At 70.4% G+C, this 115,343-nt stretch carries 96 protein-coding genes and 4 tRNA genes (3 of these 100 only partly in view); 64 read left to right on the plus strand and 36 right to left on the minus strand.

The genetic code is table 11. The features are described 5' to 3' along the window. Together ASD56_RS05345 and ASD56_RS05350 are read right to left on the minus strand one after the other, a co-directional pair. Positions 1-2,632 carry the 5' portion of a DUF7507 domain-containing protein gene (locus ASD56_RS05345; RefSeq protein ID WP_055962112.1) on the minus strand. The gene continues 785 nt to the left of window position 1, outside the view, so only the first 2,632 of its 3,417 coding nucleotides appear in the window; the start codon lies at positions 2,630-2,632; its stop codon lies beyond the left edge, outside the window. 239 nt (positions 2,633-2,871) lie between these two features. Further along, complete coding sequence (locus tag ASD56_RS05350; RefSeq protein ID WP_055962115.1) at positions 2,872-3,963, minus strand: Rv2578c family radical SAM protein; 1,092 nt, start codon at positions 3,961-3,963, stop codon at positions 2,872-2,874. Between the two features lie 120 nt (positions 3,964-4,083). On the opposite strand from ASD56_RS05350, the gene ASD56_RS05355 reads away from it, so the two are divergent. From ASD56_RS05355 to ASD56_RS05365, 3 genes are all read left to right on the plus strand, one after another. After that, a complete protein-coding gene (locus ASD56_RS05355) occupies positions 4,084-5,172 on the plus strand; it encodes a M15 family metallopeptidase (protein WP_157535769.1) in 1,089 nt (362 codons plus the stop codon). 175 nt (positions 5,173-5,347) lie between these two features. Then, on the plus strand, positions 5,348-6,511 hold the full coding sequence (locus ASD56_RS05360; protein ID WP_055962121.1) for an acyl-CoA dehydrogenase family protein: 1,164 nt from the start codon (positions 5,348-5,350) through the stop codon (positions 6,509-6,511). A 116-nt stretch (positions 6,512-6,627) separates the two neighbouring features. Further along, positions 6,628-7,026 (plus strand): hypothetical protein, encoded by a 399-nt coding sequence (locus tag ASD56_RS05365; protein ID WP_055962124.1) that lies wholly within the window; start codon positions 6,628-6,630, stop codon positions 7,024-7,026. A 15-nt stretch (positions 7,027-7,041) separates the two neighbouring features. Here ASD56_RS05365 and ASD56_RS05370 read toward each other — a convergent pair whose 3' ends face one another. The 7 genes from ASD56_RS05370 to ASD56_RS05400 all read right to left on the minus strand — a co-directional run bounded on the left by ASD56_RS05370 (position 7,042) and on the right by ASD56_RS05400 (position 14,081). Continuing rightward, the gene (locus tag ASD56_RS05370; protein WP_055962126.1) at positions 7,042-8,322 is read right to left on the minus strand and encodes an HNH endonuclease signature motif containing protein; all 1,281 of its coding nucleotides are present in this window, start codon (positions 8,320-8,322) and stop codon (positions 7,042-7,044) included. Between the two features lie 53 nt (positions 8,323-8,375). Further along, complete coding sequence (locus tag ASD56_RS05375) at positions 8,376-9,173, minus strand: SDR family oxidoreductase (RefSeq protein ID WP_055962129.1); 798 nt, start codon at positions 9,171-9,173, stop codon at positions 8,376-8,378. A gap of 110 nt (positions 9,174-9,283) precedes the next feature. Next, positions 9,284-9,856 carry an ECF transporter S component gene (locus ASD56_RS05380; RefSeq protein WP_055962132.1) on the minus strand — a complete coding sequence of 191 codons (573 nt, stop codon included), beginning with the start codon at positions 9,854-9,856 and terminating at the stop codon, positions 9,284-9,286. After that, positions 9,853-10,728 (minus strand): siderophore-interacting protein, encoded by an 876-nt coding sequence (locus ASD56_RS05385; RefSeq protein ID WP_055962135.1) that lies wholly within the window; start codon positions 10,726-10,728, stop codon positions 9,853-9,855. The genes ASD56_RS05380 and ASD56_RS05385 overlap by 4 nt, the downstream gene beginning before the upstream one ends. A gap of 49 nt (positions 10,729-10,777) precedes the next feature. Further along, entirely contained in the window at positions 10,778-11,641 is an 864-nt protein-coding gene (locus ASD56_RS05390; protein WP_082541357.1) for an energy-coupling factor transporter transmembrane component T, read from the minus strand. 11 nt (positions 11,642-11,652) lie between these two features. After that, the gene (locus ASD56_RS05395) at positions 11,653-13,455 is read right to left on the minus strand and encodes an ABC transporter ATP-binding protein (protein WP_055962138.1); all 1,803 of its coding nucleotides are present in this window, start codon (positions 13,453-13,455) and stop codon (positions 11,653-11,655) included. A gap of 74 nt (positions 13,456-13,529) precedes the next feature. Continuing rightward, positions 13,530-14,081: an ECF transporter S component gene (locus tag ASD56_RS05400; RefSeq protein ID WP_055962140.1), complete on the minus strand. Its 552-nt coding sequence runs from the start codon at positions 14,079-14,081 to the stop codon at positions 13,530-13,532. Positions 14,082-14,222: 141 nt separating this feature from the next. Here ASD56_RS05400 and ASD56_RS05405 point away from each other — a divergent pair, with 141 nt between their 5' ends. Continuing rightward, positions 14,223-17,234, plus strand: a complete 3,012-nt coding sequence (locus ASD56_RS05405) for a S8 family serine peptidase (RefSeq protein ID WP_082541265.1) — start codon at positions 14,223-14,225, stop codon at positions 17,232-17,234. Between the two features lie 66 nt (positions 17,235-17,300). Here ASD56_RS05405 and ASD56_RS05410 read toward each other — a convergent pair whose 3' ends face one another. Both ASD56_RS05410 and ASD56_RS05415 read right to left on the minus strand, forming a co-directional pair. Then, on the minus strand, positions 17,301-18,293 hold the full coding sequence (locus tag ASD56_RS05410; protein WP_055962149.1) for a pirin family protein: 993 nt from the start codon (positions 18,291-18,293) through the stop codon (positions 17,301-17,303). A gap of 13 nt (positions 18,294-18,306) precedes the next feature. Continuing rightward, positions 18,307-18,627, minus strand: a complete 321-nt coding sequence (locus ASD56_RS05415; RefSeq protein WP_055962151.1) for a GNAT family N-acetyltransferase — start codon at positions 18,625-18,627, stop codon at positions 18,307-18,309. 189 nt (positions 18,628-18,816) lie between these two features. On the opposite strand from ASD56_RS05415, the gene ASD56_RS05420 reads away from it, so the two are divergent. The 3 genes from ASD56_RS05420 to recQ all read left to right on the plus strand — a co-directional run bounded on the left by ASD56_RS05420 (position 18,817) and on the right by recQ (position 24,295). Beyond that, positions 18,817-19,677 carry an SGNH/GDSL hydrolase family protein gene (locus tag ASD56_RS05420; protein WP_055962153.1) on the plus strand — a complete coding sequence of 287 codons (861 nt, stop codon included), beginning with the start codon at positions 18,817-18,819 and terminating at the stop codon, positions 19,675-19,677. Positions 19,678-19,738: 61 nt separating this feature from the next. After that, positions 19,739-22,279: a DEAD/DEAH box helicase gene (locus tag ASD56_RS05425; protein WP_055962155.1), complete on the plus strand. Its 2,541-nt coding sequence runs from the start codon at positions 19,739-19,741 to the stop codon at positions 22,277-22,279. Between the two features lie 36 nt (positions 22,280-22,315). After that, a complete protein-coding gene (recQ, locus tag ASD56_RS05430; protein WP_055962159.1) occupies positions 22,316-24,295 on the plus strand; it encodes a DNA helicase RecQ in 1,980 nt (659 codons plus the stop codon). Between the two features lie 84 nt (positions 24,296-24,379). Here the strand turns inward: recQ and ASD56_RS15975 are convergent, their stop codons facing one another. After that, positions 24,380-25,645: a GNAT family N-acetyltransferase gene (locus ASD56_RS15975; RefSeq protein WP_082541266.1), complete on the minus strand. Its 1,266-nt coding sequence runs from the start codon at positions 25,643-25,645 to the stop codon at positions 24,380-24,382. Between the two features lie 64 nt (positions 25,646-25,709). Further along, positions 25,710-26,204: a GNAT family N-acetyltransferase gene (locus ASD56_RS16265; protein WP_162249505.1), complete on the minus strand. Its 495-nt coding sequence runs from the start codon at positions 26,202-26,204 to the stop codon at positions 25,710-25,712. A gap of 166 nt (positions 26,205-26,370) precedes the next feature. Between ASD56_RS16265 and ASD56_RS05445 the strand changes: the two genes are divergently transcribed. The 13 genes from ASD56_RS05445 to ASD56_RS05505 all read left to right on the plus strand — a co-directional run bounded on the left by ASD56_RS05445 (position 26,371) and on the right by ASD56_RS05505 (position 49,137). Continuing rightward, positions 26,371-28,476 (plus strand): acyl-CoA dehydrogenase family protein, encoded by a 2,106-nt coding sequence (locus tag ASD56_RS05445; RefSeq protein WP_055962165.1) that lies wholly within the window; start codon positions 26,371-26,373, stop codon positions 28,474-28,476. A gap of 231 nt (positions 28,477-28,707) precedes the next feature. Continuing rightward, positions 28,708-29,358, plus strand: coding sequence for a TetR/AcrR family transcriptional regulator (locus tag ASD56_RS05450; protein ID WP_055962168.1), 651 nt, complete (start codon positions 28,708-28,710; stop codon positions 29,356-29,358). Between the two features lie 45 nt (positions 29,359-29,403). Continuing rightward, positions 29,404-29,973 (plus strand): DNA-3-methyladenine glycosylase I, encoded by a 570-nt coding sequence (locus ASD56_RS05455; RefSeq protein ID WP_055963724.1) that lies wholly within the window; start codon positions 29,404-29,406, stop codon positions 29,971-29,973. A 79-nt stretch (positions 29,974-30,052) separates the two neighbouring features. Next, complete coding sequence (locus tag ASD56_RS05460) at positions 30,053-32,407, plus strand: ATP-binding cassette domain-containing protein (protein WP_055962171.1); 2,355 nt, start codon at positions 30,053-30,055, stop codon at positions 32,405-32,407. Between the two features lie 166 nt (positions 32,408-32,573). Next, positions 32,574-38,648: an Ig-like domain-containing protein gene (locus ASD56_RS05465; protein ID WP_055962174.1), complete on the plus strand. Its 6,075-nt coding sequence runs from the start codon at positions 32,574-32,576 to the stop codon at positions 38,646-38,648. Positions 38,649-38,701: 53 nt separating this feature from the next. Then, positions 38,702-39,673, plus strand: a complete 972-nt coding sequence (locus ASD56_RS05470; protein WP_055962177.1) for an AAA family ATPase — start codon at positions 38,702-38,704, stop codon at positions 39,671-39,673. Further along, entirely contained in the window at positions 39,673-40,920 is a 1,248-nt protein-coding gene (locus ASD56_RS05475; protein ID WP_055962180.1) for a DUF58 domain-containing protein, read from the plus strand. Before ASD56_RS05470 ends, ASD56_RS05475 begins: the two co-directional genes overlap by 1 nt. Then, a complete protein-coding gene (locus ASD56_RS05480; RefSeq protein ID WP_082541269.1) occupies positions 40,917-43,313 on the plus strand; it encodes a transglutaminase family protein in 2,397 nt (798 codons plus the stop codon). Before ASD56_RS05475 ends, ASD56_RS05480 begins: the two co-directional genes overlap by 4 nt. After that, entirely contained in the window at positions 43,310-44,545 is a 1,236-nt protein-coding gene (locus tag ASD56_RS05485; protein ID WP_055962183.1) for an RDD family protein, read from the plus strand. The genes ASD56_RS05480 and ASD56_RS05485 overlap by 4 nt, the downstream gene beginning before the upstream one ends. Continuing rightward, complete coding sequence (locus tag ASD56_RS05490; protein ID WP_055962186.1) at positions 44,542-45,375, plus strand: PP2C family protein-serine/threonine phosphatase; 834 nt, start codon at positions 44,542-44,544, stop codon at positions 45,373-45,375. Before ASD56_RS05485 ends, ASD56_RS05490 begins: the two co-directional genes overlap by 4 nt. Continuing rightward, positions 45,375-46,781 (plus strand): FHA domain-containing protein, encoded by a 1,407-nt coding sequence (locus ASD56_RS05495; protein WP_055962189.1) that lies wholly within the window; start codon positions 45,375-45,377, stop codon positions 46,779-46,781. The genes ASD56_RS05490 and ASD56_RS05495 overlap by 1 nt, the downstream gene beginning before the upstream one ends. After that, positions 46,778-48,415 (plus strand): serine/threonine-protein kinase, encoded by a 1,638-nt coding sequence (locus ASD56_RS05500; protein ID WP_055962192.1) that lies wholly within the window; start codon positions 46,778-46,780, stop codon positions 48,413-48,415. The genes ASD56_RS05495 and ASD56_RS05500 overlap by 4 nt, the downstream gene beginning before the upstream one ends. Next, positions 48,403-49,137, plus strand: coding sequence for a hypothetical protein (locus ASD56_RS05505; protein ID WP_055962195.1), 735 nt, complete (start codon positions 48,403-48,405; stop codon positions 49,135-49,137). Before ASD56_RS05500 ends, ASD56_RS05505 begins: the two co-directional genes overlap by 13 nt. Before the next feature lie 12 nt (positions 49,138-49,149). Here the strand turns inward: ASD56_RS05505 and ASD56_RS05510 are convergent, their stop codons facing one another. Genes ASD56_RS05510 through ASD56_RS05520 form a run of 3 tightly spaced genes read right to left on the minus strand, consistent with a single transcriptional unit; the run spans position 49,150 to position 52,415 of the window. After that, the gene (locus ASD56_RS05510) at positions 49,150-49,626 is read right to left on the minus strand and encodes a recombinase family protein (protein ID WP_055962197.1); all 477 of its coding nucleotides are present in this window, start codon (positions 49,624-49,626) and stop codon (positions 49,150-49,152) included. 51 nt (positions 49,627-49,677) lie between these two features. Continuing rightward, positions 49,678-51,396, minus strand: a complete 1,719-nt coding sequence (locus tag ASD56_RS05515) for a cation:proton antiporter (RefSeq protein WP_055962199.1) — start codon at positions 51,394-51,396, stop codon at positions 49,678-49,680. Between the two features lie 5 nt (positions 51,397-51,401). Continuing rightward, positions 51,402-52,415 carry a malate dehydrogenase gene (locus ASD56_RS05520; RefSeq protein WP_055962201.1) on the minus strand — a complete coding sequence of 338 codons (1,014 nt, stop codon included), beginning with the start codon at positions 52,413-52,415 and terminating at the stop codon, positions 51,402-51,404. 64 nt (positions 52,416-52,479) lie between these two features. Between ASD56_RS05520 and ypfJ the strand changes: the two genes are divergently transcribed. The 3 genes from ypfJ to ASD56_RS05535 all read left to right on the plus strand — a co-directional run bounded on the left by ypfJ (position 52,480) and on the right by ASD56_RS05535 (position 56,166). Further along, positions 52,480-53,352, plus strand: coding sequence for a KPN_02809 family neutral zinc metallopeptidase (ypfJ, locus tag ASD56_RS05525; RefSeq protein WP_055962205.1), 873 nt, complete (start codon positions 52,480-52,482; stop codon positions 53,350-53,352). Further along, entirely contained in the window at positions 53,349-54,398 is a 1,050-nt protein-coding gene (pip, locus tag ASD56_RS05530) for a prolyl aminopeptidase (protein ID WP_082541270.1), read from the plus strand. Before ypfJ ends, pip begins: the two co-directional genes overlap by 4 nt. A gap of 181 nt (positions 54,399-54,579) precedes the next feature. Then, positions 54,580-56,166 (plus strand): DEAD/DEAH box helicase, encoded by a 1,587-nt coding sequence (locus ASD56_RS05535; protein WP_055962208.1) that lies wholly within the window; start codon positions 54,580-54,582, stop codon positions 56,164-56,166. A 424-nt stretch (positions 56,167-56,590) separates the two neighbouring features. On the opposite strand, the gene ASD56_RS05540 is transcribed toward ASD56_RS05535, so the two are convergent. Genes ASD56_RS05540 through ASD56_RS05570 form a run of 7 tightly spaced genes read right to left on the minus strand, consistent with a single transcriptional unit; the run spans position 56,591 to position 64,917 of the window. Beyond that, the gene (locus tag ASD56_RS05540; protein WP_055962211.1) at positions 56,591-58,231 is read right to left on the minus strand and encodes a GMC family oxidoreductase; all 1,641 of its coding nucleotides are present in this window, start codon (positions 58,229-58,231) and stop codon (positions 56,591-56,593) included. After that, positions 58,228-60,024: an aldehyde dehydrogenase family protein gene (locus ASD56_RS05545; protein WP_055962214.1), complete on the minus strand. Its 1,797-nt coding sequence runs from the start codon at positions 60,022-60,024 to the stop codon at positions 58,228-58,230. Before ASD56_RS05545 ends, ASD56_RS05540 begins: the two co-directional genes overlap by 4 nt. Before the next feature lie 55 nt (positions 60,025-60,079). Then, positions 60,080-61,522 carry an MFS transporter gene (locus tag ASD56_RS05550; RefSeq protein ID WP_082541271.1) on the minus strand — a complete coding sequence of 481 codons (1,443 nt, stop codon included), beginning with the start codon at positions 61,520-61,522 and terminating at the stop codon, positions 60,080-60,082. A gap of 24 nt (positions 61,523-61,546) precedes the next feature. Further along, entirely contained in the window at positions 61,547-62,803 is a 1,257-nt protein-coding gene (locus ASD56_RS05555) for a kynureninase (protein ID WP_055962217.1), read from the minus strand. Beyond that, entirely contained in the window at positions 62,790-63,770 is a 981-nt protein-coding gene (locus tag ASD56_RS05560) for a hypothetical protein (protein ID WP_055962220.1), read from the minus strand. The genes ASD56_RS05555 and ASD56_RS05560 overlap by 14 nt, the downstream gene beginning before the upstream one ends. Continuing rightward, entirely contained in the window at positions 63,767-64,624 is an 858-nt protein-coding gene (gene kynA, locus ASD56_RS05565) for a tryptophan 2,3-dioxygenase (RefSeq protein ID WP_055962223.1), read from the minus strand. The genes ASD56_RS05560 and kynA overlap by 4 nt, the downstream gene beginning before the upstream one ends. Positions 64,625-64,656: 32 nt before the next feature. Beyond that, the gene (locus tag ASD56_RS05570; RefSeq protein WP_055962226.1) at positions 64,657-64,917 is read right to left on the minus strand and encodes a glutaredoxin family protein; all 261 of its coding nucleotides are present in this window, start codon (positions 64,915-64,917) and stop codon (positions 64,657-64,659) included. A 73-nt stretch (positions 64,918-64,990) separates the two neighbouring features. Here ASD56_RS05570 and ASD56_RS05575 point away from each other — a divergent pair, with 73 nt between their 5' ends. Further along, entirely contained in the window at positions 64,991-66,154 is a 1,164-nt protein-coding gene (locus tag ASD56_RS05575; RefSeq protein ID WP_055962229.1) for a glycosyltransferase, read from the plus strand. Between the two features lie 74 nt (positions 66,155-66,228). Here the strand turns inward: ASD56_RS05575 and ASD56_RS05580 are convergent, their stop codons facing one another. Continuing rightward, positions 66,229-68,013 carry an LVIVD repeat-containing protein gene (locus tag ASD56_RS05580; RefSeq protein ID WP_055962232.1) on the minus strand — a complete coding sequence of 595 codons (1,785 nt, stop codon included), beginning with the start codon at positions 68,011-68,013 and terminating at the stop codon, positions 66,229-66,231. Between the two features lie 259 nt (positions 68,014-68,272). On the opposite strand from ASD56_RS05580, the gene ASD56_RS05585 reads away from it, so the two are divergent. From ASD56_RS05585 to ASD56_RS05595, 3 genes are read left to right on the plus strand one after another with little or no spacing between them, the layout of a single operon-like run. Then, on the plus strand, positions 68,273-68,932 hold the full coding sequence (locus tag ASD56_RS05585) for a DUF305 domain-containing protein (RefSeq protein WP_055962235.1): 660 nt from the start codon (positions 68,273-68,275) through the stop codon (positions 68,930-68,932). A 29-nt stretch (positions 68,933-68,961) separates the two neighbouring features. Next, entirely contained in the window at positions 68,962-69,321 is a 360-nt protein-coding gene (locus tag ASD56_RS05590) for a hypothetical protein (RefSeq protein ID WP_055962238.1), read from the plus strand. Positions 69,322-69,346: 25 nt separating this feature from the next. Continuing rightward, on the plus strand, positions 69,347-69,862 hold the full coding sequence (locus ASD56_RS05595) for a glycine cleavage system protein R (RefSeq protein WP_055962241.1): 516 nt from the start codon (positions 69,347-69,349) through the stop codon (positions 69,860-69,862). A gap of 314 nt (positions 69,863-70,176) precedes the next feature. Here ASD56_RS05595 and ASD56_RS05600 read toward each other — a convergent pair. From ASD56_RS05600 to ASD56_RS05610, 3 genes are all read right to left on the minus strand, one after another. After that, positions 70,177-70,249, minus strand: a tRNA-Phe gene (locus ASD56_RS05600). 83 nt (positions 70,250-70,332) lie between these two features. Beyond that, positions 70,333-70,406, minus strand: a tRNA-Asp gene (locus tag ASD56_RS05605). A gap of 27 nt (positions 70,407-70,433) precedes the next feature. Continuing rightward, positions 70,434-70,506: transfer RNA gene (locus ASD56_RS05610), tRNA-Glu, on the minus strand. Positions 70,507-70,726: 220 nt separating this feature from the next. Here ASD56_RS05610 and ASD56_RS05615 point away from each other — a divergent pair. Next, a complete protein-coding gene (locus ASD56_RS05615) occupies positions 70,727-72,091 on the plus strand; it encodes a peptidoglycan DD-metalloendopeptidase family protein (RefSeq protein ID WP_055962244.1) in 1,365 nt (454 codons plus the stop codon). Positions 72,092-72,148: 57 nt separating this feature from the next. Here ASD56_RS05615 and ppa read toward each other — a convergent pair whose 3' ends face one another. After that, positions 72,149-72,682: an inorganic diphosphatase gene (gene ppa, locus ASD56_RS05620; protein ID WP_055962247.1), complete on the minus strand. Its 534-nt coding sequence runs from the start codon at positions 72,680-72,682 to the stop codon at positions 72,149-72,151. A 100-nt stretch (positions 72,683-72,782) separates the two neighbouring features. Here ppa and tilS point away from each other — a divergent pair, with 100 nt between their 5' ends. From tilS to lysS, 17 genes are all read left to right on the plus strand, one after another. Continuing rightward, positions 72,783-73,778, plus strand: a complete 996-nt coding sequence (tilS, locus tag ASD56_RS05625) for a tRNA lysidine(34) synthetase TilS (RefSeq protein ID WP_055962250.1) — start codon at positions 72,783-72,785, stop codon at positions 73,776-73,778. A 72-nt stretch (positions 73,779-73,850) separates the two neighbouring features. After that, positions 73,851-74,120 carry a hypothetical protein gene (locus ASD56_RS05630; RefSeq protein ID WP_055962253.1) on the plus strand — a complete coding sequence of 90 codons (270 nt, stop codon included), beginning with the start codon at positions 73,851-73,853 and terminating at the stop codon, positions 74,118-74,120. Next, a complete protein-coding gene (locus ASD56_RS05635; protein ID WP_055962256.1) occupies positions 74,117-76,015 on the plus strand; it encodes a hypothetical protein in 1,899 nt (632 codons plus the stop codon). Before ASD56_RS05630 ends, ASD56_RS05635 begins: the two co-directional genes overlap by 4 nt. A gap of 66 nt (positions 76,016-76,081) precedes the next feature. Beyond that, positions 76,082-76,519 carry a hypothetical protein gene (locus ASD56_RS05640; RefSeq protein ID WP_157535773.1) on the plus strand — a complete coding sequence of 146 codons (438 nt, stop codon included), beginning with the start codon at positions 76,082-76,084 and terminating at the stop codon, positions 76,517-76,519. A 19-nt stretch (positions 76,520-76,538) separates the two neighbouring features. Further along, a complete protein-coding gene (gene hpt, locus ASD56_RS05645) occupies positions 76,539-77,090 on the plus strand; it encodes a hypoxanthine phosphoribosyltransferase (protein WP_055962262.1) in 552 nt (183 codons plus the stop codon). 139 nt (positions 77,091-77,229) lie between these two features. Beyond that, positions 77,230-79,236 carry an ATP-dependent zinc metalloprotease FtsH gene (gene ftsH, locus ASD56_RS05650; RefSeq protein WP_055962265.1) on the plus strand — a complete coding sequence of 669 codons (2,007 nt, stop codon included), beginning with the start codon at positions 77,230-77,232 and terminating at the stop codon, positions 79,234-79,236. An 8-nt stretch (positions 79,237-79,244) separates the two neighbouring features. Beyond that, a complete protein-coding gene (gene folE / locus ASD56_RS05655; RefSeq protein ID WP_055962268.1) occupies positions 79,245-79,832 on the plus strand; it encodes a GTP cyclohydrolase I in 588 nt (195 codons plus the stop codon). Continuing rightward, a complete protein-coding gene (folP, locus tag ASD56_RS05660; protein ID WP_055962271.1) occupies positions 79,829-80,665 on the plus strand; it encodes a dihydropteroate synthase in 837 nt (278 codons plus the stop codon). The genes folE and folP overlap by 4 nt, the downstream gene beginning before the upstream one ends. After that, the gene (gene folB, locus ASD56_RS05665; RefSeq protein WP_055962273.1) at positions 80,641-81,012 is read left to right on the plus strand and encodes a dihydroneopterin aldolase; all 372 of its coding nucleotides are present in this window, start codon (positions 80,641-80,643) and stop codon (positions 81,010-81,012) included. Before folP ends, folB begins: the two co-directional genes overlap by 25 nt. Next, entirely contained in the window at positions 81,009-81,539 is a 531-nt protein-coding gene (gene folK / locus ASD56_RS05670) for a 2-amino-4-hydroxy-6-hydroxymethyldihydropteridine diphosphokinase (protein WP_055962274.1), read from the plus strand. The genes folB and folK overlap by 4 nt, the downstream gene beginning before the upstream one ends. Further along, positions 81,536-82,033 (plus strand): DUF3180 domain-containing protein, encoded by a 498-nt coding sequence (locus ASD56_RS05675; protein ID WP_055962276.1) that lies wholly within the window; start codon positions 81,536-81,538, stop codon positions 82,031-82,033. The genes folK and ASD56_RS05675 overlap by 4 nt, the downstream gene beginning before the upstream one ends. Beyond that, positions 81,975-82,559, plus strand: a complete 585-nt coding sequence (locus tag ASD56_RS05680) for a PH domain-containing protein (RefSeq protein WP_055962279.1) — start codon at positions 81,975-81,977, stop codon at positions 82,557-82,559. Before ASD56_RS05675 ends, ASD56_RS05680 begins: the two co-directional genes overlap by 59 nt. Beyond that, positions 82,556-84,283: a PH domain-containing protein gene (locus ASD56_RS05685; protein ID WP_082541275.1), complete on the plus strand. Its 1,728-nt coding sequence runs from the start codon at positions 82,556-82,558 to the stop codon at positions 84,281-84,283. Before ASD56_RS05680 ends, ASD56_RS05685 begins: the two co-directional genes overlap by 4 nt. After that, entirely contained in the window at positions 84,280-84,993 is a 714-nt protein-coding gene (locus tag ASD56_RS05690) for a DUF2520 domain-containing protein (protein WP_055962282.1), read from the plus strand. Before ASD56_RS05685 ends, ASD56_RS05690 begins: the two co-directional genes overlap by 4 nt. Beyond that, positions 84,990-85,838, plus strand: coding sequence for a pantoate--beta-alanine ligase (panC, locus tag ASD56_RS05695; protein WP_055962285.1), 849 nt, complete (start codon positions 84,990-84,992; stop codon positions 85,836-85,838). Before ASD56_RS05690 ends, panC begins: the two co-directional genes overlap by 4 nt. Positions 85,839-85,852: 14 nt before the next feature. After that, positions 85,853-86,632: an MBL fold metallo-hydrolase gene (locus ASD56_RS05700; RefSeq protein WP_055962288.1), complete on the plus strand. Its 780-nt coding sequence runs from the start codon at positions 85,853-85,855 to the stop codon at positions 86,630-86,632. 66 nt (positions 86,633-86,698) lie between these two features. Continuing rightward, a complete protein-coding gene (gene lysS, locus ASD56_RS05705) occupies positions 86,699-88,228 on the plus strand; it encodes a lysine--tRNA ligase (protein WP_055962291.1) in 1,530 nt (509 codons plus the stop codon). 25 nt (positions 88,229-88,253) lie between these two features. Here lysS and ASD56_RS05710 read toward each other — a convergent pair whose 3' ends face one another. Next, complete coding sequence (locus ASD56_RS05710) at positions 88,254-89,432, minus strand: DUF4192 domain-containing protein (protein WP_055962294.1); 1,179 nt, start codon at positions 89,430-89,432, stop codon at positions 88,254-88,256. A 115-nt stretch (positions 89,433-89,547) separates the two neighbouring features. Between ASD56_RS05710 and ASD56_RS05715 the strand changes: the two genes are divergently transcribed. The 3 genes from ASD56_RS05715 to ASD56_RS05730 all read left to right on the plus strand — a co-directional run bounded on the left by ASD56_RS05715 (position 89,548) and on the right by ASD56_RS05730 (position 92,243). Beyond that, a complete protein-coding gene (locus ASD56_RS05715) occupies positions 89,548-89,754 on the plus strand; it encodes a hypothetical protein (RefSeq protein ID WP_055962297.1) in 207 nt (68 codons plus the stop codon). 190 nt (positions 89,755-89,944) lie between these two features. Continuing rightward, complete coding sequence (cls, locus tag ASD56_RS05725; RefSeq protein ID WP_157535774.1) at positions 89,945-91,405, plus strand: cardiolipin synthase; 1,461 nt, start codon at positions 89,945-89,947, stop codon at positions 91,403-91,405. 130 nt (positions 91,406-91,535) lie between these two features. Continuing rightward, complete coding sequence (locus tag ASD56_RS05730) at positions 91,536-92,243, plus strand: hypothetical protein (RefSeq protein WP_055962303.1); 708 nt, start codon at positions 91,536-91,538, stop codon at positions 92,241-92,243. 68 nt (positions 92,244-92,311) lie between these two features. Here ASD56_RS05730 and ASD56_RS05735 read toward each other — a convergent pair whose 3' ends face one another. Further along, a complete protein-coding gene (locus tag ASD56_RS05735; protein WP_055962308.1) occupies positions 92,312-92,542 on the minus strand; it encodes a helix-turn-helix domain-containing protein in 231 nt (76 codons plus the stop codon). Beyond that, the gene (locus ASD56_RS05740; RefSeq protein WP_055962310.1) at positions 92,539-93,159 is read right to left on the minus strand and encodes a hypothetical protein; all 621 of its coding nucleotides are present in this window, start codon (positions 93,157-93,159) and stop codon (positions 92,539-92,541) included. The genes ASD56_RS05735 and ASD56_RS05740 overlap by 4 nt, the downstream gene beginning before the upstream one ends. Before the next feature lie 186 nt (positions 93,160-93,345). On the opposite strand from ASD56_RS05740, the gene ASD56_RS05745 reads away from it, so the two are divergent. Both ASD56_RS05745 and ASD56_RS05750 read left to right on the plus strand, forming a co-directional pair. Further along, entirely contained in the window at positions 93,346-95,871 is a 2,526-nt protein-coding gene (locus ASD56_RS05745) for an ATP-dependent Clp protease ATP-binding subunit (RefSeq protein WP_055962315.1), read from the plus strand. Between the two features lie 175 nt (positions 95,872-96,046). Continuing rightward, positions 96,047-96,550 carry an amino-acid N-acetyltransferase gene (locus tag ASD56_RS05750; RefSeq protein WP_055962317.1) on the plus strand — a complete coding sequence of 168 codons (504 nt, stop codon included), beginning with the start codon at positions 96,047-96,049 and terminating at the stop codon, positions 96,548-96,550. 40 nt (positions 96,551-96,590) lie between these two features. On the opposite strand, the gene ASD56_RS05755 is transcribed toward ASD56_RS05750, so the two are convergent. After that, on the minus strand, positions 96,591-96,932 hold the full coding sequence (locus ASD56_RS05755) for a TFIIB-type zinc ribbon-containing protein (RefSeq protein WP_055962320.1): 342 nt from the start codon (positions 96,930-96,932) through the stop codon (positions 96,591-96,593). A gap of 116 nt (positions 96,933-97,048) precedes the next feature. Between ASD56_RS05755 and ASD56_RS05760 the strand changes: the two genes are divergently transcribed. Continuing rightward, positions 97,049-97,762: a hypothetical protein gene (locus ASD56_RS05760; RefSeq protein WP_055962323.1), complete on the plus strand. Its 714-nt coding sequence runs from the start codon at positions 97,049-97,051 to the stop codon at positions 97,760-97,762. Between the two features lie 530 nt (positions 97,763-98,292). Here the strand turns inward: ASD56_RS05760 and ASD56_RS05765 are convergent. Beyond that, on the minus strand, positions 98,293-99,864 hold the full coding sequence (locus ASD56_RS05765) for an amino acid permease (protein WP_055962326.1): 1,572 nt from the start codon (positions 99,862-99,864) through the stop codon (positions 98,293-98,295). Between the two features lie 154 nt (positions 99,865-100,018). On the opposite strand from ASD56_RS05765, the gene ASD56_RS05770 reads away from it, so the two are divergent. From ASD56_RS05770 to ASD56_RS05795, 6 genes are all read left to right on the plus strand, one after another. Then, entirely contained in the window at positions 100,019-101,374 is a 1,356-nt protein-coding gene (locus ASD56_RS05770; protein WP_055962329.1) for a glutamine synthetase family protein, read from the plus strand. Further along, entirely contained in the window at positions 101,361-102,119 is a 759-nt protein-coding gene (locus ASD56_RS05775) for a gamma-glutamyl-gamma-aminobutyrate hydrolase family protein (protein ID WP_055962332.1), read from the plus strand. Before ASD56_RS05770 ends, ASD56_RS05775 begins: the two co-directional genes overlap by 14 nt. Next, a complete protein-coding gene (locus ASD56_RS05780) occupies positions 102,116-103,477 on the plus strand; it encodes an aldehyde dehydrogenase family protein (RefSeq protein ID WP_055962334.1) in 1,362 nt (453 codons plus the stop codon). The genes ASD56_RS05775 and ASD56_RS05780 overlap by 4 nt, the downstream gene beginning before the upstream one ends. A 121-nt stretch (positions 103,478-103,598) precedes the next feature. Continuing rightward, on the plus strand, positions 103,599-104,372 hold the full coding sequence (locus tag ASD56_RS05785; RefSeq protein ID WP_055962336.1) for a 3-oxoacyl-ACP reductase: 774 nt from the start codon (positions 103,599-103,601) through the stop codon (positions 104,370-104,372). 115 nt (positions 104,373-104,487) lie between these two features. Then, positions 104,488-105,204, plus strand: a complete 717-nt coding sequence (locus ASD56_RS05790) for a FadR/GntR family transcriptional regulator (protein ID WP_055962340.1) — start codon at positions 104,488-104,490, stop codon at positions 105,202-105,204. A gap of 241 nt (positions 105,205-105,445) precedes the next feature. Beyond that, positions 105,446-105,850, plus strand: coding sequence for a hypothetical protein (locus tag ASD56_RS05795; protein ID WP_055962343.1), 405 nt, complete (start codon positions 105,446-105,448; stop codon positions 105,848-105,850). Between the two features lie 170 nt (positions 105,851-106,020). Here the strand turns inward: ASD56_RS05795 and radA are convergent, their stop codons facing one another. Next, entirely contained in the window at positions 106,021-107,391 is a 1,371-nt protein-coding gene (gene radA, locus ASD56_RS05800; RefSeq protein ID WP_055962346.1) for a DNA repair protein RadA, read from the minus strand. Between the two features lie 58 nt (positions 107,392-107,449). On the opposite strand from radA, the gene ASD56_RS05805 reads away from it, so the two are divergent. After that, positions 107,450-107,899, plus strand: coding sequence for an SRPBCC domain-containing protein (locus ASD56_RS05805; protein WP_055962350.1), 450 nt, complete (start codon positions 107,450-107,452; stop codon positions 107,897-107,899). Between the two features lie 22 nt (positions 107,900-107,921). Here ASD56_RS05805 and ASD56_RS05810 read toward each other — a convergent pair whose 3' ends face one another. Next, positions 107,922-108,875 (minus strand): L-lactate dehydrogenase, encoded by a 954-nt coding sequence (locus ASD56_RS05810; protein ID WP_055962353.1) that lies wholly within the window; start codon positions 108,873-108,875, stop codon positions 107,922-107,924. A 121-nt stretch (positions 108,876-108,996) separates the two neighbouring features. Between ASD56_RS05810 and ASD56_RS05815 the strand changes: the two genes are divergently transcribed. Continuing rightward, entirely contained in the window at positions 108,997-109,830 is an 834-nt protein-coding gene (locus ASD56_RS05815; protein ID WP_055962357.1) for a class II glutamine amidotransferase, read from the plus strand. A gap of 53 nt (positions 109,831-109,883) precedes the next feature. Beyond that, a tRNA-Ser gene (locus tag ASD56_RS05820) sits at positions 109,884-109,974 on the plus strand. 308 nt (positions 109,975-110,282) lie between these two features. On the opposite strand, the gene ASD56_RS05825 is transcribed toward ASD56_RS05820, so the two are convergent. Next, the gene (locus ASD56_RS05825) at positions 110,283-110,939 is read right to left on the minus strand and encodes an NAD(P)-binding oxidoreductase (RefSeq protein ID WP_055962359.1); all 657 of its coding nucleotides are present in this window, start codon (positions 110,937-110,939) and stop codon (positions 110,283-110,285) included. Between the two features lie 116 nt (positions 110,940-111,055). Here ASD56_RS05825 and ASD56_RS05830 point away from each other — a divergent pair, with 116 nt between their 5' ends. Then, positions 111,056-112,072: a LacI family DNA-binding transcriptional regulator gene (locus tag ASD56_RS05830; protein ID WP_055962363.1), complete on the plus strand. Its 1,017-nt coding sequence runs from the start codon at positions 111,056-111,058 to the stop codon at positions 112,070-112,072. A 139-nt stretch (positions 112,073-112,211) separates the two neighbouring features. Beyond that, positions 112,212-114,446: an alpha-galactosidase gene (locus tag ASD56_RS05835; protein WP_055963733.1), complete on the plus strand. Its 2,235-nt coding sequence runs from the start codon at positions 112,212-112,214 to the stop codon at positions 114,444-114,446. Beyond that, a protein-coding gene (locus tag ASD56_RS05840) for a carbohydrate ABC transporter permease (RefSeq protein WP_055962366.1) crosses the window boundary here: on the plus strand, positions 114,443-115,343 show its 5' portion. Its footprint extends 2 nt past the window's final position; the window shows 901 of its 903 coding nt (coding positions 1-901); its start codon is at positions 114,443-114,445; only part of the stop codon is in view: it crosses the right edge, with 1 base visible at position 115,343. Before ASD56_RS05835 ends, ASD56_RS05840 begins: the two co-directional genes overlap by 4 nt. Continuing rightward, positions 115,342-115,343 carry a 2-nt sliver of a carbohydrate ABC transporter permease gene (locus ASD56_RS05845; RefSeq protein ID WP_082541276.1) on the plus strand. Its footprint extends 961 nt past the window's final position, so a 2-nt sliver of its 963-nt coding sequence is all that appears in the window; its start codon straddles the right edge of the window (only 2 of its three bases are visible, at positions 115,342-115,343); its stop codon lies beyond the right edge, outside the window. Before ASD56_RS05840 ends, ASD56_RS05845 begins: the two co-directional genes overlap by 4 nt.

The raw sequence follows: 115,343 nt of genomic DNA on the forward strand, positions 1-115,343 counted from the left end.
GGCCGGCCGACGTCAGCACGGCAGGCGCTGACGACTTATCGAGCATGAGCGCCGGGCTGGCTGCGAAGGAGAGCTGCGCGACCGACGGGGGTGATGTGAGCCGCGGCGCGGATGGCGGTGTGCCTGCCGCGGTGGCGGAGTTCGTGACGGAACCACGGTCGATGTCTGCCTGCGTCAGTACATACGAGGCGGCGCACGTGACGGAGCTCCCTGGCGTCAGCGCGTCGACCTCATCCGGGGGGCAGACGATGACGGGTGGCGTGCCGGATCCCGTGAACTCGTCCTCGGTGACGACGATCTCGGAGAGGGTGACGTTGCCGGTGTTGGTGACGACGAAGGTGTAGGTCGCGGTCTGACCTGCGAGGGTGAGCGGCTCCGTCGGCGCGGACTTGACGAGGGAGATGCCGGGCGCCGCGGGAATCGTCACCGCGGCATCGTCGCTCGCGGTCACGACGCTGCCACCGGGAGCCGAAGCGGACACCTCGGCCGCATTGGTGACGGTCGCGGCATCCACGTCCTGCTGGGTCAGTGTGTAGGGCGCCGTGCAGGTCACGGCCTCACCCGGCCCGAGCGGCTCGATCTCCGCTGGGCAGCTGATCGTCGGAAACGGACCGGCGCCGTCGAAGGTCGTTTCCGCGAGCTCGACGGCGGTCAGGGTGACGTTCCCGGTGTTCGTGACGACGAAGGAGTAGGTGACGACGGTTCCGGCGGCCCGGGAAAGTCCGGCGCTCGCGGTCTTTTCGAGGGTGATGGCCGGGGCGGGATCGGCGGGCACCGGGGCGTCAGCGGGCTCCGAGACGACTCCGACGCCGTCATGCACGCCGACCGCCTGCGCCACGTTCATGATGCCGCCGGCGTCGATATCGTCCTGCACGACGGTGTAGGTCGCGCTGCAGGTCAGCTGGGCGCCCGGGGCGAGTTCCGCGGTCGGTGGGCACGAGATGAGCGGAGGTGCGCCGGCGCCCGTGAAGCTGAGCTCTTCGACGGCGGGGTTCGCGATGTCGACGTTGCCGGTGTTGGTCACCACGAACGTGTAGGTGAGCAGACGGTCCAGCGTGAACTCCCCTGCTGTGTTCGGGTTGACGGACTTCGCCAGTGAGAGCGACGGCGCGACGACGATCGGAGTGTCGGTCGATGCCGTCCCGGTACCTCCGGGCACGGCCGGGGTGGTGAGCGTCGCGGTGTTGGACAGCCGCGCATCGCCGTCGAGGGTGAGCGTGACGGAGTAGCTGATGACGACGGCCTCGCCCACGCCGAGGGGGCCGGACCAGGCGAGATCGTCGCCCGCGACCGTCGGTGCGTTAGGTCTCGTCGCGCTGACATCCGCGTTGTAGACGGCGTCATCGAGAATGCCGGAGAGGTCGTCGGTCAACGACGCCGGTTCGGCCACCGTCATGGGGCTGCCGCCGACGTTGCGCGCGGTGATCGAGTACATCACCACATCGCCCTCCTTGGACTGCGATGTCGCGGTCGTGGACTTGACGATCTCGAGTCGCGGCGGCGCGGCGAACGTGACGGTCGCGCACGCCGCCGGCGGGTTGAGGCCGACGAGCGGGGCGAGGTTGACCGCGCAGTTCTGGTACGTCTGCGGGGCATCGAGCGTGGGTGTGGATGCGGCCTGCACATCCACGGCGAAGGTGCAGAAGGCCACACCGGCTGCGATGTCACCCGCCACTCGGATCGTCGACCCGCCGCCCACCGCGGTCACGGTACCGCCAGTGCACGTCGACGCGGCATTCGGAACGGTGGCCACCACGAGGCCGGCGGGGAGGTTGTCGGTGGCGGACCAGCCCAGCTTGGACGCGAGCTCGCTGGTGTTCGTCACCGTGAAGGTCAGCCTGGAGATGCCGCGCACGTTCGGCGTGGAGAACGACTTGTCGAGTTGCGGAGTGACATCGAGCAGGCGGATGTCGTCGAACGCACCGTCATTGCCCGCGCCGGTACCGGTGAGATTGCGCATGACGACACCGATGCTGCTGGCAGTGGTGATGAACGACGCGGATGCCGGGAAGGAGCCTCCCCGGTAGGGCTGGGTGGAGCCGCCGGTGAGTCCGCCGGTGGAGAGCACTCTTCCGCGGGGATCGCTGCACGGATCGATGACGCCACCGAGCGCCGTCTCGACGGCTGGGCTGCCGGTCTTGAGGTAGAACTGCAGCCGCGGATGGTTGGAGAAGCAGTTGGTCGCCGCCGCGTTCACCGAGAAGGTCAGGTAGCGCGACGGAGTGGGGAGCTGGACGGGCGTGACCGTTTCGAACTCAACCTCGTTGTTCGCCGTCGAGTTATAGGTGTAGGCGGCGTTGACGCTGTTGAGCGAGGGGTTCGGCGACGCATTCACCGTGCCGAGCGCGTAGGCGAGCTTGCGAAGCGACAGGTATCCCTGGGCTTCGTTGCCGCATGATCCGGCGGCTTGCGTGTTTGTGGTGGAGAGGATGAAGCCGTTGCAGTTCGCGGCGCTGGTCCAGTACGGCGCCGCGGTATAGGTGCCGCCCGCGTTCGACACGTAGTTCTGCAGAAGCACCGGATTGCCCGTGTCGGGCGCGTTCTCGAACGTCTCGTTGTACACGACGACGGGAGGAGCAGGCACCTGCGGCACCGCCTGTGCGGGCTCAGGGGCACCGACGAGAGGCAGCATGACGACGGATCCGGCGAGGGCGAGGGACCACGCTGCGACGGAAGCCCATCCGCGGCGTCGTCGCGTCGCGGGATCATTTCGACGAAGCCCGTCCACACCCATCGCGATGCCCCCCTCGGCGAGCCGGGGTATCGGTAGTCCAGCCACTCACCCGGTGCTCCGAATTGTGGCACAGCGGCAAAACGGGCGTCTACGCGCCGAGGTCCACCGGCTCGCGCGGGTGCCGCAACTCTGTCGACTCAGAAGAGCCGTGGCTCAGCGGCGGCGACCGCTGCCTTCGCCCGGCCGCGCGAGGTCATGACCACCGAGGCCGCGCGCGCGTCGGCCCGCGCGGCCAGGCCGGCGACCGGGGTGCCGCGCGGGTGGTCGTCCTCGGCGTGGCCGCCGAGACCGTGCACCTGCAGCAGCGGCCGCACGCGCTTGGCGAGCCAGGCGCGGTACGCCTTCGGTGCCGTCGTCGACGCACCCGGGTACAGCCCCAGGTACGAGGAGACGAGTTCCGGGTGCTCTTGACGGAGCCACTGCATGAACCACTGCTTCGCGCCCGGCCGCAGGTGCAGCGCACCGTAGACGACCCGTGTCGCACCGGCCGCCTTGATGCGGGTGAGCGCGTCGTCGATCGCGGCGATGGAGTCGGTGAGGTGGGGGAGGATCGGCATGAGGAACACCGTGACGCGGAAGCCGGCCTCGGTCGCCGCCCGCACCGTTTCGAGACGCGCCTCGGCCGTCGGCGTACCCGGCTCGATGAGATGCTGGAGCGCGTCGTCGAACACCGCGATCGACATGGCCAGCGACACCCGGACGGACTGAGCGGCTTCGCGCAGCAGCGGCAGATCCCTGCGCAGCAGGGTGCCTTTGGTGAGGATCGAGAACGGCGTGCCGGACTCGGTGAGCGCACCGACGATGCCGGGCATGAGCTTGTAGCGACCTTCGGCGCGCTGATACGGATCGGTGTTGGTGCCTAGCATGACGGGCTGGTGGGTCCACGAGCCTCGCCGCAGCTCTCTCTCGAGCACCTCGGCCACGTTGATCTTCACGATGACCTGCGAGTCGAAGTCGCGCCCCGAATCGAGCTCGAGGTATTCGTGCGTGCCGCGTGCAAAGCAGTAGACGCAGGCGTGGCTGCATCCGCGGTACGGGTTCACGGTCCAGTCGAAGGGCATCGCCGAGGATCCGGGCACATGATTGAGCGCGGTCTTGGCCAGCACCTCGTGGAACGTGACCCCGGCGAACTCGGGAGTCGTCACCGAGCGGACGAGCCCGTTGAGATGCTCGAGGCCGGGCAGGGCCGCGGCATCCGCCACACCCAGCTCCTGCCCTTGCCATCTCATGACTCCAGGGGAACATATCTTCGATACTTAAGTCAAGTGCCTTGCCGGTGTATAGAACAGGCTGCGCGCGAGGATTCCCGCTGTCCGCGCGGCTCGAGCGCGGAGGGGCAGAATGGACGGGTGACGGCACCCGGACCGCCCGAAACCCCGGTGTCTCGTCGCGCGGCACGGCTGCAGCGCGAAGAGGCTCTTCGGCGTGCGCCGGGCACGCGTCGTTCCGTTGCCGGGGCAGACGTTCCACCGCCGGCCGAAGGGCTCGTCACCACTCCGCCCGCCCGCCATGTGCGGTCGCCGCGGCGCGCACGCATCGCCCTCACGGCCGCGATCGCGGGCGCGCTGCTGATCGCCTCGACCGCCGCCGTGACGTCCATGGTCTCCGGCGGGGCCGGCGCGAGCGACGAAAGCGCCGCGGCCGCCTCGCTCTCCCTCGCACCGCCGACCGTCGCCACGCTCCCCGTGCCGAAGGTCGAACAGGCACCGGCGTCGACCGACATCTGCGCGCTGCCCGAGCTGACGGCAGCGCTCGAGGCCCACGATGACGCCGGCGTGGTCGCCGCCGCCGGTGGCGGCGAGGCGTTCCGCAGCGCCGTCGCCAGCGGCACCGCCCCGTGCATCGACCTCGCCGACCCGTCCCGCGTGTGGGCCGTCGTGAACAAGGCGCGCGCGTACGCGCCGATCGACTATCGCCCGCTCGGACTCGTCCACCCCGAGGGCGTGCGAACGGCGGAGGGCGGTTCGCTTCGCACGGATGCCGCCGCCGCTCTCACCGTGATGGTCGCGGCCGCGCGCACGGAGGCGGCCGGCGAGGTCGCGCTCGAGAGCGGCTTCCGCTCGTTCGAGGCGCAGCAGCGCACGTACGCCCGCCATGTCGCCGAGCGGGGTGCCGCCGCCGATCTGGTGAGTGCCCGCCCGGGGCACAGCGAGCATCAGTCCGGCCTCGCCGCGGATGTCGTCGGCTGCGCAGGCAGCTGCGGGACGTTCGACGACTTCGCGGCCAGCTCGCAGGGCCAGTGGGTCGCCGCCAATTCGTGGGAGTACGGGTGGATCGTGCGCTACGTCCCGGACGGCAGCGATGTCACGGGCTATTCGCCCGAGGCCTGGCACCTCCGCTACGTCGGGCCCGAGCTGGCGCGGGCGTATCACGAGGGCAGCTGGACGTCGCTCGAGGAGTTCTTCGGTCTTCCGGCGGCGCCGGACTACGCCGGCTGAGCCCGGTGGAGGCATCCCACAAACGGCGAGACGCAGTTCCACGTTCCTTAGGATCCGATCTCACATCGCACCCCCGTCACGCCCGTGCCGTGAATATCATCGTCGGAGGACTGCCCGGTGCGGTCGCAGGCGATCAGCCGCCCGCGCAGGGCTCGAAGACGAGAGGAAGGCGCACATGGAGCGCAACATCTACGACGAGGATCACGAGGCGTTCCGCGACGTCGTCAAGGAGTTCATCAAGCGCTATGCGTCCGATGAGAAGCGCCGCCAGTGGGATGCCGCCGGCGAGATCGACCGGGCGACGATGCTCGCGGCCGGCGAGGCCGGCGTCATCGGCCTGTCGGTGCCGGAGGAGTTCGGCGGCGCCGGAATGCTGCAGGACTACCGCTTCCGCTCGATCGTGCTCGAAGAGACCATCGGCGCAGGGCTCGGCTCGCTCGCGGGTGCGCTCGGGATCCAGGACGACCTCGCGATCCCCTACGTCGTGCACATGGGCACCCAGGAGCAGAAGGAGAAGTGGCTGCCGGGGATGGCCACCGGCGAGATCCTCGGCGCTCTCGCGATGACCGAGCCCGGTGCGGGCAGCGACCTGCGCGGCATCAAGACGACCGCGAAGAAGGTCGACGGCGGCTACATCGTCAACGGCGCCAAGACGTTCATCTCGTCGGGCAAGACCGCCGACATGGTCGTGACCTTCGTCAAGACCGGTGAGGGCAACCGCCCGGACGCCTTCAGCCTGCTGATCCTCGAGGACGGCATGGAGGGCTTCGACCACGGCAAGAAGCTCGAGAAGATGGGCTTCCACGGCTGGGACACCGCCGAGATGTCGTTCGTCGACGTCTTCGTGCCGGAGGCGAACCTCATCGGCGGCAAGGAGGGGCTCGGCTTCATCCAGCTCATGATGAACCTGCCCCTCGAGCGCCTCTCCATCGGGGTTGCGGCTGCCGCGGCCGGTGAGGCGGCATTCGCCTGGACGCGCGACTATGTGATCAGCCGCGAGGCCTTCGGCGAGCGCATCGCCGACTTCCAGAACACCCGCTTCAAGCTCGCCGACATGGCCACGACGGTCGACGTGATGTGGACCTATGTCGACCGCGCCATGATGCTCTACAAGGACGAGAAGCTCACGGCCGAAGAGGCCGCGAAGGTCAAGTTCTGGACGACCGACCGCGAGGCCGAGCTGCTCGACGTCGGCGTTCAGCTGCACGGCGGCTACGGCTACATCACCGAGTACCCGATCGCCCGCGCCTACCTCGACGCCCGCGTGCACCGCATCTACGGCGGCACGAACGAGATCATGCGCGACCTCGTCTCGCGTCAGATCGTCGGCAAGCGCTAGCGCGCACTGGCCGGCTGACTGAATCGGATGCCGCGGCCCGGCCCCTTCGGGGGTTCGGGTCGCGGCATCCGGCGTTGATGGTGACAGGTGTCGGCGGCCGGTGCGACGATGTGGCGATGACCAGGTTCACGATCGATGCGCCGACTCTGCTGCGGCTGATCCGGGACGACGCCGAGCCCGCCTCGGGGCACAGCCTCGTCGGGCCGGCGGCGCTGAGGTCGGACGTCCTGACGCTGCTGTACGCGGAGGTCCGGGCCGGCACGCTCGACGAACCGACGGCCCGGGAGCAGCTCGAGAAGCTGGCGTCGGTGAAGATCCGGCTGCTCGGTGACCGGGTCTCGCGAGCGGTGGCTTTCACGCTGGCACGGCAGCTCGACCTGGACGAGATCGGTCCGGCGGAGTACCTGGCGGTGGCTTCGCTGCAGTCCGATGCGCTGATCACGGACGACCCGGCGCTGCAATCGGCGGCGGACGGCATCGTTTCCCTCGCGCGGTACGAAGACCTGGTGAGCTGAACCGGCGGGGTCGCCCTAGAACGGCGGCGGATCCCCGGGCACGAACCGAAGTGTCGGCGCAGGCGAATCGACGTACCTGCGGTGGGTCGGACTCGTCCACTCGAGCACGCCTCCGCCGACCTGCTTCACCGTCCACGTGCTCGCGTGCTTGAGCACGTGGTGTCTTCGGCAGAGGTGCGCGAGGTTGTCCTCGCGCGTCGCGCCACCAAGCGCCGCGTCGTGGGTGTGGTCGATGTCAGACCGCCGTGCTGCCGTACGGCATCCCGGGAACCTGCAGTGCTCATCGCGCACGCGCAGGAATCGCCGCAGCTCTTCCGTGGGTCGATACCGGTCGACGGCGAGTACGGCTCCGGTGATCGGATGCGTCAGCACGCGATCCCACCCCGGCGCTCCGGCCGTCAGCCGCTTCGCCGTGTCCAGATCGATCGGGCCCTGACCTGCCAGCGTGGCGGGCGCGTTTCCGCTGCCGAGCAGCGTGAGTACCGGCACAGTGATCTGAACCGTTGCAGCGATAGCATCCAGACCTTCGCCGTGTCCGGCGGGAGTGCCTGACAGGGCGAGGTCGCAGACGACGTCGGCCCGCAACTCGTCGATCGACCGAGGATCGGCCGGGGCTGCGGCATCCGATTCCGCAGTCGACTGTCGAATTGCCAGGGCCATCGACGTGAGCCGGTCATGGATGCCGTGGGCCAGCGCCGCAGGCAGCACGGAGAACAACTCGGCCATGCCGTCGTCGAGGTCGGTGACGACCACACGGCGACGGCTCCGCGCTTCGGCATGGCGCTCGTCGACGCAGCGCGACCGGGCACGCTCGGCCAGCATGCGCGCGATCGGGCGCAACCGACCCGGGGTTTCGCTGAGCGCCCGCCCGATGACCTGCGCCTCGTACTCGGCGCGAGCATCGTCGTCCTCGATCGATCCGCCGGCCTCGGTGATGGCTGCGACGTGGGCTCGCGAGATGCGCCCATCGCCGAGAGCGGCGAGGGTTGCGGGAAAGCGCCCGGCAAGTGCGTGCGCGTCGGAGAGCTGGCGCTGAACGGATCGATCGCTGATGCGCAGTGCGGTGGCGATCTCGGCGGCTATCGAGCGAAGGGGCATGTCGGATGCCGCGGATTCGGCCGGGCGGCGTGCCGCCTGCTCATCGGCCAGCGAGACCGCCGCGGCCAGCATCGTCGTCTCGAACGCCTGCAGCGCGGCGATCGCGGTGCGGGTCTGGACGATGCTCTCGACGAGTCCCTTCACCAGCGCGCACTCGTCCTCGTTCGAGGTCGGGAGTGCTTCCGGCGAGGGGTTCACATTCCTATTCTGACCAGGGGTTCCGATATTGCGCGGCGTCCGCCCGGCCGGCCTCAGTCCAAGCGCCAGGCGTGTGACTCGAGGTGCGAGCCCGCCTGCGGTCCCATCTGCAGCATCCCGCCGTCCACGGCGTACGACGCGCCCGTGACGTACGAGGCCTCGGCCGAGGCCAGGAACGCCACCACGGCAGCGACCTCCCGCGCGTCGCCGGGCCGGCCGAGCGGAACGCCGGGCCGGTCGACGCCGTGCGGGTCCACGTCCTCCTGGTCGGTCATCGGCGTCGCGATCTCACCCGGCGCGACCGAGTTCGCGGTGATGCCCTGCCGTCCGAGCTCGAGCGCGATGGTCTTCATGAGCCCGCCGAGTCCGTGCTTCGCGGCGTCGTAGGCGGCCGAGCCCACCCGCGGCTGATGCTCGTGGACGCTCGTGATCGCGATGAGCCGTCCGCCCTCACCGCCGCCCGTCATGTGACGTGCGGCGCGCTGCAGGCAGACGAAGGCCGCCTCGAGGTCGACCGCCACGGTGTGCCGCCACTGGTCGAGGGTGAGCTCGAGGAACGGCGCATTGTCGCCCGTGCCGGCGTTGTTCACGAAGACGTCCAGGCCGCCCAGTTCGGCGGCGAGGTCGTCGATCACGTCGCCGCAGCCGGGAATGTCGGTCGCATCGAAACGCCGGACGACCGCCCGTCGCCCGAGCGCCTCGACTTCACGCGCGGTGTCTCTCGCGCCTTGTTCATCGGTGTGCCAGGTGATGCCGACATCCATGCCGTCGGCGGCGAGCGCGACGGCCGTCGCCTTTCCGATGCCCGAGTCGGAGCCGGTCACGATTGCGCGCGTGGGTGTGAAGGTCATGCCCCCGAGGCTCGCCCGCCACCGAGGCGCACGAAACGGGGTTGACACGAGCGGATGCCGCGACCTGCGCCCCGGTGGAGGGGCGTCAGCCGCGGCATCCGACTCCGGTGTCAGTGCTGTCCGGCCGGACCGTCCCCACGACCGAGGCCGCGACCGGCGAGGCTGCGTCGCCGCGCGACCCGGGCCACACCCGCGCGCTTGAGGCGATCGGCGATGAGGATGCCGAGGGCGACCCCCGCGACGCAGCCGGCGACCGTCAATGCGAAGAACCCGACCAGCGCCCAGACCGGCATCGACCACAGGTCGAACGACGCGGCGGCCAGCACCGGGTAGATCAGCCCGACGAAGACGGCGCCGGCGTAGTACTGCCAGGTGCGCCACGACCGGTAGAGCGCGACGATGAAGGCGAGCTCGGCGAAGAACGCCCACCAGATCGCGGCGCCGATGAACGGGAAGACGACGAGGCCCGAGAGCACGCCGACGAGGATGCCTGCCAGCGGACGCTCGAGGAGTCGCAGGGCGACCGTCGCGGGCAGCAGCCAGAGTCCGGCGAGGGCGGCCGATGCGAACGGCACCGTGGCGAACAGGACCGTCGAGGCCCAGCCGGCGCCCCACAGCAGCACGCCGCCTGCGACGCCGATCGCGGCGCAGGTGAGCAGGAAAGCGGTCGTGACGCGGTTCATGCGTGGGCCTCCGCCGTGGCGAGCTGCGACTTGGGGGTGGGGGATGCCGCGCCGACGCGCCAGTAGCCGCAGAAGCTCACGAGGTCCTTCGAGACGCCGCGCTCTCCGACGAGGTGACGGCGGGCCTCGGTCGGCAGCGCCTGCTCGCCGACGATGTACGCGTGGAACGGGGCATCCGGAAGGGTCGCCGTCTGGAGCGCCGCGAGGGCGGGCGTTCCAGGCTTGACGTCGTGCTCGCGCACGATCCACTGCACCGAGACTCCGGCCGGATGCGGGAACTCGAGGGCGTCCTCGGCCGAGGGGACCTCGACGATCACGACGCCGGTCGCGGTCTCCGGCAGTGACGCGCAGACCCCGGCGATCGCGGGAAGGCCGGTCTCGTCGGCCACGAGCACAACGCGATCGGTGCCGCGCTCGGGGTTGAAGGCGAGGCCCTCGTCGATGATGACGACGCTCTCGCCGGCCTCGCACGTCTCGGCCCACCGCGAGGCGGGACCGGCGGTGCCCTCCTCGGCGGAGCCGTGCAGCACGAAGTCCACGTCGATCTCGGCACCGCGCTCGGCCGTCGCCGAGCGATAGGCGCGCACGGTGTAGTTGCGCATGACCGGGCGGACCCCGTCCGGGATGCGCAGGTAGCGGAGGTAGCCGAACATCTTGTTCGCCTTGGCGGGGAGGCGGTCGAGGCCCTCGTCGCCGCCGAGCGGCAGGAAGAGGCGGAACCACTGGTCGTAGCCCATCGGCCGGAAGCGGTCGATCTCGCCCCCGCCGAGGGTGATGCGCATCCAGTGCGGCGAGAGACGCTCCCGGCGGAGCACCGTGAGATGCACCAGCCCGGACGTTTCGGGTTTCACGAGTCTGCTGGCGAGCGCCATGGGTCCTCCGTCGGGAAAGGGTCGATCACAGGGGTGAGGGGCGCGGCGGTCATGCCAGCCCCCAGGGAAACAAGGTCCACGCGATGATGGCCGACACGGCCCACAGCAGCACGATGAACACGACGTCGCGTGCGCGGAACGGCACGAGGTGCCGCTCGGTGCGGTCGGGGTAGGCGCCGAACGCGCGGGCGTCCATCGCGAGCGCCACGCGCTCGGCGTGCCGGATCGCCCCGGCCAGCAGCGGCACGATGTAGCCGAACCACCGCGCGACCGCGGCGAAGGGCCCGCGCCCGCCGTGGGCGCCGCGCACCCGGTGAGCCTGACGGATGACGTCGAGCTCGTGGCCGAACCGAGGGACGAAGCGGAACGCCGCCAGCGCCGTGTAGCCGATCCGGTAGGGAACTCGCAGCTGCTGCACGCTCGCGCGCACCACGTCGGGTCCGGCGGTGGACAGCCCGGCGATGAGCGTGAGCGCGACGATGGCCGCGATGCGCAGGCCCGTGGCCATGCCGACCTCGAGCGCGCCGCCGTAGAGCGTCCATTCGCCGATCTGCCAGATGACGACGGACTGATCGACGCGCGACGCGTCGGTCCACAGCGAGAAGCTCAGGCCGATGAGCGCCGCGCCGAGCGGGAGCGCGACGAGAAGCAGGACCAGTCGTCGGGTGAAGCTCACGCCGACGAGGAGGATCGCGTACGCGAGCAGAAGGAAGGCGGCCGGGGTGGCCAGGTCGCGGACGAAGACCAGCAGCACGATCGCCGGGATCGGCGCGGCGAGCTTGGCGAGCGGGTTGAGCGGGTACAGGAACCGCACCGGCGAGGCCGCGACGCGCTGAGCGTACGGGTCGACGGGGGCATGCACGCCCTGTGCCGCGGTGAGGGGCTCCACGGTGCTCTTTTCCACCGCGTTCATCTCGGAAGCGGTCATCGCGCGCCTCCCGCCGGGCGGGCGTCCGGGAGATCGGCGAGCCGGGTGACGCCGGCCAGCTCCGGATGCCGCGCCAGGCCGTGGAGCGCTCGCCGCAGCGGCGGCAGGCGCAGACCGGCCCGCTCGATCAGCGCGGTGTCGCCGAACACATCGGCGGTCGGGCCGGCCGCGAGGACGCGGCCGCCGCCGAGCACGACCGTGCGGTCGCTGTGCTCGGTCACCAGCTGCATGTCGTGGGTCACGACGACGATCGTGGTGCCGTCCGCATTGAGCTCGGACAGCAGCTCGAGCAGTTCGTCGGCACGCGCCCGGTCCTGTCCGAACGTCGGCTCGTCGAGCACCAGCACCGGGGCACCGGCGACGAGCGCGGTTCCGACCGACAGCCGCCGCTTCTGCCCGCCGGAGAGGAGGAAGGGATGGGCGTCCGCGCGCTCGGCGAGTCCGAACCGCTCGAGGAGAGCCATCGCGCGTTCGCGGACCTCGTCCTCACCCAGGTTCTGCCGACGCAGCCCGTGTGCGACCTCGTCGAACACGGTGTGGGTGATGAACTGGTGCTCCGGGTTCTGGAACACGAAGCCCACGTGCGCGGCCAGCGTCCGGGCATCCGTCCGGCCCACGTCGAGGCCGGCCACCGTCACGGTGCCGCGCGGCGGCGGCACAACCCCGGCCATCGCCTGGATCAGCGTCGTCTTGCCGGCGCCGTTCGCTCCGATGACGGCCGTGAACTCGCCCGCGGCGACGTCCAGATCGATGCCGTGCAGCACCTCGGTGCGACCGCGGCGCAGGGTGAGGCCGCGCACGGAGATGAGGGGAGCGGATGCCGCAGCCCGGCGTGTGTCGTCGCTCTTCGCTGGCTCGACGACCGGGGGCTGCGCTCGCTCGACGACCTCTGCAGCGGGCGCCTCCGCAGACTCCAGCGCGGCGCGCAGCTCGGCCGGGGTGAGGGGGAGCGGCTCCAGCGCGAAGCCGGCGCGGCGCAGCGGCAGCGCGGCGATCGCCGACACCGGCAGCCAGACGCCCATCTCGTGCAGCTCGTCGGCCCGCAGCCGCAGCACCTCGTCGACCGTGCCGTCGGCGACGAGGACGCCGTCCTGATCCAGCACGACCACGCGGTCCACGAAGCCGATCGCGGCGTCGAGATTGTGCTCGACCAGCAGGATCGCGCGGTCGCCCGCAGCCACGACGTCGGCGAGCGCCGCGTAGACCTCCTCGATGCCCCTCGGGTCGAGGTTGGCCGTCGGCTCATCGAGCACCAGCAGCGGCGAGCCCATTGCGAGGGCGCACGCGATCGCCAGGCGCTGCCGCCCGCCGCCGGAGAGCAGATCGGGGTTGTCGCCGCGCCGCTCCCAGAGGCCGACGCGGCGCAGTGCCGCCTCGGCCCGGGCGAGGACCTCGGCCACCGGCATCCGGAGATTCTCAGGGCCGAACGCGACCTCGTCCAGAACGGTGCCGGTCACCAGCTGGGCGTCGGGGTCCTGGAAGACCATCGCCACCTGCGTGCTGAGCTCCGCCACCGTCGACGCCGTCGTCAGGGTGCCGCCGACGTCGATCGAACCGGTCATGTCGGCCGGGATCGCGTGGGGGATGAGGCCGTTGAGCGCCAGCGTCAGCGTGGACTTGCCGGACCCGCTCGGTCCGAGCAGCAGGACGACCTCGCCGCGGCCGATGTCGAAGGAGACGGATGCCGGAGCCGCCGCCTCTTCGCCGTCGTGGGTGATCCCGACACCACGCACCCGCACCAGGGGGACGGCGACTGCCGCCGCGGGCGCGGCGGCAGGGTCGCGCTCGAGTGCGGTCACGGGACTTCCTGGCTGGAGGAACTAAGCGTCTCCTAACTTAGCCGACCCTAACCACCCCGTGTCGCCGGATGTCGTCAGCCCACTCGGCGTCGTGGAACGCCGGCGCGACGCAGCGCACGGCCGATCGCGAGACCGACCGCGGTCCAGAGCAGCGGACCCAGCACGAACAGTGCGATGTAGACCAGCTGCGCCCAGGGCTCGAACTTGGAGACGTCGGCGGTGAACCAGATCAGGCCGGCGAGCATGACGCCGACGATCAGCGCCGACACGAAGAACCGCCAGGCCTCCCAGCGCCGGTATTTCGAGACCGCCGCGACCAGTTCCTGCAGCCCGCCGATGAGCAGGGCGGTGCCGACGTAGCGCCCGATCCACACGGGCACGACGGCGCTCGCGACGAGGGCGGCGACAAGGTGGGTCAGCAGGGCCACCCAAGGCGCCCGCAGCAGCTCCTGTGCGATCACACCGGGGAGCACATGCACCCCGAGAACGAGTCCGTAGAGGATCGGCGCGGCTACGGTGATCGGTCCGCTGAGCGCCCCGGCAGCAGCCTGCAGCACACCGGCTGCGACGCCGATCGCCGCGCAGGTGAGCAGAACGCTCGTCGAGATCCGGGAACCTTTGGCCACTTGCCCACAGTACTGGCCGCCTGCTCCGCGTTTCTCACACATTCCTCATTTACGGAATTTCACTTCGCGGTTAGGTTTGAGCCTGTCGCGCCCCGACGAAGTGGCGCGACATACTCCTGCACACCTAGATGGGGGACTCCAATGAGTCGAACCTCCGTGAGAGCAGCAGCGGTCGTCACACTCGCCGCACTGTTCACCGGCACCGCAGCAACCGCCAGCTTTGGCGCAGCGCCCGAGGAGGTGAAATCCCCGATTCCGATCGACTCTCCCGCCGGCCGCTACATCGTGCTCCTCAAGGACGCACCGCTGGCGACCTATGAGGGCGGCGAGGCAGGCATCCAGCGCACCAAGCCGGCCAAGGGCGGCCAGCTCGACGCGCACTCCGCCAACTCGCAGAAGTACGTCGCGCACCTCAAGAAGGAGCAGAAGGCGGTCGCCGACGAGGCCGGCGTCACGCCCGACACCACCTACCAGGTGACGCTGAACGGCTTCAGCGCCAACCTCAGCGGCGGCGAGGCAGCGAAGCTCCGCGCCAACAAGGACGTCCTCGGCGTCTTCGCCGACGAGGTCCGCCACCCCGTTGCCGTGCCCTCGCACGAGTTCCTCGGCCTCGGCACCGGCGACGCCGGCACCGGCGGGGTCTGGGATGCCGTGGGCGGCGTCGCCGAGGCCGGCAAGGGTGTCGTGGTCGGCGTCATCGACACCGGCATCGCGGCGGACAATCCGTCGTTCGCGGGCGAAGCGCTCAAGAAGAAGGCGGGCGCCCAGCCGTACACGGTCAACGGCGACACCATCGTCTTCGACAAGTCGGACGGCACCCAGTTCCGCAGCACGATCGAGATCGGGCAGAGCTGGAACAAGCACGACTACAACACCAAGCTCATCGGCGCGCGCCACTTCAGCGCCGGTGCCGCAGCTTCAGGGTTCGACTTCAGCTACGACTACCTCTCGCCGCTCGACGGTGACGGCCACGGCTCGCACACCGCGAGCACGGCAGCCGGCAACTTCGGCGTCGCGGCGACGGTCGAGGGCGTCGACTTCGGCAAGATCTCGGGCGTCGCGCCCGCCGCCAAGGTGGCCGCATACAAGGCCTGCTACGTGGGCCCGGACGACCTCGTCACCACCGACGACATCTGCGCGATGAGCGACCTGCTGGCCGCCATCGACCAGGCGGTCGCCGACGGCGTCGACGTCATCAACTACTCCATCGGCGGCGGCTCGGCCACCACGGTGCTGGCGGCCGAGGACATCTCGTTCTTCAACGCCGCCGCGGCAGGCGTCTACGTCGCAGTGAGCGCCGGAAACTCCGGCCCCGGCGCCTCGACGGCCGACCACGCGTCGCCGTGGTACACCACGGTCGCGGCATCCACGATCCCGACCTACGAGGGAACCGTGCAGCTGCCCAACGGCTTCGAAGAGGCCGGCGCATCGGTGTCGGTGCCGTTCGGCGAGACCATCACGGCTCCGGTCGTGTACTCGCAGGACGTCGCAGCCGCCGGCGCGGTGCCCGCCGAGGCGGCGCTGTGCTTCCTCGGGACGCTCGACCCGGCGAAGGTCGCCGGCAAGATCGTCGTGTGCGACCGCGGCACCAACGCCCGCGTCGAGAAGTCGCAGTCGGTGGCAGAGGCGGGCGGCACCGGGATGATCCTGGTGAACGTCACGGCCGGCTCGCTCGACAACGACTTCCACTCGGTGCCCACCGTGCACCTGAGCCACGTGCACCGCACGGCTCTGCTGGACTACGTGCGCAACACGGCCGACGCGACCGCCACGCTGGTCGGCGCCAACGTCACCGGCGTCGAGACCCCGACCCCCGTGGTCGCCGGGTTCTCGAGCCGCGGACCGATGCTCGCCGACGGCAACGACGTCATCAAGCCCGACGTCTCGGCTCCGGGTGTCGCGATCCTCGCGGCCACCCACAACGGACCGAAGGAGGCAGCGACGTTCGGCTTCAAGTCCGGCACGTCGATGTCGTCCCCGCAGGTCGCGGGCCTCGGCGCGCTGTACCTCGGCGAGCGGCCCATGGCCTCGCCGTCGGAGATCAAGTCGGCGCTCATGACGACCGCGTACGACACGGTCAACGACGACGGCTCGACCAACACGGATCCCTTCGCTCAGGGTGCGGGGCACGTCGATCCCACGAAGTACTTCGACGCCGGCCTGCTGTACCTCAACGGTGCCGCGGACTGGGCGAGCTACCTCGAAGGACTCGAGCTGGCGGACTTCGATGGCATCGAGCCGACGGACGCGAGCGACCTCAACCTGGCGTCGATCGGCATCGGCTCGCTCGCGGGTCCGCAGACGGTCACCCGGTCGGTCACCTCGACCAAGGCGGGCACGTTCACTTCGACCGCTGCCGTCGCCGGCATCGACGTCGTCGTCGAGCCGAGCTCGCTGACCTTCGGCGCGGCAGGCGAGACGAAGACCTTCGAGGTCACCTTCACCAAGGGTGCCGCCGAGGCGGAGGCGTGGGCCACCGGCTCGCTCACCTGGACGAGCGGAGCCACGTCGGTCCGCTCGCCGATCGCGGTCTTCCCCGTGACGGCCGACGCTCCGGAGTCCGTCGAGGGCTCGGGCGCCGAAGGCAGCGTCGAGGTCGAGATCACGCCCGGTGTCAGCGGCGAACTGCCGCTGAACCTGGCGGGCCTGGCCAAGGAGAACGTCCTCGTGGACGGCGACGAGACCACGGGTGCGGCCGACGACGGCTACAGCTACTACGTGGTGGAGGTCGAGGAGGGTGCCGAGCTGGCCCGCTTCGCGCTGGACTCGGCCGACGACACCGGGTCGGACCTCGACCTGTCGGTGTACCGCGTGGTCGGCCCCGAGGACTGGCGCTACTACGAGACGTGGAGCTCCGCATCGGGCTCGGCCGACGAGGCCGTCCAGGTCGCAGCGCCGGAGGCGGGGTTCTACCTCGTCGAGGCCCACGTGTTCTCGTTCACCTCGCCGTTCACGTGGCAGGCGACCAGCGCCGTGGCCTACCCGATCGGTGAGGGATCGCTGACAGCGACCCCGAACCCGCTTCCGGTCACGGAGAGCGTGCTCACGCAGTACACCCTGTCGTGGAGCGGTCTCGAGGCCGGCAGCTACGTCGGCGTCGTCCGCTACGGCGACTCCGGGGTGCGCACGGTGCTCTCGGTCGACGTTCCGTAACGGAACCCACTGAGAAGGGCGCCCGGGCTTCGGCCCGGGCGCCCTTTCCTCGTCTGGGGTGCGGAGTCAGACCCGGCGTCGCCGCCGGGTGAGCCGCACCGCGGGAAGCGGTGGTGCCGGGATCCGCTCGGGGCCGTGTCCGACCACATGACCGAACCGATCGGATGCCGCTTCCCACTCGTCCCGGGCGGTCACGATCTCCTCGTGGCTGCGGCCGACGAAGTTCCACCACATCACGATGTCGTCCTCGAACGGCTCGCCGCCGAGAAGGAACACGGTCGCACCGGCGACGCTCGACACCTCCACCGCGGCTCGGCCAGTGCCGAGGAAGAGCAGGTGCGCGTCATCGACGCCGATGCCCGGCTCTTGCTCGGCATCGGCGTGCACGAAAGCGTCACCGTCGACGCCCATCACGGCGTACTCCCACGTCGGGTTCAGGGGCAGGCTGAGCCGCGACCCGGCGGGCACACGGATCTCCGCTCCGGCGATGGGCGTGTACGTCGTCGCCGGAGAGGCGGCGCCCGCGAACTCGCCGAGCACGACGGTCGCCGATCCGGGATCGCCGGTCACCGGGGCGAGTTCGATCTCGGGCAGCTCCGCATGCTGCTCGAACGCCGGCGCACCGTGCCGGCGCGACTCGGGAAGCGCGACCCAGAGCTGCAGGGCGTCGAGGGGAGCGGCATCCTCTCCGACGGAATACTCGGAATGCGCGATGCCGGCCCCGCTCGTCATGAGGTTGAGCGCGCCCCGGCGCACCAGCACATCGCTGCCGACGGTGTCGCGGTGTCGCACGTCGCCCACGAACGGCCAGGTCACCGTCTGGAGACCGATGTGCGGATGAGGCTCGACGCGCATGCGGGTGACCTGGGGTCCGAACCGGTCCAGGAAGCACCAGGCCCCCACGAGCGGAAGGTCCCGCTGCGGCAGAGCGCGCCGGACCGACATCGCCCGCACTCCGCCCAGCGGCACCTCGCGGGCCTCGAGCAGCAGCGTGCGGGGTCCCCTGCTCTCGGCGGCGCTCTCGGTGGCGACGGCGTCGTCGGTGTCGAGCCGGGTCATCGGATCGGCCGGATCACTCGGGGTGGGCCTGCTCGGGCCACTCGATCGTCAGACCGGGGACCTCGTTCTCGCGGAGCCACCGGGCCACGACGGGGCAGTGGGGGACGACCGTGTCGCCTCGCCGCGCGGCGTCCGCCATCGCCTCGGCGACCACGGCCTGCGCGAGGCCGCGCCCGCGGAAGGCGGGGTCGACCTCGGTGTGCGGGAAGAGCACGCGACCGCGGGCGTCGACGCGGAACACGGTGAAACCGGCGAGTACATCATTGACGTGCACTTCGTACCGGCGGTCCTCGTCGTTGCGTACGACCGAGGTCAGATCAGTGGAGGCGGGCATCGGCATCCTTTCGTCGTCCTTCAACAACGTACGGGCGGGCCACGGTGTTCCGCCAGCGGCCGAGCCGCGTGAGTCACCCCTGGCGCGGGGGCGGTTCGAGGTCTATCGTCAGCCTCAGTTCGAGGCAGCCACTCGCGCCGAGCCGATCGTTGGGGGAATCGACTGATCCGTTCGATTCAAGGGGGAACCATGCACAAACGTGCTCTCGCGCTCACCGCCGCTCTGGCTCTGGCGTTCTCTGCGCTCTCGACCGCACCTGCCGCCGCCGACGGGCATCTGGGGGACACCTACGTCGCGATCGGCGACTCCGAGGCCGCCGGCACCGGGAACAAGCCCTACGTCGATGAGAGCTGTCTGCGTTCGGCCAAGTCGTACCCGATGCTGCTCGCCGCCATGACCGGGGGTGTCGAGTCCAACGCGTGCGCGGGCGCGACGACCCTCGACGTGCTGACCACGCAGCTCGGCGACATCGGTCCGGCGACGCAGCTCGTCACCATCACGGCCGGCGTCAACAACATCGGGTGGCAGGACGTGCTCCTCGCGTGCAGCAGTGCCGGATCGGACGTCGCGTGCGCGACGGAGCTGGCCGCCGCGAATCAGGATGCCCTGACCATCTCGCCCGGAATCGCTCAGCTGATCGTCGCGGTGCGGACCATGGCACCGCAGGCGCTGATTGTCGTCACGGGGTATCCGCTGCTGTTCAAGGACAACCTCATGAGCGACTGCAACGTGGGAGCCTTCCAGGGCGGCCCGGTGAAGTTCTCCGCAATGCAGACGACGGCCGTCAACGCCGGTCTCGCGGGCGTGAACACGGCGATCGAGATGACCGTCGAGGGCTACACGCTGCAGACCGGGGACCCCGGGGTCGTGTACGTCGATGTCGACGCCGCCTTCGACGGCCACGCACTCTGCGACACCGGCGACCGGTGGATCAGCGGCCTGTCGTCCGGCAAGGGCACGGCCGACCGCGGATTCCACCCGAACGCTGCGGGCCAGCAGGCCTACGCGGCGGCCATCGCCGCGGCCATCGCGCCGCTGATGGGCGGCTGAGCCCGGCATCCTCGAAGGTCTGCCAGGCGGCCTCGCATCGCCGGCCTGGCAGACTCGGGGAATGCCCACCTCGCTTCTGGACGCCGTCCCGCACGGCGCCGACCCCGACGCCGCGTACCTCGGCTTCGTGGAGTGGGCGGCGGAGCGCGGCCTGACGCTGTACCCCGCACAGGACGAAGCGCTCATCGAGATCGTGTCCGGGTCGAACGTGGTGCTGTCCACCCCGACCGGCACGGGCAAGTCGCTGGTGGCGATCGCGGCCCATGCCGCCGCGCTGTCCCGCGGCGGACGCACCTATTACACAGCGCCGATCAAGGCGCTCGTGAGCGAGAAGTTCTTCGCGCTCGTCGACATCTTCGGCGCGGCCAACGTGGGCATGGTGACGGGCGACTCGTCGGTGAATCCGGACGCGCCGATCATCTGCTGCACCGCCGAGATCCTCGCGAACCTGGCGTTGCGCCAGGGTGCCGACGCAAACGTCGACCAGGTCGTGATGGACGAGTTCCACTACTACGGCGACACCGATCGTGGCTGGGCCTGGCAGGTCCCTCTCCTGCTGTTCCCGCGTGCGCAGTTCATCCTGATGTCGGCGACGCTCGGCGACGTCACCCCGATCGCCGACGACCTCTCGCGCCGCACCGGACGCCCCACCGCTCGCATCACCGGTGTCGACCGGCCCGTTCCCCTTCACTTCTCGTACGCCCGCACCCCGGTGCACGAGACGGTCGAGGAGCTCATGCAGACCGGCCAGTCGCCGGTGTACATCGTGCACTTCTCTCAGGCCGCGGCCATGGAGCGAGCGCAGGCGCTGTCGTCGATCCGGGTGGTCTCGCGCGAGCAGCGCGATCAGATCGCCGAGGCGATCGGCGGCTTCCGCTTCACCACGGCCTTCGGCAAGACCCTCTCGCGGTATGTGCGCGCCGGCATCGGCGTGCACCACGCCGGCATGCTGCCGCGGTACCGGCGCCTCGTCGAGACGCTGGCGCAGCGGGGCCTGCTCCGCGTCATCTGCGGCACGGACACCCTCGGCGTCGGCATCAACGTCCCGATCCGGACGGTCATGATCACCGCCCTCGCCAAGTACGACGGACAGCGGATGCGGCACCTCAGCGCACGCGAGTTCCACCAGGTCGCCGGCCGCGCGGGCCGGGCGGGCTACGACACCGCCGGCACGGTCGTCGTGATGGCGCCCGACCACGAGATCGAGAACTCGGCGGCCGTCGCGAAGGCGGGTGACGACCCGAAGAAGCTCAAGAAGGTCGTGCGCAAGAAGGCGCCGCAGGGCTTCGTGAACTGGAGCGAGGCCACCTACGAACGACTGGTGGATGCCGAGCCCGAGCCCCTCGTGCCGCAGCTGCAGCTGACCGCGGCGATGCTCATCAACGTCATCGCGCGGGGCGGCGACGTATTCGCCAATGTGCGCTCGCTCGTGTTCGACAACCACGAGCCACGCGCGCGGAAGTACGAGCTCGCTCGCCGCGCCCTGGCGATCTTCCGGACCCTGGTCGCGGCCGAGGTGGTCGAGGTGGCGCCGGATGGCGGCATCCGTCTCACCGTCGATCTGCAGCCCAACTTCGCACTCAACCAGCCGCTGTCTCCGTTCGCGCTCGCCGCGATCGGGCTGTTCGACCCCGACGTCGAGCTTCACCACGGTGCCGCGGCCGCAGGAGCCCCGGGCACCGCGGGAACCGGTCACTACGCCCTCGATGTCGTGAGCGTCATCGAGGCGACCCTCGACGACCCGCGCCCGGTGCTGTCGCAGCAGCAGTTCCTCGCGCGGGGCGAGGCCGTCGCCGCCATGAAGCGCGACGGCATCGAGTACGACGAGCGCATGGAGCTGCTCGAGGCCGTCACCTACCCGAAGCCCCTCGAGGAGCTCCTCGCGCAGTCGTACGAGGTGTTCGCCACGAGCCAGCCGTGGATCCGCGACTTCGAGCTGTCGCCCAAATCCGTCGTGCGCGACATGTTCGAGCGCGCGCTGTCTTTCGCCGAGCTCATAAACCACTACCAGCTCGCTCGCAGCGAGGGCCTGGTGCTGCGCTACCTGAGCGACGCATACCGCGCGATCCGCCAGACCGTGCCCACCGAGGCGCAGACCCCCGACCTGCTCGACCTCATCGCGTGGCTCGGGGAGCTCGTGCGGCAGGTGGACTCGAGCCTCGTCGACGAGTGGGAGGCGCTCATCAACCCGACGGACGACCCGTCGGCGCCGGTCGTCCCGCCCGCGCCGCCGTCGGTGCTGACGAACCGCCGGGCGTTCCTGGTGCTGGTGCGCAACGAGCTGTTCCGTCGCGTGAAGCTCGCGGCCCTGCAGCGCGACGACGAGCTGCTCGCGCTGGATCCCGAGGTCGATTGGCCGGCCGCGCTCGACGCGTACTTCGACGAGCACGATGAGATCCGCACCGGCGGACCGGCCAGGTCGCCGCGCCTGGTGTCGATCGACGAGACGGATGCCGCGACCTCGGGCCTCTGGATCGTCGAGCAGACGATCGACGATCCAGAGGGCAACCACGACTGGCGCATCCGCGCCGAGGTCGACCTCGCCGCCTCCGAGGAGGAGGGCACCGCGGTGGTGCGCGTGACCGGAGTCGTTCGCCTGTAGACGGCGGCGTCGGTGCCCGCGGTTACCCTGGGAGGGATGAGCATTCCGCAGGGCGACCCGTACGCCGACCTCGTGTGGGACCCCGACGAGCTCGTTCCGCCGCCCGACTTCGAAGATCCGGCGTACGACGAGCCGTCGTCCGGCTTCGCACGCCCCGCGCAGGTCGCCGTCCCGTCGGTGTTCGCCTCCGCGCCTCGTCGCGATTTCGTCGGCGCCGACGCCCGCACGGTGCTGCACGAGGTCTACGGCTACGACACCTTCCGCGGCGAGCAGGCGGCGATCGTCGAGCAGGTGATCGCCGGCGGCGACGCCGTGGTCCTCATGCCGACCGGCGGGGGCAAGAGCGTCTGCTACCAGGTCCCCGCGCTCGTCCGGCCCGGCACCGGGCTGGTCGTCAGCCCGCTGATCGCGCTCATGCACGATCAGGTCGACGCGCTGCTGGCCAACGGCGTGCGTGCCGCGTACCTCAACTCCACCCAGTCGCCGACCGAGCGCGCGGGCGTCGAGCAGGCGTACCTCGCCGGCGATCTCGACCTTCTCTACGTCGCTCCCGAGCGACTGAACAACGAGTCCACGCTGCGCTTCCTCGCGCGCGGGCGGCTCAGCGTCATCGCGATCGACGAAGCGCACTGCGTGTCGCAGTGGGGCCACGACTTCCGGCCCGACTACCTCGCACTCGGCGACCTGGCCGAGCGGTTCCCCGGCGTGCCGCGCCTCGCCCTCACCGCGACGGCGACGCCCGCGACCCATCGGGAGCTGACCGAACGGCTGCGACTGCCGAACGCCCGGCACTTCGTGTCGAGCTTCGACCGGCCGAACATCCAGTACCGCATCGACGCGAAGACCGATCCGCGCCGGCAGCTCGCCGCGTTCATCCGCTCGCAGCCCGAAGGCTCGGCAGGGATCGTCTACGCCCTCAGCCGCAAGTCCGTCGAGCAGACCGCCGAGTTCCTGCGCACCCAGGGCTTCGATGCCCTGCCGTACCACGCGGGCCTCGACTCTTCGATCCGCGCAGCCAACCAGTCGCGCTTCCTCCGCGACGACGGCGTCGTCATGGTCGCGACGATCGCGTTCGGCATGGGGATCGACAAGCCCGACGTCCGGTTCGTCGCGCACATCGACCTGCCGAAGTCCGTCGAGGGGTACTACCAGGAGACCGGTCGCGCCGGCCGCGACGGCGACCCCTCGGTCGTGTGGATGGCGTACGGCCTCGGCGACGTCGTGCAGCAGCGCCGCATGATCGACCAGAGTCCCGGCGATCGCGCGTTCAAGACCCGCCTGGGTCAGCATCTCGACGCGATGCTCGCGCTGTGCGAGACGATCGGATGCCGCCGCCAGAACCTGCTCGCCTACTTCGGCCAGGAATCCACCCCGTGCGGCAACTGCGACACGTGCATCGAGGCGCCCGAGACGTGGGACGGACTCATCCCGGCCCAGAAGCTGCTCTCGACGATCGTGCGACTGCAGCGCGAGCGCAACCAGTCGTTCGGGGCGGGCCACCTGGTAGACATCCTGCGCGGTTCCTCCACCGAGAGGATTCGTCAGCAGGGCCACGACGGGCTCTCGACGTACGGCCTCGGCGCCGACCTCAGCGAGCAGGATTGGCGCAGCGTCATCCGCCAGCTGCTGGCGCGTGGCATCCTCGTCGCTCGTGGGGAGTACGGCACCCTGGCTCTCGGCGAACCGGGCGCCGGGGTGCTGCGCGGCGAGACGCCGGTTCCGCTGCGCCGCGACGTGATGGGCCGCGTCCCCGCGACCCGCGTGCGCAAGACGTCGGCGTCCGACACCCTCGCCGAGTCCGACCGCGGCCTGTTCGACGCTCTGCGCGAGTGGCGTGCGAGCGTGGCGAAAGAGCTCGGCGTGCCCGCGTACATCGTCTTCGGCGACGCGACGCTGCGCGCGCTCGCCGAGGTCCGCCCCGCGAGCCTGGCCGCCCTGGACGGGGTCACCGGCATCGGCGCCAAGAAGCGCGAGGCCTACGGCGAGGCCGTCCTCGAAGTCATCGCCGCAGCCTGAGCCCAGCGGCGAGCCTGCGGCTTCGAGTTGCCACAGGTCGTCCCTCTGGCCGCCGCGGAGTGACATCGACCGGCAACTCGGCGGTCACAGCGGCGGGAACGACCGCACCCGTTCGACCCGCAGCACGTGGGGGAGGGCCGCTGTGTCGCGGCTGCCGTCAGCCCGGGGGAACTCGTACACGTCGAGCATGAACTGCACCGGGTAGTCGATGGACTGGACCACGGTCTTGACCCAGCGTCCGTCGATGAAGAAGCGCACGCGGTGCGGCGTCCACTCGACGGCGTAGTCGTGCATGGTCGTCAGGTCGCCGTCGACGCGGACCTTCTCGAAGTCCTCGCGCAGCCGCGGATCGTTCTGCGGCTTCACGCCGACCCCGACCCAGCCTCCGTCGTCGTCCAGGTCGCTGCCGAAGATCTCGGCGATGCACAGCTCGCCGCAGTCGTCGGGCGCGGACTCGAAGCCGATGGGCCAGAACGCGACCATCACGTCGGGGTGCCGGATAGCCGCCATCCTCACCTCGATCACGCCGTGCCGCACCAGCCAGCCGCGGTGCTCCGGCTGCTCTTCGCGCACCACCAGGTCGTCGCGGAACCGGTGCTGCCCGATGGCGGTGCCGACCGGCCCGGAGAACTGCCCGGTCTGCACGTGGGACACCCGCAGCTCGCCGTCGAGGTCCGGGGCCCAGGGTGCGGTGTCGCTGTCGATGCGCAGGCCGAGGCCGCCGTCGCCGACGCGGAGACGTGCGGCCGCGGCATCCCGCGAAGCCCAGTGCGGTGTGTAGAACGGCCACCACCGGCCGATGTCGAGGGCGGTGCCGGAGAAGCGCTCGTCGACGTCCGGTACCCGGCCGGAGAGGTCGAGCGGCGACAGGTCCAGTACCCAGATGTTGAAGGTCAGCTCGCCGCCGCGCCAGGGCTCGGTCGCCGAGCGCTGCAGCTCGAACCCCGCCCCTCGGCACAGCCCGTTCGAGCCGGGGTTGTCCACGCCAGGACACGCCACGAGCAGCGCGCGCCGGCCGTCGTCGGCGACGAGTCGGATCAGCTGGCGCAGTGCCTCGCGGGCGACGCCCTTGCCCTGCCACTGCGGTTCGACGTGCCACCCGGCCTCGAAGGCAGGCACCCCGTCGTGCTCGGTCAGCCAATACCCGATCCCGCCGGCGGGCGACCCGTCGACGTCGATGCGCATCATGCACGCCTCACCGCTGGCGTTGAGGCGGAGGTAGCGGGCCTGGCGCTCGCGCAGCTGCTCGGCGGTCTCGGGTCCGCCGAGGTGCGCGGTCATGCCGGGCGTGTTCGCCTGTTCGAGCATCCCGAAGTCGTCCGCGCTCCAGCGCGAGAGGGTGATGGGCATCGCACCGCCGTTCGTCGGGTCCCATTGTGGGCGGTGCCTCCGACGTCGGCGGAACCGCTCCGCGTCAGGGGCGGATCACCCAGATGTTCACGGTCGTCGGCTCGCCGCCGTCGTCGGACGGGAACACGCCCGTGCCCTCCAGGGCGAAGCCCACCCGACGGCAGAGCGCGTGGGATGCCGCGTTCTCCACGTTCGCGTAGCCCACGATGAGCCGGCCGCCCGCCGCCGCGCGCCGCACGACCTCGGCCAGCGCGATCGACGCGACGCCGCGGCCATGCCACTCCGGCTCGATGACGCAGCCGACCTCGTAGGCGGGAGCGCCCTCGTGCTCCTCCTCCCACCACCCCGCGTAGCCGGCGGGTGACCCGTCGACCTCGACGCGGAACATCCGCACGGTGTCCCCGGAGCCCAGGTACTCCGCATGCCGCTCGGCGAGGGCGTCCTCGTGCTCGGGGCCGCCGAGGTACCGGGTGAGCTCGGGGGTGTTGGCGCGGCGGAGCACCTCGAGGTCGTCCTGACCCCACGGCTCGAGCGCGATGCGCATCCCTTGTCCGTCCATTCCCCTCATCTTCCGGCCTTCGGGACGGGGTGTGGGATAAGCACAACGCACGGTCGAGCGACCACGGCGCCGAGTTGTGGGACTGCTCCAACCCGTTTGGTCCGGTGTTGTGGGAGTCCTACCGTGAAACTCGATTCGCTCCGTCTCCGACACGAGAGGTGACGCCATGGCCGACGCCGCCGTCCGCTCCCACAAGCCCTCGACTTCCAAGCGCACGCCCGCCGGTGGTGCACCGACCGCTCCGCACACGCCGGAAGAGGCATCCGAAGCCCGCATCGACGTCGAGGCGGTGACCGATCTGCTCCTCGGGACGTGGGGTGAGACCCGCCGCGAGGCCCGCGAGATGATCAAAGACCCGGCCTTCTGGCGGATCGACGGCCAGTCGATGGCCGACCACCGCGAGCGCACGCTCACGCAGCTGCACCTGCTCGTCGAGCACGGCGGCTCGCGCCGCGCACTGCCGGAGGAGTACGGCGGCCTGAACGACAACGGCGCCAACCTGGCCGGGTTCCAGGAGCTCGTGCTCGCCGACCCGAGCCTGCAGATCAAGTCGGGCGTGCAGTGGGGCCTCTTCGGCTCGGCGATCTATCAGCTCGGCACGAAGGAGCACCACGACAAGTGGCTCCGAGCAGTGGCCGACATGAGCCTGCCGGGCGCCTTCGCGATGACCGAGACCGGACACGGATCGGATGTCGCGGCCATCGGCACCACGGCCACGTACGACGCCGCGACCGAGGAGTTCGTGATCCACACGCCGTTCCGCGGCGCCTGGAAGGACTACCTCGGCAACGCCGCGTTGCACGGCAAGGCGGCGACCGTGTTCGCGCAGCTCATCACCGGGGGCGTGAACTACGGCGTGCACTGCTTCTTCGTGCCGCTGCGCGATGAGGAGGGGAACTTCCTCCCCGGCATCGGCGGCGAGGACGACGGCGTCAAGGGCGGCCTCAACGGCATTGACAACGGGCGACTGCACTTCGACAAGGTCCGCGTACCGCGCACGAACCTGCTCAACCGCTACGGCGACGTCGCCCCCGACGGGTCGTACTCGAGCGAGATCCCGAGCCCGGGCCGCCGGTTCTTCACGATGCTCGGCGCTCTCGTGCAGGGCCGCGTGTCGCTGGACGGCGCCGCCACCACGGGCACCGCCCTCTCGCTCTACATCGCACTGACGTACGCCAACCAGCGCCGTCAGTTCGACTCGGGCACCGGCAGCGCCGAGGTCGTGCTGCTGGATTACGGCAAGCACCAGCGGCGCCTGCTTCCGCTGCTCGCGCAGAACTACGCGCAGTTCTTCGCCCACGACGAGCTGCTGCAGAAGTTCGACGGAGTGTTCTCGGGTCGCGCCGACACCGCCGAGGAGCGCGAAGACCTCGAGACCCTCGCCGCCGCGCTCAAGCCGCTGTCGACGTGGAACGCGCTGGACACCATCCAGGAGGCGCGCGAGGCCTGCGGCGGAGCCGGGTTCCTGGCCGAGAACCGTCTCGTGGGCCTGCACCACGACCTCGACGTCTACGTCACGTTCGAGGGCGACAACAACGTGCTGCTCCAGCTGGTCGGCAAGCGGCTGCTGTCCGATTTCGCCCAGCAGTTCAAGGGGAAGGATGCCGCGGCCCTCGCCCGCTTCGCCGCCAAGCAGACGGCCGGCAAGCTGTTCCACGGCGCGGGGCTCCGCCAGCTCGGCCAGTCCGTCGCCGACCTCGGCTCGACCGCTCGATCGGTGGAGCTGGGCCTGCGCGAGGACCAGCAGCACGACCTGCTCGCCGGCCGGGTCGAGCAGATGGTGTCCGATGTCGCCGCTGCCCTCCGCCCCGCCTCCAAGCTCTCGCCGGAAGCGGCGGCGGCGCTGTTCAACAGCCACCAGGCCGAGCTGATCGAGGCTGCGCGCGCCCACGGTGAGCTGCTCCAGTGGGAGGCGTTCACCGACGGCATCCGGGGCATCGCCGACGAGGGTACGAAGCACGTCATGACGTGGCTGCGCGACCTCTTCGGTCTGCACCTCATCGAGAAGCACCTGGCCTGGTACCTCATCAACGGACGGCTGTCGGCGCAGCGCGCGTCATCCGTCTCGCGGTACATCGACCGGCTCACCGCCCGCCTGCGCCCTCACGCGCAGGACCTCGTCGATGCCTACGGCTTCGCGCCCGAGCACGTTCGCGCTCCCATCGCCTCGGGCGCGGAGCAGGCGCGGCAGGACGAGGCCCGCGAGTATTACGCCGCACTGGCTGCCTCGGGGGAGGCGCCCGTCTCGGAGAAGTCGCTCAAGAAGAGGTAGCGCCCCCGAACATTAACTGGGGATTTGTGTCCGGATAGCAATGTGGGCTAGCTTCACTCCGGGGACAACCGACGCGGAGCTCGATCGTGCCGCCACTCACTGTGGTGTGCGGCACACCGCGCGCAACACTGGGGATGATCGGCCGCTGGGGATTCCGGCCGACCGTGGTCAATCGGGCTTCGCGTCGTCCGTCCCCGGACGGCGGTCCGCGGCGAGCGTACGCTGGGAGCCGTGGAGGCTGCCGCCGAACGCATTCGCGCCGAGCGCGTCGAGGTCCAGCGCAGCCGCGATCAGATCCTGGCCGCGGCTGAGCGGTACTTCGCCCGGGACGATCCGGAGCTGTCCATGAGCGAGCTCGCCCGGCTGGCCGGTGTCGGCAATGCCACTCTGTACCGCCGCTTCGCGTCGGTCGACGATGTCGTCCGCGCCCTGTACGAGCGGCACACCGCGCAGCAGCAGACCGTCATCGACGACATGTTGACGCGGACGACCGGCTGGGATGGCGTCGTCGCTCTCGTCACCGGGATCGCCCGCCTCACCCTGTCGCGTCCGGCCGTCCCGCGGATCATCCGGCGGATGGCCGAGCTCGAGCCTTCGCTGCGCCACGGCGCGGATTGGGACGTTCTGGTCGCCGATGTGATCAGGCGCGCGCAGGACGAGGGGATGCTGCGCACCGACGCCGAGGCGAACGACATCAGCCTCGCCGCGTTCGGTCTGGGCGATTACGGCTATCTCCCCGACGCTGCCCGCGAGCGGATCGTGTCGCGTCAGATCGTCGTGTTCCTCGACGGGCTGCGCGCCGGAGCGGACCGCACTCCGCTTCCGGGCGCCGCGGTCGGGACGGACGAGATCCAGTCGTACCTGCGCGAGCCTCGCACCTGATCTCGCACGTCGGACGTCGCAACCGCCGCCTAGGCTGACCGGGTGATCTCGGACACCCGGCTCGGCCCCGACGGCATCGCGCGCTGCGCGTGGGTCGGCGACGACCCGGAGTATCGCCGCTACCACGACGAGGAATGGGGGATGCCGCTGCACGGCGACCGCGCCCTCTTCGAGAAGCTGAGCCTCGAGGGCTTCCAGGCCGGGCTGTCGTGGATCACGATCCTGCGCAAGCGACCCCGCTTCCGCGAGGTCTTCGCCGGCTTCGACCCCGAGACGGTGGCGGGGTTCGGCGAGGCCGACGTCGAGCGCCTCATGCTCGATGCCGGGATCATCCGCAACCGCGCGAAGATCCTCGCGACGATCTCGAACGCACGGCTCGTGCTCGACCTGGAGCCGGGCGAGCTCGACGCGTTCCTGTGGTCGTTCGCCCCGGCATCCCACCGCCGTCCCGAGTCGTTCGCCGACGTGCCCGCCGTGACGGCCGAGTCGGAGGCGATGAGCAAGGCGCTGCGCAAGCGCGGGTTCCGCTTCGTCGGCGCGACCACGATGTACGCGCTGATGCAGTCCGCGGGCATGGTCGACGACCACGTCGCGGGCTGCTGGCGCGCCACCTGAGGGGTCGAGCAGGATCGAGGAAGCGCGGTGTCCGCGATGACGGGCACAATGTAGGGTCGCGTTCGATCGAGAGGACCCCATGGCCGAGGCATCCGTTCCCCACATCGCCGATTCCCACGAGAAGATCCGCGTCGTCGGGGCCCGCGAGAACAACCTCAAGAACATCGACGTCGAGATCCCCAAGCGACGGCTGACGGTCTTCACCGGCGTGAGCGGCTCGGGCAAGTCCTCGCTCGTCTTCGGCACGATCGCCAACGAGTCGCAGCGGCTCATCAACGAGACCTACCCGACGTTCGTGCAGCAGTTCATGGGCCAGCTCAACCGCCCCGAGGTCGATGCGCTCGAGAACGTCAGCCCGGCGATCATCGTCGATCAGGAGCGCATGGGCGCGAACTCGCGCTCGACGGTCGGCACCGCGACCGACGCCCAGGCGATGCTGCGCATCCTCTTCAGCCGCATCGGCCAGCCGCACGTCGGGTCGCCGCAGGCGTTCTCGTTCAACATCCCGTCGGTGTCGGGCGCCGGCGCGGTGACCATGGAGAAGGGCGGCAAGCCCGTCAAGGAGCGCCGCTCGTTCGAGATCACCGGCGGCATGTGCCCGCGCTGCGAAGGCCTCGGCGAAGCCAGCGACATCGATCTGGCCGAGCTGTTCGACGACTCGAAGTCGCTGTCCGAGGGCGCCCTCACCATTCCCGGCTACAACGTCGACGGCTGGATGGTGCGCGGCTTCACCGAGTCGGGCTTCTTCGACCCCGACAAGCCGATCCGCGACTACACCGCGCAGGAGCGCGAGGACTTCCTCTACAAGGAGCCTACGAAGGTCAAGATCCAGAACATCAACATGACCTACGAGGGGCTCATCCCGAAGCTCACGAAGTCGGTTCTGCAGAAGGACCGCGATGCGCTGCAGCCCCACATCCGCGCCTTCGTCGACCGGGCGATCAAGTTCACCGCGTGCCCGGACTGCGGGGGTTCGCGACTGAACGAGGGGGCGCGCTCGTCGAAGATCAAGGGCGTCAACATCGCGGATGCCGCCGCCATGCAGATCTCGGATCTGGCGGCGTGGCTCGACACGATCGACGACCCCTCGGTCGCCCCGCTCATGGCGGGCCTGCGCCAGACGATCGCGTCGTTCGTCGACATCGGCCTGGGATACCTGTCACTCGACCGCTCCTCCGGCACGCTGTCGGGTGGCGAGGCGCAGCGCACCAAGATGATCCGCCACCTGGGCTCGGCGCTCACCGACATCACCTATGTGTTCGACGAGCCGACGGCCGGCCTGCACCCGCACGACATCCAGCGCATGAACAACCTGCTGCGACTGCTGCGCGACAAGGGCAACACCGTGCTGGTCGTCGAGCACAAGCCCGAAGTCATCGAGATCGCCGACCACATCGTCGACCTCGGTCCGGGCGCAGGGCGCCACGGCGGCGAGATCCAGTACACCGGAGACGTCGACGGCCTCCGCACCTCCGGCACCATCACCGGGCGCCACCTCGGCGACCGCGCGCAGCTGAAGCCGTCGACCCGCTCGGCGAAGGGCGCCCTCGAGATCCGCGGGGCGACCCAGCACAACCTCAAGAACGTCGACGTCGACGTCCCGCTCGGCATCCTGACGGTCGTCACCGGGGTCGCCGGCTCCGGCAAGTCCTCCCTGATCCACGGCAACGTCCCGCAGTTCGACGAGGTCGTCGTGGTCGACCAGGCGCCGATCAAGGGGTCGCGGCGCAGCAGCCCGGCGACCTACACCGGCATCCTCGACACGGTGCGCGCAGCATTCGCGAAGGCGAACGGCGTCAAGCCCGGTCTGTTCAGCGCGAACTCCGAGGGCGCGTGCGTGGCGTGCAAAGGCCTGGGCGTCATCATCACGACGCTCGGCTTCACGCAGACCGTCGAGACGCTGTGCGAGACGTGCGACGGCAGCGGCTTCAGCGACGAGGTGCTGGAGTACACCCTCGACGGCAAGAACATCGCCGAGGTGCTCGCGATGTCGGCGGCCGAGGCGGCGGACTTCTTCACCAAGGGACCGGCCCACACCACCCTCACCCGGATGATCGACGTCGGCCTCGGCTACATCACGCTCGGCCAGGCGCTGAACACGCTGTCCGGCGGTGAGCGCCAGCGCCTCAAGCTGGCGATCTCGATGGCGAAGAAGGGGGCGACCTACGTTCTCGACGAGCCCACCACGGGTCTTCACCTCGCCGACGTCGACAACATGCTCGGGATGCTGGACCGCCTCGTCGAGGCCGGGAACAGCGTCATCGTGATCGAGCACCACCAGGCTGTCATGGCACATGCCGACTGGATCATCGATCTCGGCCCGGGAGCCGGTCACGACGGCGGCACGATCGTGTTCGAGGGGACGCCCGTCGAGCTGGTCGCGAGCGGGAAGGGCCTGACCGCCCAGCACCTCCGGGAGTATGTCGGCGCCTGAGCGGCGTCATGGGTGATTGTCCCCATGGGGCGCAACCGGGCCGCGGAATAGCCTGGACGGATCGGGCCCCTGGCCAGGGGAAGTCCGCCGTTCCCGGGTTAGGCTGAAACGTCTTTGTCCATGCGCCCGCCCGTATGCCTGAAAGCCGGAGGAGGCTGACGCCGCCATGAAGTCGTTCGCGTGGCTCCGTTCGCGCCCTCGGGCTGTGGCGTCCACGGGCATCCTCACGGCGGCGGCGGTGGCCATCACGACGATGGCATTCGTCTACGAGGGCAACCCGACGACCGAGGTCGACCTCAACGACGGCGGCGTCTGGGTGACCAAGCAGTCGGCGCTGCTGGTGGGGCACTTCAACCACGAGTCCCAGGTGCTCGACGGGGGACTGCGCACCACCAGCGGCGAGTACGACATCCTGCAGGCGGGCGCCAACGTGCTCGTGGTCGACCAGACCGAATCCAGCGTGACGGCGGTGGACCCCGCCATGGTCAGCCTCACCGAGTCGGCCAACATCCCCGGTGGTGCGAAGGTCGTGCTCGGCGGCCCGACGGTCGCGATCCTCGACCCCGCATCCGGCGATCTCTGGGTCGTGCCGGCTGCGGCGATCGGATCCTTCGAGATCGAGGGCACCGAGGCGGTGACCGACGTCGGAGAGAAGGCGGACGTGACGGTCGGCGCGGACGGCACGGTGTACGCGATCTCCACGGAAGACGCAGAGCTGGTCACCGTGCGCACCGACGCCGAGGGCGCTCCGCTCGAGACGGCGCGCTCGGGCGTCGACGGGCTGGAGGCCGGCGCGCTGGTGTCCATCTCCGCCGTCGGTCCGCGGCCCGTGATCCTCGACGCCGAGAGCGGCACGCTGTTCGCCGACGGCAGGCGCACCGAGATCGAGGGCGGACGCGATGCGGTGCTGCAGCAGCCCTCCGTCGACGGCGATTCGGTGACGGTGGCCACTGCGGACGCGCTGGTGCGGATTCCGCTGGACGGCTCGGAGCCCGTGAGTCAGCAGGCGGGCGCGCGAGGCGTGCCGGCGGCGCCGGTGTTCCTCGAGGGCTGCGCCTATGCCGCCTGGGCGGGCTCGGCGGCGTTCATCCGCGACTGCGTCGGAGACGCCGACGACCTCGAGGCCGACATCGACGGCCTGGACTCGGCGTCGGAGCTGCGGTTCCGTGTCAACCGCGACGTCGTCGTGCTGAACGACGTCATCGGCGGAGCGGCCTGGATGGCCAGCGACAGCATGCAGCGGGTCGACAACTGGAACGAGATCACCCCGCCGGAGGGCGAGGCGGAAGAGGACGAGCAGACGACGGAGGAGACGGTCGAGACGACGCTCCCCGAGCGTTCCGAGATCAACGTCCCGCCGGTCGCGACCGACGACAGCTTCGGCGTGCGTCCGGGCAGCACCGCCCTGCTGCCGGTTCTCGACAACGACTCCGACCCGGACGGCGACGTCCTGGTCGCCGCGGTCGCCGACGGCGGTCCTGGCTTCGGAGAGGTGTCGTCGGTCAACGACGGCGCGGCGCTGCAGATCGCCGTGCCCGAGAACGCGAGCGGCGCCACGTCGTTCGTCTACGAGATCGACGACGGCCGCGGCGGCACCGACACCGGCACCGTCACCGTCAACGTGCGCGACTGGAGCGTGAACTCGCCGCCGGTGCAGAAGCGCATCCCGGCGGTGGTCGTCGAGTCCGGCGGCGTCGCCTCGTACAACGTGCTGACGGACTGGATCGACCCCGACGGCGACGACGTGTTCCTGCTCTCGGTCACGCCCGCAGAGGGGGATGAGGCCGACTCGACCGCCGACGGCCGCATCACCTATCGCGCCGTGGGCGGCACGCAGGGTCGCAAGGACGTCCCGATCACCGTGTCCGACGGCACCGACCCCGCCGTAGGCACCGTGCGCTTCGACGTGCGGCCCCCTGGCTCGACCGACCCGATCACGAACGCGGACCGCGTCGTCGTCCAGGCCGGCCAGGTCGCCACGGTCGCCCCGCTCGCCAACGACACCAGCGCCGGCCGCGAGCAGCTGCGCCTGGTGCGGGTCGACGAGATCAGCGGCGCGACGATCGTGCCCGACTTCGCGAACAAGACCTTCTCGTTCGTGTCCGACGCGCCCGGCACGTACTACGTGCAGTACCTCGTGGCAGCCGGTCCCAAGAACGCCGAGGGCCTCGTCCGCGTGGACGTGCTGGCCGACCCGGACACGACCCTGCCGCCCGTCGCCGTGCGCGACGTCGCGCTGCTGCCCAGCGGCGGCCAGGTGCTCGTCAACGTCCTGACGAACGACTCCGATCCGGCAGGCGGCATCCTCGTGGTGCAGTCGGTGACCGTGGAGCCGAACTCGGGCGTCTCGGTCGCCGTGCTCAACCACGAGACCGTCCGCATCAGCGACCAGGCGGCGCTCGGCGGGCAGGTGCGCATCTCGTACCGCGTCTCGAACGGCATGAAGTCGGCCGAGGGTGAGATCGTCGTGATCCCGATCCCCGCCCCGCCACAGCTGCGGCCGCCGGTGGCCAACGACGATCAGGTCGTGGTCCGCGCGGGCGACGTCGTGAACATCCCGGTCCTCGACAACGACTACCACCCCAACGGCGACGCGATCCACGTCGCTCCGGACCTGATCGAGCCGCTCGTCGACCCCGAGGATGGCGACATCTTCGTCTCGCAGGACGAGCTGCGGTTCCGCGCCTCGGAGGAGCCGGGGACGGTCTACGCCACTTACGAGGCGATCGACAGCACCGGCCAGAAGGATGCCGGATACGTCACGATCCAGGTGCTGCCGGTTAACGCGGAGACCAACGCCGCACCGAAGCCCCGCGACATCGTGGCCCGCACGCTCGAGAGCAGCCAGGTGCGCATCCCGATCCCCCTCGACGGCATCGACGCCGACGGTGATTCGGTGCGGCTCGAGGGCGTCGCGTCGCCGCCCGAGCAGGGCCGTGTGGTCGAAGTCGGCTCCAACTACATCGTGTACGAGGCGTTCGCCGACGCCGGTGGCGTGGACGCCTTCACCTACCGGGTCCGCGACCGGCTCGGCGCCGAGGCGACCGGGTCGATCCGCATCGGCATCGCCCCGAGCGAGGCGGCGAACCAGGCACCCTACGCGGCCAAGGACGCCGTCGTCGTGCGTCCCGGCCGCACCGTCGCGGTGCCGGTGACCGCGAACGACTCCGACCCGGACGGCGACCAGTTCTCGCTCGTGCGCAAGGGCCTGATCATGCCGGACGTCGCCGGGCTCGAGGCCGAGGTCCTCGGCGACCGGGTCATCGTCACCGCTCCGGATGAAGAGATCGAGACGTCGCTGCAGTACACGATCCGCGACGAGCGCGGAGCGACCGCGAAGGCCGTGCTGCAGATCACGGTCGACGAGGACGTTCCGCTGCTGCGCCCGATCGCGCGCGACGACTACGTGCGCGCGGCCGACGTCGAGGACGAGAGCGTCGACATGGAGGTGCTCGCGAACGACGAGGACCCCGACGGCACCGTGGACGAGCTCACCGTGACGGTGGACGATCCCACCGCCCGCGTGCTCGGCGACGGCAGCATCCGCATCACCCTGGACGAGACCGACCGCCTGGTGGCCTACACGATCACCGACCGCGACGGGTTCGAGGCGTCCGCGTTCCTGCACGTGCCCTCGCTGTCGTCGCTGCCCCCGACGCTGATCTCGACCGAGCCGATCGAAGTGCAGAGCGGCGAGACGATCGAGCTCCCGCTGAGCGAGCACGTCCAGGTGGCCGGCGGCGGCGACGTCGTCATCACCGAGGCCGCGAAGGTCCGCGCGATCAACTCCGACGGCGCCCCGCTGGTGAAGGATCAGACCACCCTCGTCTACACCTCCAAGCAGGGATACTTCGGGCAGGACGCCCTGACCTTCGAGGTCACCGACGGCGACGGGCCGGACGACCCGACGGGTCGCAAGGCGACGCTGACCATGCCGATCAACGTGCTGCCGCCCGACAACCAGCAGCCCGCGTTCACCGACGGGTCGATGGATGTCGCGCCCGGCGAGGACCCCACTGCGCTCGACCTGCTCGCCCTGACCACGGACCCCGATCCCGAGGATCTCGAGGGCATGCGCTACGAGATCGTCGGTGGCTCGCCCGACGGCATGCGCGCCACGATCGACGGCCAGGACCTGCGCGTCAGCGCCGACTCGGACACCCAGAAGGGCACGATCGAGCAGCTCACGATCCGGGTGTCCGATGGCGAGACCGACGCCGTCGAGGGCACGGTCACCGTGCGGGTCACCGCGTCCACGCGAGAGCTGCCCACGGCCAACGACGACATCGTCGAAGAGGCGCACCAGGGCGACACCGTGACGGTGCCGGTGCTGAGCAACGACGTGAATCCGTTCGCCGACACCCCGCTGAAGATCACCGCGGTCGTGACCGAGACCGGTTCGGGGTCGGCGACCATCGCCGGCGACCAGGTGAAGGTCACGCCGGACGAGAGCTTCTTCGGCACGATGGTGGTGCGCTACCGCGTGCAGGACGCCACCGGCGACCCCGATCGCGAGGTCGAAGGACGCATCCGGCTCACGGTGCAGGGCAAGCCCGACGCGCCCGGCACGCCGAGCGTCTCGAGCGTCCAGGACCGCACCGTCGTGCTGTCGTGGACGCCGCCCGCCAACAACGGCGCCGAGATCACGAGCTACGAGGTCTCGTCCATCGCCGGCGGGTACACGAAGGTGTGCGCGTCGACGACGTGCACGCTGGACGGGCTGACGAACAACGTCGAGTACAACTTCACGGTGGTCGCGATCAACCGCGTCGGGCCTTCGGACCCGTCCGCCCCGTCCGAGACCGCGCGTCCCGACGCCCGGCCCGACACCCCGAACCCGCCGACGCTGGTCTTCGGCGACCGCAGCCTGCAGATCGCGTGGGTGACGCCGACGACCCCGGGCTCGCCCGTCGAGTCCTTCACCCTCGAGATCTCGCCGGCGCCGCCGTCGGGCATCGTGCAGAAGGCCTCCCTGACCGGCAACTCGACGGTCTGGGACGGACTCGAGAACGGCGTCGCGTACCAGGTGCGCGTGCAGGCGCACAACCGCGCGCCGGAGCCGTCGAGCTGGAGCGGGTGGTCGGCCTCCGAGATTCCGGCCGGTCCGCCGGCTGCCGCCGGCGCTCCGTCGACCGAGCGCCTCGACCCGGTCGGAACCCAGGCGCAGATGCGCGTCAGCTGGGCACCTCCGGCCAACAACGGCGACGCCATCGCGGAGTACCGTCTCAACGTGCTGCGCGGCGGTGCGATCGTCCGCACGGTCACCGGCATCCCCGGCGGCCAGACCTCGCAGGCGCTCGCGATCGACGCGTCCACCAGCGATTACACGTTCACCGTCGCGGCCCGCAACAAGGCCGGCTGGGGCGCGGACAGCGCGCAGTCGGCACCGCGTCGTGCGTTCGTGGCGCCGGGAGCCCCGACGGGCGTGACGGCGTCGACGCCGGCCGGCGACGGCACGATCCGCATCGCCTATCAGCCGGCTGCCGGCAACGGCGCGAACGCCGGCGAGCTGCGTTACGAGTACTCGCTCAATGGCGGCGGCTGGGCTGCGCTGCCGGGCGACAACATCATCCGCAATGGCGCCAACGGCACCCAGTACACCGTGCGCCTGCGCGCCTACACGGCCATGGACGGCGTCCGCTACGACGGGCCGCCCTCCGCGCCGTCGAACGCGGCCACGCCCTACGGCCCGGTGCGCGCACCGGTGGCCCGAGCGGTCGCCGACGGCCGCAACATCACCTTCAGCTGGAGCCCGCCGGCGCCGAACGGCCGAGCCATCACCGCGATGCAGATCCGCATCGACGGCGGCGGCTGGCAGGACGTGGCGCTGTCCAACTCGCGCACGAACAACTACGGCTACAGCGAGCGCCACACGATCGAGGCGCGCGCTCAGGATGCCGCGGGCCAGTGGTCGCCGATCGCGAGCGACGCTGCGACGACCGTCGCCGAGCCGCAGCCGCGGGCGTGGACGACGAAGGGCTCCTTCGTCGCCGGGTGCTCGACGAACCGCCTCGGGAACGGCTGTCACAAGTACGTCCTCAACACCTCGAACTTCAACGGCGGCTCGTATCGCATCGAGTGCCACGACAGGGACGGGTACTTCGCCAACAACGCGGGCTTCCCGATCAACATCCCGAACAACGGCTCGGTCGAGATCGACTGCTACAACGGCTACGACGGCGTGCACTGGGTGAAGATCATCGGCGGCAATCCGACCAACAGCGAACCAGCGACCTGGTAGCGCAGCATCCGTCTCCTTTTGCTCACCCTCCCCTGAAACGAGAGACCCACGACATGACGATGACCCCCGAGCAGGCAGCCTGGTTCCAGGGAACCTTCTCCCGCCTCGTCGACAACATCGACCGTGCCGTCCTGGGCAAGCGCGAGGTCGTGGGCCTCGTGCTCAGCGCGATGCTGGCCGAGGGCCACGTGCTGCTCGAGGACGCCCCGGGCACCGGCAAGACGAGCCTCGCCAAGGCGCTCGCCGCGACCGTGCAGGGCACGAGCAGCCGCATTCAGTTCACACCGGACCTGCTGCCCTCCGACGTCACTGGCGTCACGATCTACGACCAGACCTCGCACAAGTTCGAGTTCCACAAGGGCCCGGTCTTCGCGTCGATCGTGCTCGCCGACGAGATCAACCGCGCGTCGCCCAAGACGCAGTCCTCGCTCCTGGAGGTCATGGAGGAGTCCCGCGTCACGGTCGACGGCGTCACCCACGAGGCGGGTCGCCCGTTCCTCGTGATCGCCACGCAGAACCCGATCGAGCAGGCCGGAACCTACAAGCTCCCCGAGGCGCAGCTGGACCGCTTCCTCATCCGCACGTCGATCGGCTACCCCGACCTCGCCGTGGCCGAGCGCATCCTCGCCGGAGCGTCCGACCGCAACCCGTCCTCGAGCCTTCCCGCGATCATCACCACGGGCGCCGTCGCCGACATGGCCGACCTCGCCGCCACGGTGCACGTGGAGGGCGCGGTGCTGCGCTACACGGCCCAGCTCTCGGAGGCGACCCGGACGGATGCCGCGACCCAGCTCGGCGTGTCCGTGCGCGGCTCGCTCGCCATGATCCGCATCGCCAAGGTCTGGGCCGCCGCTCAGGGCCGCCACTTCGTCACGCCCGACGACATCAAGGCCCTCGCCGCTCCGGTGTGGACGCACCGCCTGGTCCTCGACCCCGAGGCCGAGTTCGCCGGCACCACGGCCGAGACGGTCATCTCCCGCGTGCTCGAAGACGTCGCCGCACCGCAGGCGAGGTCCGCGGCCTGATGACGACGGAGGCACTCGCGCCGGCAGTCCCCGTGCGGGACAGCCGCGATCGGTGGAGCGCGCTGGGCGTGCGCGTGGCGCGTCGGCTGCGCCTCGTGGTGTCTGTCGTGCGTCCCGCCGCGTGGGTGCTCATCGCCGCCGTCGTCGTCCTCGCCGTCGCCGGCGCATCCCTCGGCTGGTGGGAGCTGACGGTCGCCGCCGTCGTGCTCGCCGCTCTGCTGGCCCTCTGCACGCTCTTCCTGGTCGGGCGCACGGCGTACGACGTCACTCTCGACCTCACCCGCACGCGCGTGGTCGTCGGAGAGCGGGCGGTCGGCGCCCTCACGCTGACGAACTCCGGCACGCGGGCGATCCTGCCTTCGCGCGTCGTGCTGCCGGTCGGCTCGGGTCGCGGCGAGTTCGAGGTGAATCGCCTCCCGGCGGGGGCGTCGGCCGAGGAGCTCTTCGCGATCCCGACGACGCGCCGTGCCGTCGTGAAGGTCGGTCCGGTCAGCGTCGTGCGCGGTGATCCGCTGGGCCTGTTCGAACGCGTGCACCGCCGCGACGAGCCGGTGGACCTGTTCGTGCACCCCCGCACCGTCACGTTCGACGGACAGTCGCTCGGCTTCATGCGCGACCTGGATGGCCTCCCGGCCGCCGATCTGTCGCGTGACGACGTCTCGTTCCATGCACTGCGCGAGTATCAGCCCGGCGACGATCTGCGTCACGTGCACTGGAAGTCGACGGCCCGCACCGGCACCGTCATGGTGCGGCAGTACGAGGAGACGCGCCGCTCGCACTTCGTGATCGGCTTGTCGACCCTCGCCGGCGACTACCGCAACGACCAGGAGTTCGAGCTCGCCATCTCGGCCGCGGGCTCTCTCGGCCTGCGCGCCCTGCGCGACTCGCAGCGCGTCGAGCTCCGGGTGCAGGAGCGCTCGCTCCCGTCGGCGACCGGCAAGCGGCTGCTCGACTCGCTGTCGGGTGTCGTTCACTCGCGTGCGCGAGCGGGCGGGATCGTCGACCTCGCGGGCGTGGTCTCGGCGACGGTGCCCCTGGCCAGCGTCGTCGTGCTGGTGTGCGGCAGCAGCGTCGACGCCAACACCCTGCGCACCGCCTGCGCGCGGCTGCCGTTCGGCGCCCGTGCTCTCGCGATCGTGGCCGAGGCCGGCGCGTCGCCGGGGCTGCGCCGCATCGGCGACGCGAACGTCGTGACCGTCGGCTCGCTCGACCAGCTGCCCGCCGCTCTGCTGAAGGTGCTCTCGTGACCGCGGGGACGACCCTGTCGCTGCGGCGCTGGATCCTCGACCTGAGTGCCGTCGCGGCGCTCCTCGCCGTGCCCATTGCGGGGTTCTGGCCGACCTTCGGCGGACCGGCGTACCTGCCCGCCGCGGTCGGCGGTGCGCTCCTCGGCATGGGCCTCGCGGCACTGTGCACCTGGCTGCGCTGGGGGATCCTGCCGCTGGCGGGGCTCACGGTGCTCGCGTACTTCCTCTTCGGCGGCGCGCTCGCGCTCCCGCACACCACGGTCCTCGGGTTCATCCCCACGCTCGACACGCTGGGCCGGCTCGCCCTGGGTGTCGTCACGTCCTGGAAGCAACTGCTCACCACGGTCGCGCCGGTCGCGGCATCCGATGGTCATCTCGTCGTCCCCTTCCTGCTCGCTCTGCTCGCCGGCGTGCTGACCACGTCGCTCGCTCTCCGCCTGCGCACTCCGGCCTGGGCGCTGCTGCCCGCGACCGCCTTCCTGGGCATCGAGATCGCGATCGGCACCGCCGAGGCGTTCGTGCCGGTCGTGCAGGGCATCGTGTTCGCCCTCGTGGCCGCGGTCTGGCTCGCGGTGCGGCAGAGCTGGGAGCACGGCACCGGGGCGGTGCCGCTCGGCGACGACGCGACCCCGGTCCGCGGGGTGGCTGTCAGGCGCCTGATCCTCGGCGGTGCCGTGGTCGTCATCGCGACGCTGATCGGCGTGGGGACCAGCGCGCTCGCCGCCCCGCAGAACCCCCGTTACGTGCTGCGCGACGTCGTCATCCCGCCGTTCGACATCCGCGAGTACCCCAGCCCGCTGCAGGCGTTCCGTGCGCTCGTGCGCGACTTCCCCGACGAGCCGCTGTTCACCGTCTCCGGCATGCCGAAGGAGGCGCGCGTGCGCCTCGCGACGATGGACGCGTACGACGGCACGGTCTACAACGTCTCCGACGACGGTGCCGGCACGTCGAGCGCGTTCGGCCCGGTGCGGGGCAACATGTCCGCCGAGGCGGAGGGCACGCCGGCGACGGTGCACGTCGAGATCGGCGCCCTCGACGGCGTGTGGATGCCGGGGGTCGGCGCCGCGCGCAGCGTCGAGTTCGGCGGCGACGACGGCGAGGACCTCCGCCGCTCGGCCTTCTACAACGAGGGCACGCAGACGGCCGTGGTCACCGACCGGCTCGGCGAGGGCGACGAGTACACGCTCGAGGCGGTCGTGCCCTCGACGCCCAGCGACGACGCGCTCGAAGACGACGACTTCGCGCCGCTGTCGCTTCCCGACCAGGAGGGCGTCCCCGAGGAGTTCGCCGAGATCGCGGCGAAGGCCGTGGCCGAGGCGACGACGCCGGTCGAGCAGGTGCGCGCGCTGCAGACGATGCTCGCCGAGGGCGGCTACTTCAGCCACGGCCTCGAAGGCGAGGTGCTCTCGCGCGCCGGTCACGGGGCCGAGCGCATCTCGACGCTGCTGGGCTCCGACCAGATGGTCGGCGACGACGAGCAGTACGCGACCGCGATGGCGCTGCTCGCCCGCGAGATCGGCATTCCGGCACGCGTCGTGATGGGGTTCTACCCCGAAGAGGATGCCGCGGGAGGCGCCGTCTTCACGGCGACCGGCGACACGCTCCACGCCTGGGTCGAGGTCGCGTTCGCCGAGCACGGCTGGGTCACCTTCGACCCGACACCGCCGGACGACCAGATTCCCAACGACCAGACGACCAAGCCCAAGGCCGACCCCAAGCCGCAGGTGCTGCAGCCGCCGCCCCCGCCGCAGGAGCCCGTCGATGTTCCGCCGACCGTTCCCGATGACCGAGAGGCGGAGGACGAGAGCGGGTTCGATGCCGCGCTCATCGCTCTCCTCGTCGCGATCGCCATCATCGCATTCAGCGTGATCGGCGTGCTGGCCGCGCCGTTCGTGCTGGTGGGCGTTCTCAAGGCGGCGCGCCGCCGGCGCCGCCGCGAAGCCGAGCGTGCGGCAGACCGCATCAGCGGCGGGTGGGAAGAGCTCGTGGACCGCGCCGCGGACTACGGCACGGCGGTGCGCGGCGGAGGAACCCGCACGGAAGACGCCGGAGTGGTGAGCGCCGCCTTCGCCGAGCCCCGGGTGACCACGCTGGCCGCCCGAGCCGACGTCGAGGTGTTCGGCCCGTCCGACCCCACGCCCGAGGACGTGAACGAGTTCTGGCGCCAGGTCGACGAGATCGTCGGCGGCATGGCCGTGGGTCGCTCGTTCTGGAGTCGCCTGGCAGCCCGCCTGAACGTGCGCTCGCTCCTCGCGGGCACCCGGTTCGAGCTGCCGGCGCGTGCGCCGCGGCCGCCCAGGGCTCCGCGTGAGCCGCGCGCCCCCCGCGTGCGCGCCGAGAAGAAGACCAGCCGGGCACCCGAGCCCGTTGCCCGCCCGCAGGAGAACGAATGACCAGCCGCCCCCTCTCCGCCGCCGCGACGGCGACGCTCGGCCGGCGCGCCGCTGCCTACGCCGTCGACGCGGCCGTCGCCTGCGCCGTCGGCGTCTTCGCCGCCGCGATCACGGTGGGCGTCGCCCTCGCCCTCGGAGCCGGGCGAGCGGTGGGCGCAGGCTCCCTCGGAGCGGCGCTCGTCCTCGCCGCCGGTGCGGCGGTGCTCGCGCTCCTCGTGTGGGCAGTGGTCTATTCGGCCATGCAGGGCGGCACCGGATCGGTCGGCCAGCGCGCGCTCGACCTCCGGCTGCTCGACGATCGCAGCCCCGAGGCGATCGGCTTCTGGCGGGCACTGTGGCGCAATGTCGTGTGGGCGCTGTCGTGCTCGGTCGTCATCGGGTGGTTCACGCCGCTCTTCGACCCGAGCACGCGCCATCAGGGCTGGCACGACACCGCGGGTCGCGCGATCCTGGTCGACACGCGGGGGACGGATGCCGCGGCCCCGCGTCCGGCGGCAGAGCAGTCGCCCGTCGCCGCCCCGCTCGCCGCCAGCCCTCCGCTGACGTGGTTCATCGACCGCCCGGCCCCGCCCCTTCCGCAGAGGGCACCCGCCGCTTCCCAGGTGCCTTCTCCGGCACCGGCACCCGAGCCCGCTCCTGCCCCGGTTCTCGCGCCCGTCGCCGTGCCGGTGCTCGCGCCCGTCCACGTGGAGGCGCCGGCCCCGGAGTTCGCGCCCCGGGTGGAGCCGTCGTACGCGCCCGCCGCGGCACGCACCGCCGCGCCTGCCGCAGGACCGGTGCGTGCCGCGGCGGTGGCCACGGCATCCGCTCCACCGACCGCGATCATCACGCAGGTGCCGATGACGCGGCCCGTCACGGCCATCAGCGTCCCGCTGCCCGAGACTCAGGGGTCGTTCGTGGCCGGTGCCCCGGTTATCGCCGTGCTGACGTGGGACGATGCCACCAGCATGGCCGTATACGGGCGCACGGTGTACGGCCGCAATCCCATCGTCGAGCCGGGGATCGTCAGCGTTCCGGTGCGCGACGAGACGCTGTCGCTGTCCAAGACCCACTTCGAGGTCGGCGGCGACGCAGGCGGAGCCTGGATCGCCGACCGGTACTCCACCAACGGCACCGTCATCGTGCGCGACGGCAGCCGCCACCTGCTGATCCCTGGGCTTCCGACGGCACTGCGCACCGGCGACCGCCTCGAGCTGGGCGATCGCGTCGCGATCGTGGGCACCGCGCCATGACCGCCCCGGTGACCGTCGTATTCGGCTCGGCGACCGACGCCGGGCTGCGCCGTCGGATCAACGAGGACTCCTTCATCGCGGTGCCGCCGCTGTTCCTGGTCGCCGACGGCATGGGCGGCCACCGTGCCGGCGACGTCGCCAGTGCGACCGCGATCGAGGAGTTCGCCGGACTCGCCGGCCGCGCGAGCGTGGGCGTCGACGACGTCCGCGCCGCTCTGCTGCGTGCCCGGCGGCGCATCGACGCCCTGTCGTCGGGAGAGGGCGCCGGAGCCGGCACGACCATCACCGGCGTCGTGATCGCCGACATCCACGGCGAGGGCTATTGGCTCGCGGTCAACCTCGGAGACTCCCGCACCTACCGCCTGAGCGAGGGCGAGTTCGAGCAGGTGAGCGTCGACCACTCCGTCGTGCAGGAACTGATCGACGCGGGCGAGCTGGATCCGGCCGCGGCCGCGAGCGACCGGCGCCGCAACGTCATCACCCGCGCGATCGGCGCGGGCAGCGACGCCGAGGCCGACTTCTGGCTGCTGCCGGCCGAATCCGGCGACCGCATCCTGATCTGCTCGGACGGACTCTCCGGCGAGCTCGACCGCGACGAGATCCACGCCGTGCTCCTGGCGGAATCGGACCCCCAGGCCGCTGCGACCCGGCTGGTGCACGAGGCCATGCTCCGTGGTGGGCGCGATAACATCACGGCGGTGGTGGTCGATGCCACGGCCGTGCGCTCGCGCGCTGACCGAAGCGGTGACGACACCGCACCGGCGGTGCCGAGCGAAGACGAGTTCGACGGCGACACGCTGCCACGCGCGGTCGCCACAGGGGGTTTCTGATGTCCGTCCACTACTCGCCGGGAGCGCAGCCGGTCGCAGTGACACCGGAGGGATTCGTGATCCTCGCCGAGGACGCCTCACCCGCGCTGGCGGTGCGCGTCCACGCCCTGGTGGCCGCGGGTCGTGGGCTCGGGGGCGTGCTGGAGGCTCTCACCGACGCGTACGGGATCTCGCTGTCGGCGGTCCCGCACTTCGCAGTCGCGCTGGCCGAGGGCGATTCGGTGCGGCTGGCGGTCCGCGGCGGATTCGCGCTCGACGTCGAGGCCGATGCACCCGAGCGGGTCTCCGGGGAGGGCGTCACCACGTGGACCGAGCGGGTCATCGCCGCGGCATCCCAGGTGTCGTTCGCAAGCGAGGATGCCGCGCCGCCGGAGTTCCCGGTGACCGACGGCGTCGTGCTCGCGGGCGGGCTGAGGTGGATCCCGGCGCAGGCATCGGTCGCGGGTCGCGCGGCGGCGCCGGCACCGGGCGCGGGTCGTGCGGCGGCGCCGGCAGGACCCCGCCGCGCCGCCCCGCCGATGGAGCCGGATCCCGAGCTCGAGCCGGTCGTGGAGGTCGCCGAGCCGGCGACGCCTGAGGTCGCGGCGCCGGTCTCCGCAGCGCCGGTCTCCGCAGCGGACCTCCCCGTGGCGGGAACGCCGCCGCGCGCGGCCCACGTGCCACCGCCCGCGTCGGAAGCGCCGGTCGTCGTGGCCGCGCCCGAGCCGCCGGTCGTGGTGGAGCCGCGCCTGGCGCCGGTCAGCGGTGTCACGTCGGCCGGTGCTGAGACCATCTCGGGCCTGATCGACTCCGATGCCGTGCTGTCCCTGGGCGAGACCGACTCGATCCTTCCGGTCGAATCCGAGGCGACGATGGTGCCGGTCCCGGAGGCTGAGCCCGCTGCCGAGGCCCTGGAGGTCACCGTCATCCGGTCACGGGAGCCCGTGACCATCGCGATGCAGGGCGATCACGACGGCGAGACGATCTCGCTGGCCGAGGCCCGTGCGCTGCGGACCGGCCACTCGCTGCCGCCGCTGAGCACCGACGACTCCGCGCCGGCGCCCCTCGCGCCGCCCCGTCCGCCCGCGCCCGGGCGCATCCGGGTCTCGACCGGGCAGGTCCTCACTCTCGACCGCACGGTCGTCATCGGCCGGCGGCCGCGATCGACCCGGGTCTCGGGCACCGACCTGCCGCACCTGGTCGCCGTCGACAGCCCGCAGCAGGACATCTCCCGCAGCCATGTCGAACTGCGCGTCGAAGGCGACAGCATCCTGGCCACCGATCTGCACACCACCAACGGGACCACCCTGCTGCGGCCGGGGGTCGACCCGGTGCGCCTTCACCCAGGAGAGACCACGGTCGTCGTCCCGGGCGACGTGATCGACCTGGGAGACGGCATCACCGTGGCCATCGAGGATCTCGCGTGAGCGCCAAGCGCGCGCCCATGGCGCCGCCCGACCTGCCGGGCTTCACCTACATCGACGTCCTGGGCTCGGGCGGATTCGCGGACGTCTACCTGTACGAGCAGGCACTGCCGAAGCGCCGCGTCGCGGTCAAGGTGCTGCTCACCGAGCGGATGTCGAGCGGGTCGGTCGCCGAGTTCACCGCCGAGGCGAACGTCATGGCGATGCTCTCGACGCACCCCGCGATCGTGACGATCTACCAGGCCGGGGTCGCCCAGGACGGCCGGCCCTACCTCGTGATGGAGTACTGCCCCAAGCCCAACCTGCAGGTGCGCTACCGGCGCGAGCCGTTCTCGACCGCCGAGTCGCTGCGCGTCGGCGTGCAGGTCGCGGCGGCCGTCGAGACGGCGCACCGTGCCGGCGTGCTCCACCGCGACATCAAGCCCGCGAACATCCTCGTCACCGAGTACAACCGTCCCGCACTGACCGACTTCGGCATCGCATCGACCACCGCCGCCGCGGCCGAGTCCGCGGGCCTGTCGATCCCGTGGTCGCCGCCGGAGTCCTTCGCCGACCAGCCGCGCAGCGACCAGCGCTCGGACGTCTACGCCCTCGGCGCGACGGTCTACACCCTCCTGGCCGGCCGCTCACCGTTCGACCAGCCCGGCCAGCGCAACACCGCCGCAGAGCTGATCCAGCGGATCGAGCGGGCTCCTCTGCCCCCGCTCGGCCGCGCCGACGTGCCGGTGTCGCTGGAGCGCATCCTCGAACGCGCGATGGCGAAGTCGCCGGCGGACCGCTACGAGTCCGCGATCGCCTTCGCGCGCGCCCTGCAGAAGGTGCAGATCGAGCTCGCGCACTCGGTCACCCCGATCGACATCCTCGACGACGGCATCGCAGACGACGCCGTCGAGGACGAGGACGAGGGCCTCACACGGGTGCGGGGCGTCGTGAGCATCGACCCGCAGACCACGCCGGCCGCCGGTCCGACGCGCCCCTCCGTCGCCGCCTTCGCCCCCGGTGGCGCCCCGTTCAGCCCTCCCGCCTACGACGAGCCCGCCGACGCGCACACCGTGATCCGCTCGGCGGCTCGCGTCGTCGATGCCGGCCCGACGCAGCGCCGCATCCCGGAGGTCGCGCCCGCGGCCGAGGACGCCACCGTGATGCGCGCGCCCGCGCCGATCTTCGCCGAAGCCCCGCATCCTGCCGCGCCCGCACCCTCGACCGAAAAGCCTCCCGCGAGCTCACGCCGAGGCCTCGTGCTGGGCATCGCGGCCGCGGCGCTGGTGGTCGTCGTCTCCGTGATCGTCGGCGTCTCGCTCCCCAGCATCCTGGGCGGCGGCACACCCACCCCGACGCCGGTCACCGAGTCGGACCCGAAGGACCCGGTGTCGGCGATCGTTCCCGAGCCCGAGGATCTCGCGGGGGCCGCCGTCGCCGCCGGCGTGCGGTTCACCTGGACCAATCCCGACCCGCAGGAGGGTGACAAGTTCCTCGTCGGCGTGGTCGCGCGTGGCGGCGCAGAACCCGACTTCGAGTCCATCGACGCTCTGGAGGTGACGGTGGCGGCCGACCCGTCCGGCACGACGTGCGTGGAGGTGCTGCTGGTGCGAGACAACGGGCAGTCGTCCGATCCGGTCAGCGGGTGCGTCCCGTGAGCGCCGCGGTCACCGACGACCTCACCATCGAGTTCGCCGGGGAGACCTTCACCGTCGAGCCGGGAAGCGTCTTCACCGTGGGCCGCGAAGGCGACCTCGCCCTGGACGACAACCTCTTCCTGCACCGCCAGTTCCTCAGCATCGAGAACATCGACGGGCTCTGGCTGCTCTCGAACGTGGGCACGCGCCTCGCGGCGACCGTCACCGACACCGGTGGCCGCGTGCAGGCCTGGCTCGCTCCGGGTGCCCGCCTGCCGCTCGTGTTCGCGGCGACCGCCGTGATCTTCAGCGCCGGCGCCACGACGTACGAGCTCACCATCACGGTCGCCGAACCGGCGTTCCGCGAGACGCAGACCCTCGGCGACGACGAGGACGGGCTGAGCACGATCGGGGACGTCCCGCTGACGCACAGCCAGCGCGTCATGATCCTGGCCCTGGCCGAGCCGCTGCTCAAGCGGGACGGCAGCGGCATGAGCGAACTGCCCACCTCGTCTCAGGCAGCCGAGCGCCTCGGCTGGACGCTCACGCGCTTCAACCGCAAGCTCGACAACGTATGCGACAAGCTCGACCGCATCGGAGTGCCGGGGATGCGCGGGGGCGTGGGCTCCTATGCCACCAATCGCCGCGTGCGCCTGGTCGAGCACGCGATCGCCGCGCGGCTGGTCACGCGCGAGGACCTGCCGCTGCTCGACCTCGAGCGCGAGGCCTCCGGCGAGGACTGAGCACCGGCGGGATCAGCGCGCGGCGTCGACCGTGTCGGCGAGGTGACGGCCGGTCTGGCTGATGACCTTGACCACGACGCCTCGGCGCCGCAGCTCCGCCAGGGTCCGCGTCTCCTCCTCGGTGTTGCGTCCGAGCGCGTGGACGGTCGACACGACAAGCACGTCGCCGTGGGTCAGGGTGCCGAACAGGCGCACCAGGCGTTCCTCCCACGACTCGAGGGTCTCGGGCGCGGGGTGGCGGAAGCCGGCGATCGGCACGCCGAAGCGCGTCAGCTCGTCGCGCTGCTCGACGACCGAGGGCATGTCGTCCCGCGAGATGACCAGGCCGACGAGGCGTGAGCCGGCCGGCCGGGCCTGCCACCAGTCGCGGTCGCGCTGCAGCTCGGTGAAACACTTGGGGCACTCGGCCGCCGGGTGCGCGAGGGGGACGGGACTGGTCTGAGCGGATGCCGCATCCGTCGCGTCCGTTGCCGGGCCTGCACCATTCATGTCTTGCTCCTTCGCCGTCCCCATTCTCTCTCGAAACCGGCGTCGCGTGCGTCAGCCCTGATCGTCGAGGCGCAGCTCGAGGCTCAGCTCGTCGGCGTCCAGCTCGGCCAGGGCGTGACGGAGCGCGGGCGTGCTGTACTCGCCGCCCGATGACAGCTCGTTCAGCCGTCGTCGCATCGCCTCGATCAGCACGAGCCGGAGCTCGAGAAGGTCGCGCGCCGAGGCCGTCGTCTCATCGTCGGGAGGGTCGTACATCCGCGCGCTGACGATGTCGATGAGGTCGTCCGGGAAGGGCTCGCCGTCGCGGCGGCGCAGCGTCGCCCCGGTCATCGCGGCGACGGCCGCCTCGCGCAGCTCGCCGTCGAGAGCGGACTGCTCGGCGCGGTCGAGCTGGTGGTCCTCCGGCGACCGCAGCCGCAGCATCCGCACCAGCCAGGGGAGGGTGAACCCCTGCGCCATCAGGCTCCCGATGGCGACGGCGAAGGCGACGAAGATGAGCAGCTCGCGAGCGGGCGTCTCGCGCGGCAGGGTCTGCGCCGCAGCGAGGGTGACGACGCCGCGCATGCCCGCCCACACGATGACGGTGCCGTGCTTCCAGCCGAGCGGGGAGGCCTGGTAGTAATTGAGGTCGCTCACCGCGCGCGCGAGGCGTGAGCGCATCGACGCGAGGCGGCGCTGGCGGCGCGGGTCGTCTGCGGGCTCCGCTCCGTCGAGGCGTTCGCCGATCCGCGCCAGCCGCTCGCGCTGGCGTCCGCGTGCGCGGCGGCTCTGCGCCCACACCAGGACGCTGACGTACGCGGCGCGCACCACAACGATGATCACGAAGGCGCCGAGGGCGATCCCGAGGCCGGTGCCGATCCCGTCGTGGTTCTCGATGTTGCCCTCGACGATCTGCTTGAGCTCGAGCCCCATGAGCAGGAACACCGCCCCCTCGAGCATGAGCTCGATGGTCCGCCAGTTGTGCTCGTCCGACATCCGCTGCTCCGGCGTGAACCATCGCGCCGATCCCTGGCCGGTGACGATGCCGGCCACGACGGCCGCCACGAGGCCCGACCCGCCCAGGTGCTCGGTCGGCAGGTAGGCCGCGAACGGGATCACGAACCCGATCGCCGTGTTGGCTGCGGAGTGGCCGATGAGCGAGCGCAGCCGCAGGTTGAGGTAGCCGACGATCCCTCCGACGACGACGGCGATAAGCACGCCCCACGCGAACGCGGGGAGGAAGCCCACGCCGACGCCGTCTTCGGCAGCGGCGCCGCCCGTCGCCACCGCGGCGGCGGCGACCATGGTGCGCAGCAGCACCAGAGCGGTCGCGTCGTTGAGCAGGCTCTCGCCCTCGAGCATCGTCACCACCCGCCGCGAGACGCCGAGCCGCTTCACGATCGAGGTGGCGACCGCGTCTGTGGGGCTCAGGATCGCGCCGAGGGCGACCGCGATCGCGGGGTTCAGCCCGGGGATCACGAGGACGAAGAACACCGCGAGAACGATCGAGCTGAGGATCACGAGGAGGAACGACAGCCCCGCGATCGGCCCGAAGTCGCGACGGAACTCGATGGCAGGCAGGGCGACCGCGGCCGAGTAGAGCAACGGCGGGAGCACGCCGACGAGGATCCACTCCGGGTCGATCTCGGGGATCTCGACGAACGGCAGCAGCCCGACGCCGACGCCGACGAGCACGAGCACCAGCGGGCCGGCGACGTTGAGCTTCGGGGCGATGGCAGTGCCCAGCGCGATGACGACGACGGCGAGGATGGCGACGACCAGGTACTCCATGGCAGCTACAGCGCGCCGCGTTCCCGGACGGCGTCGCGTTCGGCGGTGAGCTCGGCGACCGACGCGTCGAAGCGCGCGCGGGAGCGATCGTCGAAGGCGAGACCTTCGACGATCCGGTAGCCGTCGCCGTCCGAGGTGACGGGAAACGAGCAGACGAGTCCTTCGGGCACGCCGTACTCGCCGCGAGAGAGCACCGCCGCCGACGTCGTCTCGCCGCCGGTGCCGAGTCGATCGTCGCGGACGTGCTCGATCGCCGCATTCGCGGCCGACGCCACCGACGACGAGCCGCGCACTTCGATGATCTCGGCCCCGCGCCTGGCGACACGGGGGATGAAGACGTCGTCGAGCCAGGCGATGGCGGGTTCGTGCCCACCCAGGCGTTCGGCGAGGGCGACCACGACCGGCACGCCGCCGACAGTCGCGTGCGCGACATCGGGGAACTGCGTCGCCGAGTGATTGCCCCAGATAGCCACCCCGCGCACCGCGTCGGGGCGCACCTCCAGTGCCGCGGCGAGCTGACCCACCGCGCGGTTGTGGTCGAGGCGGGTGAGTGCGGTGAAGCGGTCGGCGGGAACGGCGGGGGCAGCGGATGCCGCGGCGATGAGCGCGTTCGTGTTGGCCGGGTTTCCCACCACGACCGCGCGAACGTCATCGGCGGCGACCTCTCCGATCGCGGCGCCCTGCGGGCCGAAGATCCCCGCATTCGCAGCGAGGAGATCCGCCCGCTCCATGCCCGGACCGCGGGGACGGGCCCCGACGAGCATCGCGATGTTGCAGCCGTCGAACGCCGCGCGCGGGTCGTCGCTCAGCTCGATGTCGCGCAGCAGCGGGAACGCGCAGTCCTGCAGTTCGAGCGCAGCGCCCTCTGCCGCCCGCATCCCCTGAGGGATCTCCAACAGCCGGAGCCTGACCGGACGGTCGCCGCCGAGCATGTCGCCCGCCGCGATGCGGAAGAGCAGGGCGTAGCCGATCTGTCCGCCGGCACCGGTGATCGTCACGGTCGTGGGAGCGCTCGCCATGCCCAGAGCCTATTGCGGTGTCAAGCTCCTCGCCCGTGCGAGGTGCCAGGGGTACCGTGAGCGCATGACGTTCAACGACAACGCCCGGGTCGGCGGCAGCACGGCGCGCCGCCGCGGCGGCGGCATGGCGGCCGCCGGCGGCGGGATCGCCGGCATCGGCGCGATCGCCGTACTCCTCTTCCAGCTCTTCACGGGGACCGACCTGTCGGGTCTGCTCGGGGGCGGCGGAGGCCAGGTCGGCACGGGCGAGGAGACGCAGATCGAGCAGTGCCAGACCGGCGAGGACGCCAACGAGCGCGACGACTGCCGCCTGGCGGCCGGACAGCTCGCACTCGACCAGTACTGGCAGACCGAGCTGCAGGGCTACCGGGCGCCGCAGCTCATCATCGTCGACGGGGCCACGGGCACCGCGTGCGGCACCGCGTCGAACCAGACCGGCCCGTTCTACTGCCCGCCGGAAGAGACGGTCTACGTCGATCCGACGTTCTTCGGGCTCCTCCGTCAGCAGTTCGATGCCACGGCGGGCCCGCTCGCCCAGCTGTACGTGCTCGCTCACGAGTACGGCCACCACGTGCAGAACATCGCCGGGATCATGGAGCAGAACCCCAACAACGGCACCGGTCCCGACAGCAACGGCGTGCGGATGGAGCTGCAGGCGGACTGCTTCGCCGGCGCCTGGGTCGGGGATATGACGCGGTTGAAGGACGAGAACGGCGTGCCGTACCTCGAAGAGCCGACACCGCAGCAGATCGCGGACGCGATCAACGCGGCGCAGACCGTGGGCGACGACCACATCCAGCAGGAGTCCGGCGGCGCCGTGAACCCCGAGAGCTGGACGCACGGCTCCAGCGAGCAGCGGCAGCGGTGGTTCGAGATCGGCCTGCGGGGCGAGCCGGCGGACTGCGAGACGTTCGGCATCCCCGGGGGCAGCCTGTGAACGAACACCTCGACGGCATCCTCTATCCGCCCGTCGAGCCGTACGAGACCGGCATGCTCATCGTGGGCGACGGTCATCGCGTGTACTGGGAGCAGAGCGGCAACCCCGAGGGCAAGCCGGTCGTGTTCCTGCACGGTGGTCCCGGCGCCGGCACGGCACCCTGGCATCGCCGGTTCTTCGATCCGGAGCGCTATCGCATCGTGCTCTTCGACCAGCGGGGATGCGGCCGCTCCACGCCGCATGCGAGCGATCCCGGTGCCGACCTGCGTTACAACACCACGTGGCACATCGTCGCCGACATCGAGCTGCTCCGCCGCAATCTCGGCATCCCCGCCTGGCAGGTCTTCGGCGGATCGTGGGGGAGTGCGCTGGCGCTCGCCTATGCGCAGACCCATCCCGAATCGGTGACCGAGCTGGTGCTCCGCGGCATCTTCACGCTGCGCCGCCACGAGCTGGAGTGGTTCTACGAGGGCGGCGCGGCCGCGCTCTTCCCCGACCTGTGGGAGGACTTCATCGCTCCGATCCCCGTGCTCGAGCGCTCGCGCATGATCGAGGCGTACCACCGGCGACTCAGCGATCCCGACCCGGCCGTGCATCTTCCGGCGGGCGTGGCGTGGTCGCGCTGGGAGGCATCCACGCTGACCCTGCTCCCCGATCCCGCCCTCGTCGACGCCATGACCGAGCCCGCGGCGGCGACCGCCTTCGCGCGGATCGAGAACCACTACTTCATGCACGGGGGCTGGTTCTCCGACGGGCAGCTCATCGCCGGCGTCGACGCCATCCGCGGCATCCCGGGGGTGATCGTGCAGGGGCGCTACGACGTCTGCACCCCGCCGATGACGGCGTGGGATCTGCATCGGGCGTGGCCCGAGGCCGAGCTCGTGATGATTCCGGATGCCTCGCACAGCGCGTCCGAGCCGGGTATCGCCGCCGCGCTCCGGGAGGCCACCGACCGGTTCGCCGGCACGCGTGACGATGCACCCGACGAGGGGTCCGAGCCCTCCGACGAGGCCGCTTACCAGGAAGCGAACAGCCCGTCCTGGTAGGGTGGGATCACTTGCAGCGCGATCACCGCGCTTCTTGCGTCGTAGAACGCTCCCTCGCCGCCGTCTCCGGGCAACCCCCGCCAGACGCCGTCGGCTGAAATCTTTCGTACGGCGACCCGTGGGCGAGATACGCCACCGGCCACCGACCAGGGTGCGTATGCGCGCCCGGAGAAACCTCTCAATGACTGACGTCACTTTCAGCACGCTCGGCGTGCCCCAGCCCCTCGTCGCCGTTCTGGCGAACCAGGGCAAGAACACCGCCTTCCCGATCCAGGTCGACACCCTGCCCGACACACTCGCCGGTCGCGACGTGCTCGGCCGCGGCAAGACGGGCTCGGGCAAGACGCTCGCCTTCTCGATCCCGATGGTCGCCCGCCTGGGCGGCAAGCTGGCCGGAGGCTCGCGCCGCAAGGGCCGCCCGCTCGGACTCGTGCTCGCCCCGACCCGCGAGCTCGCCACGCAGATCGACGCCGTCCTGGCGCCGCTCGCCAAGGCCTACGGCCTGACCACGACCACCATCTTCGGTGGCGTGAACCAGAGCCGTCAGGTGCAGGCGCTCAACGCCGGCGTCGACATCATCGTCGCCTGCCCCGGCCGCCTCGAAGACCTCATGAAGCAGGGCTACGCCCATCTCGACGCCGTCGAGATCACCGTCATCGACGAGGCGGACCACATGGCCGACCTCGGCTTCCTGCCGGTCGTCACGCGCATCCTGAGCGCCACGCCGACCAGCGGTCAGCGCCTGCTGTTCAGCGCCACGCTCGACAACGGCGTGGACAAGCTCGTCAGCCGCTTCCTGCAGAACGAGATCCTGCACTCGGTCGACGAGGCGAACTCGCCCGTCGCCGCGATGACCCACCACGTGTTCACGATGACCGACACCGACTCGAAGAAGGACGTCGTCACGGCGCTCGCCTCGGGCAAGGGCCGCCGCATCCTGTTCATGCGCACCAAGCACCACGCCAAGAAGCTCGCGCGTCAGCTCACCGCCGACGGCATCCCCGCCGTCGACCTGCACGGCAACCTGTCGCAGCCGCAGCGCGACCGCAACCTCGCGGCGTTCTCGGCCGGCACCGCCCGCGTGCTCGTCGCCACCGACGTCGCCGCCCGCGGCGTGCACGTCGACGACGTCGAGCTCGTCATCCACGTCGACCCGCCCACCGAGCACAAGGCGTACCTGCACCGCTCCGGCCGCACCGCTCGCGCGGGCGCCGAAGGTGCCGTCGTGACCCTCGTGCTCCCCGGCCAGGACAAGGACGTCGCGCAGCTGCTGCGCAAGGCGGCCATCTCGGTCACCCCCGTCCGCGTGACGAAGACCTCCCCCGAGGTCGTCGCGCTCGTCGGCGAGGTCGCCCCGTACGTCAAGCCCGAGCCGGTGCAGGCACCGACCCGTGGCGGCGGCACCAGCCAGGGCGCGAACGCCCAGCGCAAGCGCGCGCAGCGCGAAGGCGGCGGCAACGGCGGCGGTCGCGGCGGTCAGGGCGGCCAGCGTCGTGGATCGGATGCCTCGGCCTCCGGTCGCTCGCAGGGCTCCGGTCGTGGCCAGGGTTCGGGCGCCGGTCGCGGGCAGAGCTCCGACCGCGCCCAAGGCGGCCACGCCCGCTCCGACCAGAGCGCCGGTCACACCCGTTCGGCTCAGCCGGCTCAGGCCGGCAACCCCCGCACCCCGAACCGTCGCGCCTCGAGCGCCGGCGCCGGTGGCGGCAAGCTCATGGTCGGCTCGGTCGTCCGCCAGAACGGTGGAGCGCGCCGCAGCAGCGGTCGCTGACCCGCAGCAGTTTCTCGAAGGGCAGGATCCCGTCACGCGACGGAGGTCCTGCCCTTCGGCGTTCACGGATGCCGGCCGCCGGCTGCTCGGCATCCGTCAGAACCGTATGTGCGCTCGTGATGCGCCCGCAGGTCGGCGCGGCACCGGGCTGCCGAGGACAGGTGATCTGGCGAGAACAGGACGCTTCCAGGCGAATTCATCCTGTCGTCGCCGGATCACCATTTCTGGACGGATGCCGCGGCCGCCCTCGCCGAGTTGCCACATCTCGTCGCCATCCGCCCGCGAGAACGACGTCAGCTGGCAACTCGCTGTCCCGTGACGGGCTCCGACCGCGCCGAACCGTCGCGAGTGGTCGCCTACGACGTGCCGAGACGACCGTGCGCGACGGCTCGACTTGGCCCGGCGCGGCCGGGCCCGGCTCGGCTCAGCCGCGGCGGATGAGGTCGGCCGCGACCTCGCCGATGACGATCGCGGGCGCGTTGGTGTGGCCGCGGATGACCGTGGGCATCACGGATGCATCGGCCACGCGCAGTCCGTCGACTCCGCGGACGCGCAGCTCGGGGTCGACGACGGACGCGGCATCCGTCCCCATCCGGGCCGTGCCGACGGGGTGGTACAGCGTGTGGGAGTAGCGGCGCAGCGACAGCTCGGCGCGCTCGGCCGGGGTCAGGCGCTCGCCGCCTTCCGGCTGGATCCAGCCTCCGGTCGTCAGCGCTCCGAGGGCGTCGGTGCCGATCAGGCGCTCGCACTCCGCGAGCCCGGCGAGCATCGTCGCCTCGTCGATGCCGTCCGGGTCGGTGAGGTAGCCGGGGTCGATGACGGCCTTGACCGTCGGGTCCGCCGATGCCAGCCGGATCGTGCCGCGGCTGCGCGGCCGAAGCAGGATCGCGCCCACCGTGATGCCCTCGGCCGGCGTGGGAATGAGCCCCTCGCCGACGTAGGGGACGGGCGCGAAGATGATCTCGATGTCGGGCAGCCCGCCGGGCATCCCGGTGCGGTCGGCCACTTCGGTGCGCACGAAGCCGCACGCCTCGCCGACGTTCGAGGTCAGCATCCCGCGGCGCGAGGAGAGGTAGCGCCCGAGTTCCGCCGCACGCTCCGCGCCGAACAGCGTTCCGCCGCGCGCCTCGGGCGCGAGCCCGGCGACCAGATGGTCCTGCAGGTTCTCCCCGACCCCCGGCGCGTCGACGAGCACCGGGATGCCGTGATCGACGAGGTGCTCGGCCGGTCCGATGCCGCTGAGCATGAGCAGCTGCGGGGTGTTGATCGCCCCGCCCGCGAGGATCACCTCGCGCCGCGCGAGCGCGTGCCGCGTGACGCCGCCGAGGTCGACGTACACCCCGGTGGCCCGCGGCGGGGCGTCCGGGCCGCCGGCGAAGGTGACTCGGCGCACCAGCGCGCCGGTGACGACGCGCAGATTCCGCCGGCGCCGGGCCGGTCGCAGGTACGCGTCGGCCGTCGAGGCCCGCGCCCCGCGTCGCTGTGACACCATCGTCTGACTGAACCCCTGCCCCTCGGCGAGATTCGCCGCAGTGACCGGATGCCCGAGCTCGCGCGCCGCCTCGAGGAACGCCGCGGTGTGCGGCCGCGGGTCGCGCTGATGCTCGACCGACTGGGGGCCGTCGGAGCCGTGGTCCGGATTGGCGGCGTCCTGCGTCCGCTCGACCCGGCGGAAGTAGGGGAGCAGCGAACGCCACGACCACGTCGGGCCCGCGGCATCCGCCCACTCGTCGTAGTCCGCAGCGAACCCGCGCACCCACATCATCGCGTTCAGCGACGATGAGCCGCCCAGGGTCTTGCCGCGCGGCCAGTAGACCGTGCGACCTTCGAGGCGCTCCTGGGGGACGGTGTCGTAGTTCCAGTCGTACCGGCCCCGGAAGAGCTTCGAGAACGCCGCCGGCACATGCAGCTCGAGGGCGGTGTCGGGCAGGCCCGCCTCGAGCAGCAGCACCGACACGTCCGGGTCCTCGCTCAGCCGCGCCGCGAGGGCGGCGCCCGCCGAGCCGGCCCCGACGACGATGTAGTCCGCCGTCAGCGGGTGCGCCGCAGCGCGTCGGCCCCTCATGCCTTGAAGGCCAGGGCGAGCGTCCGCGCCAGCTTCGCGAAGTTCCCGTCCATGCGGAACCGCGTGAACCCCTCGCTCACCGCCGCACCGGTGCGCGAGCTGACGAACCACGGCGGCTTGGGCAGCACCGAGAACGCGCGCCCCTTCGACGCCCCGAGCCCGCGCGCATCGAGCGCGCGCGGGAACGGACGGAACGGACCGCGCGTGACAGAACGCTCGACACGATCAAGCAGCAGGCCGTTGTGCACGACGCCGATGCCGCTCTCGACGTTCTGCAGCGTCGCGCCCGGGAACCCGCCCCACGGCAGGGTGGGGGTCAGGAAGCCGAACGCCGTCCACGAGTTGATCGACACCGTGCCGTAGCGCAGCTCGGCCACGGCGCGCTCGAACCCGTCGCCGAGCGCGGCCTGGGTGAGCGGGTCGATCAGCAGGTTCGCGCCGAGCGTGCCGGTCAGCGCTGCGTTGGCGTGGGTCACGGCCCGGTCGAGGAACTCCTGGCCGTTGCCGCGCAGCTCCACGACCCCGAGCACCGGTGCGAAGTACTCCGTGGTCTCGAGGGCTGCGGCGTCGCCGGCGGCGCCGATCTTGACGAGCGCGCGCGTGCCGTCGGCGCACCAGATCGCGTCGGGATAATCGGATGCCGCGGCCGCGAGCTTCTCGCCGGCCCGTGGGTACCAGACCGGCCGCGCCGGAGCGCTCTCCAGCGCCGTGCGCAGTTCGCTCAGGAAGGCCTCGCGCTGCGGCCAGTCCGCGCTGAGCAGCACGACCTGCCCGGCGATGCAGTTGTGGCCCGAGTTGTACAGGCGCATGGTCGCGACGTGCTCGGCCTGGAAGCGGAGGTCGGCGTCGCTCCACTCGCCCGGCACGACGATGATCGGCGAGACGCCGCCGAGCTCCGCGGTGATCGGCGTCTTGAGACGGGGACGGTTCTCGCGCTTGCGCCGCGCGGTGGTCGACGCGCCCGCGCCCGAGGAGGGACCCCAGACGATCGCGTCGAACGTCGTCGCGGCTCCGGTGATGTGCAGGTGGGCGATGCCGGGGTGCTCGGCGAGGTAGGCGCCGACGTCGCCGCCGCCGCGGACGATGCGCAGCAGTCCGGGCTCGATGAGCGGCGCGAGGGCCCGCTCGTACACCGGCACCAGGGAGTCCTGCGTGGGATTCACCTTGAGGATCGCGACACGGTTGTGCGCCAGCAGCTCGTACATGACGTCGAGCACCGGGATCGAGGTGACATTGCCGGCGCCGAGCACCAATCCGACACCGCCGGGCTCGGTCGGCGCGAGCTGGCCCAGGCCCGCTCCACGCCGCGCGTCGGCCTCGGTCACGCCGGGCTCGAACCACACCTCGCCGGTGTACCCCGAGAGCAGCATGCCGTCGATCGCGTTGAGTGGGAAGGCGTGGGCTCGCACGCGGCCGCCGGGCGCGGCATCCGTCTTCACTCCCTCGAGCGGACTGGCGCCCTTCGCCAGCGCCGTGAGCGTCGACCGGTACGAGTCGAGGGCCACGAGCGTGGCATAGGGTCCCGAGAGCCACTCCTCGCCGCGGAGGGGATGCCCGGGCTCGAGGCCCTTGGACGTCGCGGCGATGTCCGCCCACTCCTCGGCGACGGCGGCGACCGCCGCCCGCACGCCTTCGAGCAGGCGCGCGCGCTGCCCGAGCGTCAGGTGAGACCAGGTGCGGGACCCGACCTCGAGTTCGGCGATCGCTGCATCGAGTGCTGCGCGGTCCTCTTCGGGGAGCGTGGGCGCCGTGGCGCGGGCGGGGGCGGCGGATGCCGGGGCGGCCTTGGGCACGGGCGCTCTCCTTCGGGCGGGGTGTCTCAGTCTATGTCGGCGATGCGACGCGATCTCAGGCGGGCTGCGACTGGATGTCGCGGCGGCGGAGGGGGTACCGGGCGAGTGTGACGAGGCTCAGCACGATGAGTGCGGCCGGCGCCACGCTGAAGCTCACGACGATGCCGGTGATGGCGGCATCCGGCTGCTCCACGGTCTGCCCGGCGGTGGACGAGACATACCCGGTCACCGTCAGGATGATCGAGAGCACCGTCGCACCGAGCGCGAACCCGACGGTCTCGCCGGCGGTCCACACGCCGCTGAACGAGCCGGCGCGGCCTGGCCCCGAGGCGCGCTCGTCGTGCGAGATCACATCGGGCAGCATGGCCATCGGCAGCGACTGCATACCGGCGTAGGCGATACCCGCGATCCCCACGGGCAGATAGATCCAGGCGCCCGGCGCCCACAGCGTCCCGACGATCGAGAGGGCTGCGACGGCGAAGATGGTGCTCGCCAGGGCGAACGAGCGCTCCTTGCCCACGCGACGCGCGAACACGCCCCACGCGGGCGCCGCGAAGAGCGCCGGTGCGATCAGTGCGACGAAGAGCAGCTCCACCGCCGCCTCTGACTCCAGCACCCACGTGGCGACGTACTGGGCGCCGGCGAGCATGAGTCCGGTCGCGAGGGACTGCAGCACGAAGGTCGCCAGCAGCAGGCGGAAGGGCCGGCTTCGCCGGAGGGCACGGATGCCGTCGGCGAAGTGCTCGCGGATGCTCGTGCGCGCCGCGTCGGAGGCCGGAGTGGTGGGGATGGCGGGGACCCGGCTGACACCCGCCGCCGCTCTCCGCGCCACCGTCGTGGCGATCAGCATGCCGAGGCCGATGACGAGGCCGGCCACGATGCCCATCACGAGGTAGCCCGTGGTGGAGTCGTCGGCGAGGCGGCGCAGCGCCGGGCCACCGGCGCCGAACAGCAGGATGGCGAGGGTGAGCACGACCACCCGCCAGGTCAGCAGCCGGGTGCGCTCGTCGTAGTCGCCGGTGAGCTCGGCGGGCAGCGCGATGTAGGGCACCTGGAACAGGCTGAAAGCGGTCGCGGTGAGCGTGAACGCGAGGAAGACCCAGATCGCGGCGATCACCGGCCCCAGCGCCGCCGGCACCGCGAACGTCAGTGCGAACAGCACCGGGATGCTCAGCGCGCCGACGAGCATGAGCCGTCGACGCGTGCCGCGGCGGGCCAGGTCGCGGTCGGTGAGGGCGCCGATCACCGGGTCGACGAGCACGTCCCACACCTTCGCCAGCGTGATGACCACGCCGGCCGCGAGCGCAGCGACGCCCAGAGAGTCGGTGAGGTAGTAGGTCAGCACCAGGCCGGGCAGCGTGGCGAAGCCACCGGTGCCGATCGAGCCGACGGCGTACCGGGCGATCGTGCCCCGGCTCAGGCGGTCGGCGGACGTGACGGGGGTGGCGGGGGTGCGGGCGGCCGGGGCCGCGCCGGCGTCGGGAGCGTCGGTGCTCATCGCGCCAGTGTAGGTCAGCGCGTATCAGCCGAGTTCCCGCGCGACGGCGCGCAACCCCGTGAGCGTCTCCGCGAAGCTCGTCGACAACGGCGAGAGGCCGATCCGCAGCCCGTCGGGATCGCGGTAGTCCGGAATGACGTCCTCGCTCCACAGCCGTGCGGTCACCGCGCGCATGGCCGGGTGCGACAGCGTCACGTGCCCGCCTCGCGCCTCGGGCTCGCGCGGCGAGGCCACCGTCACGCCCAGGGGCTCGAGCAGCTCGTGCGCGGCACGGAGGGCGAACTCGGTGAGCGCGACCGATTTGGCACGGATCGCATCGATGCCGGCTTCTTCGATGAGTGCCAGGGTGTCCTGCATCGCGAGCATCCCGACGATCGGCGGCGTCCCCGACAGGAACCGGCGCATCCCTTCGGCGGGGTGGTACTCCGGACCCATCGCGAAGACGTCGGCGGCTCCCATCCATCCCTGGATCGGCTGGGCCAGCGCGTCCTGGTGGCGGGCGGCGACGTAGGCGAACGCGGGCGAACCGGGCCCGCCATTGAGGTACTTGTACGTGCACCCCACGGCGAGGTCGAAGTTCCACTCGTCGGCGAGCACCGGCACCGAGCCGGCGGAGTGACACAGATCCCAGACCACGAGCGCCCCGGCCTCGTGCGCGATGGCGGTGAAGGCCGCGGCATCCGCCAGATAGCCCGACCGGTAGGCGACGTGGCTGAGCAGCACGACGGCCGTCGACGGACCCACCGCGGCCCGCAGCGCGTCGGCGGTGACCCCGGCCGACGTGTCGACGTCGATCCACCGCACGCCGCCGCCGCGCTCGCGGGCGATGCCGTCAACCAGGTACCGATCGGTCGGGAAGTTGTCGCGGTCCACCACGATCTCGACCCGCGCCGGGTCGGCGGCGTGCTGCGCGTCGAACGCCGCGCGCACGAGCTTGTACAGCAGCACCGTCGTCGAGTCGCCCACGACCGTCTGGCCCGGGGCCGCACCGATCGCCGCACGGCCGATGGCGTCGCCGATCTCGAAGGGCATCTGCATCCACGACTCGTCCCAGCCGCGGATGAGGCGGCCGCCCCACTCGTCCCGCGCGAACGCGGCCAGCCGGTCGATGCTCGCCCGGGGCGGGCGTCCGAGCGAGTTGCCGTCGAAGTACACCAGCGACGTCTCGGCCCCCACGAACGCATCGCGATAGGCGCGCAGCGGGTCAGCGGCGTCCAGAGCGGATGCCGCAGCCTCGAGGTCGTCGGAAGTCGCCGGCAGCGGCGAGTCAGTGCTCGTCATGGAGAAGCTCCTCGGTGGGGACGACCGTGGCACGACCGAGCCATTCGGCGACATCGTCGAGCGAGATCGGGGGAGGACCGGCAACGAAGGTCGCGACCCCAGCGGGCGCGTGCCCCGGCCAGGGGTCGGTCAGCGCCTGGATCAGGTCCGTGCCGCGCACCCCCGCATCATCGAGTGCTTGAAGTTCGCCGACGAGGATGCCGACGCCGCGGTCGCCGTTGCCGAGGTCGGTGCCGTAGAGCACGGTCCCGCCGGCGTCGATGAAGGCCGCGACATTCGCGCGCGCGAACTCTGCCGTCTGCGCGTCGCCACGGTGGATGTCGAGGGTCGCGATCCACCGCTGGCCCGCAGCGGCCGCGTCGGCGACGAGGTCGGCATCGAGCAGCTCGGTGAAGGGCGCGTGCGCGAGGGCGTCGACGCCGGCGTCCAGCGCGAGCCGCGGCATCCCCTCGCCTTCCACATGCGCCACCACGGGGAGCCCGTGCCGGTGCGCCGCCCGCACGATCGCGTGAAGGGTGGCGCCGTCGAACACCGGGCCGGCGACCGCGTTGAGGGCCACCTTGATGACGGAGGCTCCGAACGACGCCTGCTCGTCGACCGCGGTTCCCGCGCCGCCGGCGACGCCGGGGTGGGCCGATGCGTCGGCGATGACGCGCACGGTCGCGTCGGGCGCCCAGCTGCGCCCCGACGGGTAGCCGCCGGGCGCGGTGAGGAATGCACCGGCATAGGAGACGCGGGGCATCGCGGCGGGCGACCGGCGTGCGAGGCCGACGGGATCGCCGCCGAGGTCGAGGACCCCGGCGATGCCGCCGGGCGGCAGGGCGTGCTCGTCGATGAGGTGCAGGTGCACGTGGTGGTCGATGAAGGGCGGCAGCGCGACGCCGTGCTCGCCGGTGAGAGCGCGGCGGCAGAGCGCGGCCTCGTCGCCGAGCAGCTCTCGCAGCGCGAAGGGGTCGGCGCTGTTCATCCGATCTCCGTCCTCACGGCGAACAGCTCGGGGAAGAAGGTCAGCGAGAGCGCGCGCTGCAGGAACGAGGCGCCGCTGGACCCGCCCGTGCCGGTCTTGTGCCCGATGATGCGCTCGACGGTCTTGAGGTGCCGGAACCGCCAGAGCTGGAAGTTGTCCTCGAGGTCCACGAGCTCCTCGCACGTCTCGTACGCGGCCCAGTGCGCTTGCGGGTCCGCATAGATCCCGGCGAAGATGGGCACGAGCTCGGGCGTGAAGGTCCACGCCTGCGTGACGTCGCGCTCGAGCACCTCGGCCGGGATCGGGTAGCCGGCGCGTGCCAGCATCCGAAGGAACTCGTCGTAGAGACTCGGTGCGCGCAGCGCGCTCTCGATCAGTTCGGAAGCCTGCGGGTCGGCGGCGAACACCTTCAGCATGGCGGCGTTCTTGTTGCCGAGCGTGAACTCGACGGCACGGTACTGCGCGGACTGGAAGCCGCTGGCGTTGCCGAGCACACCGCGGAACTGCGCGTACTCCGCCGGGGTGAGGGTGGCGAGGACCGACCACTGCTCGGTGAGCGTCTTCTGGATGTGCTTGACGCGGGCGACGCACTTGAGCGCGGGCGCGAGCTGGTCATCGCGCAGCAGCCGGCACGCCGCCGACAGTTCGTGCAGCACGAGTTTGAGCCAGAGCTCCGTCGTCTGGTGCTGGATGATGAACAGCAGCTCGTCGTGATGCTCGGGATCGCTCAGCGGCCGCTGCGCGGCGAGCAGCGTCCCCAGATCGAGATAGCCCCCGTAGCTCATCCGGTCGGCGAAGTCGGTGACGACCGTGCCCTCGATCTCACGGGTGTTGCCCTGCACGCCTTCGGTCACCCCGTCAGCCTAGGAGGTGAAGGGCGCGCGCGTCAGATGAGCGAGAGCTCGCGGAGCTTGGCCTCGACGTCGTCGTTGGACGGCTCGACGTGGTGCGATGCATCCGGGTACACCACGACGGGGATGTTCGTCCGCCCGGAGATCTCGCGGGCGACGTCGGCTGCGGCGGGGTCCTCGATGAGATCGACGTAGGTGTACTGGATGCCGAGGCTGTCCAGCTGACGCTTCGTGCGGACGCAGTCACGGCACCAGTCGGCGCCGAACATGGTGATCGTCGAGGGGGAGGAAGTCATCCCTCCATTCTCCCCGATGCAGCCTGAACGGGCGCCGAGCGCCAGGCTTCGCGCGTCACGTCGCCGCAGGGTCATGCGACGATTGACGGCAGTGCAGCTGTCGATCATCGTCCCCACGTTCAATGAAGCTCCCAACGTCGCGGAGCTCGTTCGGCGTGTCACCGCGGCGGCCGACGGCATCGACGCGGAGATCATCTTCGTCGACGACAGCACCGACGACACCCCCGACGTGATCCGCGAGGTCGCGGCATCCGCTTCTCTGCCGGTGCGGCTGATGCACCGCTCGTCACGAGCCGGAGGACTGGGCGGCGCCGTCGTCGAGGGCTTCGCGCTCGCCGAGGCGGACGCGTGCCTCGTCATCGACGGCGATCTGCAGCATCCGCCCGAGGAGATCCCGCTGCTGTACGCCCGGTTCGCGCAGGGCGACGTCGACATCGTGATCGCCTCACGCTACGTGGGCGGCGGCACCGCCACCGGGCTCGCCGACCGCACGCGCGTGCTCGTCTCGAAGGCGGCCACCGCGCTCACCCGGGCGATGTTCCCCGGCCGGCTGCGCGGCGTCACCGACCCGATGACCGGGTTCTTCCTGGTCGACCGTCGTGCGATCGATGCCGCGACCCTGCGGCCACGCGGCTTCAAGATCCTGCTCGAGATCCTGGCCCGCAAGACCGTGCGCGTCGCCGAGGTGCCGTTCGCGTTCGCCGACCGGCATGCGGGCGAGTCGAAGGCGTCGCTGCGACAGGGGCTGCACTTCCTCGCACAGCTGACCGCGCTGCGGTTCGGCAAGATGTCGCTGTTCGCGGTGATCGGCGGGCTCGGCGCGGTGGTCAACATCGCGATCGTGTGGGGCCTCACGAGCCTGGGCGTCGACTACATCGTCGCGGCCGTGATCGCGGCCGAGGCCACCATCATCGGCAATTTCGTGCTGCTCGAGCGGTTCGTCTTCCACGACATGCGCGAGGCCGCCTCCGGCGGGTGGCTGCGCTTCGCCAAGTCCTTCACGTTCAACAACGCCGAGGCGCTCATCCGGATCCCGGTCATGGCCCTCCTCGTCGAGTCCTGGCACATCTCGGTCGTCGTGGCGACGGCCCTCACCCTCGTCGTCGCCTTCTTCGTGCGCTTCGTCTTCCACTCGCTGGTCGTCTACGCGCCGCGCAGAGCGGATGCCGAGCCCAGCCGGATGCGCCACTTCGTGGAGGAGCTGGACGAGCAGGCCATGTCGCCGGGCGAGCTCTAGAGCGTCACCGAACGACGAAGGGCGCCCGGCGGCCGAAGCCACCGAGCGCCCACCGATCACTCGTACCGGAGCCGTCAGCCCTGGCTTGCCGCGAGGGCGTTCAGCGCCGCCACGACGTCCGACTCGGGAAGGAGCCCCGACTTGCGCGCCGCGTTGGTGAGCTGCGCGTTGACGGCAGCTGCCGCCGACCCATCGGCGACCAGAACGGCGGCTTCATCGATGTGCTTGCGCACCTGGGTGAGGGCCTTGCCGCTCAGGCTGCCGTCACGCTCCGCCTGGTCGACGTACGACCGGACGACCGCGAAGCTCGGCGCGTGCGCGTACTTCGGCTGCGCCTGGGCGTTGAACGCGTCGAGCCGGTACTCGCCCGCTGCGGCGATCTCGTTCGCACTCAGGTGCACGCTCGGCTGCAGGGCGAGGCTGTCGAAGCCGCGTCCGATCTCGTTGCCGAAGACGTTGCCGTTGTACCAGTACGTCGACCAGTAGCCGCCGGTGACGAGGCTCGTCGCGCTCATCGGTCCGCGGTCGAAGTACGCGATCTCGACCGGGTTGGCGCTGTCGGTGAAGTCGAAGATCGACAGACCGCCCTGATACCAGGCCTGCACCATGATGTCGCGGCCGGGCACCGGGATGAGCGAGCCGTTGTGGGCGACGCAGTTCTCCTGCGCCGTCTGGATCGCGGGCATCTTGTAGTAGCTGGCGAACTGGAGCTTGCCGTCGACGATGTCGAAGATGGCATTCGCACCCCAGTTCTTCGGGTCCTCCGCACGGCAGCGTGCACCGCTTCCGCCACCCCACTCGTCGGTGAACACGACCTTCGTGCCGTCGTTGTTGAACGTCGCCGAGTGCCAGTACGCGAAGCGCGGGTCGGTCACGGCATCGAGGCGCACCGGGTTCACCGGGTCGCTGATGTCGATCAGGATGCCGTTGCCCTCACAGGCACCGGCCGCCAGGCCGATCTCGGGGTACGCCGTGATGTCGTGGCACGCGTCGGTCGCCGAGGTGCTCTGCAGCCCCTCGCCGTGGCTGCCGCCGGGCCACAGGCCCGCCGGGCTGCCGCTCTCGGCCACGAACAGGCGAGCCTCGTTGACGACCGCGGCGCTCGCCGGGTCGGCCAGCGGCACCTTGATGACCTCGACCTGGAAGCGGGCGGTGTCGATCGGGTTGCCGTTGGCGTCGAGGTGCGACGCCTCGGTGTTGGCGTTGGTCGGGTTCACGCATCCCTGGAGCGCCGTCGTCGTGGTGCGCACGCCCGCGGTGCCCGAGACGTAGACGTACACGTTCTCGGTGTCGTCCGGGTCTTCCACGACGGTGTGCGTGTGCGATCCCCGGCAGGTCTGGACCGCGGCGACCTGCACCGGGTTCGTGATGTCGGAGATGTCGAAGACGCGGACACCGCGGAAGGTCTGCGGATCGGTGGCCGGCACGCTCACGGTGCCGCAGTCGAGGCGGCCGGGGCCGGACTCGACGGACATGAACAGCAGGTCGCCGAACACCGAGACATCGCCCTGGCCGCCCGGACACACGAACGTGCCGCTGAGCGACGGAGCCGCCGGATCGCTGACGTCGTAGATCTGGAAGCCGTAGTAGTTGCCGGCGATCGCGTAGTCGCCGGTGAACGCCAGGTCGGAGTTCGTCGTGAACGGCGAGGTCTTCTGCTGCGCCGACAGCAGCGCGATGTTGCTCGCTGCCTGGCCGGCATCGTGGAGGCCCGCCGCGAGTCCTTCGCGGGGGTCGGGGTCGAGGGTGTCTGCGGTGGCGGCGGTCGCCGTCACCATCGTGATTCCGAGCGCCAGCGCGCCGACGGCGGCGAGTGCTCGTGTTCTCCAGCGCGATCCCTGGGGTGATCGTTTGCTCATGCGGGTGGGGGCCCTCTCAACTCGGCAATGCGTCATCGATGTGTCGCTGCGTCGCCCCCGCGAGAGCGCAATCCGCACCGTCTGGGGGTGGTGACGGATGCACTTCGCGAGTTTCATGGCTATGCAGTTATATGGATGAAACGTATCGACGGTGAGTGCGTTAGCGCTACCGGATTCGTTAACTCTTCGTTTCGATCGCTCGTCTTCCTTCGAGACGGCACGCATGATGGGGGAGTCCCCCACGAGAGGTTTCGCATTGATGTCGATGTCGACCCGGCTGGCGTCGCTCGGCGCCACGGCCCTTCTGGTCACCGCGCTCGCGGCGTGCACCGCCACGACGGAAGAGCCCGCTCCGCTGCCGACCACCCCGGTCGTGCAGCTCGGAGCGCCGGGGGAGTCCAACCGCACGCTGTCTCCGGAAGAAGCGGCGGCGCTCGGCTCACCCGACTACGTCGAAGAGGACGTCGTCTTCGTGCGCGACATGCTCCACCACCATTCGCAGGCCATCGAGATGACCGGGTACGTCGACGAGCGCAGCACCGACGCCGACGTCCGCATGCTGGCCGAGCGCATGGATGTGAGTCAGACGGCCGAGATCGACCAGCTCGAGAAGTGGCTGCAGACACGGGGCGAGCCTGCGCGGGACCCGGATGCCGCGCACGAGCACACCGCCGCGTCGATGCCGGGTCTGCTCACCGAGGACGAGCTCGCTCAGCTGAAGGACGCGAAGGGCGATGCCTTCGACGTGCTGTTCCTCGAGTTCATGATCCGCCACCACCAGGGCGCGATCCAGATGGTCGAGGCGCTCTACGCCGCCGGCGGCGGGCAGGAGGCCGACATCGACACGTTCGCCCGGCACGTCGAGGCCGACCAGGCCATCGAGATCGCCCGTATGCAGGAGATGCTGGCCGAGCGCTGACCCGGAAGCGCGCTGCTAGGCTCGCCGCCGTGCTGCCCCCGGACTGGATCGAACACCGCCGCGCCGACGGCGAGGTCGTGGGCTGGATGGTGCCCGACGGCGAGGGCTTCCACGTGCACGACCTGCTCGGCCGGCCACGCACCGCCGAGCCTCTCGAGTGGCTGGAGGCCGAGGAGCTGCTCGACGAGCTCGGCATCGGCTATCTCGCCGACCGCTGGACTCTGCGGTTCGCCGACGGCACCGAGCGCCCGGTGCGCATCGCCGAGGCGGGCCCGCGCGGCGTGACCGTCGTCGCGGACGAGTTCGGCGCCGCATCGGCCGTCGGCGGTGCCCTCGAGCGGTTCCGCCTGGCCTTCCCGGCGCCGACGGAACTGCGACCCTGGTCCTGACGGTCCCGCTCGCTACGCTGTCGCCATGACAACGCTCGTCCTCACCCTCGTCGGCGACGACCGCGCCGGCCTCGTCGCGGCGGTGGCCGATGTCGTCGACGCCCATGGCGGCAACTGGGAGGACAGCCAGCTCGCCGAGCTCTCCGGTGCCTTCGCCGGCATCGTGCAGATCTCCGTCGAACCCGCGAGCGCCGATGCGCTGCGCGCCGCGCTGTCGGGCCTGGATGGACTGCTCACGGTGACCGTGCACTCCAGCGAGAAGACCGGATCGGATGCCGCGGCCCCGCGTCAGCTGACGATCGGCGTTCTCGGAAACGACCGGCCGGGCATCGTGCGCGAGATCTCGTCGGTCCTGCGAGCCCACGACGTCAGCATCGACCGCATGACGACGGGAACTCGGGATGCCGCGATGTACGGCGGCCGGCTCTTCGAGGCGACGGTGAGCGCCCGGGTCCCGGCATCCGTCGATCTGGCCGAGGTGAAGGCGGAGCTCGAGCGGCTCGCGACCGAGATCCAGGTCGACGTCACGCTCGGCGGCTGATCGCACGCGGAAGGGTTTCGGTCCCCCCGGGAGTCCGATTGCTCGGTCACTCCCGAGGGGGCCGTTTCGCTCCCCCCGAGCGAAGAAAACCCCTGCGGCCCCACACCGCTTCCCCTTGATTCGTGCGGCTCTCGGATTCGTTCACCCCCCAGTGCTGCCGAATCCGAGATTTGCACTACGGCCAAGATACATGTCCCCCATATGGGGGACAAGTCGAGATTGTCATCTTCAGCGTTTCCTGAGGTTGACGCGGACCGGAAGCCGAAGCGGGCATGAAGAAACCCCCTCCTGTAGAAGCCAGAAGAGGGTCTCAGTGGCTCCGACGGGCGTCGATCCCGTGACCTCACGATTTTCAGTCGTGCGCTCTACCAACTGAGCTACAGAGCCGCGCGGCATCCGCGGAATTGCTTGCGTTCCTGCCGCGTCCTAGACGAAAGGCCCTCTTCGAAAAAAGGGCCCGTCGCTCGGAGCGACCCTGACGGGACTTGAACCCGCGACCTCCGCCGTGACAGGGCGGCACGCTAACCAACTGCGCTACAGGGCCATGCGTATTCAGTTGTGTTTTCGGACGTGACCCCAACGGGATTCGAACCCGTGCTACCGCCGTGAAAGGGCGGCGTCCTAGGCCGCTAAACGATGGGGCCGGGTGAACCCGAGGGGCTCACGCTTACCGAGGGTCAAGCATACGCAATGGATTGCGAATGCGCCAATCGAGGGCGTGGCGCCCTTGTGGATCGGCCCATCCCGGTTGACACTGGCTACGTGACCGCTGTCCCGACGCGGGCATCGAGGTCGTTGCGCACTGTTGCGCATGTGAACGATGTTGTTAGTGTGAAAGAAGTCGACTTCGCGAGGGGAGGGCCCGTGGCACTTTACGATGCCTCCGACGCTGACTGCGGCTGCGCGCCGACTCCGCGTGAGAAGCGCCTGCTGTGGCCCGCCGCGGTGAGCCGCCGCGGCGCCCTCGGGCTCGGTGCGATCGGCCTCGCCGTCATCGGCGGTGTCGTCAGCCCTCTCATCTCGCCGGCCTTCGGCGCGCAGTACCCGTCGTGGCCCGAGGTCGAGGCGGCCAAGGCGAACGAGGCGGCCAAAGCGGCCGAGGTCGCCAAGATCCAGGCGCTCATCGCCGGACTGGCCCAGGAGGTCGCCGACAAGCGCGCGCTCGCCCAGGTGGCAGCCGACGAGTTCTACGTCGCCCAGCAGGAGTTCTTCGACGCCGCCTATCGAGCCGAGCAGCTGCAGCTGCAGGCAGACGCGCAGGCCCAGCTGGCCGTCGACTCCGCCAACAAGGCCGGACGCGCCGCGGCGCAGTTGTACCGCAACGGCGGAGACGACACGTCTCTCGAGCTCTTCTTCTCCGGATCCGCCGCGAGCGCCGACGACCTGCTCGCGCGCCTGGGCACGATGGACAAGCTGATCGAGCGCAACCAGGCCGTCTATGCCGACGCCGTCACCGCACGCGACTCCGCTCAGTCCCTGAGCAATCAGGCAGAGGAGCAGCGGGTCGAGCGCGACCGCCTTCAGAAGGTCGCCGAAGAGAAGATGATCGCCTCGCAGGCTGCCGCGGACGCCGCTCAGGCAGCGCTCGACGAGCAGACACTCCGTGAGGGCCAGCTTCAGGCGCAGCTCGCAGCGCTCCAGGACACGACGGCTCGCACTGTCGCGGCGTACCAAGAGGGCGAGCGCATTCGTAAGGAGCAGGAGGCGGCCGCCAAGGCGGCAGCCGCGGCCGCCGCGAAGGCGGAGGCCGATCGGCTCGCCCAGCAGGGCGGCGGCGGCGGAGGAGGAGGCGGCGGAGGAGCGGTCGTCGGGTCCGGCTGGGCTCGGCCGTCGTCCGGGCGGCGCACGTCCGGCTATGGACCCCGTGTCCCGCAGTGTGGCAGCAACGGCTGCTCCAGCAGCTATCACCACGGCGTCGACCTCGCGGCCGGCTGCAGCTCCGGCATTTACGCCGCCTCGGGTGGACGCGTTGTGTACTCCGGCTACAACGGCGGTTACGGCAACTACATCAAGATCGACCACGGCGGCGGAGTCGGCACCGGTTACGCGCACATCCGCCCCGGTGGGCTCTTCGTCTCTCACGGTCAATGGGTCAACGCCGGCCAGCTCATCGCGAGCGAGGGCAACACGGGCGGCTCGTTCGGCTGCCATCTGCACTTCGAGGTGTACATCAACGGCGGCACGGTCAACCCGATCAACTTCATGAGCGCACGAGGCATCTCCGTCTGACGCTCAAAACCACGAAGAGCGGATGCCGAAGCATCCGCTCTTCGTATGTGAAGCGTCTCAGAGGGTGTTCGGCGCGACGCCCTCACCCTGGGTTCGCGTCTCGGCGTCGTGCTCCTTGAAGCGGTCGAACGCCTCGCCGACGAGTCGCTCGGCCTCGGCCGCGCTCGCCCACTCGTCGACCTTGACCCACTTGTTGGGCTCGAGGTCCTTGTAGTGCTCGAAGAAGTGCTCGATCTCCTTGCGGGTGAACTCCGGGATGTCGTTCACGTCCTGGATGTGCGCCCAGCGCGGGTCCTTGGCGATCACGGCCACGACCTTGTCGTCGCCGCCGGCCTCGTCGCTCATCTTCAGCACGCCGACGGGGCGGACGCTCGCGAGCACGCCGGGGGCGAGGTCGAAGTCGAGCAGCACGAGCACGTCGAGCGGGTCGCCGTCTTCGCCGAGGGTGTTCTCGAAGAATCCGTAGTTCGTCGGGTAGCCGAACGCGGTGTAGAGGATGCGGTCGAGGAACACGCGGCCGGTGCCGTGGTCGACCTCGTACTTCACGCGGCTGCCGCGCGGGATCTCGATGACGGCGTCGTACGCGCCCATGTGGTGCTCCTTCGGAAAGACGGGGGAATGCCGCGACAAGCCTAGTCGCGGGGCGCCGCGCGTTTCCTCAGGGTCCTCGGCCGCCCGGTACCGTGGGCGGGTGGACGAGCGCCGACCGAGTCTGGACCCCGCTGTCGCCGAGGTGCGACGGGCGGTCCGCCGCGCGCTGGAGGGCCGTGCCCCCGGATCGACAGTGGTCGTCGGGCTCTCCGGTGGCGCCGACTCCCTCGCTCTCGCGGCGGCCACCGCGTTCGAGGCGCCGAAGCTCGACCTCCGGGTCGTCGCGGTGACCGTCGACCACGGGCTGCAGCAGGGATCTGCGGATGCCGCGGCCAGCGCCGCCGCACAGGCCGAGCGCCTCGGGCTCGAGGCCTGGGTCGTGCGCGTCGAGGTCGGCGCCGACGGCGGTCCCGAGGCCGCCGCACGCGCCGCGCGCTATCGCGCGCTGCGCGACGCGGCCCGCGACCTCGGCGCCACCGCCGTGCTCGTCGGGCACACCCTCGACGACCAGGCCGAGACCGTGCTGCTGGGACTGGCCCGCGGTTCCGGCGGCGGCAGCCTCCAGGGTATGGCGGCCGAGTCTGATCTCGACGGGGTCGCGCTGCTGCGCCCGCTGCTGGATGTGCGGCGCGAGACGACCCGCGTCGCGTGCGCGGCCGAGGACCTCGCGCCGTGGGACGACCCCCACAACCTCGATCCGCGGTATGCCCGGGTGCGCGTGCGCACCGCCGTGCTGCCGGTGCTCGAGGCCGAGCTCGGCCCGGGCATCGCCGAGGCGCTGGCCCGCACGGCGACCCAGCTGCGCGAGGACGCCGAGGCGTTCGACGAGATGATCGACGAGACCATCGAGGACATCGTCGAGCACGCCGAGGCCGGCATCTCCGTATCGGTCGCGGCGCTGGCTGCCAACCCGGCTGCGCTGCGGCATCGGATCATCCGGCACGTCGTGGCGAGCGAGTTCCACCAGAGCCTCACCCGCACGCAGACGCTCGAGGTCGCCAGGCTCGTGACGGACTGGACGGGTCAGGGACCGATCGACCTCCCCGGATGCCGCGCCCGCCGCGTCGGCGGACGCATCGAGTTCACCGCGCGCTGAGCGGGCGCTGCTCGGCATGGGGAAATGTCCCCTCACGCCCTTGGCCTTCGCATGGCTAGCGTGAGTGGCGACATGGCAGACGTCGAGTTCTCACACTCCGATTTCACCGCGGCGGTCTCGCACCTGCTCGAGGCGGGCGCCACCTCGGTCGATGCGTACTGCGTGGCGTTCGGCGCCCTCGGGTCGGACATGGTGGAATCGGCGCTCGCCGATGTCGACGCCCTGGTGCGGCAGGCGATGACCGAGCTGGCCGATGTCGGCGGCGACCTGTCGATCGACGTCGGCACGGTGCACACCGAGCTGCGCGAACTCGACGCACGGCTGGTCGGGGCCGACGGATGACGCTGCCGGGCCTCGCGGCCGATCCCGGCGAGGGGGACGTCGACGGCATCCGCGACCTCGCGAAGCTCTTCCGGGGCCGGGCGGACGCGCAGCGCGACGGGGGCGCCTCGTCGCAGAGCGCGCTGAGCGCGCTTTCGCCGGTGTCGGCGCAGAGCGTCGACGCCCTGCGTCCGCGCATCACCGTGCTCGCGGCCCGGTTCACCGAGGTGGCAGACGCCGCCGACGAAGCGGCCGGCGCGCTCGAGGACTACGCGCAGGCTGTGGCCGATCTGAAGCGCCGCGCCGCCGCCGTGCTCGTCGACGCCTCGGCCGACTTCGCCGCCATCACGACCCGGCGGTCCGCCGCACTCGACGCCGCCTCCGAATTCGTCGTCGGCTGGGCGCTGGAGTGGGACGACGTGCTGCCGTCGTGGGCGTACCTCGACGACCCGTCGCTGCTCGACAGCTGGCAGGGCGCAATCGACGACTTCCACGAGTCGCGAGCCGCCTACAACGCGCTGCGCGACGAGCGTGACGCGCTCGACCACGACACTGCTGCCCGGCTGTCGGGCATTCCGCTCATCGCCGCGATCACCCGGAACGGCCTCGTCAGCGCGTCCGGCTTCGTCGCGGCGACCGCCCTGTGGGCAGGCGACACCGGCGACGTGACCGCCGAGCAGGTGGCGGCTCTGAGCGACCCCACCCTCGTGCGGCAGGTGTGGGACAGCCTCGATCGCGCGCAGCGCGACGCACTCATCGCCGGTTCACCCCAGGTCATCGGAAACCTGGACGGCATCCCCATCGCAGACCGCGTCGAGGCCAACCGGCTGAACATCGAGGCCGAGATCGGCGCGCGCCGAGCCGAGATCGACCGGCTGGAGGCCCTGCGTGACGCCGCGCTCGAAAAGGCGTACCACAGCCAGGACGCGATAGAGCGGGAGTTCGACGCTCTCATCGCCGAGCAGCAGCGACTGATCGACTCCTACGATGGACTGCTCTCGCAGGAGGTCCGTGTGACCGAGGAATCGGGCAGCTCGCGCGTCGAGATCGGGGCTCGAGTAGTGGTCTTCGACCCGTTCCTCGGCGCGATCGCGACGTATCACGGGCCTATCGACCCGGTGACGGGGGACATCCCCTCGTGGGTCGAGTCCGTGGCGATCTCGGTTCCGGGAACCGGATCGAACATGACCGACTTCGGCGACGGCCGCGCCGCCGACCTCCAGCACGCCGCGGGCCGCCGCTCCGCCGTCTTCCAGTGGGCGGGCGGGGCGTTCCCCCAGTCGATTCCCGACGCGATGAGCGCCTCGTACTCGCACGACCTCGCGCCGCGCCTGCGCGACTTCGCCGCCGGCATCACCCTGCCCGCGAACGGATCGCTCACGGTGATCGGACACAGCCATGGTGGCGCGACCGTCGGGCTGGCGGAGGCGGCCGGACTGCGCGCCGACCGGGTGCTGTACGTCGCCGCGGCCGGCATGGGCGATGGCGCCTCGGGCGTCGCAGACTTCCCTCATACTTCAGACGTGCCTCACTACGCGATGATGAGCCGCAACGACCTCGTCGTGGGGCTCATACAGGGTCGCCAAGGCGACCTCCACGCCCTGCACGGACAATCGACGCTCACCGCCGACGGCGTCGTGCGACTCGAAACCGGGTGGATCGATGCGTCGGATCCCGGCAGCGACGACATCGAGGACTACAACGTCCCTGGCAACGGCACCCCGTCGGCGATAGACAGCCACAGCTCGCTCTACACGCCGGGCTCGACCGCGTTCGAGAACATGGTGGCCGTGATCACGGGCGGCCGGGCCCAGGTCTTCGCCCAGGACGAGCTCATCATCGCCGGCGGCCGCCCGATCACGATCGACGGCATCGACCGGGATGACTACGAACCCAGCTACGTGGACGTGGGGTGACCAGTGCGCCGACTCATCGCCGCCGTCGTGGTCACGGCCCTCGCCCTCACTCTCGGAGGATGCAGCATGCCCGCAGAAAGCCGGCTCGACGACTTCCACGCCGAGGCCGATCGCCTCCTCGCCGACACGGTGGCGGTCGTCCCTGAAGATCTCATCGCGCAGCGCGCGTTCTCGGAGTCGGAGCCGCGATTCGGCCCGACGGAGGGAGCAGCCGCCCCGGGCGATCCGGCATGGTGGCAGGCGCGGGAGGATCTGAATCTGATCGCCGAGACGGATGCCTCGGCCAGCGCCTTCGACGCCGTCTCGGGGTATCTCTCGCAAGAGGGCTGGTCTCAGTCGCGCGTCCGCGAAGTCGACGGCTGGGTCACCGAGGGGTTCCGGAAGGAGCTCGACAGCGGCGAGTGGTACATCGAGGTGACCTGGGTCCCGTCGGCCCCGGGCCTGGCCGAGATCCTCGGCGTGCTCGTCGTCAGCCCCCAGACCGTCCGCGGCGACGCCGGCTGACCCCGCCTAGACTCTCCCCATGCGCGCGGTCGACATGCAGAGCGAACTCACCCGGATCCTGGTCACCGAGGAGGAGATCCTCGCGAAGCTGGACGAGATCGCAGCCCGCGTCGCCGCGGACTACGAGGGCAAGGACCTCCTGCTGGTCGGCGTGCTCAAGGGCGCTGTCATGGTCATGGCCGACTTCGCCCGGGCGCTGCCGACGAGCGTCCCGATGGACTGGATGGCGGTCTCGTCCTACGGCGCCGGCACCAAGTCCAGCGGTGTGGTGCAGATCCGCAAGGACCTCGACACCGACCTGCACGACAAGCACGTGCTGATCGTCGAGGACATCATCGACTCGGGCCTCACCCTCAGCTGGCTGCTCGAGAACTTCGCCTCGCGCGGTGCGGCGTCGATCGAGGTCTTCGCGCTGCTGCGCAAGCCGGATGCCGCCAAGGTCGAGGTCGACTGCAAGTACGTCGGCTTCGACATCCCGAACGAATTCGTCATCGGCTACGGACTCGACTATGCCGAGCAGTACCGCAACCTGCGCGACGTCGCGATCCTGGCCCCGCACGTCTACAGCTGACCCGGGGGCGATTACGCCCGGGGCGAATGCACAGACTGGTCATAGGGGCCCCGCGATACCCTGATTCCACCGTCGGCGACCCCTCTTCCCGTCGTACGGCGGTTCGTTCGACGAAAGGGATCGGGCTCGCGCCCGCACCATGGCCTTGAAGAAGATCACCCGCAACCCGCTCTTCTACGTCCTGATGATCGGCGTTCTGCTCATCGTGGGCTTCTCCCTCATCTCGAGCCTGAACAGCGCGAAGCAGATCTCGACGCAGGAGGGGCTCGAGCTCCTCGAGGGCAGCACGGTCACCGAGGTCGTCAACACCGACGGCGACCAGCGCGTCGACATGACCCTCTCGGAGCCCTACGACGGCGCGACCGACGTGCAGTTCTACTACGTCACGGCGCGCGCCTCCGAGGTCGTCGATGCGATCAACGCCGCCGACCCGAAGGACGGCTTCAACGACGCCGTCCCGCGCGCAACCTGGTTCGACGGGTTCATCTCTCTGCTCCTGCCGATCCTCCTTCTCGGCCTCCTCTTCTGGTGGCTGCTCTCCAGCGCCCAGGGCGGCGGCAGCAAGGTCATGCAGTTCGGCAAGTCGCGCGCCAAGCTCGTGACGAAGGAGATGCCGCAGGTCACGTTCGCGGACGTCGCCGGCTCCGACGAGGCGATCGAGGAGCTCGAGGAGATCAAGGACTTCCTGAAGGACCCGTCGCGGTTCCAGGCCGTCGGCGCCCGCATCCCGAAGGGCGTGCTGCTGTACGGCCCTCCGGGAACCGGCAAGACGCTGCTGGCCCGCGCGGTCGCGGGTGAGGCCGGCGTGCCGTTCTACTCGATCTCGGGTTCGGACTTCGTCGAGATGTTCGTCGGCGTCGGCGCGAGCCGCGTGCGCGACCTCTTCAACCAGGCGAAGGAGACCTCGCCGGCCATCATCTTCATCGACGAGATCGACGCCGTCGGCCGCCACCGCGGCGCCGGCATGGGCGGCGGGCACGACGAGCGCGAGCAGACGCTCAACCAGATGCTCGTCGAGATGGACGGCTTCGACCCCAAGGTCAACGTCATCGTCATCGCGGCGACCAACCGCCCCGACATCCTCGATCCCGCACTTCTCCGCCCCGGCCGCTTCGACCGGCAGATCGGCGTGGACGCGCCCGACTACAAGGGCCGTACCAAGATCCTCGAGGTGCACGGCCGCGGCAAGCCGCTGGCCGACGGCGTCGACCTCGAGGTCGTCGCGCGCAAGACGCCCGGCTTCACCGGCGCCGACCTCGCCAACGTGCTCAACGAGGCCGCGCTGCTGACGGCCCGCTCGAACGCGCAGCTGATCGACAACCGCGCGCTGGACGAGGCCATCGACCGCGTGATCGCCGGTCCGCAGCGCCGCACACGCGTGATGAAGGACAAGGAGAAGCTCATCACCGCGTACCACGAGGGCGGTCACGCGCTCGCGGCGGCGGCGATGAACCACACCGACCCGGTGACGAAGGTCACCATCCTCCCGCGCGGCAAGGCGCTCGGCTACACGATGGTGCTCCCGCTGGAAGACAAGTACTCCGTCACCCGCAACGAGCTGCAGGATCAGCTCGCCTACGCGATGGGCGGCCGCGTCGCCGAGGAGATCGTGTTCCACGATCCCACCACCGGCGCCTCGAACGACATCGAGAAGGCTACGAGCATCGCCCGCAAGATGGTCACCGAGTACGGCATGACCGGCGACATCGGCCCCGTCAAGCTCGGCCAGTCCTCGGGCGAGGTCTTCATGGGCCGCGACATGGGCCACGGCCGTGAGTTCTCGGAGCGCGTGGCCGAGCGCGTCGACGTGCAGGTGCGCGCGCTCATCGAGCAGGCGCACAACGAGGCCTACGAGGTCATCAACGCCAACCGCGACGTCCTCGACAAGCTGGCGCTCGAACTCCTCGAGAAGGAGACGCTGGACCACCTCGAGCTCGCCGAGATCTTCAAGGACGTCAAGCGCCTCCCGCCGCGTCCGCAGTGGCTCTCGAGCGAGCAGCGCCCGGTGTCGGTGCTGCCTCCGGTCGACGTCCCGACGCGTCGCGAGACGGTCGGCACCGCCGCGCAGACCGAGGCCGAGCAGCCTGTCGCCGAGAAGGCCGCGCAGCGCCGCCCGACCGGTCAGGCTCGCCCCGCGACCGCGTAGGCGCAGCCATGGCCGTCGACCGTGAGCGCGTGGCCGCGCTCGTGCGCGAGCTGCTCGAGGCGATCGGGGAAGACCCTGATCGTCCCGGGCTGAAGCTCACGCCGGGCCGCGTCGCCGAGGCGTACGCGGAGTTCTTCGCGGGCGTGGGGGAGGATGCCGCGTCCCCCCTCGCGCACACCATCTCGGTGACCCGCGGGCCCGCGCCCGAGACCCTGCCCTCCGGCGCGGTCATGATGCGCGACATCCGCTTCCGCTCGGTATGCGAGCACCATCTGCTGCCGTTCCGCGGCCACGCGCACATCGCCTATCTCCCGGGCGAGCAGGTCGTCGGCCTCGGCGCGCTGCCGAAGGTCGTCGACATCCTCGCGTCGCGGCCCCAGGTGCAGGAGCGGCTGGGCGAGCAGATCGCCGACGTGATCGCCGGGTCCCTCGACACCCGCGGGGTGCTCATCGTGCTCGAGGCGACGCACGAGTGCGTGACGATGCGGGGCGGGCGGCAGGCGGACGCCTCGACCGTGACGATCGCCGCGCGGGGAGAGCTCGCCGATCCGGCCGCCCGGGCAGAGCTGATCGCGCTCCTCGGGAGCCGTGAATGACCCTCGTCATGGGGATCGTCAACGTCACGCCGGATTCGTTCAGCGACGGCGGACGCTTCTTCGACGTGGAGGCCGCGGTCGCACACGGCCTCGCGCTGCGCGAGCAGGGGGCCGCGATCCTGGACGTCGGCGGCGAGTCGACGCGGCCCGGCGCGCAGCGCGTAGATCCCGCCGTCGAGCAGCAGCGGGTGCTCCCGGTGGTCCGCGAGCTGGCGGCCGCGGGCGCCCTGGTGAGCATCGACACGATGAACGCCTCGACCGCCGTCGCGGCCGTCGAGGCCGGCGCCCGCATCGTCAACGACGTGTCGGGCGGGCTCAGTGACCCCGATCTGCTGACCGCCGTCGCGCCGACCGGCGCGGACGTCGTGCTCGGGCACTGGCGGGGTCCGTCGGCCGACATGTACGCGCGCGCCGAGTACGACGACATCGTCACCGACGTGCTGCGCGAGCTCGGGCAGCGGGTCGAGGCGGCCGCCGCCGCCGGCATCGCCCCCGCGCGGGTGGTCGTCGACCCCGGCATCGGGTTCGGCAAGAAGGGCGCCCAGAACTGGGACGTGCTGCGCGGCATCCCCCGCCTCACGGGCCTGGGGCCGCGGGTGCTCGTCGGAACCAGCCGCAAGCGGTTCCTCGCCGACGCCCTCGCCGGTGACGCGGACGCCGCCGAGGTCGACCAGGCCCGCCGCGACCTCGCCACCGCCGTCAGCAGCGTGCTCGCCGCACAGGCCGGGGCATGGGCCGTGCGGGTGCACGATGTCGCCGCCACGCGGGATGCTTTGACGGTGGCGCGCATGTGGGAAGGAGACCGCCGATGGTCGACGACGAGATCACACTGACCGGGCTGCGGGTCTTCGGCCGTCACGGGGTCTACGAGGAAGAGCGCCGCGTCGGCCAGGACTTCGTGGTCGACGTCACTCTGCACCTCGACACGCGGCCGGCGGCGCGCAGCGACGACGTGGCCGACACGGTCCACTACGGCGAGATGGCCGAGCAGATCGCGGCGATCGTCGACGGCGAGCCCGTCAACCTGCTCGAGACCCTGGCCGCGCGCATCGCCGACCACCTGCTCACCCTCGAGCGGGTCGATCGGGTGCGGGTGACGGTGCACAAGCCCGGCGCGCCGATCCGGCTGACGTTCGACGACGTGACGGTCTCGATCGAGCGCGAGCGAGGGGCCCGATGAACCGCCGTCTCGCGCAGGGATTCCAGGGTGACGTCGATCCCCAGGGCCGCCCGCCCGTCGAGGCCGTGGTGGCGCTCGGCGCCAACCTCGGCGACCGCGCGCGCACCCTCGCCGAGGCGATCGCGGCGCTCGGCCACCTGCCGCTGGTCGACGGGGTCCGCGCCTCCGAGCCGATCGAGTCGGTCGCGCTCAAGCCGGACGGACCGGATGCCGCGGCCCCCGCGTACCTGAACGCGGTGGCGCTGCTCACCACGCGCCTCGCGCCGTCGGTGCTGCTGGGCTTCCTGCACGCCATCGAGGAGCGTCACGGCCGCGAGCGGCGCGAACGCTGGGGCGACCGCACGCTCGACCTCGACCTCATCGCCTACGGCGACGTCGTCAGCGACGACCCGGCGCTGCTGCTGCCCCACCCACGCGCGGCGGAGCGCGACTTCGTGCTGCGCCCCTGGCTGCAGGTCGATCCCGAGGCGACCCTGCCCGGCACCGGCCGGGTGGATGCCGCGCTGGCACGATTGCGCGACGCATGAAGCGCACCGGTCCCGGCGTGCTGATCCTCTCGGCCGCGCTCGGCGTCGCGGCCGGATTCCTGCTCGACCAGATGCTCACGGCCGCCGGACGCCCGACCTTCACCCCGGCCGTCACGCTGCCCATCCTGCTGGTGCTGCTCGGCTCCATCGTGCTCACCCTCGCCGCGCCCATCAGGCGCGCGACGCGGGGGACGGGGCAGGCTCCGGTCAATCCGTTCCGCGCGGTCAGGGTGGCGATGCTCGCGAAGGCGTCGAGCATCGTGGGGGCGGCGATCGGCGGCCTCGCGCTCGGCCTGCTCCTCTTCGTCGCGACCCGCCCGGTCGCGCCCTCGCTAGGCTCGATGGCGACGGCGATCGCCACCGCGGTGTGCGGCGCGCTGCTCATCGCGGCCGCTCTGGTCGCCGAGTACCTCTGCACCATCCGGAAGGACGACGATGACGAACAGCCCGGAGGGGATGATTCCGGACTCGAGCCCGGCATCCACGGTCACTGAGCCGGCCGAGGGGACGTTCGACCGCCTCACCGAGCCGCGCAGCGAGAACCGGCTGGTGCTCGAAGGCGGCGTCTGGCACCAGATCTCGCCGAAGTACGTGACGGTCCAGTTCATCTCGACCGGGGCGTTCCTGGTGCTCGAGGTGGCCGTCGTCCTCGTGCTCGCCCTCGTGCTGGACCAGCGGTGGGCGTGGATCCCGGGCGGCATCCTCACCGTCATCCTGGTCTGGTCGCTGGCGATCCTGCCGCGGCAGGCCCGCTCGATCGGCTACCAGCTGCGCGACGACGACCTCGTGTTCCGCAAGGGCATCATGTGGCAGCGCATGGTCGCCGTCCCCTACGGCCGCATGCAGCTCGTCGACATCACCCATGGCCCGCTCGATCGCGGCTTCGGCATCGCGCAGCTCAAGTTCGTCACGGCCGCCGCGGCGACCGGCGTCGTGATCCCCGGCCTCGCGCAGCAGACCGCAGAGACGCTCCGCGACCACCTGGTCGCGGTGGCCGAGAGTCGGCGCACGGGCCTATGACCGACTCGACCTCTTCGCCGGCCGCGCCGCCCCATGAGCTGGTGAAATCGCGCTTCAGCGACGGCGAATGGCACCGCCTGCACCCCCTCACGCCGCTGCTGCGCGGCGGGCTCGCGTTGCTGGTCGTCGTCGGCGTCATCATCGCCAATCTGCGCGACCGAGCCCTCCAGATCTTCCTGCCCTGGCTCGCGCCCGACTTCGAGGACGAGGTCGGGGAGTGGGACTCCGGCGGGGATCCGATCGACTTCGTCATCGCCAACAACCTCTACCTCGTCGCCGTTCTGGTCGTCCTCGGCGCGATCCTGCTGGTGATCGCCGGCTTCTACCTGTCGTGGCGGTTCCACACCCTGCGGATCACCGATGACGACGTCGAGGTGCGCAGCGGCATCCTCTTCCGCACGCAGCGCCGGGCGCCGCTCGACCGCGTGCAGGGCGTCAATCTGACCCGCCCGATGATCGCCCGGCTCCTGGGCATGGCCAAGCTCGAGGTGGTCGGCGCCGGGACCGACAGCAACGTCAAGCTGGAGTACCTCTCCACCTCCGACGCCGAGACGGTGCGCGCCGACATCCTCCGGCTGGCGTCCGGCCGCCGGCTCGCGGCGACCGCGGCCCCGGGCAGTCCTGCCCGGACGTCCGGTCGCGTCGCCGCGCTGAGCCAGACGGTGAGCCGTGAGCTCAGCGGCATGATCGAGGGACCCGAGGCGCCGGTCGCCGTGCCCGAGTCGGTCGTGAATATCCCGGTCGGCCGGCTGGTGGCATCCCACGTCGTCAGCATGTCGACGATCGGCCTGCTCTTCGCGGCCGCGGCCATCGCGGTGGGCGTCTCGCAGGGGATCACCTGGCTGCTCTTCGGCTTCGTCCCGGCGATCATCGGTTTCGCCGCCTACTGGGTGCGATCGATCGTGCGGTCGCTGCGGTACTCGATCGCCCCGACGCCCGACGGCGTCCGCATCACCTTCGGCCTGCTCACCACCGTCACCGAGATCGTGCCGCCGGGGCGCGTGCATGCCATCGAGGTCTCGCAGCCGATCCTCTGGCGCCCGGCCGGCTGGTGGACGGTCCGGATCAATCGCCTGACGGGACGCAGCGCCACCGACAGCACGACGGATCAGTTCACGACCGTGCTGCCGGTGGGCACGGCATCCGATGTCGAACGCGTGCTGCGCCTGATGCAGCCGTCGGTGCCGGACGCCGAGTGGGCCCTGATCGCCCACGAGGGGATGCACGGAACCGGCGCCGCGGCCGACGACACCTTCACCAACTCGCCGCGACGCGCACGGTGGATCCGGCCGCTGTCGTATCGCCGCAACGGGTTCCGGCTCACCGGCGATCTGCTGCTGCTCCGGCGCGGCCTCATCTGGCGCCGTCTCGGCATCCTTCCGCTGGCCCGCCTGCAGAGCCTCGCGCTGCACCAGGGGCCGCTCGACCGCGCGACGCGGGTGGCGTCGCTGCGGGCGCACGTCGTCACCGGTCCGGTCTACGCAGGTCTGGCGGCGATCGACCGCGATCACGCGCTGGGGCTGTTCCAGGATGCCGCGGCCGCGGCCGTGCGTGCGGCCACGGTGGACACCTCCCACCGCTGGGCGGACGACGGAGGCGCGGCCGAGCTGCCGCCGGCCGACGAGGTGCTCGCCCCGGAGGCGGCTGACCCGGTGGCGGCTGGTCCGGACGCGACCGCTCTGGAGCCCGCCGAGCCCGAGGCCGCCGTGGACGGGCGCGCATGAGACGCGACGGCAGGCTCGGCGTCGGCGTGATCGGCGCCGGACGCGTCGGCCCGGTGATCGGTGCCGCTCTCGCCGGTGCAGGTCACGCGCTGGTCGGCATCACGGCCGGATCGGACCCGGACCGCGTCGAGGCCGTCCTTCCGGGCGTGCCCACGCTCGAGGCCGTCGAGGTGGTCCGTCGCAGCGAGCTGGTCATCGTGGCGGTGCCCCACGACCAGCTCGAGGGTCTGGTCGCCGGACTCGCCGCGATCGGCGCCTGGCAGCCGGGCCAGCTGGTGCTGCACACCGACCCTGCCTACGGAACCGCCGTCCTCGCGCCCGCGATGGCGCAGGGCGCGATCCCCCTGGCGGTGCATCCCGCGATCGTGTTCACGGGCACGTCCATCGATCTCCGTCAGCTCGGCACGGCATACGCCGCGGTCACGGCACCCGGCCCGGTGCTGCCGATCGCGCAGGCGCTCGCCGTCGAGCTCGGGTGCGAGCCCGTCGTGGTCGCCGAAGATGCCCGGCCCGTCTACGCCGACGCCGTCAGCGCCGCCACGGAATTCTCCCGCTCGATCGTGCGCCAGTCGGCGGGGCTGCTGGCCGAGGCCGGCGTTCCCAGCCCGGGCGCGTACCTCTCGACCCTGCTGCACTCGACGATCGACCATGCACTCGCCGAGGCGGGGTCCGCGTCGCCGGACGGCCCCGCGGCTACGATCAACGGATGATCAGCACCATCGACGGGCTCCGGTCCGCCCTGGCGGACGCCCGGGCCGCGAAGCCCGCCGGCGCTCGTGTCGCGCTCGTCTCGACGATCGGTGCCCTTCACGACGGCCACATCGATCTCATCCACCATGCGCGAGAGGCGGCCGACATCGTCGTCGTCTCGGTCTTCGTGAACCCGCTGCGGTTCGCCACTCCCGCGCAGTACGCCGACTATCCCCGCACTCCCGACGATGACGAGCGCCTGCTGGAGTCCCTCGGCGCCGATGTCGTGTTCGCTCCCACCGCAGACGAGATGCTGCCGGACGGCGCGGCCACCACGCGGATCAGCGCCGGTGACATGGGGCACCGCTACGAGGGCCGCGCCCGGCCGACCTACTTCGACGGCCTGCTGACGGTCGAGGCGAAGCTGTTCAACCTGGTCCGCCCGGACGTCGCGTTCTACGGCGAGCGCGATCCGCAGCGGATCTTCCTGGTGCGGCGGATGATCCGCGACCTCGCGTTCGACGTCGAGGTCGCGACCGTCGAGACCGTGCGCGGCGACGACGGCCTGCCTGTCTCCACCCGCGTCGGCATGCTCGAGCCGCGCGATCTGGCGGCGGCCGGACTGCTGCCGGCGGCGCTCGATGCCGCCGCCTCCAACGCCGATCGGGGCGTCGACTCGTGCATCGCCGCCGCGCAGTCGGCGCTGATGGGCGAGACCCGTATCCGCCTCGAGTACCTGAGCGTCGTCGACCCGCGCAGCTTCCTGCCGGTCGACGAAGGACACAAGGGCGAGGCCCTCGCGCTCATCGCTGCGAGCGTGGCGGGACACCGCTTCATCGACAACGCCCGCATCTACATCGGCTGAGCCGCGGAGGTCTCATGCGCGTCACCAGGATCGGCGGCCCCACCGCGCTCATCGAGTGGGAGGGCTGGCGCATCCTGACGGATCCCACCTTCGATCCGCCCGGCCGCCGCTACTCGTTCGCCCCGGGCGCGAGTTCCACCAAGACGACCGGGCCCGCGATCGCCCTCGACGACATCGGACCCATCGATGCCGTGCTGCTGAGCCACCACCAGCACGCCGACAATCTCGACGACGCCGGCCGCCGCGCGCTCGAGCAGGTGCCCACCGTGATCACGACGGTCCCGGGCGCCAAGGCACTTGCGCACCACGACGTGCGCGGTCTCACCGCGGATGCCCGCACCGTCCTGACGGCCCAGGACAAGCGCCCGATCACCGTGGTCGCCACGGCCGGAAGGCACGGCGCGCCGCTCACCCGGCCCCTCGTCGGGCACGTGATCGGCTTCGCCTTGACGATCGGCGAGGCCGCGCGGCCGGGGGTCTGGGTGTCGGGTGACACCGTCCTCTACGGCGGGCTGCGCCGAGCCGTCACCGGGCTCGCTCCGGAGGTCGCGATCGTGCACATCGGAGCGGTCAAGTTCCCCGTGACCGGACCACTCGCCTACACGATGAACGCCTCCCAGGCCGTGGAGCTCATCGATCTCGTCGACCCGGGAGTGGTGGTTCCCGTGCACGTCGAGGGATGGAGTCATTTCTCTGAGCAGGAGGATGCCGCCACCGCGGTGTTCGAAGCGGCACCCGCATCGGTGGCCGACCGCGTCCGCTGGGCCCCGCTCGGGGTGCCGGTCGAGCTCTAGCGCGTTCGGGTCGCCCGGAGGCGCCGTGGATAGACTGAGCGGCGACTTTGCGAGGAGCACCACACGATGACCGATTCGCCCGCGGGCACGCCCGCTGACGCCCCTGAGCCGACCGAAGAGGACATCTTCGAGCAGAAGGCCGTGCGCCTGGCCAAGCGCGAGCGTCTGATCGACGAGCGGACGGATGCCGCGGGTGGCGCCTATCCGGTCGGCGTGCCGATCACCGACACGATCGGCGCGGTCCGCGCGCGGTTCGGCGATCTCGAGGCCGGCGCCGAGACGGGCGAGACCGTTGCCGTCGCCGGGCGCATCGTGTTCAGCCGCAACACCGGCAAGCTCTGCTTCGCCACGCTCCAGGCCGGCGACGGCTCGCGCATCCAGGCGATGGTCTCGCTCGCCGCGGTCGGCGACGAGTCCCTGCAGCGGTGGAAGGAACTCGTCGATCTCGGCGATCACGTCTTCGTCGAGGGCGAGGCGATCTCCAGCCGCCGCGGCGAGCTGTCGATCATGGTCTCGCAGTGGCAGATCGCGGCCAAGGCCGTGCTGCCGCTTCCGAACATGTACTCCGAGCTGGGCGAGGAGACCCGCGTCCGCAGCCGCTTCCTCGATCTCATCGTGCGGGATCAGGCGCGCAACACCGTGCTGGCGCGAGCGAAGGTCAACGCGAGCCTGCGTGAGACCTTCGCGGGTCACGACTTCGTCGAGGTCGAGACGCCGATGCTGCAGGTGCAGCACGGCGGTGCGTCGGCGCGCCCGTTCATCACGAACTCCAACGCGTTCGACGCCGACCTGTACCTGCGCATCGCTCCCGAGCTGTTCCTCAAGCGCGCAGTCGTGGGCGGTATCGACCGGGTCTTCGAGATCAACCGCAACTTCCGCAATGAAGGCGCCGACTCCACCCACAGCCCCGAGTTCGCGATGCTCGAGGCGTACCAGGCCTACAGCGACTACAACGGCATCGCCGACCTGACGCAGGAGCTCATCCAGAACGCGGCCGTCGCCGTCACCGGATCGACCACGGTCACGTGGGCCGACGGCACCGAGTACGACCTGGGCGGTCAGTGGGACCGCCTGCCGATGTACGGGTCGCTCTCGGAGGCGTCGGGCCGTGAGGTCACGCCGGAGACGCCGCTCGACGAGCTGCTGGCCTTCGCAGCGGACGCGGGGGTCGACGTGCCACCGCACGCGACGCACGGCAAGCTCGTCGAGGAGCTGTGGGAGCACTTCGTCAAGCCGGGCCTCACGCGGCCCACGTTCGTCATGGACTTCCCACTCGACACGAGCCCGCTGGTGCGCGAGCACCGCTCGATCCCGGGTGTCGTCGAGAAGTGGGACCTGTACACGCGCGGCTTCGAGCTCGCGACGGGATACTCCGAGCTCGTCGACCCGGTGATCCAGCGCGAGCGCTTCGTCGAGCAGGCGAAGCTCGCCGCGCGCGGCGACCTCGAGGCGATGCGCATCGACGAGGAGTTTTTGCGTGCCCTCGAGCACGGCATGCCTCCGACGGGTGGCATGGGAATGGGCATCGACCGTCTCCTCATGGCGATCACCGGGCTCGGCATCCGCGAGACGATTCTCTTCCCCCTGGTCAAGTAGTCTTCCGGCGGTCTCTTCCCCCTGGTCAAGTAGTCCGCCGGCGCGGCTTGGATCGCGGCGTACGGGTGAACGCCCAGTCCGGCAGATGTCCGGCGTGCACGAACGACCGCACGATCTCGCTCAGGCCGTGATCGGGCTCGATCTCGCACGCCAGGCAGGCGTAGACCTCGGCATGCGTCGAGCGCCCGAGCGCCCACGAGATCCAGGCGCACATCGCCAGCGCTCCCGGGCGCACGGCCCGAGGACTCGCGGCGGCGACATGCCGTGCCAGCTCGAGCGCGCGTTCCAGACGCCCGGGATCCGGACGATCGCCCTCGCCCCACATCTGCATCGCGAGGTGTGCCGGATACTCCTCGCCCGCCTCCCATCGCAGCTGCGCATCGAACGCCTCGTCGCCGTCGCCGACCGTGCCGCTCCACTGCACAAGGGCGACATCGCGCAGGGAGGGCCTCGCGAGGCACCAGGCGATCGCTGCGACGTCGTAGGGATCGAGTTCGTCTACCGGCCACGACAGCGCCTCCTCGTAGAGCGTCGGCAGATCGTCCAGCGCGCACACGGTGGCGAGCACCTGTGGGTCGACGCGATCCGGCTCATCGACGACGGATGCCGCGGCCCCGGCGTCTTCGGGATCACCACCGCACAGCAGTGCCACGGCCCGCTCGAGTGCGATGAGAGCGCGCGCGGTCCTCTCCCGCGTCGCCAGGTCGATTGAGGGGAGGTCCGCGCCCGACGCCTGATCGCGATCGAGGGCCGGAACAGGCAGGTCCGCCGCCGCTGCCGACTCGAGCTCGCTCAGAGGGCGACCGTCGTCGGGGCAGTCGGGGTCGAAGAGCGACCCCCACCCGTCGCGGGCGACGCACAGTACGTCGGTGACACCCAGGCCGCAGGCGTCGGCTCGGCGACGCAGTGCGTCGAAGAGGTCGCGGTGCGGCATCCCACCCCCGTCGGCGAAGCCGGCGTCGGTGTACGCGATCGCGGCCACCGCATCCGCCTGCTGTACCCGGCAGACGATGCCGAGGACCGTGGACGCGCCGGCGTCGAGGGTGTCCGCCTCGGCCGACGGCAGATCGAAGCGCATGGCGCCCAGGCTGCGCGACCCGTCGAAGGGGATCAGCACCAGGCTCTGCGATGGCACGTAGCCGAGCAGATGAGGAACGAGGGACAGGAATTCCGCGGCACCCGCCGCCTTGACGATGGTGGTCATCGCACGAGCGTGCTCGCGGCGGTGCCCGCGTGCCGTGTTCCACAGGAACGAGCCGGTACGACCTCTCGAGAGGGGTCCGGGGAGGAGCCGCTGAGCGCTCGCGTATCCTGGAGGCATGGACGATTACTGGGTCGCCGTCGCATGGACGCTGCTTCCGACCCTCGTCGTCGGCGGGATCTTCTTCTACGTGCTGCGCAGCATCATCCGCGCCGATCGCAACGAGCGCCGCGAGTACGCGAAGATCGACGCCCAGGAGCGTGCGAAGCGGGGGCTGCCGCCCGCCGCGGCGCGCACTGAGGCGCCCGCCGTCTCCGAGCAGTGACGCAGGTACCCACCGGGGCTCCGCCCCAGACCCCCGGCTTGCTGACGCGCGTTCTCTCCGGGGCTCCGCCCCAGACCCCCGGCTTGCTGACGCGCGTTCTCTCCGGGGCTCCGCCCCAGACCCCCGGCTTGCTGACGCGCGCCCCCACTACGCTGGGCCTCACGCCGTCCGGGGAGCGTGAGGAGCAAGGGTGATCAGCATCACGTTCGATCCGACGTGGTGGCTCGTGCTCGTCTTCGTCACCGACCTGATCATCCGCATCGCCGCGATCATCATCGTGCCGCGCAACCGGCGGCCCACCGCGGCGATGGCCTGGCTGCTGGCGATCTACTTCATCCCGATCGTCGGTGTCTTCCTCTTCCTGCTGATCGGCAACCCGCGGCTGCCGCGCAAGCGCCGGCGCAAGCAGGAGCGGATCAACCAGTACATCCACGACACCAGCGAGTCGCTCGACTTCGGCACGCTGCGGCCTCACGCGCCGGCGTGGTTCACGGGTCTCGTCAACCTCAACCGCAACCTCGGGGCGATGCCGCTGGCCGGCGACAACGCCGCGCACATCATCGGCGGGTACCAGGACAGCCTCGATGCGATGGCCGACGCCATTCGTGAGGCAGAGCTCTACGTGCACGTCGAGTTCTACATCTTCCAGTCGGACGCGGCGACGGACAACCTGTTCCGCGCGCTCGAAGAGGCCTGCGAGCGCGGGATCACGGTGCGAGTGCTGCTGGACCACTGGGCCAACCGCGGCAAGCCCACGTACAAGAAGACCCTGAAGCGCCTCGACGCGATGGGCGCGCAGTGGCACCTGATGCTGCCGGTGCAGCCGCTGAAGGGCAAGTACCAGCGCCCCGATCTGCGCAACCACCGCAAGCTCCTCGTGATCGACAACAAGGTCGCGTTCACCGGCTCGCAGAACGTGACCGACTCCACGTACAACCTTCGGAAGAACATCCGCCGCGGGCTGCACTGGGTCGACCTCATGGTCCGCATCGAGGGGCCCGTGGTGGCATCGGTCAACGCCGTGTTCCGCTCCGACTGGTACAGCGAGACCGACGAGGTCCTCGACGACGAGATCGAGCTGATGGAAGCCGGCCCCGGAGACCTCGACTGCCAGATCATCCCGTCCGGCCCCGGGTTCGAGTTCCAGAACAACCTCAAGCTCTTCGCAGGCCTGCTCTTCGCGGCCCAGCGCAAGATCATCATCGTGAGCCCGTACTTCGTGCCGGATGAGGCGCTGCTGCTCGCCATCACCACGGCGTGCCAGCGCGGCATCCATGTCGAGCTCTTCGTTTCGGAAGAGGGCGACCAGGCCCTCGTCTACCACGCTCAGCGCAGCTACTACGAAGCGCTGCTGCGGGCGGGCGTGAAGATCTGGATGTACCAGCGGCCGTTCATCCTGCACTCCAAGTCGATGACCATCGACGACGAGGTCGCGATCGTCGGCTCCAGCAACATGGACATGCGCTCGTTCGGTCTCAACATGGAGATCTCGATGCTCGTGCGCGGCGAGGAGTTCGTCCGCGAGATGCGGGCGATCGAAGACGGCTACCGGTCCCTCAGCCGCGAGCTCACGCTGGCCGAGTGGGAGCAGCAGCCGCTGCGTTCGACGGTGCTCGACAACCTCGCACGCCTCACTTCCGCGCTGCAGTAGTCACCCGGCCCGGGTGATTGTGACCCGTGCGTTATCGGCACTTCTGAGATTCTCGGGCCGATTGCGACACCATAGGGCTGTCGGGTGTCCTCGCTCAGCGGCATCCGCCCGTTCACGGAAGGGTTTCCGCATGGCTCCTCGCACTCCCTCAGTCCTCGCCGGGCTCGGCCTGGCAGTCCTCCTCGCCGGTGCGCTCACCGCGTGCGCGGGCGGCGCCGGCGACACTCCCGACGACGCCGACGACCTCGAGGTCAGCGCCGCCTGGCTCGACGACGGCCGCATGATCGGCCTCGTCACGCAGGGCAGCAGCACCTGCATCCCCGTCGCCGACGACGCGACGCTCAAGGGCTCGACGCTGACCGTCACGCTCGGCGCCGCCGCGGGCGACGAGGCGTGCACCAGCGACTTCGTGCCCCGCGTGACGCTCGTCGGCCTCCCCGAGGGCGTCGATCCCACGAAGAACCTCGAGGTGGTGGTCAAGGGCGAGGACGGCGTGCAGGGCGACACCGAGCTCGACGGCGTTCCGGGCCTCGGCGGCGGCGGCGAGACGGACTACCTGCCGAGCGCCGGCTGGACCGACGAGGACGGCGAGTTCGTGATCCTCACGTGGGGATCCTCGGGCTGCGTGCCGGTCATCGAGAACACCGAGGCCACGTCCGCGACCGAGGTCACCGTCACCTTCCAGACTCCGCCGGACGACCAGGTCTGCACGATGGACATGTCGCCGCGCGGTCTCGTCGCGACGGTCACCGGCATCGAGGACGACGACGCCGAGATCTTCGCGATCCTCGAGGGTGCCGAGTTCGACAACGTGCGCATCCCGATCACCCCCAACTGACGACCGATGTGAAGACGGGATGCCTCGGCCGGGGCATCCCGTCTTCTCGTCGGGGCGGATGCCGCCGCTCAGTCGGCGCGGACCAGCAGGTCGCCGATCTCGCAGTCCAGCGCCCGGCAGATCGCCGCCAGCGTGGAGTAGCGGATCGCCCGGGCGCGGTCGTTCTTGAGGATCGACAGGTTGACGACCGAGACCCCGACGATCTCGGACAGCCGCACCAGGGTCATCCCTCGCGCCTCGAGCAGCTCGTCGAGCCGGCAATGCACCCCGGTCGGGCCCTCGTCGTCGGCCGGGCTCATACGAGGAGGTCCGTCTCGCGCTGCAGCCGGTCGCCGACCGTGAAGACGGTCGCGGCCAGCGAGAAGATGAAGGCCGCGAGAATCAGCGTCGAGACGTGGACGCTCATCGTCACGTTGTCGTAGGTGCCGTCGGAGATGGCGCGGAAGGCGTCGTTGGCGACCATGTTGCCGAAGAACGGAACCCCCGCGATCCCGCCGAGCGCCGCGATGCCCGCCAGGCCGACCAGCCCGGTGTTCCGCTTGCCGAAGACGCGCCCGCGCATGACCGAGATCGTGACGAGGACGAGGCACACGACCAGCAGCGAGACGGATGCCACGGCCACCACCTGTTCGAGCACGAGCGCGATCCGTCCCGCCGTCGAGAGGCCGTCGGTCGTGAGCACGGCTGTCTGCAGCTCGACGTCGCGCATCTCGCCGCCGGGACCGATGGGCGCCTGCGCCGTCGTCCCCGAGAAGGTCGCCGGGACATGGACAGGGCCGCCGCTCAGCCCTTCGACGACGCGGACAATCGCCGCGTAGAGCGTGGCTCCCACGATCGCGACGCCGGCGACGATGAAGAACCACATCGCGGCCAGGTCGGCCCTGCTGACGGGGCGATCCCCGGTCTGACTGGTCATGACGAGCTCCCTGCCATATCGATATTCGTTGGTATCGAAGAACGATATGGCGAGCGGATGCCGATGTCAAGGCTCCGGTGCGCTATGCCCCTGGCGAACACGGGCATGCGGCATCCGCCCTCTCGTTACCCTCGTTGTACGGCGCGAGGGCTCGGCAGACCCTCAACGCCACGAAGGAGTTGAACGATGTTCGAGAGATTCACCGACCGTGCCCGTCGTGTGGTCGTCCTCGCCCAAGAAGAGGCGAAGATGCTCAACCACAACTACATCGGCACCGAGCACATCCTGCTCGGGCTGATCCACGAGGGCGAGGGAGTCGCAGCCAAGGCGCTGGAGTCCCTCGGCATCTCGCTCGATGCCGTGCGTGAGCAGGTGCAGGACATCATCGGCCAGGGCCAGCAGCAGCCGACCGGGCACATCCCGTTCACGCCCCGCGCCAAGAAGGTCCTCGAGCTGTCCCTCCGCGAGGCGCTGCAGCTCGGCCACAACTACATCGGCACCGAGCACATCCTCCTCGGCCTCATCCGCGAGGGTGAGGGCGTGGCCGCCCAGGTGCTCGTCAAGCTCGGCGCCGACCTGAACAAGGTGCGCCAGCAGGTCATCCAGCTGCTGTCGGGCTACCAGGGCAAGGAGCCCGCCGCCGTCTCGGGCGCCGCGCACGACAACCCGCAGACCGCCACCGGCGGCTCGGCCGTGCTCGACCAGTTCGGCCGCAACCTCACCCAGGCCGCGCGCGACAACAAGCTCGACCCGGTGATCGGTCGCGAGAAGGAGATCGAGCGGGTCATGCAGATCCTCTCGCGTCGCTCCAAGAACAACCCCGTGCTGATCGGCGAGCCCGGCGTCGGAAAGACCGCCGTCGTCGAGGGACTCGCGCAGGCGATCGTCAAGAACGACGTGCCCGAGACGCTCAAGGACAAGCAGGTCTACTCGCTCGACCTCGGCTCGCTCATCGCGGGTTCCCGCTACCGCGGTGACTTCGAAGAGCGCCTGAAGAAGGTCACCAAGGAGATCCGCACGCGCGGCGACATCATCGTCTTCATCGACGAGATCCACACCCTCGTGGGTGCCGGTGCCGCCGAGGGCGCGATCGACGCCGCGTCGATCCTCAAGCCGCTCCTCGCCCGCGGTGAGCTCCAGACGATCGGCGCCACCACGCTCGACGAGTACCGCAAGCACTTCGAGAAGGATGCCGCGCTCGAGCGCCGCTTCCAGCCGATCCAGGTCGCCGAGCCGAGCCTGCCCCACGCGATCAACATCCTGAAGGGGCTGCGCGACCGCTACGAGGCGCACCACAAGGTGCAGATCACCGACGGCGCGATCGTCGCGGCGGCGAACCTCGCCGACCGCTACATCTCGGACCGCTTCCTGCCCGACAAGGCCATCGACCTGATCGACGAGGCCGGCGCCCGCCTGCGCCTGTCGATCCTGTCGAGCCCGCCCGAGCTGCGCGAGTTCGACGACAAGATCGCCAACGTGCGCGAGCAGAAGGAAGTCGCCTCCGAGGAGCAGGACTTCGAGAAGGCCGCGTCGCTGCGCGACGAGGAGAAGTCGCTGCTCGCCGAGCGCCTGCGCCTCGAGAAGCAGTGGCGCTCGGGCGACGTCGCCTCACACGCGGTGGTCGACGAGGGCCTGATCGCCGAGGTGCTCGCCCAGGCGACCGGCATCCCGGTGTTCAAGCTCACCGAGGAGGAGTCCAGCCGTCTCGTCTTCATGGAGAAGGCGCTGCACCAGCGCGTCATCGGACAGGAAGAGGCGATCGCCGCTCTCTCCAAGACCATCCGCCGCCAGCGCGCCGGACTCAAGGATCCGAAGCGTCCGTCGGGCTCGTTCATCTTCGCCGGCCCCACGGGCGTCGGAAAGACCGAGCTCGCCAAGGCGCTCGCGGAGTTCCTGTTCGACGACGAGGCCGCGCTGATCTCGCTCGACATGTCGGAGTTCGGTGAGAAGCACACCGTCTCGCGTCTGTTCGGTGCCCCTCCCGGGTTCGTCGGCTTCGAAGAGGGCGGCCAGCTCACCGAGAAGGTGCGCCGCAAGCCGTTCTCGGTCGTGCTGTTCGACGAGATCGAGAAGGCCCACCCCGACATCTTCAACTCGCTCCTGCAGATCCTCGAAGAGGGTCGTCTGACCGACGGTCAGGGACGAGTGGTCGACTTCAAGAACACGGTCATCATCATGACCACCAACCTGGGTGCGCGCGATATCGCGGGCGGTCCGGTCGGGTTCCAGGTCGAGGGTGACACCGCGACGTCCTACGACCGGATGAAGGGCAAGGTGCAGGAGGAGCTCAAGCGTCACTTCAAGCCCGAGTTCCTCAACCGCGTCGACGACATCATCGTCTTCCCGCAGCTGTCGAAGCCCGAGCTGGTGCAGATCGTGGACCTGTTCACGAAGCGCCTGGGCACGCGCCTGCTCGACCGTGACATGACGCTCGAGCTCTCGCAGAACGCCAAGGAGCGGCTCATCGAGATCGGCTTCGACCCGGCGCTCGGCGCTCGGCCGCTGCGTCGTGCGATGCAGCGCGAGATCGAGGACCGCCTGTCGGAGAAGATCCTGCACGGCGAGCTCAACTCGGGCGACCACGTCAAGGTGGATGCCGAGAACGGCGAGTTCGTGTTCGAGCACGGGCCGCGCGGCGAGAAGGTCGCCGTCGGCGTCGTGCACAACGGCGAGATCACCGCGACGCCCGACCTCGCGATCACGTCGGACTGAGAATCACCGGGTCGACTCGACCCGTGATGCGCGAAGAGCGGATGCCCACGGCATCCGCTCTTCGTCGTTCCCGGGGTGTCGTGGCCGTGAGTCGCCAAGACACGCCGGACGCGCGCCGCCGAGTCGGCGTGTTCTGGCGACTCGATGGCGTCGTTCCCGGGCCTACGCTGGAGGGATGAGCGAGTTCACGGTCCGCCCGGCGACGACCCGCGATGTGCGCGGCATCCAGGCGATGCTCGAGCCCTTCGTCCAGCGGCGGATCCTCCTCGGCAAAGATCTCGTGGTGCTCTACGAGGCCACGCAGCAGTTCGTCGTCGCGGAGGACGCCTCCGGGCAGCTCGTGGGCTGCGGCGCGCTGCATGTGATGTGGGAGGACCTCGGCGAGATCCGCACCCTCATCGTGACCGACGAGTGGCTGCACCACGGTGTCGGCCGGGGCATCGTCGAGGCGCTCGAGTCGAACGCCCGCACGCTCGGGCTCTCGCGGCTGTTCTGCCTGACCTTCGAGGTGGACTTCTTCACGCGCCGCGGGTTCTCGCCGATCGGCGAGCAGGTCGTCGACCCCGACGTGTACTCGCAGCTGATCCGCTCACCCGACGAGGGTGTGGCCGAGTTCCTCGATCTCGCGCACGTGAAGCCGAACACGCTCGGCAACACCCGGATGATCAAGAACCTCTGACGCACGCCCTCGGAAGACGGATGCCGCGGCCCGCGCCGGTTCAGTCGAACAGGTCGCTGAGCCAGTGCTCCTTCTTCTTGCGCCGGTGGTCCTGGTTGTAGCCCTGGTTGCCGTAGCGCGGGTCATACGACTGCTGGCCGTACGACTCCTGCGCGGGCGGCGCGTACCCGGGGGCGGTGGCCGGGTAGCCGGGCTGGGACGAACCGTAGGCCGGAGCGGCCGGGGCGGCGGCTGCGGCGGGCATCTCGCGTGCGGCGCGCTCGAGGATCTTGTCGAGCTCGCCGCGGTCGAGCCAGACGCCGCGGCAGGTCGGGCAGTAGTCGATCTCCACGCCCGAGCGCTCGCTCATCACGAGCACGGAACCGTCGGTGGGGCACTTCATGGGGTCCTCCTAGGGGTCTCCTCGACCCTAGCGACCGGGCCTTTCACGCGGCTGTGAAGAGGCTCCGGCGGGCGTGCCGACCGCCGGAGGCGGGAAGGCCCGCCTACCCTGGGAGGATGACCGGCCAGACCCCGCGCAGACGCCACTCGGCAGCGGTGTATCGGCGTCGCCGGCTCGTCGTGTTCCTCGCCGTCCTCGCGATCGCCGGCGGAGTCGCCTGGCTGCTGATCGCCCAGCCGTGGCGCAGCTCCGCGACGGAGGTGGCGGCATCCCCGTCCGCGACGCCCAGCGCGACGCCCACCTCTACCGGACTGCCGGTGGTGGAGTCGGACGCCTCAATGACGCCGACTCCCGAAGCCGACTCCGCTCAGGGCGCCGGCACCGTCGAGGGATCGACCCCCTCGCCATCGGCGACCCCCGAGGCTCAGCCGTGCACCGACGACACTGTCGCGGTCGAGGCGGTCGTGAGCCAGGACTCGTACTCCGCCGATCAGAATCCCGCATTCTCCATCACGCTCACGAACAACGGACCCGACTGCACGCTCAACGTCGGCACCAGCGCGCAGTCGTTCACCGTCACCAGCGGCAGCGACACCTGGTGGCGCTCGACGGACTGCCAGAGCGAGCCGAACGACATGGTGGTCCTGCTTCAGGCGGGGCAGAGCGTGACCAGCGCCGCGCCGCTCACGTGGGACCGCACTCGCTCGGCGGTCGGGACCTGCGCAGACGCCACCAGGCAGCGTGCCGCGGGCGGGGGCGCCTCCTACCACCTGGGGGTCTCCATCGGCGGAATCGCCTCGACCACGACGGCGCAGTTCCTGCTCTACTGAGCCGGACAGTCAGGGCTGCGATTGCGCAGCGCCACCTCGCTCTGCGGGAGGGCATGAAAAGGCCCCCGGGGTTGGGGACTCCCGGGGGCCTGCCATCGCCGGGAGTTCGGGCACACCCCATGGCGCGCGATCCTCGGCGATGATGAGAGAGCGCTGGGGACGCTTCTCTCGGAGGCGCTGGGGACGCCTCGTGACCAAGGATATATGAATTGGTCCAACCTTGCATGTCCCCACTTCGGTGGACAAGAATTGCGAATTTGGCCCTCCTGAGCCCGAATCTGTCCCCCAAACGGGGGACAGACTGTGCAGATCGCCGGGCATACCCTGAGGTCAGCTCCCGCGGGCCGGCTCGTCGCTGTCCCCAGCAGTAGTCTCGTCCCCAGCGAGCCGAACGAGCCGCCGGTGAGCCGAGGGCCCTCTCGAGCCGCCCTTCAGGGGTCAGGCGCGGGGGGGCGTTTTGCCCGGCACCGGCTGCGCACAGGACAGCGGGGCCGAAGCGCCCCCCGACACTTCGACCCCGCTCTGACGGATCAGACCTTCTCGTCGCCGAAGACCTGCGATTCCATCGCGTCGTATCCCTCGGCCTGGGGATCTCCGTGGCGCCCGCCGGAGAGGGCGTACTCCTCCTCCGGCGAGAGCACCAGGCGGTGCCGGAAGAAGAGAGCGAAGCCGACGAGGATCACCACGTAGACCACGCCGATGGCGATGATCGCGGGAAGGAACGTCGGGTTCAGCAGGAAGCCGACGAAGATCAGCGCGGCGATCAGGGCCGCGATCACCGCGCCGGGAACCCCCCACGGGCTCAGGTAGGGCCGCTTGGCGTCGGGGAACTTCCGTCGCAGGATGACGAACGCGACCATCTGCAGCAGGTAGGCCAGCACCGCGCCCCAGACCGCGATGTTCAGCACGATGGCGCCCGCCACCGCTCCGGCGCCTTCGGGGTTCACGGCGGCGAGCACGTCGAGCACGACGAGCGCCAGGAAGCCGATCGCGGCACCGACCAGCAGCGCGACCCACGGCGTCTGCCGCTTGCCGGTCAGCGAGAGGAATCGGGGGTAGTAGCCTGCGCGCGAGAGCGAGTACATGTTGCGGCCGTAGGCGAACATGATGCCCTGCAGGGATGCGAGCAGGCCGACCAGGGCGAGCAGCGCGAGGACGGCGGCCACCTCGTTGCCCACGATCGCCCGGAAGCCGTCGAGCAGCGGCTCCAGCGAGACGCCGGTCGCCTCGGCGCCGATGACTCCGGTGTTCAGGAACAGCACGAGCAGGCCGGTGACGATGAGCGTGCCACGAGCCCAGAATCCCGCCTTGGGGATGTCGCGCACGGGGTCGTGCGACTCCTCCGCGGCGAGAGGGAGCTCCTCGATGCCGAGGAAGAACCACATGGCGAACGGCAGCGCGAACAGGATCGGCAGCACGCCGTGCGGGAGGAACTCGGTCTGACCGGCATCCGGTGCGATGTCCCACAGGTTCGACCACTGGAAAGCGCCCGACACCAGAGCCATGACCGAGAAGACCACGATGATGCCGATCGAGATGATCGAGACGACGATCGCGAACTTGAACGAGATGCTCGCGCCTGCGGCGTTCAGCAGCACGAACGCCAGGTAGAGAACGACGTACCAGAGCCACATCATGTTGGAGCCGGTGGCGGCGGACAGGTCGAAGCCGAGCAGCTCGGCGGTGATGGCATTGGCGTACGACGCGGAGAAGAAGACGATGACCGCCGTGGTGGCCACGTATTCGATGGTCTCGGCCGCGCCGGTGATGAGGCCGCCCCAGGGCCCCATCGCCGACCGAGCGAACGAGTACGCACCCCCGGTGTGCGGCATGGCGGCCGCCATCTCGCCGATCGAGAAGATCATGCCGTAGTACATGACGACCAGGATCGCGAAGGCGATCAGCATGCCCCCGAAGCCGGCGAAGTCGATGCCGAAGTTCCAGCCCGAGAAGTCTCCCGAGATGACCGCGGCCACCGCCAGTCCCCAGAGGCCCCACACTCCGGCCGACCTTTTGAGGGTCCGCTTCTGGAAGTAGTCCTGTCCGGCTCGCGTATAGGTCGCCCCGGCGACCTTCGCGGAATCCTCTCGCGGCTGCGACATCGATCCTCCGTGCGCTCGGGTGTGACGCGAGGGTGCGTCTTGCGCATGATTGTGGCGCTAAAGGTGGGCTGTGTCTACCTTTGGATGTGAATTCCTCGTTACAGTGGACGCGACCGCGGCGAGCGACTCACCCGCGAGAAGACTGGAGGCAGGCATGCCGGGCAATCTCCCCGTTGCAGAACTTCATTCCGCGATCGCCGCAGGAGAGATCGACACCGTGATCGTCGCCTTCGCCGACGCGCAGGGACGCATGGTGGGAAAGCGCGTCTCCGCGCGGTTCTTCCAGGAGGAGGTGCTCAGTCACGGTGCCGAGGCGTGCAACTACCTGCTGTCGGTCGACGTCGACATGAACACCGTCGACGGCTACGCCATGTCGAGCTGGGAGACCGGCTACGGCGACATGAATCTGCGCCCCGACACCGAGACGCTCCGCCTCATCCCGTGGCAGCCCGGCACCGCTCTCGTGATGGCCGACCTCGCCTGGGAGTCCGGCGACCCCGTCGTCCAGGCGCCCCGCGAGATCCTCAAGGCGCAGCGCGCGCGCCTGGCCGAGCGCGGCCTGACCGCCTACTCCGGCACGGAGCTGGAGTTCATCGTCTTCGACGACTCGTACCGGGATGCCTGGGCAAAGGGCTACCGCGACCTCAAGACGTCGACGGACTACAACGTCGACTACGACCTCCTCGCGTCCGGACGTCTCGAGCCGCTGCTGCGCGACATCCGTCTCGGCATGGACGGCGCGGGCCTGTACACCGAGGGCGTGAAGGGGGAGTGCAACCTCGGTCAGCAGGAGATCGCGTTCCGCTACGCCGAGGTGCTCGAGACCGCCGACCAGCACACCATCTACAAGAGCGGCGCGAAGTCCATCGCCGACGCGCACGGCAAGTCGATCACCTTCATGGCCAAGTTCAACGAGCGCGAGGGCAACAGCTGCCACATCCACCTCTCGCTGCGCACCGGCGAGGGCGAGGCGGTGATGGCGGGGGACGGCACCCACGGGTTCAGTCCGCTGATGGAGCACTGGATCGCCGGCATCCTCGCCACGCTGCGCGAGTTCACGCTGCTGTACGCCCCCACGATCAACTCGTACAAGCGGTACGCGAAGGGCACGTTCGCTCCGACGGGCGTCGCGTGGGGCATCGACAACCGCACCTGCGCGCTGCGGGTGGTCGGTCACGGCGCATCGCTGCGGGTCGAGAATCGCGTGCCCGGCGGCGACGTCAACCCGTACCTCGGCATCGCCGCGATCATCGCCGGCGGCCTGCACGGGATCGAGCACGAGCTCCCGCTCCCGGCGGCTCTGGGCGGAAACGCGTACGCCTCCGACGTCGACCACCTGCCGACGACGCTGCGCGAGGCGGCCCGCCTGTTCGACGAGTCCGCGATCGCGCGTGCCGCGTTCGGCGACGACATGGTCGAGCACTACCTGAACCAGGCCCGCATCGAGGTCGAGGCCTACGACGCCGCGGTCACCGACTGGGAGAGGGTGCGTGGATTTGAGCGCCTCTGAACAGCGACGGCGGCCGGTGATCGGACTCACCACCTACCTCGAGCAGGCCAAGCAGGGCGTATGGGACGTGCGCGCCGCATTCCTCCCGCACCAGTACTTCGACGCGGTCATCGCCTCGGGGGGCGTCGCGGTGCTGCTTCCGCCGCAGCCCGCTCCGGATGCCGCGGCCGCCGTGCTCGATGGCCTCGACGGCCTGATCCTCACCGGAGGCCTCGACGTGCAGCCCGAGCTGTACGGCGCGGAGCGCCATCCGCTCACCGACCCGGCCCGGCCCGACCGCGACGAGTGGGAGATTGAGCTCTTCCGCGGCGCGGAGGAGCGACGGATGCCGGTCCTCGCCATCTGCCGGGGGCTCCAGGTCGTGAACGTCGCACGCGGCGGCACGCTGCACCAGCACCTGCCGGATGCCCTGGGAACCGAGCGGTACCGCATCGGCGGCGGCGTGTTCGCGACCAACGAGGTGCGGATCGAGGGCGGATCCCGGCTCGCGGGGCTCGTGGGCGACGGCACGCTCGACGTCCACAGCTACCACCACCAGGGCGTCGACCGCCTCGGCGACGGTCTGGTGGCGACCGCGACGACCGACGACGGGCTCGTCCAGGCGATCGAGTCCGACGGGGACGGCTACCTCGTGGGCGTGCAGTGGCACCCGGAGGAGAACGCCGAGGACCGGCGGCTGTTCGCGGGACTCGTGGCCGAGGCATCCGTCTACGCCAATCGTTCTGTGGGAAAGGTCGGCGCATGAGTGGCACGTTCACCGTCATCAATCCGGCGACCGCGCAGCCCATCCGCGAGATCGCTAGGGCGGGGGCCGACGAGGTCGACGCCGCCATCGCGGCGGCCGTGGTCGCACAGCGAGGCTGGGCGTCCTCTGCCCCACTCACCCGTGCCGACGCGCTGCGCCGCTTCGCGCGCGTCGTCGAAGAGCACGTCGAAGAGCTGGCACAGCTCGAGGTGCTCAATTCGGGGCATCCGATCGGGTCCGCCCGGTGGGAGGCGTCGCACGTCGCCCAGGTGCTGAACTTCTACGCGGGGGCGCCGGAGCGGCTGAGCGGGCAGCAGATCCCGGTCGCCGGTGGGCTCGACGTGACCTTCCACGAGCCGTACGGCGTGGTCGGGATCATCGTCCCGTGGAACTTCCCGATGACGATCGCGTCGTGGGGCTTCGCGCCCGCGCTCGCCGCGGGCAACGCCGTCGTGCTCAAGCCCGCCGAGCTGACGCCCCTCACCGCGATCCGGCTGGGCGAGCTCGCGCTCGAGGCCGGGCTGCCCGAAGGACTGTTCTCGGTCGTGACGGGATCGGGCTCGGTGGTCGGGCAGCGGTTCGTGTCGCACCCGGACGTGCGCAAGGTCGTGTTCACCGGCTCGACCGAGGTCGGAGTGTCGGTGGCGGCGGGCTGCGCGCAGGCGCTCAAGCCCGTGACACTCGAGCTCGGCGGCAAGAGCGCCAACATCGTGTTCGAGGACGCCGACCTCGAGAGGGCGGCATCGGCGGCCCCTGGCGCAGTGTTCGACAACGCCGGTCAGGACTGCTGCGCGCGCAGCCGCATCCTGGTGCAGCGGTCGGTGTACGACCGGTTCCTCGAGCTGCTCGAGCCGGCCGTGCGTGGGTTCGCGGTCGGCGATCCGACGCTGGAGGGCACCCAGATGGGACCGCTGATCTCGGCATCCCATCGCTCGACAGTTGCCGGATTCGTCGACGGGGCGAACGTCGCGTTCCGCGGCTCGGCCCCGGACGGCGACGGGTTCTGGTTCGCGCCGACCGTCGTGCTGGCCGAGCGCGGCGACCGCATCGCGCGCGAGGAGGTCTTCGGACCGGTCGTCGCCGTGCTGCCGTTCGACGACGAGGCGGACGCCGTCGCGCTCGCCAACGACACGATCTACGGCCTCGCCGGGTCGATCTGGACCGAGAACCTCGGCCGCGCAGTGCGGGTCTCCCGCGCCGTCAAGAGCGGGGTGCTGTCGGTCAACTCGCACTCGTCGGTGCGGTACTGGACGCCGTTCGGCGGCATGAAGGCGTCCGGCCTCGGGCGCGAGCTCGGCCCCGATGCGGCCGAGCACTTCACCGAGACCAAGAACGTCTTCTTCGCGACGGATGACTGATGAGCGAGCGTCGGGAATTCGGCATCCATGTCGCGTTTCGTCCTGGTTCGAGGGCATCGAACCGGACGAAGTGGGACATGCAGCGGGGGAATCGGGACATGAACAAGAGGAGAACCACCGAATGGACCTGACGAAGCGGCTCGACGGCCGGGTCGCGATCATCACGGGCGGCGCGTCGGGCATCGGCCTGGCGACGGCGCGGCGGTTCGCCGCCGAGGGCGCGCGCGTCGTCATCGCCGACCTCGACCCGACGCCGGGCGAGGCGGCGGCCACGGAGGTCGGGGGCGTCTACCGGCACGTGAACGTCGCGGACGAGGCATCCGTCGATGCGCTCTTCGACGGGATCGCCGCGGAGCTCGGCAACGTCGACATCGCGTTCAACAACGCCGGCATCTCGCCCGCGGACGACGACTCCATCGAGACCACCGGGCTGCCCGCCTGGGATCGGGTGCAGGACGTCAACCTCAAGAGCGTGTACCTGTGCTCGCGCGCAGCGCTGCGGCACATGGTTCCGGCGGGCAGGGGCTCGATCATCAACACGGCCTCCTTCGTCGCGCTGCTCGGATCGGCGACGTCGCAGATCTCGTACACCGCCTCGAAGGGCGGCGTGCTCGCGATGACCCGCGAGCTCGGGGTGCAGTTCGCCCGGCAGGGCATCCGCGTGAACGCGCTGTGCCCGGGGCCGGTCAACACGCCGCTGCTGCAGGAGCTGTTCGCCAAGGACCCCGAACGCGCACAGCGCCGGCTCGTGCACGTGCCGATGGGCCGCTTCGCCGAGCCCGATGAGATGGCCGCGGCCGTCGCGTTCCTCGCCTCGGACGACGCGTCCTTCATCACCGCCACCGCGTTCGTCGTCGACGGCGGAATCACCAACGCCTACGTCACGCCGCTGTGAGCCCATGATGATGAGCACAACGTCGGCGATCCGGGGCTCGAGGGACCCGGATTCGCCGCGCGGGCAGCGCGACTGAGAGAGTTGCCGACGTTGTGCACATCGGGAGGGGGATGACGTGACCGAGACACCGCTGCGCGAGGTGCGCCGGGCCGTCTATCGCCCGGTGCGCGAGGGCAATGCGCTCGAAGACACCGTCGCGCGGCTCGTGCAGACGATCCGGCTCGGCGTGGTCGCGCCGGGGGAGTCGCTGCCCGCCGAGCGGGACCTCGCCGCGCGCTATGCGGTGAGCCGCGACACCGTGCGCGAGGCCATCCGCGAGCTGGCCGACACGGGGTACCTCGTGCGCCGCCGCGGCCGGTACGGCGGCACCTTCGTCGCCGATCCGCTGCCGCAGCCGCCCGACCCGGGCCGGATCGACGTCGCGCACCTCGAGGACGTCCTCGGCCTGCGGCGAGTGCTCGAGGCCGGCGCGGCGCGGGCCGCGGCATCCCGTTCCCTCGACGCCGCCCAGCGCGACGAGCTGTGGGCACGGTACGAAGCGGTCGCGGCGGGATCCGAAGCGGACTACCGTCGGCGCGACACCCTTCTGCACCTCGCGATCGCCGAGGTCGCCGGCATCCCGTCGCTCGTGGCGCTCGCCGCCGAGAACCGCGCGCAGGTCAACGCCTGGCTCGACACGTTCCCGCTGCTGCCGCGCAACATCGAGCACGCCAACGCCCAGCACGAGCACATCGTGACTGCGATCCTCGCCGGGCGAGCGGATGCCGCGGAGCACGCGGTCCTCGACCACCTGGCCGGCACCGAGGCGCTGCTGCGCGGCTTCCTCACCTGACGCGCGAGGGTGCCGGGGGTTAAGTGCCCGGCCCTGCGCCGAGACGTCGCCGGACGCGGGTCGAACCGTCGCGTGCGGCTGCCTGGTGCGCGCGCGGGCGACCATTCGCGACGGCTCGGCGGGGTGGCGGCGGGGGTACTGGAGCCGAACCGTCGCGCGTGGCTGTTACGCGCGCGCCGGGGCGACCCTTGGCGACGGCTCGTGGGGCGGCCGGGGGCCGGCGGCGTCTAATCTGGGATGCGTGGCAGGCAAGAAGCGCGCGAAGAAGGAGCCCCTCGAGTTCCGCAACACCGTGCTGAGCGACGCGCTCCAGACCCAGGACATGGCCGCCGTTGCGTTCGCGCTGCGGCACGGGCCCACCGTGGTTCCGCTCATGCGGCCGGGTCAGCGCGACGATCCTCGCGACGTCGGAGAGGTCTGGACGTACCGCGACCCGAAGACCGGTGACGTCGCGCTACTGCTGTTCAGCGACGCCGCCCACAAGCCAGCCACCCTGCCGCCGGGCGTCGCGCTGCAGTCGCCCGCGTGGCTGCGCGCGTTCCTCGGTACGCACGAGTCCGAGATCACGACGGTCTTCTTCGACATCGCGGGCCCGCATCCCATGCAGGCGACGCCGACCGACCTGATCGCGGCGCTCGACGCCTGAGGCCGGGGCGTTTCGTCTCGCTGCGCTCGCTCAACGACCGAGGAGGCGCGCACGACACTGACGGGGGAGCGGCGCTCGACGCCTGAGGCCGGGGCGCTGCGCTCGCCAACGACCGGGATGCTGCGCTCGGCCGACGACCGGGGTGCTCGACGACGACGGAACCGACCGACTCAGAAGTCGGGGACGTCGTCGCCCCGGGCCGGCCGGACCCGGGCCCGCACGTCGTTCAGGGCGCCGCGCAGCGTCGCCGAGCGGTTGTCGATGAGGTCGGTGTAGCCGAGCCGCGCGGCCTCGCTGCGCCGCTGCGCGGACTGCGTCACGGGCCGCACCTCGCCCGCGAGGCTGAGCTCGCCCACCGCGGCGAGCGTCTTCGGCGCGGCTTCGTTGCGCACCGCACCGGCGACCGCGACAGCGATCGCCAGGTCGGCCGCGGGTTCGGTGAAGCGCACGCCGCCGACGGTCGAGACGTAGACGTCCAGGTCGCTCGTGACGATGCCGGCCTTCTTCTCGAGCACGGCGAGCACCATCGCCACGCGGGCCGAGTCGACGCCGTTGACGATCCGGCGCGGGTTCGGGGCCGACGTCTTGATCGTGAGCGCCTGCACCTCGACCGGCAGGGCGCGCCGGCCCTCGAGCGCGATCGCGACGCACGTGCCCGGCTCGGGGGAGCCGTGGCCGAGGAACAGGGCGCTCGGGTCGGGGACCTCGGCGATGCCCGCGCCGGTCATGTCGAAGCATCCGACCTCGTCCGTGGGTCCGAAGCGGTTCTTGAGCGCGCGCACGAAGCGCAGTGACGTCTGGCGATCGCCCTCGAAGTGGCAGACGACGTCGACGAGGTGCTCGAGGATGCGCGGCCCCGCGATCGACCCGTCCTTGGTGACGTGGCCGACGATGATGACGGGCAGCCCGCGATCCTTGGCGACGCGGATCAGCGTGGAGGCGACCTCGCGCACCTGCGACGGATGCCCCGCCATACCGTCGGACAGCGACGACGACACGGTCTGCACCGAGTCGACGATCAGCAGCTCGGGCCGCACCTCGTCGATGTGGCCGAGGATCGTCGCGAGGTCGGTCTCGGCGGCGAGGTACAGCTCGTCGTGCAGTGCCCCGGTGCGCTCGGCGCGCAGCCGGACCTGCGCCGTCGACTCCTCGGCGCTGGCGTACAGCACGCGGCGTCCGGCCTTCGCCGACTGCGCCGCCACCTCGAGCAGCAGCGTGGACTTGCCCACGCCGGGCTCGCCCGACAGCAGGATCGCCGCGCCCGGAACCACCCCGCCGCCGAGCACGCGGTCGAACTCGCCGACGCCGCTCGTGCGCCGGGGCGCGTCGGAGGTGTCGATGCTGGTGATCGGCTGCGCAGCGCGTCCGGCGCCGGGAGCGACAGGGCTGACCGATCGCTGCAGGCCGGTCGGCTCGGATGCCTCGACCACCGTTCCCCACTGCTGGCACTCGCCGCAGCGGCCGGCCCACTTGATCGTCGACCACCCGCACTCGGTGCAGCGGTACGACGCGGTCTGGGTGGGTCGTCGGGTGGCGGCCATGGGTTCAGCGTACGGCGGGGCCGCGACATCCTCCCCCGACTCGGCGTAGGGTGACCGCATGCGCGTGGATGCGGCATCCCGATTCATCGCGGCGGAGCCGGAGAAGGTGTTCCGCGCCTTCACGAATGCCGCCCTCATGCTCGAGTGGCTCCCGCCCGACGGGATGACCGGGCACTTCGAGCGGTTCGACGCCGACACCGGGTACCGCCTCGTCCTGCACTACGTCGAACGTCCGGCGGGAGGGGGGAAGGCGTCGGCGGAGGAGGACATCGCCGAGGTGCGGCGGATCGAGGTCGACCCGCTCGAGCGCATCGTCGAGGAGGTCGACTTCCCCTCGGACGATCCGGCGTTCTCGGGCACGATGACGATGACGTGGACCTTCGCCGAAGGCGACGGCGGCACCTATGTCACCGTCGAGGCGACGGACGTGCCGCCCGGGATCGACCCCGACGACCACGCCGTCGGCCTCGCATCGTCGCTGTCGAACCTCGCGCTGCTCGTGGAGTGAGGGCGCGGCATCCGCTCTGTCGTCAGTCGCGCAGCGAGTCGGCGACCTCTTGCAGCGCCGCCGCCGAACGATGGAGCAGGTCCAGCTCGCCGGGCGCGAACTGCGTCTCGCGGATCGGCTCGGCGCCGGCCGCGCTCACCACCGAGGGCACCGATAGGGCGACCCCGTCCACCCCGTGGAAGTCGTGCAGCACGGGCGAGACGGGCATCACCGCGTGCTCGTCGCTAAGGATCGCCTCGATGATCCGGGCGCTGGACAGGCCGATCGCATAGTTCGTGGCGCCCTTGCCCTGGATCACCTTGTAGGCGGCGTCGCGCACATCGATGGCGATCTGGTCGAGCTCCTCGGCCGTCATGCGGTCGCCGGCCGGCGTGACCCACTCGAGGATAGGCACCGTCCCGATCGTCGCCCGGGACCACAGCGGGAATTCGGTGTCGCCGTGCTCGCCCACGATGTAGGCGTGCACGCTGCTGGTCGAGACGCCCGCGCGCTCGGCGAGCTTCCAGCGCAGGCGCGAGGTGTCGAGCACCGTCCCGGACGCGAAAATCCGCTCGGGCGGAAGGCCGGTCTGCTCCTGCGCGAGCACCGTGAGCACGTCGCAGGGGTTGGTGACGATGACGTAGACGGCGTCCGGAGCGGCCTCGAGCAGCTGCGGCATCATCGTGCGCATGATCCCGGCGTTGACCCCGGCGAGCTCGATGCGCGTCTGGCCCGGGTTCTGCTTCGCGCCGGCCGTGATCACCACGACGTGCGAGCCCTCGACGACCGAGAGGTCGCTGCCGCCGGTGATGTCGCTCGTGCCGGTGAACTGGGTGCCGTGCGCGAGGTCGAGCACCTCGGCCTCGACCCGCGCCGTGGCGATGTCGTACAGGGCCACGTGACGCGCCGAGCCGCGGATCAGCGCGGCATACGCGGTGCTCGAGCCGACGCTGCCGGCTCCGACGATGGTGACTTTCGAGTTCTCGATCACAGCCATGGCTCCAGCATGGCAGGGGCGGCGCGGCACGAGGCCTGGCAGTTCGACCGACTTCGGCCCTACGCTGACACCCACGCGACGTCGCCCTCGGCGCCGCTCCGCGACGCGGTTCGGAGGCGGCATGTGCCGGTGGCTGGCCTACACGGGTGAGGCGCTGCAGCCCTCGACCCTCATCCTCGATCCGCAGCACTCGGTGGTCGCGATGTCGCTGAACTCGCCGCTCGGTGCCGAGACGGTCAACGGCGACGGGTTCGGGCTCGGGTGGTATCCGGATGCCGCATCCCCGCAGCATCCGGCTGTCTTCCGCAGTATCGAGCCGGCGTGGAACGACCAGAACCTGCGGGAGCTGAGCCAGGCGATTCGCACGCCGCTGTTCTTCACGCACGTGCGTGCCGCCGCCGGGCCGCCGATCCAGCAGACGAACTGCCACCCCTTCCGGCACGAGAACTGGCTGTTCATGCACAACGGCGCGATCTCTCAGTTCGGGCTCCTCAAGCGCGAGATGGCGCTCGCCGTCGACCCGGCGCTGTATCCGCTGATCCAGGGGACCACCGACACCGAGATGCTGTTCCACCTCGCGCTCACCTACGGGCTGATGGACGACCCCGTCGCGGCCGTGGGCGCGGCGATCCGCAAGGTGGAGGAGGCCGGGCACGCAGCTGGTGTGCAGTTTCCGATGCAGGGCACGATCGCGGTGTCGGACGGCGCGACGGTGTGGGCGATCCGGCACTCGTCGCAGGGTCGCTCGCGCACGCTGTTCCATTCGAACGACGTGCCGACGCTGCACGGCATGTATCCGGATGCCGAGCGCCTGGCCTCGTTCGGAGACCATGCGCAGGTCGTCGTGTCAGAGCCCCTCAACGACCTGCCGGGCGTCTTCCTCGAGGTGCCCGAGTCGACGGTCGCCGTGCTCGATCCGGACGGCTACCACCACCGCGACTTCCTGCCGGCGTAGGCTCCGGAGGGCTCGATTGGCGGCATCCCTCGGCGTGACGTAAACTCGTCGGCGGTGACGTGTCCGAGCGGCCGAAGGTGCAACTCTCGAAAAGTTGTGTAGGGTAACCCCCTACCGTGGGTTCAAATCCCACCGTCACCGCCAGAAAACCCCCGTTTATCGGGGGTTTTTTCTTGCCCGGACGGCTCGTGAGAAAGAAATGGGAAAAACCGCTCTCGGAGCGTGGCGAGTCTGGCGGGATTCGGACACCTCCATAGGCCCTGCCTCAGCGGCCGAGCTCGGCGCGAGGGGCGGTATTCCGGGGGTACCGCGACTCCACCGGCGAGTATGTTGTCGCACCCGCGATTGCTGACGATGGGTATCTGTCCCATAGTCAGTCGGTCAGTGCTCGCCGGTGCGGAGCTCACGGCTGCAAGAAAAAGTCCCTTTCGTCTGGGGCCAAGCGGAACGACTCAGCATGCTCGACTCAGACGTGCAATTGCCTGCTCGACGGGCTGGTCGCCATCGGTGAGTTCGACAATAACTCGATTCAGGGTCTGTTCCGGGAGAGCGGCTGCGATGAAGGCGGCGACGTTGTCGCGGCTGACTCGGCCGTACTCGATCGCGAGACCGGCCGTCACGAGGCCAGTTCCGGGGGTGTCAGTCAGCAGCCCAGGGCGGACGATCACCCAATCGAGGTCGCTGGCTGCCAGATACACGTCTGCGGTCTTTTTCACGCGCATGTAATGCTCGAAACCCTCTCCGAGGCGGCCTCCGCGTTCGGAGTCCGGGAATGCGGACACCAGGATGAAGCGGCGTGCGCCAGCCGCTCGCGCTGCATCGACAGACTTCTCCAGGCCTTTCCCGTCGATGAGGGTGGTCTTATCCTGTCCTGTTCCGTGGGCACCCGCCGAGAAGACGACTGCGTCGTGACCGGCCATCAATGCAGCCAGCTCGCCCACCGATGCCTCGATCAGGTCCCCGGGCACCGCAAGAGCACCCGCCTGAGCGATGGTGCCGGCTTGGTCGGGCGAGCGATGCATTCCGGTGACCGTGTCGCCGCGATTGGTGAGCAAGTGCGCGAGGCGTCGGCCGACGTTGCCGCCAGCGCCGATCTGGAAGATTTTCACGAGAGAGCCTTTCCGGAGCAGAGCTCCACCCTCGCACGATTCAACAGCGGGATGGGCGCCGGAGCCGCGCTAGTTCGGGTGTCCCCGGATGAGATGAAAACGTTAGTCTTCACCCAATGAACTCAGTAGAGAAGATGCCCGGGCTTGTGGAAGTCGCGGCCGCCGCGGGGGTGAGCCTCTCGACGGTTTCCCGCGTGATCACAGGTCGCACCCCGGTGAGTGAGCGCACGCGCATCAAGGTCATGGATGCGGTCGAGCGCCTCGGCTACCGCCCGAATGCCGTTGCGCAAGCACTGGTCAGCGGCAGATCATCAACCGTCGCCGTGATCGCCAAGAACACGCTTAGGTGGGGGTACGCGGCTACGCTGCAGGGCATCGAAGAGGAGGCCAGGGCTGCGGGCTACACCGTCATGATCGCGGTCGTCGAATCCAGTGAGCCTGAGGAATTGAAGCGCGCGACCGACCTCGTCTGGTCGCACTCTCTCGCTGGTGCGATCGTCATCGACTTCGACGCGGTGGGGTCGGCGACGATGGCGGCGCTGCCTCACAATGTGCCGGTCGTCGCGGCATCGGGAGCGCGAAGTGACGCGATGGACAGACCACACGCATTCCTCGATGATCTCGAGGGCGGTCGCGCAGCGACCGATTACCTCCTGTCGCTCGGGCATGAGACGGTCCATCACGTGGCGATTCCCGCCACCAGCGAACACTCAGGGCGAGAGTGGGGGTGGCGCCAGGCGCTCGCCGCCTCGGGCGCGCCGATCCCTCCCATCATCCGCGCGGACTACCACCCCGAGTCGGGATACGAGGCTGCGCGTCAGCTCCCCCCGGATGCATCGGCGGTCCTCTGTGGAAACGACGAGCTCGCGATCGGCGTGGCTCGATTTCTTCAGGAGAACGGGCGACGCGTCCCCCTCGACATCAGCGTGATGGGGTTCGACGATCAACCCTTCGCTGCGATGTGGGTGCCGGCGCTCTCCACCGTTCGTCAGGACTTCGTCGATCTCGGTCGTCGCACTTTCGGTCTGCTTCAGCAATGGATTGAAGGCGACGAGATGCCGCCGGATTCGACGGCATCGCCTCGCCTCGTCATACGTGAGAGCACGTCGAATCCACCGGTTCCCAGCGACTGACCGAGCTTCGACCAATCTCGGATCCATGTGGGCTCGGTTGAGTTTGACCAACGTTTGCATTCCACCTTTCCCGCGTGCTAACTTCTGACCAACGTTTGCAGAGTGCTCTCGTTGCTTCAAAGGAGCACTACCCGTGGTGATGTCGCCGCCCCTTCCCGACGCTTTGAACTCGTTCGGTGCCGAAAAGCCGCACCTGGTTCGCTTCGCGGCCAACGGGGTGGCGCTGGTGCTGGAGCTGCCGGAGGATTCACTGCCGCACGCGCTCTTCTGGGGGAGCGACTCGTTGGCCGACGCCGATCTCGAGCAGCTCAAGCTTTCCTCGGGGCGGCCGAACGCGGCTAACGGGCTTGACGACCCACTTCCCGTGGCGCTGCTGCCTGAGGCGTGGACGGGCTGGACCGGTACCGCTGGATTGGGCGGCCACCGCTTGGGCGAAGCGTGGTCCCCGAAGTTCACACCCGAGGCCGTCTCCATCACCGAAACCGAAGGTCTCGGTGGATCGCTGGTCATGACGGCGCTCGACGCCGCGGCCCAGCTGTCGATGACGCTGCAGGTCGAGATGGTCCCGTCAGGTCTGGTGCGCATGCGCGCCTCGGTGCAGAATCTCGCGCCAGCGCCATATGTCGTCGACGGCCTCCACTTGGCGCTGCCTGTTCCGGGCTATGCCGACGATGTCCTCGACCTTGCGGGCAGGTGGGCGAAGGAGCGCATCCCTCAGCGCGGTCGGTTTCAGGTCGGGACGCACCTGCGGGAAGGGCGGCACGGCCGCACCGGCGCGGACGCAGCATTCGTTCTCACCGCGGGCGAGTCTGGGTTCGGTTTCGACCAGGGCGAGGTGTGGGGCCTGCACGTGGCGTTCAGCGGCAACCACCGCACGAGCGCCGAGCGGACTTCCACAGGCGAGCGCCTGCTGCTTGGGGGAGAGCTCCTGTTGCCGGGCGAGGTCGTCCTCGCCCAAGACGAGTCCTACTCATCTCCTTACATCTACGCGACGTATGGGAATGGGCTGGACGAGTCGGCAGCCCGCATCCACGAGTTCCTTCGTGCGCGGGTTGAGCACCCCAGGTCGCCGCGGCCCGTCGTGATGAACGTCTGGGAGGCTGTCTACTTCGATCACGACTGGTCAAAGCTCGCCGAACTCGCGGTGGTGGCGGCCGGAGTGGGAGTAGAGCGATTCGTCCTGGACGACGGCTGGTTCGGTGCCCGCCGCGACGACACCGCCGGCCTCGGCGATTGGCACGTCTCGACGGATGTCTGGGGCGACGGCAGGTTCGAGTCGCTCGTGGATCACGTCACCTCGCTCGGGATGGAGTTCGGTCTCTGGTTCGAACCGGAGATGGTCAACGTCGATTCCGACCTTGCGCGTCGCCATCCCGAATGGATGCTGCAGGTTCCCGGACGCCTGCCTGTCGAATTCCGCAATCAGCAGGTCCTGGATATCTCCCATCCCGGCGCCTTCGACTACATCCGTGACAGCATCGTGGGTCTCGTGCGCGAGCACGGGATCCGCTTCATAAAATGGGACCACAACCGGGACCTCGTTGACGCCGGTTCCACGCGCACTGGTCGCGCGGGGGTTCACGAACAGACCCTGGCGACGTACCGGCTCCTCCGTGAGATTCGTCTAGCGTGCCCCGATCTGGAGATCGAATCATGCTCGTCCGGGGGCTCGCGTATCGATCTCGCGATCCTGGAGCACACCGACCGCGTGTGGGCGTCCGACTGCATAGATGCGCACGAGCGTCACCAGATTCAACGATGGACCGCTCAATTGCTGCCTCCGGAGCTGGTCGGGAGCCACGTCGGCGCCGACCAGGCGCACACGACCGGGCGCCGCCTGGACCTTTCGTTCCGCGCGGCGACCGCATTGTTCGGTCACTTCGGCATCGAGTGGGACCTCACGAACGCCTCCTCCGAGGACCTGGCCGCGCTGAGGGAATGGGTCGATTTCTACAAGTCGCATAGGGACTTGATCCACACCGGTCGTGTGGTCCGCGCCTCGAGCGAAGACGACGCGCTGTGGCTCCACGGTGCCGTGAGCCCCGACCGCACGCGCGCTTTGTACTCCGTGAGCCTTCTCGAGCGCCCTGTGACGTGGCCGGCCGGAAGGCTGCGGCTGCCGGGCCTCGACGACGCGACGTTGTACCACGTCTTCCCGACCGGGCCGGGCGGGACGGAGGACTTCGACGCGAGGGTCCACCCCGCGTGGTGGAGCCCCGAAGGCGTAACCCTGCCCGGCGAGGTGCTCTCGCGCATCGGCGTGGAGATCCCGGCGTTGCGCGTCGATCACTCCGCACTCATCGGCGTTGAGCGCGTCGGCCCCGCGAGTAGTCGCTCCTTCGATGCTCATCACGCAGGAGGCAGCCGCGCATGACGACGACAACGCCCTCCCGACTTTCGCGGCGGAGTCGCAGCGACTTCCGAATCGCCATGGTGTTCATCGCCCCCGCAGCGATCGGCTTCATCGCGTTCTTCCTGATCCCGACTGTGCGTGGGATCTGGTTCAGCTTCACCGATCAGAACCTCGTCGGATCCGGCCAGTTCATCGGGACGGACAACTACGTGCGGATGGCCGGCGACCCGCTGTTCTGGAATTCGCTTCTCGTGACGGTCTACTACGTCGTCATCAACATCACCGTGCAGACCGTGCTCGCCGTGCTCATTGCCGTGCTCATGCACCGACTCACACAGTCGCTCGCAATCCGCGGCATCATCCTTCTCCCGTACCTGGTCGCCAACGTGGTGGTCGCGCTGGTGTGGTTCTGGATGTTCGACTACTCCACCGGCATCGTCAACGTCGTCATCGACGGACTGGGACTTGACCGCGTCGCGTTCTTCGGCGACCCGGCGACCGCGATCCCGACCATCGCGCTGATCAACGTCTGGCGATTCGTCGGCTACACGGCGCTGCTCGTCTTCGCCGGTTTGCAGACGATCCCGAAGGAGCTCTACGAAGCGGGAGCACTGGACGGTGCCAGCGAGTCACGGATGTTCCGCTCGATCACCCTGCCGCTGCTGCGACCGGTGCTGGCGCTCGTGCTCGTCATCACGATCGTCGGCTCTTTTCAGATCTTCGACACAGTCGCCGTCACGACCGAAGGCGGGCCGGTCAACGCCACGCGTGTCATCTACTACTACATCTACCAACAGGCCTTCGAACGATTCGATCTCGGGTACGCCTCTGCCCTGTCGGTGTTCCTGCTCGTCGCGCTCGCGCTCATCGCCTACGCGCAGCTGAAGCTGCTGCGCTCCAACCAATCGGATCTCGCAT

It is taken from the genome of Microbacterium sp. Root166, assembly GCF_001427145.1.
In the GTDB taxonomy this organism is placed as follows: Bacteria; Actinomycetota; Actinomycetes; order Actinomycetales; family Microbacteriaceae; genus Microbacterium.

Coding starts and splice junctions, on each gene's coding strand:
- ASD56_RS05710 (WP_055962294.1), bottom strand. CDS start 89,432: ATGACCACCATCGTCAAGGCGGCGGGTGCCGCGGAATTCCTGTCCCTC.
- ASD56_RS05750 (WP_055962317.1), top strand. CDS start 96,047: ATGAGCGAGTTCACGGTCCGCCCGGCGACGACCCGCGATGTGCGCGGC.
- ASD56_RS05350 (WP_055962115.1), bottom strand. CDS start 3,963: ATGAGATGGCAAGGGCAGGAGCTGGGTGTGGCGGATGCCGCGGCCCTG.
- ASD56_RS05675 (WP_055962276.1), top strand. CDS start 81,536: ATGAAGCGCACCGGTCCCGGCGTGCTGATCCTCTCGGCCGCGCTCGGC.
- ASD56_RS05700 (WP_055962288.1), top strand. CDS start 85,853: ATGCGCGTCACCAGGATCGGCGGCCCCACCGCGCTCATCGAGTGGGAG.
- ASD56_RS05465 (WP_055962174.1), top strand. CDS start 32,574: ATGAAGTCGTTCGCGTGGCTCCGTTCGCGCCCTCGGGCTGTGGCGTCC.
- ASD56_RS05570 (WP_055962226.1), bottom strand. CDS start 64,917: ATGACTTCCTCCCCCTCGACGATCACCATGTTCGGCGCCGACTGGTGC.
- ftsH (WP_055962265.1), top strand. CDS start 77,230: ATGGCCTTGAAGAAGATCACCCGCAACCCGCTCTTCTACGTCCTGATG.
- ASD56_RS05740 (WP_055962310.1), bottom strand. CDS start 93,159: ATGACCAGTCAGACCGGGGATCGCCCCGTCAGCAGGGCCGACCTGGCC.
- ASD56_RS05495 (WP_055962189.1), top strand. CDS start 45,375: ATGTCCGTCCACTACTCGCCGGGAGCGCAGCCGGTCGCAGTGACACCG.
- ASD56_RS05780 (WP_055962334.1), top strand. CDS start 102,116: ATGAGTGGCACGTTCACCGTCATCAATCCGGCGACCGCGCAGCCCATC.
- ASD56_RS05360 (WP_055962121.1), top strand. CDS start 5,348: ATGGAGCGCAACATCTACGACGAGGATCACGAGGCGTTCCGCGACGTC.
- ASD56_RS05555 (WP_055962217.1), bottom strand. CDS start 62,803: ATGACGAGCACTGACTCGCCGCTGCCGGCGACTTCCGACGACCTCGAG.
- radA (WP_055962346.1), bottom strand. CDS start 107,391: ATGGCCGCCACCCGACGACCCACCCAGACCGCGTCGTACCGCTGCACC.
- ASD56_RS05815 (WP_055962357.1), top strand. CDS start 108,997: ATGTGCCGGTGGCTGGCCTACACGGGTGAGGCGCTGCAGCCCTCGACC.
- ASD56_RS05470 (WP_055962177.1), top strand. CDS start 38,702: ATGACGATGACCCCCGAGCAGGCAGCCTGGTTCCAGGGAACCTTCTCC.
- ASD56_RS05445 (WP_055962165.1), top strand. CDS start 26,371: ATGGCCGACGCCGCCGTCCGCTCCCACAAGCCCTCGACTTCCAAGCGC.
- ASD56_RS05810 (WP_055962353.1), bottom strand. CDS start 108,875: ATGGCTGTGATCGAGAACTCGAAAGTCACCATCGTCGGAGCCGGCAGC.
- lysS (WP_055962291.1), top strand. CDS start 86,699: ATGACCGATTCGCCCGCGGGCACGCCCGCTGACGCCCCTGAGCCGACC.
- ASD56_RS05405 (WP_082541265.1), top strand. CDS start 14,223: ATGAGTCGAACCTCCGTGAGAGCAGCAGCGGTCGTCACACTCGCCGCA.
- ASD56_RS05460 (WP_055962171.1), top strand. CDS start 30,053: ATGGCCGAGGCATCCGTTCCCCACATCGCCGATTCCCACGAGAAGATC.
- ASD56_RS05830 (WP_055962363.1), top strand. CDS start 111,056: ATGAACTCAGTAGAGAAGATGCCCGGGCTTGTGGAAGTCGCGGCCGCC.
- ASD56_RS05365 (WP_055962124.1), top strand. CDS start 6,628: ATGACCAGGTTCACGATCGATGCGCCGACTCTGCTGCGGCTGATCCGG.
- ASD56_RS05390 (WP_082541357.1), bottom strand. CDS start 11,641: ATGAACGCGGTGGAAAAGAGCACCGTGGAGCCCCTCACCGCGGCACAG.
- ASD56_RS05755 (WP_055962320.1), bottom strand. CDS start 96,932: ATGAAGTGCCCCACCGACGGTTCCGTGCTCGTGATGAGCGAGCGCTCG.
- ASD56_RS05540 (WP_055962211.1), bottom strand. CDS start 58,231: ATGAGGGGCCGACGCGCTGCGGCGCACCCGCTGACGGCGGACTACATC.
- ASD56_RS05805 (WP_055962350.1), top strand. CDS start 107,450: ATGCGCGTGGATGCGGCATCCCGATTCATCGCGGCGGAGCCGGAGAAG.
- ASD56_RS05410 (WP_055962149.1), bottom strand. CDS start 18,293: ATGACCCGGCTCGACACCGACGACGCCGTCGCCACCGAGAGCGCCGCC.
- panC (WP_055962285.1), top strand. CDS start 84,990: ATGATCAGCACCATCGACGGGCTCCGGTCCGCCCTGGCGGACGCCCGG.
- ASD56_RS05415 (WP_055962151.1), bottom strand. CDS start 18,627: ATGCCCGCCTCCACTGATCTGACCTCGGTCGTACGCAACGACGAGGAC.
- ASD56_RS05585 (WP_055962235.1), top strand. CDS start 68,273: ATGTCGATGTCGACCCGGCTGGCGTCGCTCGGCGCCACGGCCCTTCTG.
- ASD56_RS15975 (WP_082541266.1), bottom strand. CDS start 25,645: ATGCCCATCACCCTCTCGCGCTGGAGCGCGGACGACTTCGGGATGCTC.
- folP (WP_055962271.1), top strand. CDS start 79,829: ATGACCCTCGTCATGGGGATCGTCAACGTCACGCCGGATTCGTTCAGC.
- ASD56_RS05715 (WP_055962297.1), top strand. CDS start 89,548: ATGGACGATTACTGGGTCGCCGTCGCATGGACGCTGCTTCCGACCCTC.
- ASD56_RS05520 (WP_055962201.1), bottom strand. CDS start 52,415: ATGGCGAGCGCTCCCACGACCGTGACGATCACCGGTGCCGGCGGACAG.
- ASD56_RS05420 (WP_055962153.1), top strand. CDS start 18,817: ATGCACAAACGTGCTCTCGCGCTCACCGCCGCTCTGGCTCTGGCGTTC.
- ASD56_RS05385 (WP_055962135.1), bottom strand. CDS start 10,728: ATGGCGCTCGCCAGCAGACTCGTGAAACCCGAAACGTCCGGGCTGGTG.
- ASD56_RS05680 (WP_055962279.1), top strand. CDS start 81,975: ATGACGAACAGCCCGGAGGGGATGATTCCGGACTCGAGCCCGGCATCC.
- ASD56_RS05475 (WP_055962180.1), top strand. CDS start 39,673: ATGACGACGGAGGCACTCGCGCCGGCAGTCCCCGTGCGGGACAGCCGC.
- ASD56_RS05760 (WP_055962323.1), top strand. CDS start 97,049: ATGACCGGCCAGACCCCGCGCAGACGCCACTCGGCAGCGGTGTATCGG.
- ASD56_RS05490 (WP_055962186.1), top strand. CDS start 44,542: ATGACCGCCCCGGTGACCGTCGTATTCGGCTCGGCGACCGACGCCGGG.
- ASD56_RS05745 (WP_055962315.1), top strand. CDS start 93,346: ATGTTCGAGAGATTCACCGACCGTGCCCGTCGTGTGGTCGTCCTCGCC.
- ASD56_RS05635 (WP_055962256.1), top strand. CDS start 74,117: ATGACGCTGCCGGGCCTCGCGGCCGATCCCGGCGAGGGGGACGTCGAC.
- ASD56_RS05425 (WP_055962155.1), top strand. CDS start 19,739: ATGCCCACCTCGCTTCTGGACGCCGTCCCGCACGGCGCCGACCCCGAC.
- ASD56_RS05380 (WP_055962132.1), bottom strand. CDS start 9,856: ATGAACCGCGTCACGACCGCTTTCCTGCTCACCTGCGCCGCGATCGGC.
- ASD56_RS05485 (WP_055962183.1), top strand. CDS start 43,310: ATGACCAGCCGCCCCCTCTCCGCCGCCGCGACGGCGACGCTCGGCCGG.
- ypfJ (WP_055962205.1), top strand. CDS start 52,480: ATGACGTTCAACGACAACGCCCGGGTCGGCGGCAGCACGGCGCGCCGC.
- ppa (WP_055962247.1), bottom strand. CDS start 72,682: ATGGGCGCGTACGACGCCGTCATCGAGATCCCGCGCGGCAGCCGCGTG.
- ASD56_RS05730 (WP_055962303.1), top strand. CDS start 91,536: ATGGCTCCTCGCACTCCCTCAGTCCTCGCCGGGCTCGGCCTGGCAGTC.
- ASD56_RS05515 (WP_055962199.1), bottom strand. CDS start 51,396: ATGGAGTACCTGGTCGTCGCCATCCTCGCCGTCGTCGTCATCGCGCTG.
- ASD56_RS05835 (WP_055963733.1), top strand. CDS start 112,212: ATGTCGCCGCCCCTTCCCGACGCTTTGAACTCGTTCGGTGCCGAAAAG.
- ASD56_RS05685 (WP_082541275.1), top strand. CDS start 82,556: ATGACCGACTCGACCTCTTCGCCGGCCGCGCCGCCCCATGAGCTGGTG.
- ASD56_RS05595 (WP_055962241.1), top strand. CDS start 69,347: ATGACAACGCTCGTCCTCACCCTCGTCGGCGACGACCGCGCCGGCCTC.
- ASD56_RS05630 (WP_055962253.1), top strand. CDS start 73,851: ATGGCAGACGTCGAGTTCTCACACTCCGATTTCACCGCGGCGGTCTCG.
- folB (WP_055962273.1), top strand. CDS start 80,641: ATGGTCGACGACGAGATCACACTGACCGGGCTGCGGGTCTTCGGCCGT.
- ASD56_RS05535 (WP_055962208.1), top strand. CDS start 54,580: ATGACTGACGTCACTTTCAGCACGCTCGGCGTGCCCCAGCCCCTCGTC.
- ASD56_RS05690 (WP_055962282.1), top strand. CDS start 84,280: ATGAGACGCGACGGCAGGCTCGGCGTCGGCGTGATCGGCGCCGGACGC.
- ASD56_RS05640 (WP_157535773.1), top strand. CDS start 76,082: ATGCCCGCAGAAAGCCGGCTCGACGACTTCCACGCCGAGGCCGATCGC.
- ASD56_RS16265 (WP_162249505.1), bottom strand. CDS start 26,204: ATGGACGGACAAGGGATGCGCATCGCGCTCGAGCCGTGGGGTCAGGAC.
- ASD56_RS05510 (WP_055962197.1), bottom strand. CDS start 49,626: ATGAATGGTGCAGGCCCGGCAACGGACGCGACGGATGCGGCATCCGCT.
- ASD56_RS05580 (WP_055962232.1), bottom strand. CDS start 68,013: ATGAGCAAACGATCACCCCAGGGATCGCGCTGGAGAACACGAGCACTC.
- folE (WP_055962268.1), top strand. CDS start 79,245: ATGGCCGTCGACCGTGAGCGCGTGGCCGCGCTCGTGCGCGAGCTGCTC.
- hpt (WP_055962262.1), top strand. CDS start 76,539: ATGCGCGCGGTCGACATGCAGAGCGAACTCACCCGGATCCTGGTCACC.
- ASD56_RS05375 (WP_055962129.1), bottom strand. CDS start 9,173: ATGACCTTCACACCCACGCGCGCAATCGTGACCGGCTCCGACTCGGGC.
- ASD56_RS05785 (WP_055962336.1), top strand. CDS start 103,599: ATGGACCTGACGAAGCGGCTCGACGGCCGGGTCGCGATCATCACGGGC.
- ASD56_RS05575 (WP_055962229.1), top strand. CDS start 64,991: ATGCGACGATTGACGGCAGTGCAGCTGTCGATCATCGTCCCCACGTTC.
- recQ (WP_055962159.1), top strand. CDS start 22,316: ATGAGCATTCCGCAGGGCGACCCGTACGCCGACCTCGTGTGGGACCCC.
- ASD56_RS05735 (WP_055962308.1), bottom strand. CDS start 92,542: ATGAGCCCGGCCGACGACGAGGGCCCGACCGGGGTGCATTGCCGGCTC.
- ASD56_RS05765 (WP_055962326.1), bottom strand. CDS start 99,864: ATGTCGCAGCCGCGAGAGGATTCCGCGAAGGTCGCCGGGGCGACCTAT.
- ASD56_RS05770 (WP_055962329.1), top strand. CDS start 100,019: ATGCCGGGCAATCTCCCCGTTGCAGAACTTCATTCCGCGATCGCCGCA.
- ASD56_RS05560 (WP_055962220.1), bottom strand. CDS start 63,770: ATGAACAGCGCCGACCCCTTCGCGCTGCGAGAGCTGCTCGGCGACGAG.
- ASD56_RS05550 (WP_082541271.1), bottom strand. CDS start 61,522: ATGAGCACCGACGCTCCCGACGCCGGCGCGGCCCCGGCCGCCCGCACC.
- folK (WP_055962274.1), top strand. CDS start 81,009: ATGAACCGCCGTCTCGCGCAGGGATTCCAGGGTGACGTCGATCCCCAG.